Annotated in this window: 102 protein-coding genes, 16 tRNA genes and 3 pseudogenes (2 of these 121 cut by a window edge); 55 read left to right on the top strand and 66 right to left on the bottom strand. The window is 42.8% G+C overall.

The genetic code is table 11. The features are described 5' to 3' along the window. The 7 genes and pseudogenes from OCU48_RS10115 to cspE form a co-directional block, all read left to right on the top strand. Window positions 1–632: the 3' portion of a hypothetical protein gene (locus tag OCU48_RS10115; protein WP_141345489.1), read on the top strand. The gene continues 73 nt to the left of window position 1, outside the view; 632 of the gene's 705 nt are visible here — the last part of the coding sequence; the start codon falls outside the window, past its left edge; it ends in the stop codon at window positions 630–632. Between the two features lie 395 nt (window positions 633–1,027). Beyond that, window positions 1,028–2,206 (top strand): lysozyme inhibitor LprI family protein, encoded by a 1,179-nt coding sequence (locus OCU48_RS10110; protein WP_141345490.1) that lies wholly within the window; start codon window positions 1,028–1,030, stop codon window positions 2,204–2,206. Window positions 2,207–2,573: 367 nt separating this feature from the next. Then, window positions 2,574–3,101 carry a YbjQ family protein gene (locus tag OCU48_RS10105; RefSeq protein ID WP_141345491.1) on the top strand — a complete coding sequence of 176 codons (528 nt, stop codon included), beginning with the start codon at window positions 2,574–2,576 and terminating at the stop codon, window positions 3,099–3,101. A 375-nt stretch (window positions 3,102–3,476) separates the two neighbouring features. Beyond that, window positions 3,477–4,535 carry a DNA polymerase IV gene (gene dinB, locus OCU48_RS10100; RefSeq protein ID WP_141345492.1) on the top strand — a complete coding sequence of 353 codons (1,059 nt, stop codon included), beginning with the start codon at window positions 3,477–3,479 and terminating at the stop codon, window positions 4,533–4,535. A 176-nt stretch (window positions 4,536–4,711) separates the two neighbouring features. Then, window positions 4,712–5,740, top strand: a pseudogene (gene dinB, locus OCU48_RS10095) (DNA polymerase IV); the annotation flags it as partial. A 44-nt stretch (window positions 5,741–5,784) separates the two neighbouring features. After that, window positions 5,785–6,555, top strand: coding sequence for a DUF2884 family protein (locus OCU48_RS10090; protein ID WP_141345494.1), 771 nt, complete (start codon window positions 5,785–5,787; stop codon window positions 6,553–6,555). Between the two features lie 284 nt (window positions 6,556–6,839). Then, window positions 6,840–7,049 carry a transcription antiterminator/RNA stability regulator CspE gene (gene cspE / locus OCU48_RS10085; protein WP_141345495.1) on the top strand — a complete coding sequence of 70 codons (210 nt, stop codon included), beginning with the start codon at window positions 6,840–6,842 and terminating at the stop codon, window positions 7,047–7,049. 553 nt (window positions 7,050–7,602) lie between these two features. Here cspE and OCU48_RS10080 read toward each other — a convergent pair. The 4 genes from OCU48_RS10080 to tsaA form a co-directional block, all read right to left on the bottom strand. Beyond that, window positions 7,603–7,794, bottom strand: a complete 192-nt coding sequence (locus OCU48_RS10080) for a DUF4250 domain-containing protein (protein ID WP_141345496.1) — start codon at window positions 7,792–7,794, stop codon at window positions 7,603–7,605. A gap of 3 nt (window positions 7,795–7,797) precedes the next feature. Then, the gene (locus OCU48_RS10075) at window positions 7,798–8,001 is read right to left on the bottom strand and encodes a YaeP family protein (protein ID WP_141345497.1); all 204 of its coding nucleotides are present in this window, start codon (window positions 7,999–8,001) and stop codon (window positions 7,798–7,800) included. A 93-nt stretch (window positions 8,002–8,094) separates the two neighbouring features. Beyond that, window positions 8,095–9,807, bottom strand: a complete 1,713-nt coding sequence (locus OCU48_RS10070; RefSeq protein WP_141345498.1) for a proline--tRNA ligase — start codon at window positions 9,805–9,807, stop codon at window positions 8,095–8,097. An 82-nt stretch (window positions 9,808–9,889) separates the two neighbouring features. Continuing rightward, complete coding sequence (tsaA, locus tag OCU48_RS10065) at window positions 9,890–10,588, bottom strand: tRNA (N6-threonylcarbamoyladenosine(37)-N6)-methyltransferase TrmO (protein WP_141345499.1); 699 nt, start codon at window positions 10,586–10,588, stop codon at window positions 9,890–9,892. Window positions 10,589–10,939: 351 nt separating this feature from the next. Between tsaA and OCU48_RS10060 the strand changes: the two genes are divergently transcribed. Continuing rightward, window positions 10,940–12,529: an AbgT family transporter gene (locus OCU48_RS10060; RefSeq protein WP_141345500.1), complete on the top strand. Its 1,590-nt coding sequence runs from the start codon at window positions 10,940–10,942 to the stop codon at window positions 12,527–12,529. A 762-nt stretch (window positions 12,530–13,291) separates the two neighbouring features. Here the strand turns inward: OCU48_RS10060 and OCU48_RS10055 are convergent. Genes OCU48_RS10055 through metN form a run of 3 tightly spaced genes read right to left on the bottom strand, consistent with a single transcriptional unit; the run spans window position 13,292 to window position 15,830 of the window. Next, window positions 13,292–14,101, bottom strand: a complete 810-nt coding sequence (locus tag OCU48_RS10055) for a MetQ/NlpA family lipoprotein (protein WP_141345501.1) — start codon at window positions 14,099–14,101, stop codon at window positions 13,292–13,294. A gap of 27 nt (window positions 14,102–14,128) precedes the next feature. After that, window positions 14,129–14,806, bottom strand: coding sequence for a methionine ABC transporter permease (locus OCU48_RS10050; RefSeq protein WP_141345502.1), 678 nt, complete (start codon window positions 14,804–14,806; stop codon window positions 14,129–14,131). Then, a complete protein-coding gene (gene metN / locus OCU48_RS10045) occupies window positions 14,796–15,830 on the bottom strand; it encodes a methionine ABC transporter ATP-binding protein MetN (RefSeq protein WP_141345503.1) in 1,035 nt (344 codons plus the stop codon). The genes OCU48_RS10050 and metN overlap by 11 nt, the downstream gene beginning before the upstream one ends. A gap of 182 nt (window positions 15,831–16,012) precedes the next feature. Here metN and gmhB point away from each other — a divergent pair, with 182 nt between their 5' ends. Continuing rightward, a complete protein-coding gene (gene gmhB, locus OCU48_RS10040; protein ID WP_141345504.1) occupies window positions 16,013–16,570 on the top strand; it encodes a D-glycero-beta-D-manno-heptose 1,7-bisphosphate 7-phosphatase in 558 nt (185 codons plus the stop codon). A gap of 67 nt (window positions 16,571–16,637) precedes the next feature. On the opposite strand, the gene OCU48_RS10035 is transcribed toward gmhB, so the two are convergent. Then, window positions 16,638–17,237, bottom strand: coding sequence for a YitT family protein (locus OCU48_RS10035; RefSeq protein ID WP_141345505.1), 600 nt, complete (start codon window positions 17,235–17,237; stop codon window positions 16,638–16,640). 324 nt (window positions 17,238–17,561) lie between these two features. Between OCU48_RS10035 and glyA the strand changes: the two genes are divergently transcribed. Continuing rightward, the gene (glyA, locus tag OCU48_RS10030) at window positions 17,562–18,812 is read left to right on the top strand and encodes a serine hydroxymethyltransferase (protein ID WP_141345506.1); all 1,251 of its coding nucleotides are present in this window, start codon (window positions 17,562–17,564) and stop codon (window positions 18,810–18,812) included. A 51-nt stretch (window positions 18,813–18,863) separates the two neighbouring features. Here glyA and OCU48_RS10025 read toward each other — a convergent pair whose 3' ends face one another. From OCU48_RS10025 to leuS, 14 genes are all read right to left on the bottom strand, one after another. Beyond that, window positions 18,864–19,358, bottom strand: a complete 495-nt coding sequence (locus OCU48_RS10025; protein WP_141345507.1) for a M48 metallopeptidase family protein — start codon at window positions 19,356–19,358, stop codon at window positions 18,864–18,866. 112 nt (window positions 19,359–19,470) lie between these two features. Next, entirely contained in the window at window positions 19,471–19,800 is a 330-nt protein-coding gene (locus OCU48_RS10020) for a hypothetical protein (protein ID WP_141345508.1), read from the bottom strand. Between the two features lie 365 nt (window positions 19,801–20,165). Further along, on the bottom strand, window positions 20,166–21,131 hold the full coding sequence (gene lipA, locus OCU48_RS10015) for a lipoyl synthase (protein ID WP_017029157.1): 966 nt from the start codon (window positions 21,129–21,131) through the stop codon (window positions 20,166–20,168). Next, window positions 21,124–21,837, bottom strand: coding sequence for a lipoyl(octanoyl) transferase LipB (gene lipB, locus OCU48_RS10010; RefSeq protein ID WP_141345509.1), 714 nt, complete (start codon window positions 21,835–21,837; stop codon window positions 21,124–21,126). Before lipB ends, lipA begins: the two co-directional genes overlap by 8 nt. Window positions 21,838–21,990: 153 nt before the next feature. Continuing rightward, window positions 21,991–22,260 carry a DUF493 family protein YbeD gene (gene ybeD / locus OCU48_RS10005; protein WP_141345510.1) on the bottom strand — a complete coding sequence of 90 codons (270 nt, stop codon included), beginning with the start codon at window positions 22,258–22,260 and terminating at the stop codon, window positions 21,991–21,993. Between the two features lie 175 nt (window positions 22,261–22,435). Continuing rightward, window positions 22,436–23,617 carry a serine hydrolase gene (locus OCU48_RS10000; protein WP_141345511.1) on the bottom strand — a complete coding sequence of 394 codons (1,182 nt, stop codon included), beginning with the start codon at window positions 23,615–23,617 and terminating at the stop codon, window positions 22,436–22,438. A 120-nt stretch (window positions 23,618–23,737) separates the two neighbouring features. Next, on the bottom strand, window positions 23,738–24,529 hold the full coding sequence (locus OCU48_RS09995) for a septal ring lytic transglycosylase RlpA family protein (RefSeq protein ID WP_141345512.1): 792 nt from the start codon (window positions 24,527–24,529) through the stop codon (window positions 23,738–23,740). Next, the gene (gene rodA / locus OCU48_RS09990) at window positions 24,529–25,650 is read right to left on the bottom strand and encodes a rod shape-determining protein RodA (RefSeq protein WP_141345513.1); all 1,122 of its coding nucleotides are present in this window, start codon (window positions 25,648–25,650) and stop codon (window positions 24,529–24,531) included. Before rodA ends, OCU48_RS09995 begins: the two co-directional genes overlap by 1 nt. Continuing rightward, window positions 25,647–27,548 carry a penicillin-binding protein 2 gene (gene mrdA, locus OCU48_RS09985; protein ID WP_141345514.1) on the bottom strand — a complete coding sequence of 634 codons (1,902 nt, stop codon included), beginning with the start codon at window positions 27,546–27,548 and terminating at the stop codon, window positions 25,647–25,649. The genes rodA and mrdA overlap by 4 nt, the downstream gene beginning before the upstream one ends. A gap of 6 nt (window positions 27,549–27,554) precedes the next feature. Beyond that, window positions 27,555–28,025: a 23S rRNA (pseudouridine(1915)-N(3))-methyltransferase RlmH gene (rlmH, locus tag OCU48_RS09980; protein WP_017029164.1), complete on the bottom strand. Its 471-nt coding sequence runs from the start codon at window positions 28,023–28,025 to the stop codon at window positions 27,555–27,557. 3 nt (window positions 28,026–28,028) lie between these two features. Then, on the bottom strand, window positions 28,029–28,346 hold the full coding sequence (rsfS, locus tag OCU48_RS09975; protein WP_141345515.1) for a ribosome silencing factor: 318 nt from the start codon (window positions 28,344–28,346) through the stop codon (window positions 28,029–28,031). Window positions 28,347–28,401: 55 nt separating this feature from the next. Then, window positions 28,402–29,412, bottom strand: coding sequence for a DNA polymerase III subunit delta (holA, locus tag OCU48_RS09970; RefSeq protein WP_141345516.1), 1,011 nt, complete (start codon window positions 29,410–29,412; stop codon window positions 28,402–28,404). A 9-nt stretch (window positions 29,413–29,421) separates the two neighbouring features. After that, the gene (locus OCU48_RS09965; protein WP_141345517.1) at window positions 29,422–30,138 is read right to left on the bottom strand and encodes an LPS-assembly lipoprotein LptE; all 717 of its coding nucleotides are present in this window, start codon (window positions 30,136–30,138) and stop codon (window positions 29,422–29,424) included. Between the two features lie 132 nt (window positions 30,139–30,270). Then, window positions 30,271–32,847: a leucine--tRNA ligase gene (gene leuS, locus OCU48_RS09960; protein ID WP_141345518.1), complete on the bottom strand. Its 2,577-nt coding sequence runs from the start codon at window positions 32,845–32,847 to the stop codon at window positions 30,271–30,273. A gap of 144 nt (window positions 32,848–32,991) precedes the next feature. Between leuS and OCU48_RS09955 the strand changes: the two genes are divergently transcribed. After that, complete coding sequence (locus tag OCU48_RS09955) at window positions 32,992–33,462, top strand: zinc ribbon-containing protein (protein ID WP_141345519.1); 471 nt, start codon at window positions 32,992–32,994, stop codon at window positions 33,460–33,462. Between the two features lie 64 nt (window positions 33,463–33,526). Here OCU48_RS09955 and lnt read toward each other — a convergent pair whose 3' ends face one another. From lnt to miaB, 5 genes are all read right to left on the bottom strand, one after another. Continuing rightward, on the bottom strand, window positions 33,527–35,053 hold the full coding sequence (gene lnt / locus OCU48_RS09950; protein WP_167496184.1) for an apolipoprotein N-acyltransferase: 1,527 nt from the start codon (window positions 35,051–35,053) through the stop codon (window positions 33,527–33,529). 56 nt (window positions 35,054–35,109) lie between these two features. Further along, window positions 35,110–36,006 carry a CNNM family magnesium/cobalt transport protein CorC gene (corC, locus tag OCU48_RS09945; RefSeq protein ID WP_141345521.1) on the bottom strand — a complete coding sequence of 299 codons (897 nt, stop codon included), beginning with the start codon at window positions 36,004–36,006 and terminating at the stop codon, window positions 35,110–35,112. Between the two features lie 60 nt (window positions 36,007–36,066). Then, on the bottom strand, window positions 36,067–36,531 hold the full coding sequence (gene ybeY / locus OCU48_RS09940) for an rRNA maturation RNase YbeY (protein WP_141345522.1): 465 nt from the start codon (window positions 36,529–36,531) through the stop codon (window positions 36,067–36,069). Continuing rightward, window positions 36,531–37,637 (bottom strand): PhoH family protein, encoded by a 1,107-nt coding sequence (locus OCU48_RS09935; protein ID WP_141345523.1) that lies wholly within the window; start codon window positions 37,635–37,637, stop codon window positions 36,531–36,533. The genes ybeY and OCU48_RS09935 overlap by 1 nt, the downstream gene beginning before the upstream one ends. 77 nt (window positions 37,638–37,714) lie before the next feature. Further along, window positions 37,715–39,139, bottom strand: coding sequence for a tRNA (N6-isopentenyl adenosine(37)-C2)-methylthiotransferase MiaB (gene miaB, locus OCU48_RS09930; protein WP_141345524.1), 1,425 nt, complete (start codon window positions 39,137–39,139; stop codon window positions 37,715–37,717). Between the two features lie 316 nt (window positions 39,140–39,455). Here miaB and OCU48_RS09925 point away from each other — a divergent pair, with 316 nt between their 5' ends. After that, complete coding sequence (locus OCU48_RS09925) at window positions 39,456–40,613, top strand: FAD-dependent oxidoreductase (RefSeq protein ID WP_141345525.1); 1,158 nt, start codon at window positions 39,456–39,458, stop codon at window positions 40,611–40,613. Window positions 40,614–40,719: 106 nt separating this feature from the next. Here the strand turns inward: OCU48_RS09925 and OCU48_RS09920 are convergent. From OCU48_RS09920 to lolB, 20 genes are all read right to left on the bottom strand, one after another. Next, window positions 40,720–40,804: transfer RNA gene (locus tag OCU48_RS09920), tRNA-Leu, on the bottom strand. A gap of 81 nt (window positions 40,805–40,885) precedes the next feature. Further along, window positions 40,886–40,960: transfer RNA gene (locus tag OCU48_RS09915), tRNA-Gln, on the bottom strand. A gap of 30 nt (window positions 40,961–40,990) precedes the next feature. Further along, window positions 40,991–41,075, bottom strand: a tRNA-Leu gene (locus OCU48_RS09910). An 81-nt stretch (window positions 41,076–41,156) separates the two neighbouring features. Then, a tRNA-Gln gene (locus tag OCU48_RS09905) sits at window positions 41,157–41,231 on the bottom strand. A 30-nt stretch (window positions 41,232–41,261) separates the two neighbouring features. Continuing rightward, window positions 41,262–41,346: transfer RNA gene (locus tag OCU48_RS09900), tRNA-Leu, on the bottom strand. Between the two features lie 67 nt (window positions 41,347–41,413). Continuing rightward, a tRNA-Met gene (locus OCU48_RS09895) sits at window positions 41,414–41,490 on the bottom strand. Window positions 41,491–41,527: 37 nt separating this feature from the next. Then, window positions 41,528–41,612, bottom strand: a tRNA-Leu gene (locus tag OCU48_RS09890). Window positions 41,613–41,693: 81 nt separating this feature from the next. After that, window positions 41,694–41,768: transfer RNA gene (locus OCU48_RS09885), tRNA-Gln, on the bottom strand. A 30-nt stretch (window positions 41,769–41,798) separates the two neighbouring features. Further along, window positions 41,799–41,883: transfer RNA gene (locus OCU48_RS09880), tRNA-Leu, on the bottom strand. Between the two features lie 81 nt (window positions 41,884–41,964). Beyond that, window positions 41,965–42,039: transfer RNA gene (locus tag OCU48_RS09875), tRNA-Gln, on the bottom strand. A gap of 30 nt (window positions 42,040–42,069) precedes the next feature. Further along, window positions 42,070–42,154 (bottom strand) — tRNA-Leu (locus OCU48_RS09870). A 67-nt stretch (window positions 42,155–42,221) separates the two neighbouring features. Then, window positions 42,222–42,298 (bottom strand) — tRNA-Met (locus tag OCU48_RS09865). 80 nt (window positions 42,299–42,378) lie between these two features. Beyond that, window positions 42,379–42,453: transfer RNA gene (locus tag OCU48_RS09860), tRNA-Gln, on the bottom strand. A 30-nt stretch (window positions 42,454–42,483) separates the two neighbouring features. After that, a tRNA-Leu gene (locus OCU48_RS09855) sits at window positions 42,484–42,568 on the bottom strand. 52 nt (window positions 42,569–42,620) lie between these two features. After that, a tRNA-Met gene (locus tag OCU48_RS09850) sits at window positions 42,621–42,697 on the bottom strand. 330 nt (window positions 42,698–43,027) lie between these two features. Continuing rightward, window positions 43,028–44,119 (bottom strand): redox-regulated ATPase YchF, encoded by a 1,092-nt coding sequence (ychF, locus tag OCU48_RS09845; protein ID WP_141345944.1) that lies wholly within the window; start codon window positions 44,117–44,119, stop codon window positions 43,028–43,030. 10 nt (window positions 44,120–44,129) lie between these two features. Next, entirely contained in the window at window positions 44,130–44,720 is a 591-nt protein-coding gene (pth, locus tag OCU48_RS09840) for an aminoacyl-tRNA hydrolase (protein ID WP_141345946.1), read from the bottom strand. Between the two features lie 148 nt (window positions 44,721–44,868). Then, window positions 44,869–45,816, bottom strand: a complete 948-nt coding sequence (locus tag OCU48_RS09835; RefSeq protein WP_017027129.1) for a ribose-phosphate pyrophosphokinase — start codon at window positions 45,814–45,816, stop codon at window positions 44,869–44,871. A gap of 26 nt (window positions 45,817–45,842) precedes the next feature. Further along, window positions 45,843–46,712 carry a 4-(cytidine 5'-diphospho)-2-C-methyl-D-erythritol kinase gene (gene ispE / locus OCU48_RS09830; RefSeq protein ID WP_141345948.1) on the bottom strand — a complete coding sequence of 290 codons (870 nt, stop codon included), beginning with the start codon at window positions 46,710–46,712 and terminating at the stop codon, window positions 45,843–45,845. Continuing rightward, window positions 46,709–47,278, bottom strand: a complete 570-nt coding sequence (gene lolB, locus OCU48_RS09825) for a lipoprotein insertase outer membrane protein LolB (RefSeq protein ID WP_244312315.1) — start codon at window positions 47,276–47,278, stop codon at window positions 46,709–46,711. Before lolB ends, ispE begins: the two co-directional genes overlap by 4 nt. 173 nt (window positions 47,279–47,451) lie before the next feature. Between lolB and hemA the strand changes: the two genes are divergently transcribed. The 8 genes from hemA to ybaK all read left to right on the top strand — a co-directional run bounded on the left by hemA (window position 47,452) and on the right by ybaK (window position 55,000). After that, complete coding sequence (gene hemA, locus OCU48_RS09820; RefSeq protein ID WP_141345952.1) at window positions 47,452–48,708, top strand: glutamyl-tRNA reductase; 1,257 nt, start codon at window positions 47,452–47,454, stop codon at window positions 48,706–48,708. A 16-nt stretch (window positions 48,709–48,724) separates the two neighbouring features. Continuing rightward, the gene (prfA, locus tag OCU48_RS09815) at window positions 48,725–49,813 is read left to right on the top strand and encodes a peptide chain release factor 1 (RefSeq protein ID WP_141345954.1); all 1,089 of its coding nucleotides are present in this window, start codon (window positions 48,725–48,727) and stop codon (window positions 49,811–49,813) included. Between the two features lie 3 nt (window positions 49,814–49,816). Beyond that, a complete protein-coding gene (prmC, locus tag OCU48_RS09810; RefSeq protein WP_141345956.1) occupies window positions 49,817–50,674 on the top strand; it encodes a peptide chain release factor N(5)-glutamine methyltransferase in 858 nt (285 codons plus the stop codon). After that, window positions 50,674–51,057: a SirB2 family protein gene (locus tag OCU48_RS09805; protein WP_141345958.1), complete on the top strand. Its 384-nt coding sequence runs from the start codon at window positions 50,674–50,676 to the stop codon at window positions 51,055–51,057. The genes prmC and OCU48_RS09805 overlap by 1 nt, the downstream gene beginning before the upstream one ends. A 3-nt stretch (window positions 51,058–51,060) precedes the next feature. Continuing rightward, a complete protein-coding gene (locus OCU48_RS09800) occupies window positions 51,061–51,870 on the top strand; it encodes a SirB1 family protein (RefSeq protein WP_141345960.1) in 810 nt (269 codons plus the stop codon). Window positions 51,871–51,894: 24 nt separating this feature from the next. Beyond that, on the top strand, window positions 51,895–52,746 hold the full coding sequence (kdsA, locus tag OCU48_RS09795) for a 3-deoxy-8-phosphooctulonate synthase (protein ID WP_141345962.1): 852 nt from the start codon (window positions 51,895–51,897) through the stop codon (window positions 52,744–52,746). Between the two features lie 125 nt (window positions 52,747–52,871). Then, window positions 52,872–54,512, top strand: coding sequence for a bifunctional UDP-sugar hydrolase/5'-nucleotidase UshA (gene ushA, locus OCU48_RS09790; RefSeq protein ID WP_141345964.1), 1,641 nt, complete (start codon window positions 52,872–52,874; stop codon window positions 54,510–54,512). Window positions 54,513–54,526: 14 nt separating this feature from the next. Further along, on the top strand, window positions 54,527–55,000 hold the full coding sequence (gene ybaK, locus OCU48_RS09785) for a Cys-tRNA(Pro) deacylase (RefSeq protein WP_141345966.1): 474 nt from the start codon (window positions 54,527–54,529) through the stop codon (window positions 54,998–55,000). Between the two features lie 2 nt (window positions 55,001–55,002). Here the strand turns inward: ybaK and OCU48_RS09780 are convergent, their stop codons facing one another. Further along, window positions 55,003–55,587, bottom strand: coding sequence for a LysE family translocator (locus OCU48_RS09780; protein WP_141345968.1), 585 nt, complete (start codon window positions 55,585–55,587; stop codon window positions 55,003–55,005). A 108-nt stretch (window positions 55,588–55,695) separates the two neighbouring features. Here OCU48_RS09780 and OCU48_RS09775 point away from each other — a divergent pair, with 108 nt between their 5' ends. Then, on the top strand, window positions 55,696–56,139 hold the full coding sequence (locus tag OCU48_RS09775) for an Lrp/AsnC family transcriptional regulator (RefSeq protein WP_141346140.1): 444 nt from the start codon (window positions 55,696–55,698) through the stop codon (window positions 56,137–56,139). Window positions 56,140–56,333: 194 nt separating this feature from the next. Here OCU48_RS09775 and rluF read toward each other — a convergent pair whose 3' ends face one another. Both rluF and smrA read right to left on the bottom strand, forming a co-directional pair. Further along, window positions 56,334–57,338, bottom strand: a complete 1,005-nt coding sequence (rluF, locus tag OCU48_RS09770) for a 23S rRNA pseudouridine(2604) synthase RluF (protein WP_141345970.1) — start codon at window positions 57,336–57,338, stop codon at window positions 56,334–56,336. Between the two features lie 18 nt (window positions 57,339–57,356). Beyond that, on the bottom strand, window positions 57,357–57,941 hold the full coding sequence (gene smrA / locus OCU48_RS09765) for a DNA endonuclease SmrA (protein WP_141345972.1): 585 nt from the start codon (window positions 57,939–57,941) through the stop codon (window positions 57,357–57,359). 385 nt (window positions 57,942–58,326) lie between these two features. Here smrA and OCU48_RS09760 point away from each other — a divergent pair. Further along, window positions 58,327–58,403, top strand: a tRNA-Pro gene (locus tag OCU48_RS09760). A gap of 492 nt (window positions 58,404–58,895) precedes the next feature. After that, window positions 58,896–59,882, top strand: coding sequence for a transporter (locus tag OCU48_RS09755; protein ID WP_141345974.1), 987 nt, complete (start codon window positions 58,896–58,898; stop codon window positions 59,880–59,882). Window positions 59,883–59,887: 5 nt separating this feature from the next. On the opposite strand, the gene OCU48_RS09750 is transcribed toward OCU48_RS09755, so the two are convergent. The 4 genes from OCU48_RS09750 to OCU48_RS09735 are packed head-to-tail and all read right to left on the bottom strand — an operon-like array spanning window position 59,888 to window position 62,235. Continuing rightward, on the bottom strand, window positions 59,888–60,427 hold the full coding sequence (locus tag OCU48_RS09750; protein ID WP_141345976.1) for a hypothetical protein: 540 nt from the start codon (window positions 60,425–60,427) through the stop codon (window positions 59,888–59,890). Window positions 60,428–60,434: 7 nt separating this feature from the next. Next, window positions 60,435–61,103, bottom strand: coding sequence for a C39 family peptidase (locus tag OCU48_RS09745; RefSeq protein WP_244312317.1), 669 nt, complete (start codon window positions 61,101–61,103; stop codon window positions 60,435–60,437). Between the two features lie 16 nt (window positions 61,104–61,119). After that, on the bottom strand, window positions 61,120–61,443 hold the full coding sequence (locus tag OCU48_RS09740; RefSeq protein ID WP_141345980.1) for a carbon storage regulator: 324 nt from the start codon (window positions 61,441–61,443) through the stop codon (window positions 61,120–61,122). A gap of 27 nt (window positions 61,444–61,470) precedes the next feature. Further along, window positions 61,471–62,235, bottom strand: coding sequence for a hypothetical protein (locus OCU48_RS09735; protein ID WP_141345982.1), 765 nt, complete (start codon window positions 62,233–62,235; stop codon window positions 61,471–61,473). Window positions 62,236–62,775: 540 nt separating this feature from the next. Here OCU48_RS09735 and OCU48_RS09730 point away from each other — a divergent pair. The 3 genes from OCU48_RS09730 to OCU48_RS09720 all read left to right on the top strand — a co-directional run bounded on the left by OCU48_RS09730 (window position 62,776) and on the right by OCU48_RS09720 (window position 65,297). Then, on the top strand, window positions 62,776–63,417 hold the full coding sequence (locus OCU48_RS09730; protein WP_141345984.1) for a helix-turn-helix transcriptional regulator: 642 nt from the start codon (window positions 62,776–62,778) through the stop codon (window positions 63,415–63,417). A gap of 235 nt (window positions 63,418–63,652) precedes the next feature. Continuing rightward, window positions 63,653–64,213: an outer membrane beta-barrel protein gene (locus OCU48_RS09725; RefSeq protein ID WP_141345986.1), complete on the top strand. Its 561-nt coding sequence runs from the start codon at window positions 63,653–63,655 to the stop codon at window positions 64,211–64,213. Between the two features lie 43 nt (window positions 64,214–64,256). Next, the gene (locus tag OCU48_RS09720) at window positions 64,257–65,297 is read left to right on the top strand and encodes an ion channel (RefSeq protein ID WP_141345989.1); all 1,041 of its coding nucleotides are present in this window, start codon (window positions 64,257–64,259) and stop codon (window positions 65,295–65,297) included. Between the two features lie 26 nt (window positions 65,298–65,323). Here OCU48_RS09720 and catB read toward each other — a convergent pair whose 3' ends face one another. After that, window positions 65,324–65,959 (bottom strand): type B chloramphenicol O-acetyltransferase, encoded by a 636-nt coding sequence (gene catB, locus OCU48_RS09715; RefSeq protein WP_141345991.1) that lies wholly within the window; start codon window positions 65,957–65,959, stop codon window positions 65,324–65,326. 265 nt (window positions 65,960–66,224) lie between these two features. Between catB and OCU48_RS09710 the strand changes: the two genes are divergently transcribed. Continuing rightward, window positions 66,225–66,710, top strand: coding sequence for a VOC family protein (locus OCU48_RS09710; RefSeq protein WP_141345993.1), 486 nt, complete (start codon window positions 66,225–66,227; stop codon window positions 66,708–66,710). A gap of 156 nt (window positions 66,711–66,866) precedes the next feature. Here the strand turns inward: OCU48_RS09710 and OCU48_RS09705 are convergent, their stop codons facing one another. Further along, the gene (locus OCU48_RS09705; protein WP_141345994.1) at window positions 66,867–67,274 is read right to left on the bottom strand and encodes a SpoIIAA family protein; all 408 of its coding nucleotides are present in this window, start codon (window positions 67,272–67,274) and stop codon (window positions 66,867–66,869) included. A gap of 1 nt (window position 67,275) precedes the next feature. Next, the gene (locus tag OCU48_RS09700; protein ID WP_141345996.1) at window positions 67,276–67,497 is read right to left on the bottom strand and encodes a hypothetical protein; all 222 of its coding nucleotides are present in this window, start codon (window positions 67,495–67,497) and stop codon (window positions 67,276–67,278) included. A 1,006-nt stretch (window positions 67,498–68,503) separates the two neighbouring features. On the opposite strand from OCU48_RS09700, the gene OCU48_RS09695 reads away from it, so the two are divergent. From OCU48_RS09695 to OCU48_RS09675, 5 genes are all read left to right on the top strand, one after another. Further along, window positions 68,504–71,158, top strand: a complete 2,655-nt coding sequence (locus tag OCU48_RS09695; protein WP_141345998.1) for a beta-N-acetylhexosaminidase — start codon at window positions 68,504–68,506, stop codon at window positions 71,156–71,158. A 1,233-nt stretch (window positions 71,159–72,391) separates the two neighbouring features. Then, window positions 72,392–73,513 (top strand): porin, encoded by a 1,122-nt coding sequence (locus OCU48_RS09690; protein ID WP_141346000.1) that lies wholly within the window; start codon window positions 72,392–72,394, stop codon window positions 73,511–73,513. 64 nt (window positions 73,514–73,577) lie between these two features. Next, on the top strand, window positions 73,578–74,201 hold the full coding sequence (locus OCU48_RS09685; protein ID WP_141346002.1) for a YccT family protein: 624 nt from the start codon (window positions 73,578–73,580) through the stop codon (window positions 74,199–74,201). 103 nt (window positions 74,202–74,304) lie between these two features. Continuing rightward, a complete protein-coding gene (locus tag OCU48_RS09680) occupies window positions 74,305–74,676 on the top strand; it encodes a DUF2799 domain-containing protein (protein WP_141346004.1) in 372 nt (123 codons plus the stop codon). A gap of 608 nt (window positions 74,677–75,284) precedes the next feature. Then, entirely contained in the window at window positions 75,285–75,977 is a 693-nt protein-coding gene (locus tag OCU48_RS09675; RefSeq protein ID WP_141346006.1) for an oligogalacturonate-specific porin KdgM family protein, read from the top strand. Between the two features lie 106 nt (window positions 75,978–76,083). Here OCU48_RS09675 and OCU48_RS09670 read toward each other — a convergent pair whose 3' ends face one another. Further along, the gene (locus OCU48_RS09670) at window positions 76,084–76,908 is read right to left on the bottom strand and encodes a DUF2797 domain-containing protein (RefSeq protein WP_141346008.1); all 825 of its coding nucleotides are present in this window, start codon (window positions 76,906–76,908) and stop codon (window positions 76,084–76,086) included. A 632-nt stretch (window positions 76,909–77,540) separates the two neighbouring features. Between OCU48_RS09670 and gltX the strand changes: the two genes are divergently transcribed. The 3 genes from gltX (at window position 77,541) to OCU48_RS09655 (ending at window position 85,541) form a co-directional block, all read left to right on the top strand. Continuing rightward, entirely contained in the window at window positions 77,541–78,968 is a 1,428-nt protein-coding gene (gltX, locus tag OCU48_RS09665) for a glutamate--tRNA ligase (protein ID WP_141346010.1), read from the top strand. 115 nt (window positions 78,969–79,083) lie between these two features. Then, window positions 79,084–84,474, top strand: a complete 5,391-nt coding sequence (locus tag OCU48_RS09660; protein ID WP_244312318.1) for an ATP-binding protein — start codon at window positions 79,084–79,086, stop codon at window positions 84,472–84,474. An 8-nt stretch (window positions 84,475–84,482) separates the two neighbouring features. Beyond that, entirely contained in the window at window positions 84,483–85,541 is a 1,059-nt protein-coding gene (locus OCU48_RS09655) for an HD-GYP domain-containing protein (protein WP_141346012.1), read from the top strand. 8 nt (window positions 85,542–85,549) lie between these two features. On the opposite strand, the gene OCU48_RS09650 is transcribed toward OCU48_RS09655, so the two are convergent. Then, window positions 85,550–86,956, bottom strand: coding sequence for a sensor domain-containing diguanylate cyclase (locus OCU48_RS09650; protein WP_337983891.1), 1,407 nt, complete (start codon window positions 86,954–86,956; stop codon window positions 85,550–85,552). 511 nt (window positions 86,957–87,467) lie between these two features. On the opposite strand from OCU48_RS09650, the gene tig reads away from it, so the two are divergent. From tig to OCU48_RS09615, 7 genes are all read left to right on the top strand, one after another. Further along, entirely contained in the window at window positions 87,468–88,769 is a 1,302-nt protein-coding gene (gene tig / locus OCU48_RS09645; protein WP_141346015.1) for a trigger factor, read from the top strand. Between the two features lie 110 nt (window positions 88,770–88,879). After that, window positions 88,880–89,503: an ATP-dependent Clp endopeptidase proteolytic subunit ClpP gene (clpP, locus tag OCU48_RS09640; RefSeq protein ID WP_017027461.1), complete on the top strand. Its 624-nt coding sequence runs from the start codon at window positions 88,880–88,882 to the stop codon at window positions 89,501–89,503. 67 nt (window positions 89,504–89,570) lie between these two features. Next, window positions 89,571–90,848, top strand: coding sequence for an ATP-dependent protease ATP-binding subunit ClpX (gene clpX / locus OCU48_RS09635; RefSeq protein ID WP_017027462.1), 1,278 nt, complete (start codon window positions 89,571–89,573; stop codon window positions 90,846–90,848). Window positions 90,849–91,083: 235 nt separating this feature from the next. Further along, entirely contained in the window at window positions 91,084–93,429 is a 2,346-nt protein-coding gene (lon, locus tag OCU48_RS09630; RefSeq protein WP_141346017.1) for an endopeptidase La, read from the top strand. Window positions 93,430–93,624: 195 nt separating this feature from the next. Then, complete coding sequence (locus tag OCU48_RS09625) at window positions 93,625–93,897, top strand: HU family DNA-binding protein (RefSeq protein ID WP_017027464.1); 273 nt, start codon at window positions 93,625–93,627, stop codon at window positions 93,895–93,897. Window positions 93,898–94,056: 159 nt separating this feature from the next. Then, window positions 94,057–95,913, top strand: coding sequence for a peptidylprolyl isomerase (ppiD, locus tag OCU48_RS09620; RefSeq protein ID WP_141346019.1), 1,857 nt, complete (start codon window positions 94,057–94,059; stop codon window positions 95,911–95,913). A gap of 191 nt (window positions 95,914–96,104) precedes the next feature. After that, on the top strand, window positions 96,105–96,365 hold the full coding sequence (locus OCU48_RS09615; RefSeq protein ID WP_244312322.1) for a ComEA family DNA-binding protein: 261 nt from the start codon (window positions 96,105–96,107) through the stop codon (window positions 96,363–96,365). 26 nt (window positions 96,366–96,391) lie between these two features. On the opposite strand, the gene rrtA is transcribed toward OCU48_RS09615, so the two are convergent. After that, entirely contained in the window at window positions 96,392–96,928 is a 537-nt protein-coding gene (gene rrtA / locus OCU48_RS09610; RefSeq protein WP_244312319.1) for a rhombosortase, read from the bottom strand. A gap of 6 nt (window positions 96,929–96,934) precedes the next feature. Between rrtA and OCU48_RS09605 the strand changes: the two genes are divergently transcribed. Next, window positions 96,935–97,549, top strand: a complete 615-nt coding sequence (locus tag OCU48_RS09605; protein ID WP_141346023.1) for a tRNA-uridine aminocarboxypropyltransferase — start codon at window positions 96,935–96,937, stop codon at window positions 97,547–97,549. A gap of 23 nt (window positions 97,550–97,572) precedes the next feature. On the opposite strand, the gene OCU48_RS09600 is transcribed toward OCU48_RS09605, so the two are convergent. The 3 genes from OCU48_RS09600 to OCU48_RS09590 all read right to left on the bottom strand — a co-directional run bounded on the left by OCU48_RS09600 (window position 97,573) and on the right by OCU48_RS09590 (window position 100,929). Then, the gene (locus OCU48_RS09600) at window positions 97,573–98,886 is read right to left on the bottom strand and encodes an anti-phage deoxyguanosine triphosphatase (RefSeq protein ID WP_141346025.1); all 1,314 of its coding nucleotides are present in this window, start codon (window positions 98,884–98,886) and stop codon (window positions 97,573–97,575) included. Between the two features lie 22 nt (window positions 98,887–98,908). Further along, the gene (yfbR, locus tag OCU48_RS09595) at window positions 98,909–99,496 is read right to left on the bottom strand and encodes a 5'-deoxynucleotidase (protein WP_141346027.1); all 588 of its coding nucleotides are present in this window, start codon (window positions 99,494–99,496) and stop codon (window positions 98,909–98,911) included. 218 nt (window positions 99,497–99,714) lie between these two features. Continuing rightward, window positions 99,715–100,929: a pyridoxal phosphate-dependent aminotransferase gene (locus tag OCU48_RS09590; RefSeq protein ID WP_141346029.1), complete on the bottom strand. Its 1,215-nt coding sequence runs from the start codon at window positions 100,927–100,929 to the stop codon at window positions 99,715–99,717. A 228-nt stretch (window positions 100,930–101,157) separates the two neighbouring features. On the opposite strand from OCU48_RS09590, the gene OCU48_RS09585 reads away from it, so the two are divergent. The 6 genes from OCU48_RS09585 (at window position 101,158) to OCU48_RS09560 (ending at window position 107,767) form a co-directional block, all read left to right on the top strand. Then, window positions 101,158–102,462 (top strand): isochorismate synthase, encoded by a 1,305-nt coding sequence (locus OCU48_RS09585; RefSeq protein WP_141346031.1) that lies wholly within the window; start codon window positions 101,158–101,160, stop codon window positions 102,460–102,462. Continuing rightward, window positions 102,459–104,162 carry a 2-succinyl-5-enolpyruvyl-6-hydroxy-3-cyclohexene-1-carboxylic-acid synthase gene (gene menD, locus OCU48_RS09580; protein WP_141346033.1) on the top strand — a complete coding sequence of 568 codons (1,704 nt, stop codon included), beginning with the start codon at window positions 102,459–102,461 and terminating at the stop codon, window positions 104,160–104,162. Before OCU48_RS09585 ends, menD begins: the two co-directional genes overlap by 4 nt. A 6-nt stretch (window positions 104,163–104,168) precedes the next feature. Then, complete coding sequence (gene menH, locus OCU48_RS09575; protein ID WP_141346035.1) at window positions 104,169–104,966, top strand: 2-succinyl-6-hydroxy-2,4-cyclohexadiene-1-carboxylate synthase; 798 nt, start codon at window positions 104,169–104,171, stop codon at window positions 104,964–104,966. Between the two features lie 49 nt (window positions 104,967–105,015). Continuing rightward, on the top strand, window positions 105,016–106,011 hold the full coding sequence (gene menC, locus OCU48_RS09570; protein WP_141346037.1) for an o-succinylbenzoate synthase: 996 nt from the start codon (window positions 105,016–105,018) through the stop codon (window positions 106,009–106,011). Between the two features lie 55 nt (window positions 106,012–106,066). After that, the gene (menE, locus tag OCU48_RS09565; protein ID WP_244312320.1) at window positions 106,067–107,434 is read left to right on the top strand and encodes an o-succinylbenzoate--CoA ligase; all 1,368 of its coding nucleotides are present in this window, start codon (window positions 106,067–106,069) and stop codon (window positions 107,432–107,434) included. Window positions 107,435–107,566: 132 nt separating this feature from the next. Then, the gene (locus tag OCU48_RS09560; RefSeq protein ID WP_141346041.1) at window positions 107,567–107,767 is read left to right on the top strand and encodes a hypothetical protein; all 201 of its coding nucleotides are present in this window, start codon (window positions 107,567–107,569) and stop codon (window positions 107,765–107,767) included. A 15-nt stretch (window positions 107,768–107,782) separates the two neighbouring features. On the opposite strand, the gene OCU48_RS09555 is transcribed toward OCU48_RS09560, so the two are convergent. After that, complete coding sequence (locus OCU48_RS09555; protein ID WP_141346043.1) at window positions 107,783–108,706, bottom strand: YeiH family protein; 924 nt, start codon at window positions 108,704–108,706, stop codon at window positions 107,783–107,785. A gap of 243 nt (window positions 108,707–108,949) precedes the next feature. On the opposite strand from OCU48_RS09555, the pseudogene OCU48_RS19730 reads away from it, so the two are divergent. The 4 genes and pseudogenes from OCU48_RS19730 to OCU48_RS09540 form a co-directional block, all read left to right on the top strand. Then, window positions 108,950–109,331: pseudogene (locus tag OCU48_RS19730) on the top strand (Tim44 domain-containing protein); the annotation flags it as partial. 86 nt (window positions 109,332–109,417) lie between these two features. Then, a pseudogene (locus tag OCU48_RS19725) lies at window positions 109,418–109,834 on the top strand (Tim44 domain-containing protein); the annotation flags it as partial. Between the two features lie 287 nt (window positions 109,835–110,121). Continuing rightward, the gene (locus tag OCU48_RS09545) at window positions 110,122–110,364 is read left to right on the top strand and encodes a GlsB/YeaQ/YmgE family stress response membrane protein (protein WP_141346046.1); all 243 of its coding nucleotides are present in this window, start codon (window positions 110,122–110,124) and stop codon (window positions 110,362–110,364) included. Between the two features lie 92 nt (window positions 110,365–110,456). Then, on the top strand, window positions 110,457–110,750 hold the full coding sequence (locus tag OCU48_RS09540) for a YkgJ family cysteine cluster protein (protein WP_141346047.1): 294 nt from the start codon (window positions 110,457–110,459) through the stop codon (window positions 110,748–110,750). Between the two features lie 59 nt (window positions 110,751–110,809). On the opposite strand, the gene pta is transcribed toward OCU48_RS09540, so the two are convergent. Together pta and OCU48_RS09530 are read right to left on the bottom strand one after the other, a co-directional pair. Beyond that, the gene (pta, locus tag OCU48_RS09535) at window positions 110,810–112,942 is read right to left on the bottom strand and encodes a phosphate acetyltransferase (RefSeq protein WP_141346049.1); all 2,133 of its coding nucleotides are present in this window, start codon (window positions 112,940–112,942) and stop codon (window positions 110,810–110,812) included. A 93-nt stretch (window positions 112,943–113,035) separates the two neighbouring features. Then, the gene (locus OCU48_RS09530; protein ID WP_141346051.1) at window positions 113,036–114,232 is read right to left on the bottom strand and encodes an acetate kinase; all 1,197 of its coding nucleotides are present in this window, start codon (window positions 114,230–114,232) and stop codon (window positions 113,036–113,038) included. Window positions 114,233–114,563: 331 nt separating this feature from the next. On the opposite strand from OCU48_RS09530, the gene yfbV reads away from it, so the two are divergent. Both yfbV and OCU48_RS09520 read left to right on the top strand, forming a co-directional pair. Beyond that, window positions 114,564–115,016 carry a terminus macrodomain insulation protein YfbV gene (gene yfbV / locus OCU48_RS09525; protein ID WP_141346053.1) on the top strand — a complete coding sequence of 151 codons (453 nt, stop codon included), beginning with the start codon at window positions 114,564–114,566 and terminating at the stop codon, window positions 115,014–115,016. A gap of 316 nt (window positions 115,017–115,332) precedes the next feature. Further along, window positions 115,333–115,343, top strand: the start of a protein-coding gene (locus tag OCU48_RS09520; RefSeq protein ID WP_141346055.1) for an ABC transporter substrate-binding protein. 955 nt of this gene lie beyond the right edge of the window; only the first 11 of its 966 coding nucleotides appear in the window; its start codon is at window positions 115,333–115,335; the stop codon falls past the right edge of the window.

Genomic DNA, 115,343 nt, shown 5'->3' with positions numbered 1-115,343 from the left:
TAAAATATGAGCACATCTCAGATGTAGTGCCTGATAAATACAAAATATCAAGATTAATTGTTGGTGATTTAACAAGCGATGGGAATGATGAAGTAATACTATTAATAAAAATGACAGACCCTAAATTTAATGTCGTAAATAATTACGGCGAAACTGTTGATAGAAATAAACGAGGATTAATTATTCTCAAGGATAGTGGGTATGACTATTCCATAATATCTGAAAATCTAGATTGCTTTGAATCAGAAAACGAAGACGGTGGTATATATGCGCCTCCTGAAATGTCGATAGAATCTAAAAATGGTCATCTGTATGTTCACTATAGTCAGGGAAGGTATGGTTGGGATGAGTTTAATTTTCGTTATAAAGGCGGTTTTTTTTACTTGATTGGTTACGAAAGTGCTGAAGGTGTTAATGGCATAATACAACGCAAAGAAAGTATGAATTTCCTAACTATGAGAAAACAAACACTAACATTAGACGATAAATTTGATGTTTTTTCTGATGAAGGTGTTGAGCCAGAAACCAGTTTGTATGATGAGAAGTGGGAAACTATGTCATTTAGTGGTTTGATTAAATTAAGGGACATATCTTCGTTGACGAGTATCTATGATATTTACCCGATACTATAATAACCCCAATATTTAGTAGAACCGATGGCCTCAACTCAAGGCGTTTAAATAGACAGATGTAGAGTCACATCATTGTAGGGTAGAAGTATTCGTAGATTGGTAAAGTACAAAACACAAGTAAAGTTGCGCTACGCAAGCGGATTCAGACAATAGCTAATGTCGAGAGATTTTACGGGGGCATGGAGAAGCATTATTGGTCTTAAAGAGGCAAAATTTTGAGCGCTGACCTAAGGATATTAGAAACTGTGAACTCGTTGATTAGTTAAACTTAAATCCAGAAATAAAAGCAGATTAATAAATAATCGATTGATGGCAACTACCTTGAATAACGCTGAAACTACCGCATACTAAAATAAAGCGTTGAAGCATTACCATAACTTAAGAGGTATCCAAAAATGAGGCTGATACAAATCTGTTTCTTTGCATTGATTGGTAGTTTTCATTGCTATGCAGATGAGTTTGAGTCTCAGAAGGCGCAACAGAAAGCATTGAAGTTTGCTCATGAAATTAGCTCTAAGAATTACGCTAAAGCATATCAGTTGATTGTAGATAATGGTATTGAATGGCGATTTTCTGGAATGATGGAAAATAGAGAAATTTATTCTGAAGAAGATTTTTTACGTTTAGCTCCTATAATTTTTAAAAATGTTTTCATCGGTACAGTCGATGAAGAAAACGTCGAGTTAACTTGCTGCCTTGGAGGGTATTCAACACTTGAAGGAACAGGGATTAATGACGATGTAACTTTCTATTATTTCGATTCTGGGACGCCCTATTTATTAATTAATGAAACAATGGCTCTACCATCATTTGATTGTGCGAGTGCGACTACGGATGTTGAAGTCTCGATATGTAATAATTACAAACTATCTAATCAAGATCAGAAGCTTTCCTCTGTTTACAAGGATGCTCAACGTTTTTTCTTTGGTAGTGAACAAACGCAGTTGCAGGTTGACCAGATAGAGTTTCTTCGTCAAAGAAACCAATGTGGATCGAACAGCGAGTGCATACACTCGATAACAGAGGAAAGAATTAATACATTAAATGATAGATTGGATAGCTCATTTATATCAAAGGAGCCAGTAACTTTCACTATTGATGCACACATTCTAAATGGTACGTGGCGCACGAGTGACGACTTCGATATGCAGTATGCTAGTAATATCTATCCTCTTATCTCTGATGATTACCCTTTTTTGCAATCAATCACTTTTTCAGGGAAAGCAGTAAACGTCAGAAGAGCAAATCGTCCAGTGAGTTCTGATTTTCCAGTTACTCAATCCAATGACGAATGCATTATAAATAGTATCAATAACTTCTGGTATGCGAATGTGTATTATCAAACAGCCTATCAAAATAATTACTTCGGAAGAATGGGGGGAGACTTCTCTCAGTTACCTTTTGCTGTTAATTACTCTGTATATGAACTAAGTTACGTCCAAGACAGGAATAAAATATGTGGCATTATCATTATAACAGGAAAAGATAACAGTATTGTTTTATTCGCTGATGATTATATAGATAAACCACTTGTTGACCAAGCATGGTTCCTCAAGCGGGATAGGGAAATTTGACTACTCATTTATATATCCAAGACAATCCATTAAATACTAATCTAAATAAATGACGAGCATTAGTGCGTGCAAAATCTTCGCGATAGGGACCCCAAAACTCAGAATTCCCTTAAATTGAAGAAAACTGAAAATAGATCTGATTTTAACAGTTGTTCTTTGACAGAATTTGCTGATCCACTATGAATGTACTTCCCCTTAAAAACTAAAAATGGAAAGATAAGTTTCATATCACTACATTTAATATTAACGGTGTACTCTAGAAGTATGTTGTTAAATATAGATTATAGTTTGATTTCATATAATTATAATTCCGGTGTTATTTATGATGATTTTTATTTCAACGATTATCAATCAATAGGGTATTGTTATGCTGTATTTTATTATTGTAGATAATGGGAAGATTGAAGTTGCAACGAATGTTGCATACGGGAAAAAACTTAAAAGTAAAGGCTATGAGACTTACGAAATAGAAGCTGATTCTGAAGTTGAAGCTATAGAGAAATATGAGCTTATTGAAGAATATGAACGTAGAGACTCAGAGGACGAATCTGATCATGTGTACACCTCAACAACGAACTATATTTCTGATGGCTTGATTATTTCAGATAACAAAGGTGTAATTACTTCAACTGTCGTTGTTGGTACTCATATATTTAAAGATATTTTTGCATCGATAAGAGATATCGTTGGCGGTAAAGCAGGTGGTTATATAGACACCATTGACAGTATTAAAGATGAGTCATTGTTAGATCTAAAAAACAAAGCCCGAGATCTAAACTGCAATGCTATTATTGGTATATCGGTTGATGTTGATGAAATATCAGGTGGGGGGAAGTCAATGCTGATGGTCACTACCATCGGCACTGCTATAACTGTTGCTCCTATAGTAAGGTAACTGTAAATCTAGTCTTCTAGACTTAAGGTAAACTGATCTACATCAGATAGAGCCGACATTTAATTAAACTACTTTTCCATACCAGTAATCCGCCCATTCATAATTGCATTCAATCGTAGAATTTATGTTGTAACTTTTAATGGTGGAGATTCTTATTTTCCGGGACGATTACCATGTGTTTGACATAAAATAAGCTATCTGAATGCTGGGCAGCATCCGCTTATCGCAACTCGGAATTGTCCAGAAATGTGTTACGACAGTAAGTTTCGACGATGAGCTACATGGAACTTCCTTAGGCAGAATCAAACAATAGAGTACTTCCCTCAAAAATTGCAACTTGCTACACTGTATATAATAACAGTTATGGTGAGTTTAATGACTAAGAAAATAATCCATGTAGATCTTGATTGTTACTATGCTGCTGTTGAGGCAAGAGATGATCCTACCCTACGAGGCATCCCCCTTGCTATTGGTGGCTCCCAATATGGTCGAGGTGTTCTGTCAACATGTAACTATGAGGCTAGAGAGTTTGGAGTTAAATCAGCTATGCCTACCGCGAGAGCCCTCAAACTCTGTCCAAATTTAACTGTTATTCCAGGAAACATGGAAAAGTACAAATTGGTATCCAAACAAATACAGGCTATTTTTTCTCGCTATACAGATGTTATTGAACCTTTGTCTCTTGATGAAGCTTATTTGGATGTGTCGGACTCTAATCTATTCAAAGGTTCTGCCACATTAATAGCGGAAGATATAAGGAAGGCAATAGAATCGGAATTGCAGCTTACTGCTAGCGCAGGTGTTGCCCCAATAAAATTTGTGGCTAAAGTTGCTTCAGATATAAATAAGCCGAATGGTATCTGTGTTATTACCCCTGAGCAAATAGAGAGTTTTGTCGAAGAGTTGGATCTAGGAAAGATACCTGGTGTTGGCAAGGTTACGAAGGAAAAATTAAACAAATTAGGTCTATTTACAGGCAAAGATGTAAAAGCTTACGATCAAAGACTTTTACTTAAACAATTTGGTAAGTTCGGTCAGTCTCTATGGGAAAAGTGTCACGGAGTTGATAAAAGGAATATAGAAACTTCTAGGGTTCGCAAGTCTGTGGGTGTTGAAAAAACATTTAACTCAGATATTCATACAGAAGCCGAATGTCACAATGCAATTGCACATCTCTATCCATCTTTATTGAGTAGGCTTGAAAGGGCTTCCTCAGACAAAAAAATCATTAAGCAGGGAGTCAAATTAAAATTTAATGATTTTAAGCAAACAACGGTCGAGCATAAAAAACGTACTTTAGATAAGTTGTTTTTTAATGAGTTACTAGAAGAAGCATTGAAACGACAGAATGGTCGAGGGATACGCCTTATAGGTCTGAGTGTGGGGTTAGATACAGAAAAAAGTAATAAAGAGCAAATTAGTTTTAAATGGTAGGTGACGCTAAATTTGTAAGTGATATGTATCAAGAGTGACTAAAATTATTGTCGATCTTCAAGAAAATTTTGTATACAGAAAATGTAAGTTGCTTTAACGATTTAAACAATTGTTATTTAACATTTTATTTGTATACTCCGCACTAGCATACATTTTTCACTCGCTAGTTATCTAGTGCAGCGGTAGAAATGAGAGATTTCCCCGAATATCGCAATCGTCCACTAGCGGTGGGTGGAAGCGAGACGCAACGGGGAGTATTGAGTACCTGTAACTATGAGGCTCGGCGTTTTGGTATTCATTCAGCAATGCCTACCGCACAGGCTAAAAAGTTGTGCCCCCACTTGTTAGTTGTGCCCGGTCGAATGTCGATGTACAAAGAAGTGTCGGCTCAAATTCGCGCTATTTTCGCTCGTTACACTCATATCATAGAGCCGCTATCGTTAGATGAGGCCTATCTTGATGTCACAGATAGCCCATCATGCAATGGGTCCGCTACCTTAATTGCTCAGTCAATTAGGCGCGATATTGAATCAGAGCTCAACCTTACTGCGTCAGCAGGAGTGGCTCCTATTAAATTTCTGGCTAAGGTGGCGTCAGATTTGAATAAGCCTAATGGGCAGTATGTGATACCGCCTAGCCAAGTACAGGAGTTCATTGACAGCATGCCTCTGCAAAAGATACCTGGTGTGGGAAAGGTTGCTTTGCAAAGATTACATCGCACGGGTCTTTATCTTGGTGAGGATGTGCGTAACGCGAACTATCGTGATTTGTTGGTACGACATGGTCGATTAGGTGCATCACTTTGGAAGCGCTGCCATGGTATCGATAATCGCAGTGTGCAGGTTTCTCGAGAGCGAAAATCTGTGGGTGTGGAGCGCACTTTTACTAAAAATATTGAAGCCCTCGAGCAGTGCTGGGAGGTGATAGAGCAGCGGCTTTATCCAGAATTGCAGCGCCGCTTAGATAAGGTGGGAGGAGAACACGTTCGCCCTATCACTAAGCAAGGTATTAAGGTTAAATTTGCTGACTTTCAATTGACAACCATTGAAACAGGTTCCAATAAGTTGAACTTAGCAGCCTTTTATCCTTTGCTAGAAGAAGTATTACTGCGTCAACAGGGGCGTGAGATTCGTTTATTGGGCTTGAGTGTCATGTTGCAGCCGGAAGCCCAAGCCAAGCAGTTAAGCTTATTGGATAACGAATAATTTGGCTGTAAAGTAGTCGGATATCATTTAACAAGGAATTATCAATGATTAAGCGCATTACCTCGAGCATTTTAGTTGGATCATTATTGGTCGCTCCAGCACTTCAAGCGCAGTCACTAACGGATTACGAGTCTTGTAATGTAGATCTAAACAATGAATTACACCTAGATGGAAAAGAGGTAGAGATCATTGACCGTGAAGGTCATCGAGCGGTATTTGAAGCTAAAGGGCTGGTTATCAATGGTGAGTCTATCCCTTTGAATAAAGAGCAACAACAATTACTCGATCACTACAGGGTGCAATTGAATAACGATATTCCTAAAGCTCGTGAAGTAGCACAGTCGGGTATGTTACTAGCTAATGAGGTGCTTGATGATGTTTCAGCTAAATTCAACGATACTGATGCTTTTGACAATGTTCGTCAGGCAATCGCTGATTTTTATGCAAAGTTGGAGCAGCGATATTATCAAAATGGGGAGTGGGTCTTAAAACCTAATGCCTTTGGCAATATGTTTGATAACTGGCAGCAAGATTTTGCCGATGCTCGCGAGGTGTTTAACCGTGAATTCTTTGCCAGCGCATTTTCAGTACTACAAGAACAAATGGCCTCGGAAGAGGGGATTAATTTTACCGAACTTCAGAAGCAATTGAATGATCTCAAGATCTCAGTAGAAAAAAAGCTTAAAGAACACTCTTCTGAAATTGCAGGACAGGCACAAGATTACTGTGATTCTATGGGTAAATTAGCAGAAGAAGAGAAATCGTTGGTTGAAACTATCCCTGAGTTAGAAAATTATCAACTGTTCAATATTTGAGCTATATTTTAGTGGTTTCAGTGACTTGTAAGCTTTGTTACTTTTTTCTACGAAAATATCTCCAGATAATCTAAGAAAAACGTTTACAAAGCTTTAAACTGCTGTAGCATATCACTCGCTTCGTAAGGCAAAGTTGTTAGACAAAATTAAGCAAAAGCAAGTTTCAAATTTTATTGTAAAAAGTAAAGTAGTGTTTTCTGTTTTTCCCTTAACTTAATAGCTAAAGCTTGCGCAGCCGTCATATTAGTGACGTTCGATTAATCTTAAATACTAAGGGACATAACATGTCAAAGACTACTGGTACAGTAAAATGGTTTAACGAAGAGAAAGGCTTCGGTTTCATTTCTCAAGACAACGGCGGCGCTGACGTATTCGTTCACTTCCGTGCTATCGTTTCTGAAGGCTTCAAAACTCTTTCTGAAGGCCAAAAAGTATCTTTCGAAGTTGAGCAAGGTCAAAAAGGCCCTCAAGCTTCAAACGTTACTGCTATCTAATTCTAATTAGATTAAAAGTTTCTGAAAAGCCCGCTGTTAACAGCGGGCTTTTTTTATCTCGATTTTTATGTCGAACACTACGCTCCACGCCTTCCAAGCCATACTCGCGACATTCGACTTAACTTATCATCGTAGTAAATAACGGATCAGCTAAGTTGGTTATCACGTGTTTTATCCCTTCATCAACTAGAAGACTATCGTTATAGGCAGTCTATTGCTTGGAAAATCAAGGCTCAATTGAACAAAAAAAAGTAGCCATTACTAGGGTCTGTTGATCTTTTGAGTTTATTTTTGTAGCGATTTGTTGGGTATTTAAACAAGGCAGTCACTTTTAGGTGTGGTGGTTCCACATGAAAAGGGACTAACGACGTAGAAATGCCCAACAAACGCTACCCGAAGGGCTCGGCTAGAAACCATTTACTCGTCGTTGAGCGTCTTTTGCTTAGATGACTAGGCGGCAAGCCCCTCGCCTTGATTAAATGGTTTCTAGTCGAGCAAAATTTAATCGCAAAAGGTCAACAGACCCTAGCTACCTTGTTATTTGGTGGAGTGCTTATCTAAATTGTTTAGCTTCAGCCAACCACTCGAAGCTGCCCGTTGCCAATTTTTTAATGAGCAGCTGCTTGTCGATATCAAAGGATTTCACTAGCGAATCTAGATCGCCATTGAAGTCGTCTCGCAGTTTCATATTGATGATGCTCATTAGCATTACAACATCCATTGTTTGATAGTTGGCTAGATTCATGGGCTAGTCCTCAAAATCAGAGATCAACAGGTTTGCAGCGGCAAAAGCGGCACGTTCTCGGGTCTCTTTTGGCTGGTTAGTATCTGCAGCAATATCATTGAGCGTTTTTAATGCGCAAGTAATAGCTTGTGGGATGTAGCCTTGGTCACCACTGCCAATTTGAGCATAGAGCTCGCGAACTAGGTCGCAGCAATCGTAGATTTTCATTATGTTTCTCCAAATATGAATAAGGCAGCCGAGGCTGCCTTTATTAGAATCTGTTTTTCCCTTTTCTAGAAAAGGGAATCAACGCGTAAAGGCTTACTTAAGCAGACCTTTTAGGTGCGCAACAACGTTGTCCATTTCTACAGGCACTTTCTCACCGTCACGACGACTCTTGTACTCAAAGTGGCCATTGTCCATGCTGCGATCACCAATAACAACAGTGTGTGGTATACCGATAAGCTCTATATCCTTGAACATTACCCCTGGGCGCTCTTTACGGTCATCAAATAGAACTTCAATGCCTTGAGCTGTTAGGTCTGCGTAAAGCTTCTCTGCTGCTTCTTTAACGCGTTCAGATTTATGCATGTTCATTGGAACGATCGCAACTTGGAATGGAGCAATTGCGTCAGGCCAGATGATGCCATTGTCGTCGTGATTTTGCTCAATTGCCGAAGCAACAACACGAGATACACCAATACCGTAACAACCCATCTCTAGGATTGTGCTCTTACCATCAGGACCAAGCACGCTACAGTTCATCTTGTCAGTATAAGTAGTGCCTAGCTGGAAGATATGACCCACTTCGATACCACGCTTAAGCTGAAGCACGCCGTTGCCACATGGACTTGGATCACCTTCTACTACGTTACGTAGGTCTTCAACCTGAGCAAGCTCAACGTCACGACCCCAGTTGATACCAAAGAAGTGTTTGTCATCAATGTTTGCACCTGCACCAAAGTCGCTCATTACAGCTGCGCTGCGGTCAACGATGAATGGCAGGTTCAGGTTTACAGGACCAAGAGAGCCTGGGCCTGCGCCAATGATTGCGCGGATTTCTTCTTCTGTAGCCATTTCTAATGGAGAGGCTACTTGAGTAAGGTTCTCTGCTTTTACTTCGTTTAGCTCGTGGTCACCACGGATGATAAGACCAATAAGCTCAGCATCAACGTCGTCAGAAGCTTTAACAAATAGCGTCTTAACTGTTTTCTCGATTGGCAGCTCAAATTGCTCAACTAGCTCAGCGATGGTTTTGGCGTTTGGTGTGTCAACTTGTGTCATCTCTAGAGTTGGAGTTGCCAGTTCACCTTGTGCTAGCGCTTCTGCTTTCTCAATGTTTGCAGCGTAGTCAGACTCGCTAGAGAAGGCAATTAGATCTTCGCCGCTTTCTGCAAGTACGTGGAACTCGTGAGAACCACTACCACCGATAGCACCGGTATCAGCAAGTACTGGACGGTAATCAAGGCCCATACGGTCAAATGCCTTACAGTAGGCTTCATGCATCGCTTCATAAGATTTTTCTAAACCCGCTTTGTCGATATCAAAGCTATAAGCGTCCATCATGCTAAATTCACGTGCGCGCATTACGCCAAAACGAGGGCGTCGCTCATCGCGGAATTTAGTCTGGATCTGATATAGGTTCAGCGGAAGTTGCTTGTAAGAGCTAACTTCGTTGCGCACATGGCTAGTAATCACTTCTTCGGCTGTTGGGCTCAGAACAAATGGGCGTTCATGGCGATCTGTTAAGCGTAAAAGCTCAGCTCCCATTTTTTCAGAACGACCCGTTTCTTCCCAAAGTTCGAACGGTTGAACAACGGGCATTAAAGTCTCAACAGCACCGGCATTGTCAATTTCTTCACGAACAATGTTTTCCACTTTACGCAATACACGTAAACCTGTGGGCAGCCAAGTGTATAGGCCTGAGGCAAGTTTACGAATCATACCTGCACGAAGCATTAGCTGATGGCTAATTACTTCTGCGTCGTTTGGCGTTTCTTTCAATGTAGAAACTAGGTATTTACTGGTACGCATTGATGCTTTCCGTTGTATTTGTATATAGAGGGAAGGGTTTAGAACCCTAAAAAATAGCTCCCTATAATACCAGTGTATTGGCTTATGCTAAAGGGGCAATATCGACCACTTGAATGCCATCTTCATTGGCTGAAAAACTGACATTCCATTCAAATAAATGGACGGCATAGGTCTTTGAGTCTGGCTTGCCTTTCTTATACGCAGGCCTTGGATCTTGTGACAAGATCTCTGTTAGTGCTTGTATTCGATACTCATGATCGGAGTGCTTCATTAGTGTGCTTTTTGCAGACTCACTAAATTGAACAGTTACAGGTTGAGGTGGGGCTTCAGCATACCCTCCTTTGGCGTTAGGAATGCTATCGGAATAAGGGATATAAGGCTTGATGTCAATAATGGGTGTGCCATCTACCAAATCGACATTACCGAGTTTCACAATAACCTGTCCACTTTTTATCTCAACATCCAATAATTCTACCGCTGACATGCCAATGGCATTGGGTCTGAAGGTTGAACGACTGGCAAATACACCGACCCTTTCATTACCACCAAGGCGAGGGGGGCGCACAGTGGGTTTCCAACCCGCATCTATATTCTGATCAAACAGAAACAGCAACCACAGATGTGAGAACTGCTTCAGTTCGCGAACGGCTGTTTCAGTATTTGCTTCGCCTTCTAGATACAATTCAGTGGTGACGCTAGGTGCTAGATTTGGCTGTCTGGGGATCGCAAACTTCTCTTTGTAGGGAGTGCGAATAGAGCCTATAGGTGAAATTGCGTGCATTCTTCTGGCGTTCCTAAATGATTTTTTCGAATTAAATGTACGCAAAATGTATGCTCTGCGTCACTTTTTTACAAACAGGGGTAATTGTATAGATTAGTTTTTGTAAGAATATGTTAACAATCCTTACCCTTTATCCCACATAAGATTTTTGCTTAATATCTCCTAAATATTGACCTTTTTTAACCTTTTTTTGACACATTTCTTTGATTTATAAAGGCTCTTCCACCTTTTAAATTGTGCCGTACTAGGGTATGTTTCCGGCTCCTTTTTGCTGCGTTAGGGAAATAACGTGCCACAACCTGCTGGTTGAGATGCAAAAAGAGAGATAAAAATAATTAAAGGAGAACTCAGATGAGCACATCTGCTTCACAAACACAACAACCGCCTAAAAAGCCGCTATTCACTCGTTTTCTGGATGGCGTCGAATACCTAGGTAACCTATTACCACACCCAATCACTTTATTTGCTATTTTCTGTGTGGCAATCTTAGTCCTGTCTGGCATTGCTGGATATTTTGATGTTTCTGTAATGGATCCTCGCCCAGAGGGTGCAGCAGGTCGTAGCGCCGATGGCGTTATTAAAGTCGTGAGCCTTCTTAATGGTGAAGGTCTACGTTTAATCGTTACTAACCTTGTAACTAACTTTACTGGTTTCGCGCCTCTAGGTACGGTTCTAGTAGCAATGCTTGGTGTGGCTATTGCAGAACACTCAGGCATGCTTTCTGCTGCGATGCGTGGCCTAGTAATGAACGCTTCTCAGCGTATGGTTACAGTAACAGTCGTTTTTGCGGGTATTATTTCTAACACAGCTTCTGAGCTTGGTTATGTGGTTCTTATCCCTCTAGCCGCTATGCTTTTCCACTCATTAGGTCGTCATCCTCTAGCCGGTCTAGCAGCTGCCTTTGCTGGTGTGTCGGGTGGTTATTCTGCAAACCTTCTAATTGGTACGGTAGATCCTCTGCTTTCAGGTATCACTGAAACAGCAGCACAAATGATCGACCCTACGTACTCTGTAGGCCCTGAATCAAACTGGTACTTCATGTTTGTTTCTACCTTCTTCATTGCAATCACAGGTGCCTTTGTAACTGAAAAGATTGTTGAGCCAAAACTTGGCAAATATAACGATGAAGAAGCGGCTGAAGACTTATCTAATGACAGCATGGGCTCACTAAAGCCTGAAGAAAAACGTGGTCTTAAGATGGCGGGTTTAGCGGTTGTTGCGGTAAGTGCAATGATAGCTCTGACGGTCGTTCCTGAGTGGGGCGCATTACGTCACCCAGAAACAGGTCTGGTTTCGGGCTCTCCATTCTTGAAGAGTATCGTTGCCTTTATCTTTGTGTTCTTTGCTATCCCAGGTTTTGTATATGGTCGCGTTGTCGGCACTATGAAAACTGACCGTGATGTCATTGATGCCATGGCTAAATCAATGTCTTCAATGGGTCTATACATTGTTCTAGTTTTCTTTGCTGCGCAGTTCGTTGCTTTCTTCAAGTGGACAAACTTCGGTCAAGTATTTGCAGTTGCGGGTGCAGACTTCCTACAAACTATCGGTTTGACAGGTCCAATGTTGTTCTTCGCATTCATTCTGATGTGTGGCTTCATTAACCTAATGATTGGTTCAGCTTCGGCTCAGTGGGCTGTAACAGCACCAATCTTCGTTCCTATGCTAATGCTTGTTGGTTACGCACCAGAGACGATTCAGGCGGCTTACCGTATTGGTGACTCGACGACTAACATCATTACTCCAATGATGAGTTACTTCGGTCTTATCCTAGCGGTAGCGACTCGCTATATGAAGAATCTAGGTATTGGTACACTGGTGGCAACGATGCTTCCGTACTCAATCTGTTTCCTATTTGGTTGGTCTATCCTGTTCTACCTATGGGTATTTGTATTTGGTCTACCAGTAGGTCCAGGTGCAGCAACGTTCTACACGCCTTAGTAGATACGTTAACATTTGATAAAAAATGGTCAGCCTATGCTGACCATTTTTGTATCTGGAGTTTACAAAGAGCAACGACCAATATTCCGTATTGATTCCCTGTCGCCTCATTGCCCAGCCATATTAGCTTATCTATTCTTTTTTATGCGCACTGCAAGATTAGATTTAACAATATCTATCTAAATGGGTTCATATTGGGTTTGCTGCAAGCTATCAACCAGTCTCTTAAGCGCTAATCTGGCCTTAGGGTACTAGTCATATTCGAGTGTTTTATCGGGTATCTGTTTTTATAAAAGGTCCCCGATAAAGCACTTCGGGGACGACGATTCTTCGTCGCACGAACATCAAAGTCGGGTTCTACTAAGCTAAATAATCAATTATACCAATCACAGTAAGTAAGTGAGCATAAAAAGCGCAGGAAAAACGCTAGAAAACAAAGCAGAATTTTTTGATAAGTAGTTATTCTACAATCAAAAATTCTAACGCCGTTATCAAGTGTTTTAACAAGCTAGGGTGAACAGTTATTTACTACGATGGTATTAGGTCACAGTGATACTAATAATTGTGTATGACAGGAACATAGGGCTTATGCTCTCTCGCCCGTAAAGACGATACATGTCGAAAATAGCGATAGAGGCTAAATTGATATGTGTTTATCTTACAAGGTCATTAGAAGCGGTTTGACGTGAAATAAGGGCATAAAAAAACCGCCACTAGTGATAGTGACGGTTATTTGTAAGATTAACGTTTAAGGTATGCTGATTACCAGCCCTTAACTACGCCACCTTTAAAGATGTCAGAAGCGGCGTTGTAGACTTCTTCAGTTTGGTACGCTTTTACAAAGTTCTGTACGTTTTCAGCGTTTAAGTTGTCTTCACGCGATACAATAAGGTTTACGTACGGAGATTCTTTGTCTTCAACAAATACGCCATCACGTTCTGGTGTTAAGTCGATAGAACTTGCGTAAGTCGTGTTGATGATTGAAAGTGCTACGTCGTCTAAAGAGCGAGGTAGTTGTGCTGCATCAAGCTCAACAATCGTGATGTTTTTAGGGTTTGCAGTGATGTCACGAACTGTAGCCAATAGACCTGCGCCTGCACGTAGTTCGATTATACCTTGTTGCTCAAGAAGTAGCAGTGAACGACCAAGGTTAGTTGGATCGTTTGGTACTGCAATACGTGCACCTTCTTCTAACTCGTCGACAGATTTGATTTCTTTAGAGTAACCGGCGATTGGATAAACAAAAGTGTTACCTGCGATAGCTAGCTTGTAGCTACGATCAGTAATTTGTTGATCAAGATATGGCTTGTGTTGGAATGCGTTTACGTCCACAGAACCATCATCTAGAGCGGCGTTTGGTGTAACGTAATCTGTGAAAGTAACTAGCTCAACATCAAGATCGTATTTCTCTTTAGCAACCTTTGCCGCTACTTCAGCAACTTGTGCTTCAGCACCTGCCATTACGCCGACCTTAATCTTGCTTAGGTCTTGTTCTTTGTCGCCACAACCAGTCAGAGCCAAAGCCGACGTTGCAATCGCAAGGGTTAAAATGTTCTTTAGGTTAAATTTCATAACTATCTCCGTATAATTTTTAAATTCTTATCTGTGGTCAACTTTACGAACCAGTGCGTCACCCACAGACTGAATGATTTGCACCAATACAATAAGCATTACAACTGTCACTGCCATGATCACAACATCATAGCGGTGAAAGCCATAGCGAATAGCAACATCACCTAGGCCACCACCACCCACGGTTCCTGCCATAGCTGAATAGCTAACTAAGGTAACTAGTGTGATAGTAACTGAATTGATGATGGTTGGTAGTGCTTCTGGAAGCAGTACCTTATTAATAATTTGTAGCGGTGTTGCGCCCATCGATTGAGCCGCTTCTACTAAGCCACTTGGTACCTCAAGAAGTGCACCCTCGATAAGACGAGCCACAAATGGGATAGCACCTATGGTTAGCGGCACGATAGCGGCTGTTGTGCCGATAAAGGTTCCAATAAGAAGCTTAGTAAATGGGATTATGGCAACCATAAGCACAAGGAAAGGCACGCTTCGTCCTATGTTGACAATGGCACCCAAAATTGAGTTCAGACGCTGGTTTTCTAGCAAACCACCACGTTTGGTTGTATGAAGGACTACGCCTAGAGGAATACCAACTGCAAAACCAACAATGCCAGAAAAACCCACCATATACAGGGTTTCCCAAGTGGCTTTTAATAAAAGTCCGCTATTTAGATTGAACCAGTCAACTAGTACATCATAAGACATAGCCAAGCACCTCTACTTTTACATTGTTATCTTTTAGGTATTGAATCGCGGCATTGTCGGCCTCTTCATTGCCGAAGAATTCTGCCACCATCATGCCGAACTTCACGCCACCTGCGTAGTCTAAATCCGAGCTTAGAATTGATATATCAATATTAAACTTGCGAGTGATTTGACTGATCACTGGAGCATCGACACTAGCACCGGTGAATTCCAGTCGTACTAATGGATAACTGCCTTCTTTACGTTCACTCAATAGACGCGACTCGTAATCCTCAGGGATAGAAAGGTCTAGGGTTGAGCGAATAAACTGGTGGGCAAGCTCTGTTTTTGGATGAGCAAAAATGTCACCAACTGATCCTTTCTCAACAAGCTCACCATCACCAATAATGGCAACCTCATGACAGATGTTCTTCACGACATCCATTTCATGGGTGATGATAAGGATTGTGATACCGAGTTGACGGTTGATGGTTTTTAGCAAGCCAAGGATTGACTGAGTGGTTGCTGGATCAAGGGCGCTAGTCGCCTCGTCGCATAACAGTACCTTAGGGTCACTGGAAAGTGCACGTGCAATCGCTACACGTTGTTTTTGTCCACCACTAAGATTGGCAGGATAGGTATCGCGCTTATCGGTGAGACCGACTAGACCTAATAACTCTGCGACTTTACTTTCTATTGTTTGCTTATCTTTACCTGCAAGCTCTAGAGGCAGGGCGATATTTTCAAATACAGTACGAGAAGAAAGCAGGTTGAAGTGCTGGAAGATCATACCGATGTTACGGCGTGCTTCTGAAAGTTCTTTCTTAGATAGCTTAGTGAGATCAACACCATCAACGATGACTTCGCCGCTAGTCGGAGCTTCTAGCATGTTAACGCAACGAATTAGGGTGCTTTTACCTGCACCGGAAGAACCAATTACACCAAAGATATTGCCTTTGGCGATGGTTAAGTTGATATCTTTCAAGGCGCTAATAGCGGTCTTACCTTGATAGAATACTTTGTTAACTTGCTTAATCTCTATCATCAAATAGCCTACATGATTAGGTAGAGGAGTTTAAATCTTGCAGAGATGCTAGATATTTCATTGACTCAAGTCAATAGGTATTTTTACGTCTAGACGGCTAAACGCCAAATCAAGGGTGCGAGTGGTAACAAAGCGTGCGATAATCGTTACCATCTTTATGAAGTAGAGCAGAGTAGTTAACCGTGCCTAAACCAGCCGTTTTTTTAGATCGTGATGGTGTTATTAATGTTGATCATGGATATGTGCATGATGAGCATGATTTCGAATATATTCCTGGCGTATTTGAGGCAACCAAAAAGTTACAACAGATGGGGTATCTATTAGTGTTGGTGACTAATCAATCTGGAATAGCGCGAGGCAAATTTAGCGAAGAGCGATTTGAGTCTTTAACGCAATGGATGGATTGGAACTTCTCGGATAATGGTGTTGAACTCGATGGCATCTATTATTGCCCGCATCACCCTGAGCACGGTATTGGCGATTACAAACAAGATTGTGAATGTCGAAAACCTAAGCCAGGTATGTTTATCTCGGCTAGAGACTTCTTGAACATTGATATGCAAAACTCCATCATGATTGGTGATAAAGCTGAAGATATGATGGCAGCAGAATCCGCAGGTGTTGGCACGAAGATCTTGGTGCGTACAGGCAAGCCTGTCACTGAAAAGGGAGAGGCTGTTGCCAGTGTGGTGTTGGATAGTATTAAAGAAGTGCCTGCATACTTGAGCGAAAACAGATAGCTCATTAGTTAAAAAGTAACGTGTTAAGTGAGAAGGGCTTTGAATCATTCAAAGCCCTTTTTGTATTCTACTGATATTGAACGGTGTAGCGAGTTGGCTTGTGGTTCATCCATAAAATCAGATTGATGAATACGGCGGCCAATATAGACCAAGCAATCAGTGTTAAAGGGATAAAATAGAGCGAGCAAATCAAGATCGAGGTATCGAACAACAGCTGTGTTTTCCCCACAGAGATACCCATCTTATCTTGGATTACTAGACACAATACATTTGACCCTCCTAAGCTGGCACGATGACGAAAAAGAACCAGTAAGCCTAATCCTATAAATGTTCCGCCAGCAATCGCCGCAAAAGCAGGCGTGAGTACTTCAAAGCGCATCACGTGGTGCAGGTTATCAGCCATGACAGATACAAGAGAGACACAAATTATGCTGTTAATGGTGAATCGCTTTCCAAGGCGAGTCCATGCCAAGAAATAAAAGGGAATGTTCACCAAGAAATACATGGTACCGAAACTAAGATCGATAAATTGCGTAAATAGCAATCCAAGACCTGCCGTTCCTCCCACTATCATGGATGATGACTTTAAAAAATAGATCCCAACTGCCACTAGCAAAGTACCAGTAAATATAGCAGCGCAATCCTCGAGAAAGCTATGTTTGTTCATTGTACTTAACCTTGCAAATCCAGCCGCGAATAGTATAGGAAAACTGTGCTTTACCGAACTGTTTGCGCAACTTTTTTGTTAACAGCGTGTAATTCTTGATTTACACAGTGTAAAGTTGAGAGCCTCAAAAAAGAGAATCCCAGATAGGTCTTTATTCAGTTGGTTATTTAAGCGAATATACCTATAGAAAACAGGGACAAAAAAAATTTGTGATACGAATTTATTTCGGTAAAATGCCGCCATTGCCGTGACGAAAACGTTTGCTTTTGGTCATTGTGTGGTTTTTTTAGCTATTTACAGTTTAATCTGAGTCAGGAGATACAGATGCTAAAGCGTGACATGAACATCGCTGATTATGATGCGGACCTATTTACCGCAATCCAAGAAGAGACAGTGCGTCAAGAAGAGCACATTGAACTTATCGCTTCAGAAAACTACACAAGCCCACGTGTAATGGAAGCTCAAGGCTCTCAGCTAACTAACAAGTATGCTGAAGGCTATCCAGGCAAACGTTACTATGGTGGTTGCGAGTACGTTGATAAGGTAGAGACACTAGCTATCGAGCGTGCATGTGAGTTATTTGGTGCACAATACGCGAACGTTCAACCTCACTCAGGTTCTCAAGCAAACAACGCTGTTTACATGGCACTACTTAATGCTGGCGATACAGTATTAGGCATGAGCCTTGCTCACGGTGGTCACCTGACTCACGGTTCTCCAGTAAACTTCTCTGGTAAGTTGTACAACATCATTCCTTACGGTATCGATGAGAAAGGTCAAATTGACTACGAAGAAATGGAAGCTTTGGCAGTAGAACACAAGCCTAAGATGATCATTGGTGGTTTCTCTGCATACTCTCAAATATGTGATTGGGCACGTATGCGTGAAATCGCAGATAAAGTTGGCGCTTACTTCTTTGTTGATATGGCGCACGTTGCGGGTCTTATCGCTGCGGGTGTGTATCCTAACCCTGTACCACACGCTCACGTTGTAACAACAACGACTCACAAAACCCTAGCAGGTCCTCGTGGTGGTTTGATTCTTTCTAATGAAGGTGAAGATCTTTACAAGAAATTAAACTCTGCAGTATTCCCTGGTGGTCAAGGTGGTCCTCTAATGCACGTTATCGCTGGTAAAGCGGTAGCGTTTAAAGAAGCACTAGAACCTGAATTTAAAGAGTACCAAGCGCGCGTTGTTGCAAACGCAAAAGCAATGGTTGCTGAGTTCCTAGCTCGCGGTTACAACATCGTTTCTGGCTCTACAGAAAACCATTTGTTCCTTGTTGATCTAATCGACAAAGACATCACAGGTAAAGAAGCGGATGCGGCTCTTGGCGCAGCTAACATCACTGTGAACAAGAACTCTGTACCAAACGACCCTCGTAGTCCATTCGTTACTTCTGGTATTCGTATTGGTTCACCTTCAATTACTCGTCGTGGTTTCACTGAAGAAGACGCGAAGAATCTTGCTGGCTGGATGTGTGACATCTTAGACAACATGGGTGATGAGTCAGTTATTGAAGCGACTAAAGCTAAGGTACTAGAAATCTGTAACCGTAAACCTGTTTACGCATAAGATCAAAGTACCCCAAATGACCAAAGCGAGCCTAATGGCTCGCTTTTTTGTTTACTGGTTTTCTAGATACATCATGAAAAGCCGAGCATCGAGCTCAAGTTGATGATAATCAGGCTCCATATGGCAACAAAGTTGATAAAAGGCTTTGTTGTGATCTTTCTCTTTTAAGTGCGCTAATTCGTGCACGATCAACATCCGCAATAGTGGCTCTGGTGCATCTTTGAATACGCTAGCGATACGAATTTCGTTCTTTGCTTTTACCTTGTTACCTTGAATACGATTAACGTAAGAGTGCAGCCCCAGAGCATTGTTGATGAGATGAATTTTGTGGTCGTAAATCACTTTGCTGAGCGGTGCAGATTTTCTCAAAAAGCGATTCTTAATCGCCATAGTATATTCAAACAAGGCTTTTTCGCTTTTGATTGTATGCTTAGTGGGGTAACGTTGCTCAAACCATGTGTTTAGCTGCCCTGACTCTACAAGTCGGGTGACTGGCGTGACTATATGTTCGGGGTAGCCCTGAATGTATCTCAGCGAAGGGTTCATTGTATTCCAAAGCAATGCTAGAAGCGCTCAATTCTACCTAATTCTCAATGTTGAAAAAATGGATTTATTGAGCACTTCTCTAATTATCGCTTGATGAGAATTTACTTGGCCGTTAACCGCCTTTGTTGATACTTAACTGAGTGCCAGATTTACAACGGAATGTATAATAGCGGCGACTCTCGCTAAATTTAGAGAGTCCTTCACCTGAACAATAATCAATATTGATATCGCGCATGATCTCTAGCGTTTTTTCATTATCTAGAGCGAACTTAGATCCATCCGCACAAATGATGCGAACCTTGCCATCATCACTGACTGAGTAGAGTGAGACCTCGGTGTTACACAGTTCAAATGATGCTTCTAAGTAGTTGTCTTCTTGAGTGTTTTTATCTGCACAGCCCCACAAAAATAGAGCTGACAGCGCGCATAATAACAGTCGCATCAAACGACCTCCCTTATTTATGACTAGTCCTAACTCTAATCATAATGGGCTTAGCGTAGAAAGCAAAAAACCACGACAATGTGTTGGTGTTTATTTGGGAGTTTTGAGGTTTGTCGCAAATGGGGAAGGGAGGTGAGTTAGAGCGAGGGTTTCAACGCACAAGTTTAACCAAAGCAAAGGCGTCATTCTGGAAAGCTCAAGAGCTTATCCAGAACCTTAGAGAGTACGTTGCTCAGATAAGCACGTTCTAAGATCCTAGAGAGCTGCGAAGCAATCTAGGATCTTGAAATACAGAGTTGGGCAATCAGGAAGATCCCAGATAAAACTTAGTCGCTTTTCTGGGATAAAAAATCCTAGGGGATTTTTTACTTAACTTCTTCGCCCTTTGCTTGTAGGTCTGCGTGGTACGAAGAACGTACGAAAGGACCACAGGCCGCATGGGTGAACCCAAGCTCTAGTGCAATCTCTTTTAGTTCATCGAACTCTGCTGGTGGAACGTAGCGTTCTACTGGTAGATGATGACGGCTTGGTGCTAGGTATTGGCCTAGAGTGAGCATGCTTACGCCGTGCGCTCTAAGATCTTTAAGCACTTCTACGATCTCTTCTTTAGTTTCGCCTAAGCCCATCATTACGCCAGACTTAGTTGGGACGTCAGGATGCTGCTCTTTAAATTTCTTCAGAAGCTCTAGAGACCACTTATAGTTAGCACCAGGGCGCACACGACGGTACAGGCGCGGTGCTGTTTCTAGGTTATGGTTGAATACATCCGGTGGATTCAGCTTAAGCTCTTCTAGAGCTTTATCCATACGGCCACGGAAGTCAGGAACCAGCGTCTCAATGCGAATGTTTGGATTTAGCTTACGGATTTCTTCGTTACAATCAGCAAAGTGTTTAGCCCCACCATCGCGAAGGTCATCACGGTCTACTGAGGTAATAACAACGTACTTTAGCTTCATATCCTTGATGGTTTGAGCAAGCTTTTGTGGTTCGTTTGTTTCCGGGGCGACCGGACGACCATGGGCTACATCACAGAAAGGACAGCGACGAGTACAGATAGCACCTAAGATCATAAAGGTTGCTGTACCGTGGTTAAAACACTCGGCTAGGTTAGGGCAAGAAGCTTCTTCACATACCGAGTTCAGATTGTTTTTACGCATAGCAGACTTGATATCTTGAATGCGCTGGCTATCAGCCGGTAGTTTGATCTTCATCCATTCAGGCTTGCGAAGGACTTCGCTGCGTTCAACAGGAACTGACTTAGTAGGGATCAGCGCCATCTTATCAGCGTCGCGATATTTGACGCCTTTTTCCATTTGAATTGGTTTACTCATAGCTTTCTGTCATTTCTATTACGTCTGTGTAATCCAGTAAGGCACTTAATTCCTTAACCAGAATACCTTGAATGTTTGCACGCTGACCTTCAGTTGTGAAATCAGCGACCTGAACCATTTCCATACCCGCATAACCGCAAGGATTGATACGTAGGAAAGGGGAGAGATCCATATCTATATTCAGAGCTAGTCCGTGAAAGGAGCAACCTTTTCGGATTCGAAGTCCAAGGGAGCAGATCTTTTTACCATCCACATACACGCCAGGAGCGTCTGGGCGAGCAGCGGATTCGATACCGAGCTTAGCAAGGGTTTGAACCACGGTGTTCTCAATATGAGTCACCAGTTCACGCACCCCTAAACCTCGTCGACGCAAGTTCAATAGGAAGTAGACTACCATTTGGCCTGGGCCATGATAAGTAACCTGACCACCGCGATCACTTTTTACCACAGGGATATCACCGGTATTAAGGAGGTGCTCCTCTTTACCTGCTTGGCCTTGTGTAAAAACAGGATTGTGCTCAACAATCCATACTTGATCAACGGTATTATCGTCTCGTTCATCAGTAAATCGATGCATTCTTTGCCATATTGGTTGGTAATCTTGACGACCAAGATGGTGGATTTCCAACCGATTACTGAGTAGCGATGGGCTTGTGTCTGCTTGTTTCTCTGTGTCGTTAGGCAATTCGTTACTTCCCTGAATCATCTATATCGATGTACGCACATTACTAGCAACGTGAGGTTATTTCTACTAGAAAAAGGCGAATTAGTACTATTTGTATTACAAAAAGTGGTGCTGAAAGAAGCACCACTTTTAAGATCAATAGCTTACAATTTATCGGTCTTTAAGCGTTGCTGCTTATAATACGACACGAACGATTTCAATTTCACCGAGTTCTTTATACAGTGTTTCAACTTGCTCGATAGAAGTCGCTGTAATAGTTACAGATACTGCATTGTATGTACCTTTACCACTTGGAGTAATTTTAGGGCTATAGCTACCAGGTGCGTGGCGTTGGATTACTTCCAAGATGAGATCTGGTAGTTCTGGTTTTGCGTAACCCATTACTTTGTAAGAAAATTGGCACGGGAACTCCAACAGGTCTTTTAGTTTTGGTTGCTCTTGCATGGTTGCGACTCCAAATGGAAATAGTGTAAATAAGGGCCATTTAAGGCGCGAATGTTACTTTGATTGAACTAAAAACTCAATATGAGGTTCTATTGCTTGCATTTCAAGCTAGCTAAAAATAAAAAAGAAGCTGCTATAAAGCAGCTTCTTTTCAAGTTAACTTAGGCTAAAACCCTTAGAACCAGCTTTTAACTAGCAGTACTAAATAATCGATTAGTCGACTAAATATCCCACCTTCATCAACATTTTCTAATGCAAGTAACGGGTATTCAGCGATGTCTTCACCATCGACTTGGTAAAACACTCGGCCCACAACATCACCTTGCGCGATTGGTGCTTTTAATTCTTTATCAAGAACAAAGCTAGCTTGTAGATTCTTTGCTACGCCACGTGGAAGTGTTACGTAGGTATCTTCAGCTAGACCCAATTTAACGGTGTCTTGACTACCCATCCAGATTTTCTCTTCAGCAAACACTTCGCCTTTTTTATGAGGAGCGACTGTTTCGAAGAAACGGAATCCATAGTTCAGAAGTTTTTTGCTTTCTGCTTTACGAGCATTAGCACTCTTAGTGCCCATCACGACGGCAACAAGGCGCATCTGACCTTCTGTACCAGAGCTCACTAGGCTGTAACCAGCATTACTAGTGTGGCCGGTCTTGATACCATCAACGTTCATGCTTTTATCCCACAACAAACCATTACGGTTGTACTGTGTGATGCCGTTGTAGGTGAATTGCTTCTCTGCGTACAGTGCATACTCATCAGGCACGTCACGAATCAGTGCTTTACCTAGTAGCGCCATGTCGTATGGGGTTGAATATAGGTTATCGTTATCAAGACCGTGGACATTAGCAAAGTGTGAGTTATTCATACCTAGCGATTTTGCCCAAGCGTTCATTAGATCAACGAAGGCATCTTCAGAGCCTGCAACATGTTCAGCCATTGCAACACATGCATCGTTGCCTGATTGAATGATAATGCCGTGATTAAGCTCATCAACCGTAACGGTTGTACCGACTTCGATGAACATCTTTGATGAGTCAGGGAAGTTCTTCGCCCAAGCATTCTTGCTAATAACGACTTCATCATCTTTAGATATGTTGCCACGCTTTAGCTCTTGGCCAATAACATAGCTTGTCATCATCTTAGTTAAACTTGCTGGATGAAGTTGAGTATTCATCTCTTTCTCAGCCAATACTTTGCCTGAGTTGTAATCCATCAGTACATAGCCTTTGGCTGCAATCTGCGGAGCATCAGGTAGCACGATCGGTGCAGCCTGAGTGATTGCTGAAAAAGCAACTGAGGCAAGGGCACTCGTTACGGCGAGAGATTTAAGTGATTGGGTGATAGTTTTCATCTTTTCCGTGTAATGTCCAAATTGAAGGCAAAACTTTTTGTATAGTAGCAGAATCAAAAGTCTAGACCAGAGAAACTAGTATAATGCTTGCCAAAGTGTGATTTTTTATCCGCGCCCAATCTACTCAGGTTTATGCTTTTTAATAAAAGCGCTCGGATGTCCATTTTGTTGTAGTTTTTCCAGGAGTTGCTTGGCTTCGAGAGCGTCCGCAATTGGACCAATATAAATTCTATTGATGGTATCCTGTTTTTCTACATAACTTGGCTGTTCATACTCTTCTGTGAGTGTGTTGGACAGCTTCTTCGAATTGGCTGCATTTCCTAGGCTAGCGACTTGAATCACATAGCTTGGGTGAGCATCCGATGTTGTATTGTTACCCGACTTTGACTTGGTCGTAATAAATTCTATTTCGACATTGGCCACGCCAGTTTGCACTACTCCAAGTTTAGTTGCAGCCGCATAACTCAGGTCGATAATTCTCCCTTCATGAAATGGCCCTCTGTCATTGACACGAACAACAGTTGTTTTTCCATTGTCGACATTGGTGACTTTTACGTAGCTTGGAATAGGAAGGTTTTTGTGAGCGGCACTCATGGAATACATATCATAGGTTTCGCCATTTGAGGTCAAATGCCCATGAAATTTCTTGCCGTACCAAGAGGCTTTTCCCTTCTCTGTAAAACCCTCAGGGTTATTTATCACAGAATAGGATTTCCCTCGTACAGTGTAATCTTTGTTTCCACCTAAACTATAGGGTTCGTAACGTGGGGTTGCGTCCTCAATATGATTCAATGAGATAGGCGAGTCGGGTGGTACGTCTTGTGCTATTGCATAGCGGTCTTTGTCCGATCCTGAACATCCAGCAATGATTGTCAGAGCTACGCCCAATCCTAGGGTTGTAAGTATTCGCATTAGTTTGCCTTCGAAAGCATTTTTCTATGAGTTTGGATCGACATTAATATGCCAAAACCCGCCATCAAGGTCACCATTGAGGTGCCACCATAACTGATTAATGGCAAAGGAACGCCCACAACGGGTAAAATCCCGCTCACCATACCGATATTTACAAAGATGTAAACGAAGAAACTCAGCACCACACTGCCCGCCATCATTCGACCAAAGGCTGTTTGAGCCTGACTAGCAAGATATAAACCGCGACCAATGATGAATAGATAGACAGTAAGTAAGAGCATGACTCCAATCAGTCCCCACTCTTCAGCAATAACGGCAAATATGAAGTCAGTATGGCGCTCAGGTAGGAACTCTAATTGTGATTGCGTGCCTTGGAGCCAACCTTTTCCTGTTAAACCGCCAGAACCAATAGCTATCTTACTTTGAATAATATGATAACCAGCACCTAGGGGATCAGATTCGGGATCAAACAGGGTTCTAACGCGCACTTTTTGATATTCACGCATTAAGAAAAACCACAAAATTGGTACGAATGCACCCACCGCTAAGGCTGCCGATAGGATGATGTTCCAGCTAATACCCGCTAGGAAAATGACGAATATACCTGAGGCCGCAATCAAGATTGAAGTACCAAGATCTGGCTGTTTAGCGATTAATATCGTTGGTAGCATAACCAAGATTAAGGATGTCACTAGAACCCTAAAACTTGGTGGAAGAGGGCGGTTACCTATGTATCTTGCGACCATTAGAGGTACAGCTAGTTTCATTAATTCAGAAGGTTGAAAGCGCACAAAGCCAAGATTAAGCCAACGTTGCGCCCCTTTTGATGCCTCACCAAAAAAGAGCACCCCTAGTAATAGGATAAGCCCTCCAGTGAAAAGCAATGGAGCGAGTGTTTCATAGGTCCTTGGCGTTATTTGAGCCATGATAACCATGACACCTAGAGCCAATATCATGCGCATCATTTGGCGCTCCATCATCGCCATATTTTGGCCACTCGCGCTATACATGATCACCAATGAACATCCCATCAGGATCAAGACGCCAAAGATCAATGGAAGGTCAAGATGCATACGCTCAAACAGAGAGCGATTTTTGCCTGTTTCAGGATCTAGTTTCATTCTTCAGGCTCGATATAGTCATAAGTTTGATCTAACAAAATATGGTCAAAAATTTGTCTTGCTACAGGTGCCCCATGAGTTGAACCACCGCCTGCATTCTCTAGTACAATGGTCAAAATAACCTGAGGGTTATCGTAGGGTGCGAACCCTGTGAACAGAGCGTGATCACGCAAGTGTTCAGCAATTTCGTCAGCATCATATTTTTCATCTTCTGCAAGTCCGAATACCTGTGCTGTTCCCGATTTTCCGGCGCTTTTATATTTCAGTCCTGCAAATGCGCGACGAGCAGTGCCTCGCTTGCCGTGGTTAACCAAATACATACCGTGCTTAGCGATGGTCCAAAACTCCTTCTTCACACCGGTTATTGGAGGGTAAAGTTCCGGTTGTTTGAATTCTTCCACAACGCCATTGTGCTCAACAGGTTTTATGGTTGAACGAAGAATTTGCGGCGCCATCACCTTGCCTTCATTGATCAATACTGAAGTGGCTTTGGCTATTTGTATTGGCGTTGCCGTCCAGTAACCTTGGCCTATGCCAACAGGGATAGTATCCCCTTGATACCAAGGTGTGTTATGTCTGGCTCGTTTCCATTCACGCGTAGGCATGTTAGCTTTGCTTTCTTCATAGATATCGATGCCGGTGTAATCGCCAAACCCGAACTCTTGCATCCATTTGGAAATACGGTCGATGCCCAAATCATAAGCAACTTGATAGAAGAAGGTATCCACTGATTCTTCAATGGCTTTGTTAATATCGACTTCACCATGTCCCCAGCGTAACCAATCTCTAAATGGACGAGTCTTGGAGTTTGGAATGCGCCAGTATCCTGGGTCATTACGTGTAGTGGTTGGGGTAATGACTTTTTCCTCTAAAGCAGCCACGGCAATAAATGGTTTTACTGTCGATGCCGGAGGATAAATACCGAGTGTGGCTCGGTTGACTAGTGGGCGATTGATATCGCTGAGTAGCGCCCTATAATCTTTTCCTGAAATACCATGAACAAAAGAATTAGGATCATAACTAGGGCTAGATACCATAGCGAGTACTGCATCAGTATGGGGTTCAAGAATTACTGCGCTGCCTCGGCGACCGTCTAGGAGTTCGAACAGATAGTTTTGTAGCTTGATATCGATGTTAAGTACGATATCTTCACCTGGAGTTGGTGGCTCATATTTGAGGGTACGAATGACGCGACCACGACTATTGACTTCCACTTCTTGGTAGCCTGGTTTGCCGTGCAGGATATCTTCGTAGTAACGTTCTATTCCCAGTTTGCCGATATCATGAGTTGCTTGGTAATCCTGTACCTTATCTTCGCGAGTTAAGCGCTGTATGTCGCGATCGTTGATACGGGATACGTAGCCGAGAACATGAGTCAGGATCTCGCCATAGGGATAAAAGCGCTTTAAGGTTGCATTTACTTCTACACCAGGAAAATCATGCTGGTGGACAGAGAAAATTGCGACCTGTTCTTCTGAAAGTTGACCGAGCAGTGGAACTGACTTGAATCGTCGAGAGCGCTTGCGGTCTCGCTGAAATCGTTCAACTTGCTCTTCTGAAATAGCGGGTAGTAGCTGCTGAAGGCGAGAAATTGTCTCATCAAGATTTGGGACCTTTTCTGGGGTGATTTCTAGGGAAAATACAGGTCTATTCTCAGCTAAAACAATACCATTTCTGTCATAGATTAAGCCACGGTTAGGCGCAATGGGTACGACTTTGATACGGTTGTCATTAGAACGAGTTTGGTAGTCTTGAAATTGATTAACCTGAATATGATACAGGTTAACGATAAGGAGACAGATGAGCACGAGAATACCAATGAAGGCAACCAACGCACGATTGCCAAAAAGTCGAGTCTCGAGTTTATGGTCTCTAAAATGAGAGCGCTTACGCATCATGCTCTTTTACTCACGATGGTATGGGTGGTTCGCGTTAACGCTCCAAGCTCTATAAAGACTCTCGGCCATTACTACGCGCACCAACGGATGAGGGAGAGTCAAAGGAGAGAGTGACCAACTTTGCTCTGCTGCAGCTTTACAGGCAGGAGCTAAACCCTCAGGACCACCGATTAAGATGGATACATCTCGAGCGTCAAGTTTCCAGCGATCCAACTGTTTAGCCAGTTGTGGTGTATCCCAAGGCTTGCCAGGAATATCCAAGGTAACAATACGGTTACCTTTAGGTACCGCAGCCAACATGGCTTCGCCTTCTTTTTGCAAGATGCGCGCAATATCGGCATTTTTGCCTCGTTTACCAGCAGTAATTTCAATGAGCTCTAGCGGCATATCGTTTGGAAAACGACGCTTGTACTCATTAAAGCCTTCTTCTACCCACTTTGGCATTTTAGTGCCAACGGCAACGAGTTGGATCTTCACTAATTAACCCCAAAGTTTTTCTAGTTGGTAAAGCTCACGATGTTCTTCTTGCATGACATGAACCATAGTAGAACCCATATCTACGACAACCCATTCACCCTCAATTTCACCATCCATTCCTAGAGGCTCAATACCGATCTTTTTCGCTTCAATAGCAATATGATCCGCGATAGAAGATACGTGGCGCTTAGAGGTGCCAGTGCAAACCAACATGTAGTCAGTCACACTTGATTTACCTTGAACATCCAATGTAACGATCTTTTGCGCTTTCATATCGTCAGCTTTATCAGCTAAAAAGTCTCTTAATGCTTCGCCTTGCAATGCCGGCTCCTTAATAAATTTATTTTGGTATCAAAAAGTATACCATGCGTCGCTGCTAAGCGTTTCGTGGCATGCTCATATCGAGTGTCAACTGAGTAAGTATTGGCCATACACTGTTGTCGTAGTCTGTTTTTACGGTATGTTCTGCATCAGCCAATGTGCAAACCATACTATAGAGTGTTGTTGGTGTATGGCGGTTAAGTGCAGCTGTATAAAGCGGGCGCTTGTTGTTCCAAACACGGTATTGGTCAAATACTTGTTGTAGGTTTTTGCTAGTGAGTTCCTGCTTATAACTCATCAAAGTATTCAGCTCTTTTTGTAGCGTACGCAGCAAGATAACCGCTTCAACACCCTCACCATGCAATTCGCGTAGGATTCGCTGGCTACGTTTTGCCTTACCTTCGAGCATGGCATCAATCCAGTTAAATGCCGTGAAGTGGTTGTGCCTGCTCAATGCTGATTCTATACGAACTAAGGTAAGTACTCCGTCAGGGTAGAGTAAACAAAGCTTTTCTAAACTCTGACTCAGTGCCAACAGATTCCCTTCATGCCATTGAGCCAACATCTGTACTGCTTCAGTGTCAGGCTTTAGCCCTAGTTGGTGGCAACGCTGTAGTACAAATTGAGGCAGTCGATGAATATCTGGTGTGAGACAGCTTACCCAAAGGCCATTGGAGTTCAGAGCTTTAAACCACTTCGCATTTTCTTGCGCCTTGGTCAGTTTGCTTCCTGAAACGATCAGCATTACGTCAGGATTGAGTATTTGATGAAGGTTAAGTAGCTCTTTTGTTATGGCTTGATTGGTACCCGATTCAGGCAGTTCTAGCTGTAGAATTTTTTTCTCAGCAAAAAGGCTCATTGAATTACATGCATCAAAGACCTCATTCCAATCCGTTTGAGCAGTAATAGAAAAACGAAACACCTCACTAAAGCCCTCTGATTTGGCTTTATGCTCTATTTGGTCTCGAGATTCTTGAATGAGTAGGGGCTCAGCACCAAATAGCAAATACACTGGGTGTAGTTGCCTTTTTAGTGTACTGGCCAATTTGTCGGCAAAGATGCGCATACTTATTCTCTACTTTGCAACGTCAGATTCAGAGCCTACAGCTGTGTCTGCTTCAGTACCGCTTGATTCAGGTGGAGCAGTTTGCAGCTCTACAGGTATTGTTGCTTGATCGCTTTTCTCGTATTCAGCCTGCAGGCTAATTTGGTCATCTTTTCTTTGAGAAGGGTCTTCTATCACACCATCGTCATTAACGAAGGTATCAAATGAGCCATCATCGTTATCAAGGTCGGTACGTAGACGAGCTAACTGACGAATGATCTGTCTTGCGGCTTGCTTGCGCATCTCATCTTCAATCATGTCTCTTTCGACAGATTTAGCGAGCGCTGTTAACGGGTTATCTAGATAACTGCGGTTAACTTGAGTTCTAAACGTTCGAGTGCCTACGTCAGGGACGACAACTCGATAGCTCGCCCTTAGAGTCAGTTCTTTTTCCGCTGCACGGCTGTTTTGATAGAGAGAAAGAGTGCGTTCGTCAATGCTTTCTGTGAGCAGATGAATATTGGTGACGTTCGCTGCTGGAGTGACAAGATGTATGCCATTTTGTCTTAATTCCGTTTTTACATCTCGAGTAAATTGAGCGTAGTCATCGTAACTGGTCAAAGACATGGAATTGACTTCTTCCGGCACTAAGTAACTACCGCGAAAATGAAAACCACAGCCGCTAAGTAATGAGGCAATAAGTAGAGCAATAGCTAAGCGTAAATGAGAAAGGCGTGCAATTTGCATCAAAAGAATACTCTCTAAAGGAAGTTCGGTTCTTATCGTGCTTCTCTGAAACAAAGTCATCTTCGACAAAAAAGCAGGATAAAAAACGAAAGCTGAGGGCTACATGATGTAACCCTCAGTTTTAAGCGTAGATTAGTTTGCTACAATATTCAGTAGCTTACCAGGTACGAAGATAACTTTACGGACAGTTAAGCCATCTAAGAACTTCTTCGCGTTCTCATCGTTTAGACCAAGCTCACGAACTTGTTCTTCGGTTGCATCTGCTGCAACTGTCAGTTTCGCACGTAGTTTGCCGTTGATCATAACAACGATAGTTTTCTCGTCTTCAACTAACGCTTTCTCGTCAAACGTAGGCCATGTTGCTGAGTCTACGTTTGATTCACCTAATGCAATCCACATTTCGTAAGAGATATGGGGAGTCATTGGGTAAAGCATGCGAACTACCGCTTTTAGCGCTTCATCAAGGATTGCACGGTCTTGTACAGATTCTTGTGGCGCTTTCGCTAGCTTGTTCATCAGTTCCATGATCGCAGCGATTGCAGTGTTAAACGTTTGACGACGGCCGATATCGTCCGTTACTTTTGCGATAGTCTTATGAATATCACGACGAAGTGCTTTTTGGTCGCCAGATAGAATAGATGCATCAACAGATTCAGCTACACCTTTAGAAGAGTGAACATGAACCAGTTTCCAAACACGTTTAAGGAAACGGTTTGCACCTTCAACACCAGACTCTTGCCACTCAAGTGTCATGTCTGCAGGTGATGCAAACATCATGAATAGACGGACTGTATCGGCACCGTACTTGTCGACCATTTCTTGCGGGTCTATACCGTTGTTCTTAGACTTAGACATCTTAATCATGCCAGAGTGCTCAACGTTACGACCTTGCGCATCTACCGCTTTCTCGATGCGACCTTTGCCATCACGCTCAACGGTTACATCTGTTGGCGCAATCCATTCTTTAGTGCCTTTCTCGTTGGTGTGGTAGAAGGCGTCAGCCAAAACCATACCTTGACAAAGAAGCTGCTTGAACGGCTCATCAGAGGTCACGTAACCAGCATCACGAAGCAATTTGTGGAAGAAACGAGAGTAAAGCAGATGCATACACGCGTGTTCGATACCACCAACATATTGATCAACAGGTAGCCAGTAGTTTGCTTTCTCTGGATCTAGAATGTCATCAGCTTGTGGTGAACAGTAACGAGCGTAGTACCATGAAGACTCCATGAACGTATCGAACGTGTCAGTCTCACGCAAAGCTGGTTCGCCGTTGAATGTAGTTTCAGCCCAAGACTTGTCTGCCTTGATTGGGCTCGTTACGCCATCCATTACTACGTCTTCAGGAAGAATTACTGGCAGTTGGTCCGCTGGTACTGGATGAACTTCACCATCTTCAGTCGTTACCATTGGGATTGGAGCACCCCAGTAACGTTGACGAGACACACCCCAGTCACGTAGACGGAAGTTTACTGTTTTCTTACCTTTGCCTTCAGCTTCAAGTTTCGCAGCGATGGCATCGAATGCTTCTTGGAATGCAAGACCATCGAATTCATCAGAATCAAACAGTACCCCTTTCTCTGTGTAAGCGGCTTCAGACACATCTAGCTCAGAACCATCTTCAGGTTTGATTACTGGAATAATATCGATGCCGTACTTAGTTGCGAATTCGTAGTCACGTTGATCGTGAGCAGGAACGGCCATTACCGCACCTGTGCCATAATCCATAAGAACGAAGTTTGCTACGTAAACAGGAACTACACGACCGTTAAGAGGGTGGATAGCGGTTAAGCCTGTATCCATACCTTTCTTTTCCATCGTTGCTAGTTCTGCTTCAGCAACTTTAGTGTTACGACACTCTTCAACGAATGCAGCAAGCTCAGGATTGTTTTGAGACGCTTTTTCTGCAAGAGGGTGACCAGCAGCGATACCCACGTAAGAAACACCCATTAGTGTGTCAGGACGAGTTGTATACACTTCTAGTGGTGCTTCTTCACCGTTAACAGCGAAAGACAGCTCAACGCCTTCAGAGCGACCGATCCAGTTGCGCTGCATGGTCTTAACCATTTCAGGCCAACCTTCAAGGTTGTCTAGATCGTCTAGTAGTTCTTGTGCGTACTCAGTGATTTTAATGAACCACTGTGGGATCTTCTTTTGTTCTACTGGAGTGTCGCAACGCCAGCAGCAGCCATCTTCGACCTGCTCGTTTGCAAGAACAGTTTGGTCGTTTGGACACCAGTTAACTGAAGAGGTTTTCTTATAAACTAAGCCTTTTTCGTAGAGCTTAGTGAAGAAGCCTTGTTCCCAACGGTAGTACTCTGGAGTACAGGTCGCGAACTCACGGTTCCAATCGTAACCAAAGCCAAGAAGCTTAAGTTGGTTCTTCATGTACTCGATATTTTCGTATGTCCAAGGAGCAGGTGCAGTGTTGTTCTTAACTGCAGCGTTTTCTGCTGGTAGGCCAAAAGCATCCCAACCAATTGGTTGCATCACGTTTTTGCCTTGCAGGCGCTGGAAGCGAGACACTACGTCACCAATGGTATAGTTACGTACGTGGCCCATGTGCAGACGACCACTTGGGTACGGAAACATAGAAAGACAGTAGAATTTTTCTTTGTTTGGGTCTTCACTTACAACAAAGGTTTTATTGTTGTCCCAGTGCTGTTGAACTTTTTGTTCAATATCTTGCGGGTTGTATTGTTCTTGCATCGACGCTATCCATTTTCTTGGAAACTGTGAGAACGATTAAATCAGTTCGTTTTAGATCAGCATAGAATACCTAAAGGAGCTAAAAGCAACAACCACAAAGCAAGCTTTAAGCAATGTTAATTGCCATTAGGCAAAGGAGGGCATATGCCAAAACGTCAGACGAGTTATGATGAGTTGTTATCCGATGTAGTAGAAACCTTAAAACACAGCCCAGATGAAATAAATAATGTTATTGCTAATTCAGAGAAGGTGGTTGAGGCTGCCAATGATATGACTAAAGACGAATTAGCCTTAGTTTCGGCGTATGTTAAGTCGGACCTGCAAGAGTTTGCCAATAGTTTTGAAGAGAGTAAATCGGGGCCTTTTTATCTCATGATTGCAAACACTGTTTGGCAGTCTCTATTGGATATCACCGATAAAACTAAAGTCGAATGGGTTGAGTTCTTTCAAGATCTTGAGCATCAAGGGGTATACAAGTCGGGCGAAATTATTGGGCTAGGTGTATTAATTTGTGAAAAATGTGGGCACAGAACCCAATACAATCATGCCACCGAAATTCAAGCATGCTCGGAATGTGGGCACGATGAATTCTCTAGATTGCCTTTAAAACCGTAAGCTAAAAGCCGCGAGCCTTTACTAGATAAGGACTAGTAAAGGCTGTTTTTGCACTAAATATTGATTAGTTTTTTGAACGATTACGTACAGATAAGAGTAATGAGATCAATATGATACAAAAAACGATAATATCTAAAGGTAAACCACCAAACTGAACGTAAGGGGTTTTACCGTTAGTTGGTACGACCTTGGCTTTTAGTACCGCTTCCTCAAACTGAGGAAGATCAGCTGTTATATGGCCTTTATAGTCAGTGATCGCAGTGACACCGTTGTTAGTCGCACGAATCACAGGCATACCAAACTCTAATGCTCTCATGCGAGCGATAGCCATATGCTGAAGTGGACCGATTGAATCACCAAACCAAGCATCGTTAGATAACGTTAAGATGTAGTCGGTTTCGTCGGTGATATTGTCACGAAGCTGTTGACCAAAAATTATTTCATAACATAGTGCTACCACCATATGCATGCCATTAGCGGCGATGTTGTCTTGCACATAACCACCACGCTGAAATGAAGACATTGGTAAGTTAAAGAAAGGTGCTAGAGGTCTTAAAAAGTCCTCCAAAGGTACAAATTCACCAAACGGCAGCAGATGGTGCTTGTTATAGCGAGGCTGAGTATCGTAATTGTATTCGCCCGATGGTGTTACTCCAACCGTAGTGACACTGTTGTAATAAGTATTACGCCCTTCTTGGGTCAAGACTCCAGTTATTACCGCTGAATCATTCTGGCGAGCGGCTTTATCAAGATTGCTCATGAAAGAGGTAACTTCGTCTTCAAATGCGGGTATGGCTGCCTCTGGCCAGATAATAATATCCGCATCCCAGTTTTGGCGAGTATGGTCCATATACTTCATTAGCGTTGGCCAGCGCTGGCTTGGTAGCCATTTTGTTTCTTGCTGAACATTACCTTGGATTAATGCCACTGTTTGTGAGCGACTTTCGTCAGGGGTTACCCAGTTGATAAAATGGGTTAATCCAGCGACGGTAAATAGTACGACAGGAATCCACATTTGCTTCCATGCTCGGCGAGTCGTAATCATGGCTAGGCTACTTGATATGGCCATAACCCACATGCTAATCAGGTCTACACCCCCGATAGGCGCTAATCCAGCCAAAGGTGAATCTATTTGTGTGTAGCCTAATAAAAGCCAAGGGAAGCCTGTCAGAGCCCAACCTCGCAACCAATCACAGATTAGCCACAATGCTGGAGTGACAAGTAGCGCATTAAACCAGTTTCTGCTTCCGTTAAATCGCGTATACAAAGCAGCAAACAACGCTGAGTAGATCGAGAGATACCCAACCAGTAAAGTCATTAATAGCAGGCTAGCGGCTTTGGGCATGCCACCAAACGTATCGATACTGACGTGTACCCAACTGATGCCAGTAGCAAATAGCCCGATGCCCCATAAGTAGCCTATTAAGGCAGAAGAGCGAGTCGATTGTCCTTTGAGTAGCAAAAGCAATAACAATGGACTGAGCAGAGCAATAGGCCAAATTTGAAATGGAGCGAAGGAAAAAGTTGTACTGGCGCCAACAAAAGCGGCCGCAAGCGGCCGCATTAGGCGATGAGTCATCAATGATTTCATCTTAATATTTGAGTCTATTTTTCTAGAGGGTTATACCTCGTCCAAAAGAAAGTGTGCTATTCGCCACTCTCTTTTTCAGACTCTTTGTCTGGGACGGTAACCTGAAGTTGAATAATACGGCGGTTATCTGCTGACGTGACCTTGAAGCTATACTCCTCGATCTCGACGATTTCGCCTCGACTAGGTAGATGACCAAATTGGGTCATGACCAGGCCACCTACGGTATCCACTTCTTCATCACTGAAGTTAGTGTCAAAGGTATCATTAAATTCTTCGATAGTCGCTAGAGCCCTGACAGCAAATGTGTGTTTGCTGAGTTGGCGGATCTCTAATTCTTCTTCGTCGTCAAATTCATCCTCAATTTCACCGACGATTTCTTCAAGAATATCTTCGATAGTGACTAGGCCCGATACACCACCAAACTCATCAACCACAATTGCCATGTGGTAACGCTCTTCTCTGAACTCTTTAAGTAGGCGATCAACTCGTTTACTTTCAGGGACAACCACAGCAGGGCGTATGACTTGTTCTATATCGAAGGGTGCGCTTTTCGAACCTAGATATTTCAATAGGTCTTTAGCCAGCAAAATTCCTTCAACGTGGTCCTTGTCCTCGCTGATAACAGGGTAGCGGGAATGTTGTGCATCAGTGATAAGATTGATGAGTGCATCAAGATCGTCAGTGCTTTCGACTGTCACCATTTGCGAACGAGGGATCATGATGTCACGAACTCTCTGCTCTGCAATTTCCATAACACCCTCAAGCATATCTCGAGTGTCATGATCGATTAGGTCGTTTTCTTCCGAATCACGGATGACATCGACGAGCTCTTGACGGTCTTTAGGGTCCACTTGAAAAAGTTGACCTAGACGTTCGAAGAAGGACTTCCTACTCGGACCTTCTGATTTTTCCTTTGAGCCCTCTTTAGAGGACGAGTTGTCTTCGCTGTTCATTGCTTCTCAACGGTTAGCGCTATCAAATGTGTAATAGCTCACTGTATCTTTATATTGGGATTACTGTTTTTCTGCAAGGTAAGGATCGTCAAAACCTAATCCTTGCATAATTTCAGTTTCTAGAGATTCCATCTCTTCGGCTTCTTCGTCCTGAATATGGTCATAGCCGAGTAGGTGTAAGCTACCGTGCACCACCATATGAGCCCAATGCGCAGTCAGAGTTTTTTGCTGCGCAGCAGCTTCATCTTCAACCACTTGCTTACAAATGACAAGATCCCCTAGCAAATTTATTTCTACGCCAGGTGGGACCTCAAATGGGAAGGACAACACGTTGGTTGGTTTGTCCTTACCACGATAATCGTGATTAAGCTGGTGGCTCTCTTCAGAATCAACTATACGAATAGTGAGTTCTGAGTCTGGCTGAAATTGCGTTAACGTATAATCAAGCCAAGACTGAAAGTCCTGCTCTGAAGGCAACTGGCTGTCATTTTCTACAGCCAATTGTAGGTCCAGGTAAATGGCCATTATTTGCTCACAAGTTGTGATTGTTGCTGAGATTGAAGTGCAGCATCTGCGACAAGTTTCGCTTCACGCTCTTCACGTTCTTGGCGACGACGTTGATCAATCGCTTTCTTTTCCTTCTGGTCTTGAACTTCCCACTTTTCATAGGCATTCACGATACGTGCGACAACAGGGTGTCGTACAACATCATCCGCTAAGAAGAAGTTGAAACTGATATCGTCTACCTCAGAAAGCACTTCGATAGCATGACGAAGGCCCGATTTAGCACCGCGAGGTAAATCAATCTGGGTAACGTCGCCGGTGATAACGGCGCGCGAATTGAAGCCGATACGGGTCAAGAACATCTTCATCTGTTCGATGGTGGTGTTCTGGCTCTCATCCAAAATAATAAACGCATCGTTCAAAGTACGACCGCGCATATAGGCTAAAGGAGCGACCTCAATGACATTACGTTCGATCAGTTTTTCTACACGTTCAAAACCTAACATTTCAAATAGTGCGTCATAAAGAGGGCGAAGGTAAGGGTCGACTTTTTGACTTAGATCGCCAGGTAAGAAACCCAATTTTTCACCGGCTTCTACCGCAGGGCGAGTCAGTAAGATACGTCTGATCTCTTGGCGCTCTAGTGCGTCCACGGCAGCTGCAACAGCTAGATAGGTTTTACCTGTACCAGCAGGACCAACACCAAAGGTGATGTCGTGCGTGACTATATTCATCAGATATTGAGCCTGATTTGGAGTGCGAGGTTTAATCACACCCTTTTTAGTCTTAATAAAAACTTCTTTACCGTGAGAGAATTCAACCTCGGCTGCCTGCTCAAGAACGCCACTTTCTTTCACTTCTAAGTGGATCTGTTCTGGCTCAATATCCGGGATATTGCCATGAACGGGTGCTGTTTGAACGTAAAGTCTTTTGACGATATCTAGCGCCGCAGAGGCGGTATGAGGTTGGCCAACGATGGAGAAGTGGTTGCCACGATAGTTGATTTCAACGCCAAGACGACGTTCTAGGTGTTTGATGTTGTCATCAAATGGGCCACAAAGGCTAGAAAGACGGTGATTATTTGCTGGTTCTAGGTCGATCTCTAGGGTAACAATTTTATTGCTCAATGGTGCCTCGCATTTACTGTACTGAAAGAGTTCTAGGAGATTCCTAGTGGACTCTTTCAGTATAGCTGTATGTTACTTTAAGGTGTAAATGTCGCTACACCTAATTCATCTTCCTTGCGTGTCTTTGTCATCATCTCAGTTGGAGAGACAGCGATACGAAGGTCCATTTCTGATTCTGTGCGAACAAGTTCGCCACGTAAAGAGTTAGCGAACACGTCTGTGATTTTCACATCAACGAATTGGCCAATTAGGTCAGCATTACCTTCAAAGTTCACTACGCGGTTGTTTTCTGTACGTGCGCGAAGCTCCATCAGATCTTTCTTCGATGGACCTTCTACTAGCACACGTTGCACTGTGCCTAGCATTTGACGAGAGTAACGCATAGCTTGTGCGTTAACCGTTTGCTGTAGCTCGTACAAACGCTCTTTCTTCTCTTGCTCCGTCAAATCACATGGGTAATCTGCTGCAGGCGTACCAGGACGAGGAGAGAAGACAAAGCTGAAGCTCATATCAAAATCAACGTCACGGATAATTTTCATTGTGTCTTGGAAGTCTTGGTCAGACTCACCAGGGAAGCCAACAATGAAGTCTGAACTGATCTGAATATCAGGACGAGCTTTTCGCAGTTTACGAATAATTGATTTGTATTCGATTGCTGTATGAGGACGTTTCATCATAGTTAGGATGCGGTCAGAACCACTTTGCACTGGTAGGTGCAGGAAGCTAACGAGTTCTGGAGTGTCTTCATATACTGCAATGATGTCATCAGTAAATTCAAGTGGATGACTGGTCGTAAAGCGAATTCGGTCAATACCATCAATTGACGCTACAAGTCGCAGCAGGTTTGCGAACGAACAAATATCACCATCGTGCGTTGGACCGCGGTAGGCATTTACGTTTTGACCAAGAAGGTTTACTTCGCGTACACCTTGCTCGGCAAGTTGTGCGATTTCAAATAGAACATCGTCCATTGGACGGCTAACTTCTTCACCACGAGTATAAGGCACAACACAATATGTGCAGTATTTAGAACAGCCTTCCATGATTGAAACGAACGCTGTAGCACCTTCAGCGCGAGGCTCAGGTAAGTTGTCAAACTTCTCGATTTCAGGAAAAGAGATATCCATTACAGGAGCATGATCGTTTTGAGATTGCTTGATCATCTCTGGAAGTCGATGCAGTGTTTGTGGGCCAAAGATAACATCAACGTAAGGGGCACGTTGACGGATATGATCGCCTTCTTGAGTCGCAACACAGCCACCAACACCGATAACCACACCTGGTTTAGTGTCTTTTAAAGTCTTCCAACGGCCAAGCTGGTGGAACACTTTTTCTTGTGCTTTTTCACGAATAGAGCAGGTATTTAGTAGTAATACATCCGCTTCTTTAGGATCTTCTGTTAGCTCAAATCCATTGGCGGCATTAAGCAGGTCAGCCATCTTTGATGAATCGTATTCGTTCATCTGGCAACCCCAGGTTTTGATCAGAAGTTTCTTACTCATTGCATTCACACTCGTGTTAATTAATCACTTTTCAACTGGCTATAGTGCTCAGTATTTCACCACGCATAATCGTGGAGAGCCGCGTATTGTACTGACTAAATGAGGCTATGACTAGCTCTCAAGCTTAAATTTCACCCGTTGCAGGGTAAGGCATTGTTTGTATTGAGCTGCTTTTCTGTGGATTTAATAAAAATAGGAGAAGCAAAGACAAATAAACCAAGAAGTAGATAGTAATTGAGTTGCTGTACAGGAATTGCTAGACGCTTTTCAGTACAATTAATTAAAAGGCATAAACAATGTTATTTAAGGATAAAGGGTGGCACACATGCATTTTGATGTAGCGGTGATAGGCGGAGGCATGGTTGGGGCAGCAACAGCACTCGGCTTGGCAAAGCAAGGTAAGCGAGTTGCGATTGTAGAGGGCTACCAACCTAAATCTTTTGAACATTCACAAGATTTGGATATCCGAATATCTGCCATATCAAAAAGCTCCGTTGATCTTTTGGAGCAGTTAGGGGCTTGGCCACATATTCAAAGTAAGAGAGTTTTTCCCTATTCTGGCCTAGAAACCTGGGAGCTTGAAAATTGCTGTACACGCTTTGATGCGGCTGACCTAGATTTAACTTTGCTAGGTTATATGGTTGAGAATCGTGTATTGCAGTTGGGTATTTGGCAAGCTCTAGGCGATTACTCGAACGTCACCTTTTATTGCCCCGATTCATTAGTCAGCATGAACCGAAATGAGCAAGGCAAGCTCTTAGAGTTGTCATCTGGCGATGTGTTAACCGCTAGCTTAGTGGTTGGGGCGGATGGTGCTAACTCAAAAGTGAGACAAATCGCTGGGATTGGTGTGACTGCATGGGACTACCGCCAAGATTGTATGCTAATAAATGTTGATACGAACTGCCTTGATATCGATGTGACTTGGCAATGGTTTACTCCAAGCGGCCCTAGGTCGTACTTACCTATGGGAGAAGGTAAAGGCTGTTTGGTTTGGTATGATTCGCCGCAGCGCATTAAGCAACTTGCTCAATTGAATGCTGAAGAGTTACAAGCAGAGATAGAACGATGTTTTCCCAAGAGAGTAGGTCATATCACAGTAAAGGAATGTGCTTCTTTTCCTCTTAAGCGTCGCCATGCGCAACACTATTATAAAGAAGGTGTAGTGCTGGTAGGAGATTCGGCCCATACCATAAACCCATTAGCAGGTCAGGGTGTGAACCTTGGCTTTAAAGATGCTGCTGCACTGTTGGCAACACTAAAAGACAGCGATTACTCTCTAAATAATCTTCAGCAATATCAACAATTAAGAAAGGCTGATAACTTGATAATGCAAACTGCTATGGACGTGTTTTATGTCGGTTTTAGTAATAATCTAGGCCCAGTAAAAATGCTGAGAAATGCGGGGCTAAAACTGGCTGATAGTGCGGGTCCTCTCAAGCATCAAGCATTGAGGTATGCCTTGGGGTTATAGAGTTTTAATTGCAGAGAGGAAAGGGCGTCGATAGTATTTCGCCCTTTTTGCTGGTCTTTTCTACAGACAATAAAAAACCCGTCCAAAAGACGGGTTCACTATATAATGGTGCGGTCGGAGAGACTTGAACTCTCACACCTTGCGGCGCCAGAACCTAAATCTGGTGCGTCTACCAATTCCGCCACGACCGCAGCAATTTTGTAGTTAGAGAGATGATTAGAGAATCTCAATAACGTTGTGTGCTCTTCTATTAAGAGCGACCACTTGAATAGTGGCTGGGCTACCTGGATTCGAACCAGGGAATGCTGGCATCAAAAGCCAGTGCCTTACCGCTTGGCGATAGCCCAACAGTGATGTCATTTAAGACATCTAAATAATGGTGCGGACGGAGAGACTTGAACTCTCACACCTTGCGGCGCCAGAACCTAAATCTGGTGCGTCTACCAATTCCGCCACGTCCGCAGCAATTTTGTAGTTAGAGAGATGATTGGAGAGTCTCAATAACGTTGTGTGCTCTTCTAATAAGAACAACCACTTGAATAGTGGCTGGGCTACCTGGATTCGAACCAGGGAATGCTGGCATCAAAAGCCAGTGCCTTACCGCTTGGCGATAGCCCAACAGTGATATCATTTAAGACATCTAAATAATGGTGCGGTCGGAGAGACTTGAACTCTCACACCTTGCGGCGCCAGAACCTAAATCTGGTGCGTCTACCAATTCCGCCACGACCGCAGCAAAGCTTTTACTCTAGCGAAGAGTGTAGTTAAGAAGACTTATGGTTTGTCTAAGTAACATTGTATGGTGGCTACTGCGGGATTTGAACCTGCGACCCCATCATTATGAGTGATGTGCTCTAACCAGCTGAGCTAAGTAGCCTTTATTCAAAGAGTAAATACACTTTAAATCTAAATAATGGTGCGGTCGGAGAGACTTGAACTCTCACACCTTGCGGCGCCAGAACCTAAATCTGGTGCGTCTACCAATTCCGCCACGACCGCAGCAATTTTGTAGTTAGAGAGATGATTGGAGAGTCTCAATAACGTTGTGTGCTCTTCTATTAAGAGCGACCACTTGAATAGTGGCTGGGCTACCTGGATTCGAACCAGGGAATGCTGGCATCAAAAGCCAGTGCCTTACCGCTTGGCGATAGCCCAACAGTGATGTCATTTAAGACATCTAAATAATGGTGCGGACGGAGAGACTTGAACTCTCACACCTTGCGGCGCCAGAACCTAAATCTGGTGCGTCTACCAATTCCGCCACGTCCGCAGCAATTTTGTAGTTAGAGAGATGATTGGAGAGTCTCAATAACGTTGTGTGCTCTTCTAATAAGAGCAACCACTTGAATAGTGGCTGGGCTACCTGGATTCGAACCAGGGAATGCTGGCATCAAAAGCCAGTGCCTTACCGCTTGGCGATAGCCCAACAGTGATATCATTTAAGACATCTAAATAATGGTGCGGTCGGAGAGACTTGAACTCTCACACCTTGCGGCGCCAGAACCTAAATCTGGTGCGTCTACCAATTCCGCCACGACCGCAGCAAAGCTTTTACTCTAGCGAAGAGTGTAGTTAAGAAGACTTATGGTTTGTCTAAGTAACATTGTATGGTGGCTACTGCGGGATTTGAACCTGCGACCCCATCATTATGAGTGATGTGCTCTAACCAGCTGAGCTAAGTAGCCACTTTAATTTTGAGCGAGTGAGGATAAACCAATCTCGCTTTATTTCCAATGATTTTTTAACAAAACCACGAAATAAATAGTGGCTGGGCTACCTGGATTCGAACCAGGGAATGCTGGCATCAAAAGCCAGTGCCTTACCGCTTGGCGATAGCCCAACAATGATATCGTGCAAGATATCTAAATAATGGTGCGGACGGAGAGACTTGAACTCTCACACCTTGCGGCGCCAGAACCTAAATCTGGTGCGTCTACCAATTCCGCCACGTCCGCACATTTCCTTATTACTCTCAAAATCAATTTGAAGTCGAAAGCAATTAGGAAATGGTGGCTACTGCGGGATTTGAACCTGCGACCCCATCATTATGAGTGATGTGCTCTAACCAGCTGAGCTAAGTAGCCATTACCATATTGCCATTCTCAAGCGCTGTTAGACAGTGTCGAGAACGGAGCGCATTATGCGTATATCCCCGGAAACCGTCAATAGTTTTTTTGAAGATTTTGCTACTTATAGCGCGTTCGAACTTTTTTTAAACAAAGCGTCCCGTTTTTATTCAAAAATGCATTAAGAATTAAACACAAACCGACAACATAATTTGAGTAATTTAAGGTGTAGTTGGAGCAGGGCGCGTTAGTTTCTATATAGTTTTGCAATGAACGCAAAATGAAAAAGATCGCCGAAGCGATCTTTTCAATCAAAGCTTAATCAATGTTTAGCGACGATAAACTTGATTAGACGTTGAAGCGGAAATGAATAACATCACCATCTTTAACGATGTAATCTTTGCCTTCTAGACGCCATTTGCCTGCGTCTTTAGCGCCACTTTCACCTTTAAATTGGATAAAATCATCGTAACCAACGATTTCAGCACGGATGAAGCCTTTTTCAAAATCGGTGTGGATTTTACCAGCAGATTGTGGAGCTGTAGCACCAATAGGAATTGTCCAAGCTCGAACTTCTTTAACACCTGCAGTGAAGTAAGTCTGTAGTGTCAGTAGATCGTAACCCGAGCGGATAACACGGTTTAGACCCGGCTCTTCAATGCCCATATCGGCAAGGAACTCTGCTCGATCTTCATCATCAAGTTCAGCCATTTCAGATTCAATAGCCGCACATACTGGAACAACAACATTGTTTTCTTTTGCTGCGAACTCACGAACAAGTTCTAAGTATGGGTTATTTTCAAAACCGTCTTCAGCTACGTTGGCAATATACATGGTTGGCTTAAGGGTTAAGAAGTTTAAGTAATCAACGGCAGAAATCTGCTCTTTAGTTAACTCAACAGTACGAGCCATGCCGCCTTCAGTTAAAATTGGCAGTAGCTTCTCAAGCACAGCAAGCTCAAATTTAGCGTCTTGATCTCCACCTTTCGCTTTTTTGGTGTTACGGAAAATAGCGCGTTCACAACTATCTAGATCCGCCATTGCCAACTCAAGGTTGATCACTTCGATGTCTTCGATTGGTGATACTTTGCCTGATACGTGGACAATGTTCTCATCTTCAAAACAGCGAACAACGTGACCGATAGCATCAGTTTCGCGAATGTTAGCTAGGAATTTGTTACCTAAGCCCTCACCACGAGATGCGCCAGCAACTAGGCCTGCTATGTCAACAAATTCCATTGTTGTTGGTAGGATTTTTTGAGGATTAACAATCTCAGCCAGTGCATTAAGGCGTAGATCCGGCACAGGTACAACACCTGTGTTTGGTTCGATGGTACAGAACGGAAAGTTTGCCGCTTCGATACCTGCTTTAGTTAGAGCATTGAAAAGAGTTGATTTACCAACGTTTGGAAGACCAACGATGCCACATTTAAAACCCATGATTAAAACCTTATTCTGCTTTGAACGTGTGTAAGCGATTTTGTGCTTTAGTTAAACCGTCTTTTAGCAATATATCTAAACTGCGTACGGACTCGTCGACTACGGCTTCAAGACATTCTTGCTCTTTAGCTGGAGCTTTGCCTAATACATAGCCAGCTACATGGTCTTTATGACCTGGATGGCCGATGCCGATGCGTAGTCGGTAAAATTCTTTGTTATTGCCAAGTTTGCTAATGGAGTCTTTTAGTCCATTGTGGCCACCGTGACCGCCGCCCTTTTTGAACTTTCCTACACCAGGAGGTAAGTCTAGTTCATCGTGTGCGATCATTATCTCTTCAGGTTTTATCTGATAAAACTTAGCAAGTGCCGCAACAGATTTCCCGGATAGATTCATAAAGGTGGTCGGGACTAATAAACGCAGATCGTGGCCATTTGCCATAATTCTGCCTGTAAGTCCAAAAAACTTAGGCTCATTTTTTAATGTCACATTGTGTACACGAGCTAATTCTTCGACGACCCAAGCGCCTGCATTGTGACGTGTTTTAGCGTATTCAGGACCCGGATTCGCCAGACCGACAAGTAGTTTGATTTCTTGGCTCAAGATTTGACTCTCGTAAATGTAGGTGACAATAAAAAGCGCGATATGATAGCACGCAACATGGCTAAGAGTAAAAAATCCCGGTGCTTATTACTAAGTACCGGGATTTTCAAAGTTATTTAGGTTCAATTGAACCGGATGTCAGCAGTAATTAGTGGCTGAACATCGCTGAGATTGACTCTTCGTTGCTAATGCGACGAATTGCTTCAGCAAGCATGCTAGATAGAGTTAGCTGAGTAACTTTACCGGTTGCTGCCATCTCTTTGCTTAGTGTGATTGAGTCAGTAATGATGACTTGGTCAAGCACTGAGTTTTTGATGTTCTTAGCGGCATTACCAGAGAACACTGCGTGAGTTGCGTATGCAAATACACGTTTAGCACCACGCTCTTTAAGAGCTTCAGCTGCTTTACACAGAGTGCCACCAGTATCAATCATGTCATCAACGATCACGCAATCGCGACCTTCAACATCACCGATTAGGTTCATTACTTCTGAAACGTTAGCACGTGGACGGCGCTTATCTACGATAGCGATGTCGATGTCACCAAGCGCTTTAGCAGTAGCACGAGCACGTACAACGCCACCAAGATCTGGAGAAACAACGACAGGATCTTCTAGACCACGGTTTGCCATATCTTCTAGCAGTACTGGAGTACCGAAGATGTTGTCTACCGGCACGTCGAAGAAACCTTGAATCTGTTCAGCGTGTAGGTCGATTGTAAGAACGCGGTCAACACCAACGTTAGACAAGAAGTCAGCGACTACTTTAGCTGTGATTGGCACACGAGCAGAGCGTACGCGGCGATCTTGACGAGCATAGCCGAAGTAAGGGATTACAGCTGTAATACGGCCAGCAGAAGCACGACGCATAGCGTCGATCATTACCACCAATTCCATTAGGTTGTCATTGGTAGGTGCGCACGTTGATTGGATGATAAATACATCGCTACCACGAACGTTTTCATTAATTTGTACAGCGACTTCGCCGTCAGAAAAACGGTCTACAGTAGCATCACCTAGAGAAATGTATAGGCGATCAGCAATGCGTTGGGCTAGTTCAGGTGTTGCGTTACCAGCAAATAGCTTCATATCAGGCACGGTGGAAACCTCAAGGTTGCGTCCAGTTAATTGGGTAGTGTTTGGGCAGTAAACTGCGCCAATGTCAGGTGCAAAGGAGAAATGTTGTTTCCTTGTGCAACAAATGCTGTTGTATTTTCAGGGAGTCGTTTTAATATGGTTTCCGCTTCAAATTGAGTATCAAACTCAGCAAAAACGCAAGATCCTGTCCCCGTCAATCTTGACGGCGCGTATTGTAACAGCCATGAAAGTTGCTTATCAAGCTCTGGGTATAGTAAACGCACTATTTTTTCGCAATCGTTTTCGTAAGGACTGCTATCTAGTTCATTCCAGGTACGTTTTTTGGTGTCTCGCGTCAGATCTGGATGAGTAAAAATATCTACAGTGGCGATGCTAACGTCCGGTCTTACGACTAAATACCACTTTTCTGCAGGGGTAACTGGGGTCAGATTCTCACCCACACCTTCAGCAAAGGCAGAAAATCCTTGCACAAATACAGGAACATCAGCACCTAATTTTAAGCCAATCTCGGCTAATTTTGGCAGGGGAACATCCAGATTCCATAAATAATTAAGCGCAACCAAAGTCGTCGCGGCATTTGAAGAACCGCCACCAATACCGCCTCCCATAGGAAGAACTTTCTTTATGTGGATATCGGCACCAAATTGACATTGCGAGTGTGCTTTTAAGGCTGTTGCGGCTTTCCAAATAAGATTTTGTTCTACTGGCACACCTGTAAGCTCAGGGGTGACAGTAACCTTTCCACTGTTATTAGCCGTAATGGTGAGTTCATCGCCAAAATTAATGAACTGAAATAAGGTTTGTAGTTCGTGGTAGCCATTTGCGCGGCGACCCGTAATGTAGAGAAAAAGATTAAGCTTGGCGGGAGAGGGCCAAGTAGTCGTTGTGGTTATCATTGGATCTCCCACTTACTAACAGCAATATTTAACTTAATAGGATCACGAGATAGAGTCATTTTATTTGGAAGAATGACATCATTCTCTTCTTGGTAGCCTTTATAATCCATCAACCAAGTTTGCTCTCCGCGAGTTTGCTGTAGAGAAAGCAATGTACCGTTGTCGGCTACCTGGAAGTTATCTGCCGCGGTAGGTTGCCCTTTAATCCAGTCTTGCATGTACACAATGGGTAGGCGCATTCCGGTTAACTGATAGAAAAGTAGATCAGCATCTTTGTCGAAGTAGCGATTGCCATCAATGTCGGTGACTTTAGCTCCTTCGTCGTCAATCACCAGATTTAGAACGGTTTTACCTAAAAACGTCGACAGACGTAGTTCACTTTTCTCGGGAGATTGCTTCCAATGGAAATTAAGGCTCTGGCGCTGGGTTGGATCTATATAGCCGAGCTTTCCTGTAATGCGAAAATGAGTCAGAGCAGAAAGTTTTTGCTGATGATCTTGATACTCCACGCTGTGCGTAGGTATGTGCTGTGTCGTTTCACAGCCAAACAAAAGTGAAATCAACACAATTGGCGTAAACCTAACCAACCATTTAGAAAAAAGGGATATTTGAGTCATTTGCATGGCAAGAATGAGAGTTCTGATTCAAGGTTTGTGCCAATGATACAATAAAGCCTCTTTTATTGCTGTAGTGGTTCAAGTAAAATTGCGGTTTTGTTTTGTCCATGTCTAAGTAGTCCATGTCTCTATTGACCATAGGAATCAATCACAATACCGCTTCGGTGGAACTGAGAGAAAAAGTCGCGTTTTCTCCAGATAAGATGAGCGATGCCTTGCAGCAGTTGCAATCAATGCCTGTGGTCAGCGGCAGCGTGATCTTATCTACGTGTAACCGCACAGAGCTCTATGTTGATGTCGATGCGCAGGCAAGTAGCGATATTGTTGATTGGTTGATTGACTTCCACCAGGTTGATGATAGTGATTTAAAGCCAAGTATCTATACACATAGTGATGAGTTAGCTATCCAGCATCTAATGCGAGTATCTTGCGGGCTGGACTCTCTTGTTTTGGGCGAACCCCAAATATTGGGGCAGGTAAAGCAAGCCTACGCTGACGCAAAAGAGCATGAGGCAGTGCAAGGTAACCTAGATAAGCTTTTTCAAAAGGCTTTCTCTGTTGCTAAGCGTGTTCGTACTGAAACCGATATTGGTGGCAATGCAGTATCCGTAGCTTATGCAGCCTGCACCCTAGCAAAACATATTTTTGAGTCTTTAGATCGCTCACGAGTACTGCTAGTAGGTGCTGGTGAAACCATTGAATTAGTTGCCAAGCATTTGTCTGATAATGGATGCACACAAATGACGGTAGCTAATCGAACCAAGGAGCGAGCTGCAGGTTTAGCATCGCAGTTCGATGCGCAAGTAGTGAGCTTAAGCGAGATCCCTACCGCGCTGGCACAAGCAGACATAGTGATCAGCTCAACGGCAAGTCCTTTGCCCATTATTGGTAAGGGGATGGTTGAAAGTGCGCTTAAATCTCGTCGACACAAGCCGATATTGTTTATCGATATTGCAGTCCCTCGTGATATTGAATCGGAGGTGTCAGAGTTAAGCGACGCATACCTTTATACTGTCGACGATTTACAGTCCATCATTGATCAGAATATTGAACAGCGCAGAGCTGAAGCGGTTCAGGCTGAAAAAATCATTGGTATTGAGAGTAAAGAGTTTCAAAGTTGGTTGCGTTCTCGAAAAGCAGTAGAAAGCATTAGAGATTATCGCCGTGTATCTCACACGATAAGACAAGACTTGCTTGCTAAGAGCTTGCAAGCTTTGAACACTGGTGGTGATCCCGAAAAAGTATTACTAGAGTTAAGCAACAAATTGACCAATAAGCTTATCCATACCCCAACTAAGGCGCTTCAAGAGGCTGCAGAGAAGGGTGAGTTGGATGATTTGGCTGTATTGAGAAAGAGCCTAGGTCTTGAAGACCTTTAACTAATTTAAGAAGAATATGAAAGCATCGATTTTAGTGAAGTTAGAAACGCTGGTTGAGCGTTACGAAGAAGTTCAGCACCTGCTTGGTGATCCCGATGTTATTGGTGATCAAAACAAGTTCCGAGCGCTATCAAAAGAGTATTCTCAGCTAGAGGAAGTAACTAAGTGCTTCCAAGCCTATCAGCAAGCTCAAGAAGACCTTGAAGCGGCACAAGAAATGGCTAACGAAGATGATCCTGAGATGAAAGAAATGGCTCAGGAAGAAATCAAAGATGCAAAAGCAAACATCGAGTCTTTGACTGATGAGCTACAAATCTTACTGTTACCTAAAGATCCAAACGATGAGCGCAACTGTTTCCTTGAGATCCGCGCTGGTGCGGGTGGTGATGAAGCAGGTATTTTCGCTGGCAACCTTTTCCGTATGTACTCTAGGTTTGCGGAGAAGAAAGGCTGGCGAGTTGAAGTCATGAGCGCCAACGAATCAGAGCAAGGCGGCTATAAAGAAGTGATCGCTAAGATTTCTGGTGACAGTGTTTATGGCACAATGAAGTTTGAGTCTGGCGGTCACCGTGTACAGCGTGTTCCTGAGACTGAATCTCAAGGTCGTGTGCATACTTCTGCATGTACCGTTGCGATCATGCCTGAGATCCCTGAAGCAGATCTGCCTGAGATTAAAGCAAACGATCTTAAAATTGATACTTTCCGTGCCTCTGGCGCGGGTGGTCAGCACGTTAACACCACTGACTCTGCTATTCGTATTACTCACTTGCCAACAGGCACTGTGGTTGAATGTCAGGACGAGCGTTCACAGCATAAGAACAAAGCGAAGGCAATGTCTGTGCTAGCGGCTCGTATTATTCAGGCGGAAGAGGCGAAGCGTGCAGCCGAGGTTTCTGATACTCGTCGTAACTTACTGGGTTCAGGTGACCGTAGTGACCGTATCCGTACCTACAACTACCCACAAGGCCGTGTATCTGATCACCGTATCAACCTGACTCTTTATCGTCTAAACGAGATATTGGAAGGTGATATGCATGCGCTTATCGACCCTGTTATGACTGAGCACCAAGCTGATCAGTTAGCTGCACTGTCTGAGCACGGCTAATTCGTGTCTTTGCCTAGTATTCAAGAGTCGCTCGTTGCAGCGACTCTCTTATTGACAGAATCCGGCGCTGATTCAGCAAAGCTTGATGCGTCTGTACTGCTTTGTCATGTGCTAAAGAAGCCTCGTAGTTACTTGTTAACATGGCCAGAGAAAGCGCTGACAGAAGAGCAGAATGAAGTATTTAATGCTTTGATAGAGCGCCGTGTGAGTGGCGAGCCTGTTGCTTATATTACAGGTGAGCGAGAGTTTTGGTCGCTACCTTTAAAAGTGTCTCCTACTACTTTGATTCCGCGTCCAGACACGGAACGCTTGGTTGAGTTAGCACTAGATAAAATAGGTCCAGAGTCGGGTAAAGGGTTAGATCTTGGCACTGGCACTGGCGCTATAGCGCTAGCCTTAGCGTCAGAATGTCCTCACTTTGAGTTTATCGGTGTTGATATTCAGGCAGACGCTCAGGTTCTTGCGACAGAAAATGCACGTCAATTGAGCATTCGTAATGCTCGCTTCTTGCATGGTAGTTGGTTTGAACCCGTCGTTAATGAGGGGCCATTTCAGGTCATCGTATCAAACCCACCCTATATTGATGAGCAAGATCCACATTTAGCAATAGGGGATGTTCGCTTTGAACCGGACTCCGCACTAGTGGCTAAGGATCATGGTTTGGCAGATCTTAGGCATATTGCATTGCATGCAACGAAGTACCTTGCGAATAATGGTTGGCTGCTCATGGAGCACGGCTATGATCAAGGCGAAGCAACACGACAAATTCTCACAGAGATGGGCTATGAGTCCGTGTCTACTGAACAAGACTATGCCGGTCAAGATAGAGTGACCTTAGGCCAATTTAAAGGAAGAAATTAATGTACGTTGCATTAAAGCACATTCATCTAATGTTGATAGCACTGAGCGCAGGATTATTTCTGACTCAGTATATCTTGATGGTGACTAAGTCACCGTTACAAAACAAGACATTCATTAAAGTTGTACCACATGCCGTAAATGGCTTGCTGATCTTATCTGGCATCATGCTGCTGTTTGTGACTGGCTGGGTTCCATTTGCGCCTGGTTCTGAATGGCTATCTGAGAAATTTACTGCGATATTGGCATACATTGCGCTGGGTGTGTTTGCACTGCGTATGGGTAAAAACCAATTACTACGTGGCTTTGCTTTCCTTGGCGCTATGGGGTGGCTATTGATGGCATTCAAGATTGGTATGACGAAAATGCCAATGTTTATGGGGTAAACAATGTCAGATCTGTGGTTTAACGGTCTTGAAGATTTAGAGTTGGTTGAAGGCGCTTTACGTCTTTGCTCTCAGGTTGATCCTAGCATTAATGCTACTTGGGTTGAGTTGCAATTAGAAAAAATGCTTGATGAAGCTGAACAGGTTTTATCGAGAGAAACAAATGAGAAAGCGCGCTTTGACGCCTTGCTGCGTATGTTCTATCAAGAATGGGGCTTTCAGGGAGATTATGAAAACTACTTTTCTTCTGAGAATGCTTTTGTAGAAAAGGTTCTACAACGTAAGAAGGGGATTCCGGTCAGTCTTGGTGCACTACTGCTGTATTTAGGGCGTAAACTCGGTTTTCCTATTGAAGGAGTAAGTTTTCCAACTCAGTTTTTGCTAGTGGTTAAATGGCCAGATATGAAGCCTGATTATGTAAACCCTTTCAATGGAGAGTATGTTGCCAAACACACCTTGCTCTCTTGGCTTAAAGGCGCTGAGGGTAATGCTGCGATGCTTAAACCAGAGCATTTGTCGATAGCGGATACTTCTACCATTATCGGGCGTTGGCTAGGTGTGCTAAAGGGCGCTCTTATGCGCGAGGAACGCTATACTCAAGCTTTGGAGTGTAGCAACCTTGCGCTTAGCTTGGTACCTGAAGACCCGTATGAAATTCGTGACAGAGGCTTCATATATCAGCAGCTCAATTGCTTCCAGATTGCACGTAAAGATTATGAGTTTTTCATTGAGAAATGTCCTAATGATCCCGCAGCAGACATGCTTAAGCTGCAATTAAAATCAATTGACGACGAGCCAGTGGTTTTACACTAGCTTCAAAAATAAAGAGAGATACACATGGAACAAAAAGTAGTTCAGGTTGGTGATATTTCAGTAGCCAATGATAAGCCTTTCACACTATTTGGTGGGATCAATGTTCTTGAGTCACGCGATCTCGCAATGCGTGCATGTGAACACTATGTTGAAGTAACGGATCGCTTAGGTATCCCTTACGTATTTAAGGCTTCGTTTGACAAAGCAAACCGCAGCTCAGTGCACTCTTATCGTGGTCCAGGCCTAGAAGAAGGAATGAAGATCTTTGAAGAGCTGAAGTCTACGTTCGGTGTAAAAATCATTACGGATGTGCATACTGAAGCGCAAGCTCAGCCTGTTTCAGAAGTGGTTGATGTTATTCAGCTTCCTGCTTTCTTAGCCCGTCAAACGGATCTTGTTGAAGCAATGGCAAAAACTGGCGCTGTGATCAATGTGAAGAAGCCGCAGTTTATGAGTCCAAACCAGGTGGGTAACATCGTTGATAAATTTGCTGAGTGTGGCAATGAAAAAATTATCTTGTGTGAGCGTGGTGCATGCATGGGATATGACAACTTAGTTGTTGATATGCTGGGCTTTGGCGTGATGAAAAAGGTATCAAGCGGTAGCCCTATCATTTTTGATGTGACTCACTCACTACAGATGCGAGATCCAAGTGGTGCTGCGTCTGGTGGTCGTCGTGAGCAGACGGTAGATTTAGCTAAAGCAGGTCTTGCTACCGGTATTGCTGGCTTGTTTATTGAAGCGCATCCAGATCCAGATAAAGCGCGTTGTGATGGTCCTTCGGCTCTACCTTTAGATAAATTAGAACCATTTTTGGCACAAATGAAATCGCTGGATGATTTGATTAAGAGCTTTGCTCAAATCGATATCAATTAGGTTTTACTACCTAACATTGTGATAGTTATAGTAAAAACGGGCTTTGCATTCGCAAGCCCGTTTTTTTGTTGCTATTTTTTGTGCGAATACATTTCATTGGAAAGAAATACATGGAACGGTTAAAAATGAAATCGCTAGTTTTAGCAGTCGCTGTCGGTACGCTTGCGGTAGGCTGTGCTTCAGATAATGTTGTTGAAACCAACGACGTTCAAAAGCTGACAATCTTACATACCAATGACCATCACGGTCGGTTCTGGCCAAATAAATATGGTGAGCTAGGTATGGCGGCAAGAAAGACGCTTATCGATCAAATCAGAGAGGAAGTAGAATCTGAAGGTGGCGCTGTATTGCTCCTTTCCGGTGGTGACATTAATACAGGTGTTCCAGAATCGGATCTATTGGATGCAGAGCCAGATTTCAAAGGCATGACGTTACTCGGCTATGATGCAATGGCGTTGGGTAACCATGAATTTGATAATCCATTATCTGTTCTAGAAAAGCAGCAAGAGTGGGCTGAGTTTCCTATGCTGTCTGCCAATATTTATGACAAAGAAAGTCAAACACGCAAATTCCAGCCTTATCAGATGTTTGAGAAAGAAGGCTTGAAGATAGCCGTCATTGGATTAACCACCGAAGACACAGCTAAAATCGGTAATCCAGAATATATCCAATCTCTCGATTTCAGAGATCCAAAACCTGAAGCTAAGCAATTGCTAGCAGAGATAGAGCAGTCCGAGCAGCCGGATATCACTATTGCTGTGACTCATATGGGTCACTATCAAGACGGTAACAATGGAGGCAATGCTCCGGGTGATGTGGCATTAGCTCGCTATCTTCCTACGGGAGCTCTAGACATGGTGATAGGTGGACATTCGCAAGAGCCCGTTTGTATGGAAGGGCCTAATCTGGTTAAGAAGCAATTTAAACCTGGTGATGAGTGTCAACCTGATCAACAAAACGGCACCTGGATTATGCAAGCCTTTGAGTGGGGTAAGTATGTAGGACGTGCCGATTATGAGTATGAAAATGGTGAACTGAACCTTGTTCACTATGAGCTTGTACCTATCAACCTGACTAAAAAGGTTGAAGTCGATGGTAAGAAAGAACGTGTCATCGTAGGGGAAGAAATTGAGCAAGATTCAGATATCGAAGATTTCTTAGCCCCATATCAAGAGCAAGGTCAGGCAAAGCTAAATGTGAAGATTGCCGAGTCAAACGGCAAACTAGAGGGCGACCGCAATAAGGTTAGATTTGAGCAAACCAATCTAGGACGCTTGATTGCCACTGCGCACATGACTCGTGCAAAAGCTGACTTTGGGGTAATGAACTCAGGTGGTGTGCGAGATTCAATTGCACAGGGCAATATCACTTATAAAGATGTGCTAACGGTTCAGCCGTTTGGCAATATTGTGACCTATGTTGATATGACGGGTGTTGAAGTATTGGATTACCTCAATGTTGTAGCGTTGAAACCTACAGACTCAGGTGCTTATGCTCAGTTTGCTGGTATTTCAATGACAGTGACTAGCAAAGGTGTTACTGATGTGATTGTCGACGGAAAAGCGATTGACCCTAACGAGATGTATCGCTTTAGTATCCCTAGTTTCAACGCTGCAGGTGGTGATGGCTACCCTGTGATAACCGGCCACTCTGGTTATGTCGATACTGGATTCGTTGATGCTGAGGTTCTTAAAGAGTATCTTGAGAGCCATAGTCCACTAGACGTAACTCTATACGAGCCAAATGGCGAAGTTCGTTACCAGTAAATTAAGAGAGAAACATGACACCTGCTGTACGTTTATTGAAAAAGAACAAGGTACCTTTTGAACTTCATCAATATAAGCATGACCCAAACCATGAAAGCTTCGGTTTAGAGGCTGTAGAGGCAACGGGAAAGCCAGCGGAGCAGGTGTTTAAAACTCTATTATTCTCAGTGGATGGCAGCATTCAAGGTTTAGGGGTTGCTGTTGTCCCTGTTAAAAAAAAGCTAAACCTTAAGCTTGCCGCCAAGGCAAACAAGCTTAAAAAGGCAGTAATGGCAGATCCTACATTGGCACAAAAAATCACTGGTTATCTTGTTGGAGGAATCAGTCCGTTAGCTCAGAAGAAACGCTTACCAACGTTTATTGATCAAAGTGCTGAGCACCAAGCGACCATCTGTATTAGTGGCGGTAAGCGAGGGCTAGAAATTGAGATCAATCCACAGCGATTAGTTGAGCAAGTGCAAGGCCAATTCATTCCTCTAAGCGAATAACGCTAGAGCATCGAAACAGCAGATAACACAAGTAATGATGCCATGATTGCATTGAAGCTTTTAATTCGTATCGTTGTAGTCAGCCAACGTTGTAGTTGAGTGCCGGCTAATGTCCACAGAGTGACAGATGGGATATTGGCTAAGGTAAACATCCCTGCAATGATTAACAGTTCCCACCAAGCGCCTGTCGCACTAAACAGCGCGATAGCAGTCAATGCCATTGACCATCCTTTTGGGTTTACCCATTGAAAGCATGCCGCACTTATAAAATTCATCGGTGTAAAAGAACTTTGTTCTTTTATCTTACCGCTGGTGGCTATCTTCGCAGCCAAGTAAAGTAAATACCCGAGGCTCACATATTTGAGTATGGTGTGGCTTTGAGGATACGCATTAAAAACGCTAATTAATCCAACACCTACCAAGATCAGCATTACTGCAAATCCTATCGTAATCCCGAGCATGTGGGGGATGGTTTTTTTAAATCCGACATTAGCACCAGAACTCATCAACATTATATTGTTTGGGCCTGGAGTCGATGTGGATACAAGTGCAAATAGTAGCAGTGCGCCTAAATGATGCAGTTCCATGATTAAATCTTCTATCGTGAATCGAGAGAACAATTTTAATTGGAGCAATGAGCAATAGTTTTGCTTATATTAGTAGTAATGAACCAAATTGAACAATCTGAGTGCGCTATGGATAAGTTTGACGAAAGAATATTGCACGAATTAAAGCAGAGTGGAAAAGTAGCCAATGTTGAATTGGCAGAGAAAGTCGGTTTATCCGCTTCAGCAACATTGCGAAGAGTTCAGGATCTCGAACGAAAAGGAGTAATTAAAGGTTATAGAGTACTTCTTGATAGTGCACAGCTTGGCGTGGGTTTCGTTGCTTACGTGTCGATAGGGCTTTCATCTCACAGCAAGAAAGCACAGAATACCTTTGAAGATCATGTACGTTTTGTAGAAGAAGTTGTTGAGTGTCATAACATTACAGGCGCTAATGAATACCTATTGCGAATCGAGACGAAAGATTTGGCCTCGTATAAATACATTCATGCCGATGTGTTAGGGGAGTGTGAATACGTGAAATCCATTACTACTATGGTGGTGATGGACTCGCCTAAGGATGAGAGGCAGTAGATTTTATAGCCGAAATAAAGGGTCTTGATGTCACAAGTAAACGGTCACTCTGACAGCTGAAAGCCAGAAGAAGCACAGTCATTCCCGCATGATTTTAGCGGGAATCTTACTGCGTTAGGTAACAGAGTTTGAGTTTAGGTGTCGAAGCAAAATTCGTGTTGATAAACATTCTGACAGCTGACAGCTATCTACTTTTACTTCTTCAGGCTCAATTTACCTTTCACTCGAGGCTTATTGCTGTCACTTGGCTTTGCAGGATTAGTCGGCTTTGAGTAACTCTTATTACCTGATGACTGACCTGAAGACGGTTTTCCCTTTGGTCTATGTCTGCTAGGGGTAAACTTGCCATCAAATACCTGTTTTTGCTCATCGCGATTGCGGCGGGCTCTGGATACCTGGTTTTCTTCGCGGCTATCGTAAAGCTTAGCATCAGTGGCTTTCCTGATATGTCGTCCCTGAGCATCCTTTATCGATGCCTCTTCCGTTCCCACAGAGTCGCCACTAAGTTCAAGTAAGGTTCGCACCTCATCGTCGCTTAAGTAGCGCCATTTGCCGTTGGGAATACCATCGATGGTGATATTCATAATACGCACTCGGCGTAGTTTGAATACACGGTAATCTAACGCTTCACACATGCGTCGAATCTGGCGATTTAGGCCCTGTGTTAAGACAATACGAAAGCTGTATTCAGACTCTTTGGTGATTTCACATGGTAAAGTCACTGTGTCCAGAATAGACACGCCACTTGCCATCTTCTTTAAAAACTCAGGAGTGATAGGTCTATCAACACGGACCACATACTCTTTTTCGTGATTGTTCCCTGCACGAAGGATCTTATTTACAATATCGCCATCATTGGTTAAGAAAATTAGGCCGTCAGAGGGTTTGTCCAATCGTCCAATCGGGAAAATACGCTCTTTGTGTCCAATAAAGTCGACAATGTTTCCAGGGATATCGCGCTCTGTAGTACAGGTAATGCCTGTAGGTTTGTTCAGTGCAATGTAGATAGCCTTACGCTTTGCTCGTAGCGGATTGCCATCAACAAGAACTTCATCCTCTGAAGTGACCTTTGTGCCCATCTCTGGAACTTTACCATTAATGGTTACTCGGCCTTGTTCTATCAGTTTGTCCGCTTCTCTACGAGAGCAGAAGCCAGTTTCACTGATGAATTTATTTAGTCGCTTTGCGTTATCAGACATAGTTCTCTCTGTTTTGAGTTAACCTTGACGTTTTTGGTGACGTTCTCGGTTCTCTAGTTTTTTTTCTTCGTTCTTCTTCAGCATTACATAGATCGCGCCACTTCCACCGTGAAAGGCTTGAGCTGAATGAACACAAAGTACTTCATTAATTTGTTGTAGCCAAAAAGCTACGTAGCTTTTCATTAGTGCTGGTGGGTTTGAGTTATGACCCTTGCCATGCACTATGATGATGGTTCTTGCTTCTAGCCTTAAGCATTGCTTAAGGAAGTGTACAACTTCGTCTCGTGCTTGGGTTAGGGTTCTGCGATGCAGATCTAACTTGGCTTGAATTGGGTACTTGCCCAGCCTCAATTTACGATAAACGCCATTTTGTACACCGCTACGTTTAAACTCGATAATGTCGTCAGGCTTTAGCATGGGGGCATTATCAAGCGTTAAGTATTCGGGTAGTTCTTCTTCAATACTTACTGCTGCCAATTGTCTCAGCAGATGGTTTTCATCAGCAGTATGAGACTTTTTATGAACAGCAGTGTCGTGATGGAGAGGTTTAACATCTCCCATCATCTCCTGGAAGGAAAAATCATTGTCAAATTCTTCAGACATAAATATCAAGAAACGGTTTGGGATAGGGAGATTATAATTGGAAAAAGACGTACGTCACTTAAAAAAGAAAAACCGAGGCAATTCAGATTGCCTCGGCGCAACAATTAGCTGCCAACTGATCTATTGAGGAGATTCATCACTCATTACTGAATGATGTAACCATAGTAATTTGTGACTTGAAAGTAGAGATGATCTAGATCAATTGTTATTCGTATGTAACTTTAAGTTTGCTAAATATGGTTGCTGGCTCCCGTTTCTTGTGAGGGAGCTTAATCTTTCGCCATATAAGAATTTCAAATGCATTTTTATAAAGATAGGTATTGCGCAGTCAGAAAAAATCCGTATTATACGCGGTCTCAGCAGGAAATACTCCTCATTGAGAATTCGGTGAATAGCGCAGCTTGGTAGCGCATCTGGTTTGGGACCAGAGGGTCGGGGGTTCGAATCCCTCTTCACCGACCATATTAGAAAAGCTCGTCAGAAATGACGGGCTTTTTGCGTTTTAGAATACACTGTTTTCACTGGTGCACGGGTCGGGTGCGGAAGCCCGCCGCGTTCGAATCCCTCTTCACCGACCACCTTTAGAAACCCCGCACTCGTTGCGGGGTTTTGTCGTTTAGAGAGGAAGGAAAGTACATGTCGTGGGCTGGAATGCCAGTCCAATCGGATCCCTCTTCATCGACCATATCTAGAAACCTCGCACTCGTTGCGGGGTTTTGTTGTTTAAGGACATAGAGAAGCACATGTCCTTGACTATCGTACTAATCCGTAGGAAGCCCAGTCCCAGTCCATCTTCACTGACCATATTAGAAAACCCCACCAAAAATGGCAGACTCTTTCCTTTATGAAAGAGGGCTGAATTACACCTTCTTGATGGTTAATTTTTGTACTAAATATTTGCGATATACGCAAAATTGACTAAAAATTAAACACCCCAAAAAGAAGGATATTGTGATGTTGGACAAACCGATTGTCTGGTGTGGCACCGTTTTATTGTGCATGAGCCAAAGTATTTATGCAGAAGAAAACAATGATGTCACGCTAACAGTAGGCGACGTCATTGATAAACCAGGGGTCCTATCCCCCAAAGGAACTTGGTCCTTAGAAGGCTCTCTTAGTTTTACTCAAAACTCTTCAAACCGTGTTTCTGTCGTTGGTTATACCGTACTCCCCACGCTAATTGTTGGGCGGATTGAGGTCAGTGATGCGGACTTTGTTACAACTACATTTGGGCTAACAGCGCGTCTCGGATTAACCAATGCGACGGAGTTTGAGTTGAGATTGCCTTATGTCTACCGTAACGATCAGATAGTCGTTAGACCGATTCAAGATGGCTCTCCGGATGTGATTAGCCGTTCGAATAGCGGTGGAGCAATGGGGGATCTAGAAATTGGTTTACGCCATCAGTTTAATTTCGATAGCACGCCCTATTGGATAGGAGGGTTGAGGCTAAAAACCAAAACCGGTCGCTCTCCTTATGAAATAGACATTGATGAAACAACTAATACCTTAGAGGATGTTTCAACAGGTTCAGGGTTTTGGAGTATTGAACCTAGCCTCACCATGCTGTACCCAACGGATCCCGCTGTGTTATTTGCCAATATAGGGTACATCTATAATTTTAAAGATAAAGTAGAGGTGGGGGGGAGTGAGGAGCAAGAAATTGATCTAGGAGATACCATATCAATTGGCGGTGGTATGGGCTTTGCTGTTAACCCAGATCTATCTTTTTCAATAGGAGTAAACCACAGAACCATTTTAAAGAGTAAGATCAACGGACAAGAACCTGACGATGCCAAACTTCTTCATTTAGATTCTTTAACTTTTGGCGTAAATCTAAGAATGAACCCGCGATCTTCGCTCAATATAAGCGCACAAGCAGGTCTTACCGAGGATACTCCAGATTTTCAATTGTCAGTTAGAGTTCCATACTACTTCTAGTCCAATTAGTATCTATGTTGTAGTAGAGATTCTTTTAATCGAAGATCATCGCGAATTTGCTTGTTGACGCTTTCAACGCGAGCATCCACATCAACGACGGTATTGAGGCCGAGAACGCTGTTATCTAGAGTGTTTTGAATAATATTAATAATGCCAGGCCCAGTTACAATATCGGGTTTTGTTACCCCAGGTGAACTAGGTTGGTTAGCTTTCCCTTCTATGAAGTTACCTTCACCCACCTGCACTGCATTTATCTCTGTAAAACTACTGTCGTTGTCTAGTGTAGGCTCTGCGGTAAGATTGCCGTTGCGAAATACCAAGTTGGCTATAGTGGCTTGATAGATATTCTTGCCATTTACCGCTGCTGTGATACTGATTCCAATATCAATGACATAATCATTGCTGAGTCGAAACCCACCACGCAGAGTTGATAAGGTGTAGTTATCAGCGATTTGGATGTCTGTCATATCCAATTCATCTGCATGTAGCAAACTGATTGGTAGCATCAATAACCCAAATGCGACTATTAATTTATTAGCTATCATGTGACTCCTAATAATCCCCAGAAGATGGAAGAGTAATACTATGTAACCCGATAGAATCTCTTATTATTCCTGTCTCTAAAGGAGAGGATGCATAAATGGAGAAAGTATCCGCATCGACAAAGTTAGTCCTTCCGACATCTGCTTCATTTCGTACCAATAAAACAAGGCCTTGGTAGTATTGATTAAATTCGTTTATCGGCATAACCATTGTTCCTCTAGAGGGATCACCTAATACTACGTTGTTATCTCCTATACCTTTGATTACGACAAAGTGCATGTAACCGTCAAAATTCACTAATGTGATTCCAGGGACTCCAGCTTTGCGCATTCTTTCTAGGCTTATCTTGAATCCATCTGCTTTTAAACCAACAGATTCAAGGTAGTACTTCATATCGAGTAGTGAGAACCCTTTCCGATTAATAAGCTCTTGGTTTCCTTTTTCATACATAGCGTTAAAAATTTGCTGTTCTTCAGAGGGGCGTTGATAGTGAAACTGTAATAAAGAAGCCAGTGCGGCCGAGCCACAACTGAAATCGTATTGCTGGCGGTAGATATCACCAAACACGATTTCTTTGTAACTTTTTACAGGGACAGAATAGTTTGCCCTGTGTGGTAGAAATTCAATAGCGAAGGTTGATGCTGAGAATGTCAGCATCAACCAGGCTAGGGGACTCATTATCCTCTTCATGTTGCTATTCAATACTCAGGTTGACGACGGTTGAATTCTGGATTAATACGTTATTACCAGTATTTTGAATAACACTAGAAATACCTGAATTATCCGAAAACGCGCCTGGAGAGAGAATATTGTTACCACTCATTGTGTTAATTGCCATATTCCCTTCACTAGTACCATCGATATCAGAAGCTAGGCTAGTAACATCTAGTTCTACGGACTGCTTGCCTCTAGATTGTTCCATAACTTCATTGCCGACAGCACTATCAGGTAACATCAGTTCATCCGCGTGCACAGAGAAGGTTAACATTAAACTGATTGTGCACATTATCAAACGCATAGTTCACTCCTAGCTCAGTAAAGCTGCTTACTCAGGAATAATGCTTGCATTAGTGTTAACAGATTGTTGAACCAAAGAGTTTGCACCAGCATTTTGAGCAACAGATGTAATACCAGCAACATTTCGCATGCCATCAACACTGTTGACTGCTCGAAGGTTCACAGCACCCGAAGCTGAAGGTCGACTAGAGCGTCCTCGTTGTTCATAACCGCCACCGCTACTACCAATTTCGATTTCGTTATCATTTACTTCACCATCTAAAGATGAATTAGCAACAACGAAAGTTGCATCTATGTCCAATTCATAGGTTTGGTTGTAGCTATCGTTGGTGCTCCCATCAGCATCAATGTTAAAGCTGTCAGCTACATCAAGGTTTTTACTGTTGTCTGTATCATGAGTACTGTTGTTGCTTTTATCGACATCAATATCAGTGTCTAAATTAAAGCTGTCAGCTACATCAAGATTTTTACTGTTGTCTGTATCATGAGTACTATTGTTGCTTTTATCGACATCAATATCAGAGTCAAGATTAAAGCTGTCAGCTACTTCCAAGCTGTTACTGTTGTCGTCAGTATTGTTGTGGTTGTTACCACTACCTTGCATGTTTGCACTGTCTTCCCATTGCTTATTGTTGTTACCACCATTTACGTAGTTGTCATCGACTTCAACGCTATCGGAAGGAACTGACTGAGTATTAGGACCATCGTTACCACGACGACCATCAGCGAACGCATTACCACTCAGTAGAATTGCAGCTAACGCTAGTGCAATACCGGTTTTATTCATGTTCATAATAAGTACCCCATTATCCTTGTTCGTCCAGTTTGAGGGTTTGCAAAAATACGCCTTCGCTCTCACTTCTCCCCGAGAGCAATCAGATTATAGGTAAGCAAAAGTAGTGTGATGGAGAGGCGAAAGCTGATTTAGATGGCAGTATCGATAAGCCTCGATAAAACCAATAAAAAACAATTGGTTACGATGCTTTTGTTAAGGGTTGCTTAGAGTATGAAAAGCCGTGTTAAAAAAGTATGAATAAGAGTTAGTTTTAGCACTAGTGATTATTAAGTTGAGACGAGTCAAAGGTAAAGTACGAGGAGGTGGTTTACCTTTAAGAACAGATAGTTGACATTTTTGATGGACTATAAAGTTGTAAAATACCATTCAAGCAGGTAGTAATTTTGATGAGAAAGAGAATAGTTCTCTCATACAGAGCTCGTCTTTTTCTCTTTCAAGGAAAGGATCTTTACACTATATTTACTGTACAAAAAACAACCAGAATAGTGAGGCAGTGGCATTTAAAAGTTGTAGTGTGAGCCACAAAAGACACTAATCATGAACATGCGAACTTTGTTGATCCTTGCGGAAAGAAACCTGCAAACTAGTCTTCTAGAAAAGCAACTTTCTACAAAACCAAACCTTCGGGTACATACTTGCTCGCCTGATGAAGCGATAGCTAACAGTCAAACGCTCGTCGCTGATTTAGTTTTGATAGAGCACCAATACTTGCGTTATATCGATAGCAAACAAATCTTACCCGACTTTGATATGTTAAGTTGGCCTCTTATGGTGCATAACGTGCCTGCAACACCGCTTGATGAAGACCTTCTACGTTGGAAATTGCTAAAAGGTGTACTTCTTGAAAATGCGATGATCGAACATATAAATGAAAGTATTGAATATATCTTCAATGGGGGACTCTGGCTTCCTAGGCCATACATGGAGAGATTAGTCTGTAGCTATCGTTGTTCTGATCTATCAGCGGAGCATCATGACTCTGACTTAACCTCTAGAGAGAAACAAATCCTAGAGTTACTTGCTTATGGCATTTCAAATCAGCAGATCGCCACTCGTTTGTTTCTTTCAGAGAGTACGGTAAAAAGCCATATCTATAAGCTTTACAAAAAGTTAAATGTTCATTCGCGCCATGATGCAATTAAGTATGCACGGATGAATGATTATTCACTGACTAAATAACAAAGACTATCTTCTCTTTTTTACTAGACTTCCTTCTTAAATTTCATTGTCTTATTTTAATTGTGAACATCATTCTTGATTGGTTTACTGCTGTACTAAGCCGATCAAATTTTTCATCATTCTCTCCAGGTTATCTAGATTTACTATCGGGTTTCTCTATTTCATCACAATCAAGGTCTAGTATTAGGTATATCAGTACCATGATTAACTTTTAAGCTTGGAAGGATATTAGAGAATGAAAAAGAGCGCTCTCACAATCACGCTACTGCTAGCCCTGTCGTTTCCTTCACTGGCCGAGGAATCAGATAATTTAACGTTTTCACATTTTTATGGTGGAATTAAATTAGGGACAGCGAATTATGGTGACTTAGGATCTGGTGTCACAGAGGTAACTGGAGTGGATGACTCTCCATTTTCTTGGGGTATATTCTTTGGTATTCAAGCACTACCATGGCTTGCTTTTGAGTTAGGTTACCATGATTTAGGTGAAGCTGAACTCAAGGATGTATCGGGTAGTTATGATGCGAAAACACTCGATTTAACAGCAAAAGGCTCTTATGAAATGGTCGAGCGTCTTTCGATCTTTGGCAAAATAGGTTTTCAGGCCTATGAGTGGAGTGCCAACGGAGAGAATGTTTTTGAAGACGATCAAGGTTGGACTCCTCACCTAGGTGTTGGACTTGAGTATCAATTTCTAAAAAATTGGTCTGGTGCTGTAGAGTACACATGGTATAACGATATTGGTGGTCCTGATATTAACTACTATGGCATTTCGGCTACTTATCATTGGTTTTAGTAACACTTCAAATTACAAAGTAATTCGAGATATGGAATGAAGAGTGACATTTAAAGAACAGCTATTGATTTGGTGGGACAGATATTTATCGAGATACGCATTGGTGTTAGCTAAAACCAATGCGTTGTTTTTGGTATTTGTATACTCAACTCTTGTTTATTTGGGCTACCGAACACTAGGAGAGCATGCACTCACAGATCAGCTAGTTGATTTTATTTACTTTCTTGCTGTTACTGGTTCAACCGTAGGGTATGGTGACATGTCACCTTCTACTCCAAATGGTCGGTTATTTACTGCCTTCTTCGTTATCCCTCTATCGCTAGGTTTGTTTGGTGTCATCATCGGCAAGGTGATCAGTTCGTTTTCTACGTTCTGGTTTCGTCAATTTAAAGGAAAACACAACGTGAATTTTACCAACCATATTGTGATTATTGGCTACAATCGCGACAGAACACCACATTTGGTGCAAATGCTTAAGCGAGAAGAAAGGCAGCGGAAAATAGTTCTTATCAGTGTCCAAGAACAACAAAATCCACTTGGTGATGATGTTGAGTTTATCAATGCACATAGCTTTACTGAAGAAGATGACTTAAAGCGAGCTAGTATAGATAAAGCATCTTGCTTGGTTGTCGATACGGATACTGATGAAATGACATTAACCATTTCTTTGTTTGTGGCGAGATTGAACCCGAATGCACATTTAGTGGCTCACTTTGTGGATGATGTGAAATGTAAGATCCTTTCGGCGCACTATCCAAATGCAGAATGCATATCGAACCTTTCCACTGAATTACTGGCCAAATCGGTAATAGATTTTGGCAGTAGCTTTGTACACAGTGAGTTAGTGTCTGCCCATAAGGGACAGACGCAATATAGTATTGTTGTGCCTGAAGGAGTGCCTGATTTTGAACTTGAAAAAGTATTCTTAGATTTCAAGCAGAACTTCGAAGCGACGATTATTGGTAGTCGCAACGCAGCAGGAGAGGTCAATATCAATCAAAAGCTTAGTACTGTAATAAAAAGCGGTGAGATATTGTTCTATATCGCTGATGAGAGAGTTGAATTCTCAACTTGGCCTAAGTAAGGATATTGCTTGCCGGTTAACGTAGACTACGCGTTTACTATGCTTGCTTTCCAGTACTCGTAAAGACTTTCGATATCAGAGGAGCAAAGTAATTTCATCGCACCTTTGATATGCAGTTCGCTCCATTCCCACCATTTCATCTCAAGAAGTAGGGCGCGCTGGCGTTCGTTGAAGCGATAGCGGATATGTTTTGCGGGATTTGATCCAACAATAGAATAAGCTTCTACATCTTTGGTTATCACTGCGCGACTGGCAATGATGGCCCCATCTCCAACATTGACGCCACTCATTATCATCGCTTCAGTACCAATCCATACATCATTGCCAATGACAGTATCTCCTGAACGTTCAAAGCCATCTGAAGCGTCCATGAAGTTTTCATTATCTTGATAGAAAAAAGGAAAGGTACTGGCCCATTGGAGCTGGTGACCTTGATTGCCTGCCATCATAAATACGGCTCCAGAGCCAATAGAGCAATAACTACCTATGATTAATTTATCTACATCATCTCTATCAGGGAGCAAGTAACGAGCACAGTCATCGAAGCTATGTTTATGGTAGTAGCCTGAGTAATAACTGTGATCGCCAACAATGATATTGGGGTTTGTGACTTGCTCTTTAAGTGTCTTCCCTATGAATGGGCTTTCAAAATAATTGGGCATTCTGAAAATCTCTGTTTGTTCTAGTAGCTTAACTAACAGTGTAAGCTTTAATATTCACTTTTGAATCTATGTTTAACTTAGCAGTGAGAATGCTTGTCGCATAGCTTTAGCGCCACCAAGCTAAGCGTGATGCAAGCAAAGCTTAATCATAAGTAATGGTTATTATATGAATAAATATCAATAATTTTCTATAATATCAATTTCCTCATATACTCTTTCCATCGACGCAAAATACGAAACAAATTACTAGAGATTGGAGCAGATTATGAAGATGAACCACGTAGGTATCATGGTTGGCGAGATGGACAAAGCGGTAGAGTTCTACACTAAAGCGTTGGGTCTTGAAATTGTAATGAACAACACTAAGGTTATCGAAGAGCGCGAGACGGCTATTGGCCGCATGTGTATTGCAGTATTCGGTGAAGGCTTTAAAGGCTTTAACATTGCCCACCTTGTTACTTCTGACGGTATCGGTGTAGAGATGTTCGAAATGAAAGATCGCCAAGAACGTCATGAAGTTGACTTCTCTCGCTTAGGTATCTTTCATTTTTGTCTGCAAACCGATGACTTTGAAGGTGCTATTGCTCGCACAGAGCAGTATGGCGGTAAGGTACGTATGGACATCATGCGCTACCACCCAGAAGACAACAATAAGCCTCAAAAGATGGTGTATTTAGAAGACCCGTTTGGCAATTTGTTTGAGCTTTACTCTCACACTTATGAAGAAACTTACGCTTCTGATTACTCTTAATCTAGAAAATAGTTAAGGTGAAAAAGGATTGGCAAAAGCCAATCCTTTTTTTTGCTTTAACGACTTTTAAATGACTAATGTATACAGGGGTCAGGATTCATATCGCTAGTGTATGGACGCCAGAGTGCTCTCGCCTGAAATTTGTGGTCACAAAGATTATAAAGTAGCCCATAGTTCGGCTTCTGGAAGATGTTCGAAGTATTGAACATCGGCATTCATTATGTGGTTTGCTAGTTCCACTATAATTTCTTGCCAGTGTTGGTGTCCACAAAAAGCAATCTTATCGATGTCTTTACGATGTCTCAGCCCCAGTTTTACATCTTCAAGAAATGAATCGTATTCCCAACCGCTAAATTCTGTCGCATCTATAATCAATCTAACTGATTTTTCTGGTGACTCAGCTAAGGCGTCTTCTATAAATGGCTTAGTTAAAAGAAGCACTTCTTTGGTGATCTTACCTACGGGTTTAAGCAATACAACCACTTCTCCGTGATAGGTATCAATGCTGAAATCGATATTACAGATTTGATTCTTTGTACTTGATAAAGCGGTTGATATACACATATTACTGGTCACCTTCTGTGTGCTGGTGAGTGTGATGGTGAGCAGTTTTATGATGGTGATGACTAGGTTTGTGCGCCGTATGACCACCGTGCAAGTGGCGGTGTAGTTGGCTTTCTTTATCTTTGTATTCCAAGTGATCTTTATTGTGCTTGTGTTCTACTTCCGTACCATATTCACGAATCATTTTCTCGTGCGTAGCAGACTTAGTATGCTGTGTTGACATGACTTTCTCCAAAATATTATTTATCTTCAAATTGTGTTAGCCGGCTTTCTTTTAGAGCACTATTCGTAAATTATTGACGGCAAAGAAGTAAGCAGTAATAAATAGTGGAATAAAGGCTATTAAATAGAGCGCTGCATCATCTGCAAAAATGAGAGTTGATGATACGAAGTGCTAAGTCGGTTCAAGACCTATAGACATCCTGACAAAATGTGACTTAGTACACATCAACAGATGGTAATGCATTCATAAAAAAGTTATTTATTTATGGTTAAGGGCTTATAAATATATAAATATTCCTGTCAACATGCTGATTTTAAAGAAAATTAAATTAAGATGAGAGTTGTTTACTTAACAATTAATATGGAGTCGGCATCGGAGTGTATGGTCTGAAATGTGATGAGGTAACCCTAGCTGTATTGAAATACATGAAGTTGTTTTTTGGCACGTGCGTAAACGCTTTAATAACATGGAATGTTATTTCAAGTTGTGAATTTAGTCCGTGATCACATTTTCTAAAGTAGGATAATCAATAACCCGCCTCAAAACCTCATCACGCTATGGATAAGCCACCTTAGGATAGAAACATCGTGGTCATATGAAAGTTATATTGCTTAATATCTAATTAAGCTGTTGATTTAATGGACTTTGATTTTAATTCGATACATGTTCACCTTAAATGTTGGGGCCCTTTACTCTACTGGGCAGAAAAACAGCATTCCTCGTTAAGATCTAAAAAAACACCACTTTGACGTTTTTGACGGTGAGTGGTGATAATCACACTTTCAATATAAAAATACCTCAATTCAATCTGGGATCTGAAGCTACATTAAGGTCAATATAAATAATAAATGCATATAAAACAATGATTTACCTATTTTTGAGGAGGCTTGCATTCCGTTTCCGTTTTGATTTACTAAATTTGCATTGCGAATTAACGCAGTTTAGATTGTATGCAGACCTACTCATAACTGATTTAGAAAAATTAAAATATCAATAGGGACTTATCATGTTGAAAAAGAGTTTGATTGCTACCTCTGTAATAACCGTACTGGCTGGGTGTTCTTCAATGCAGAGTTCACCGCAAACAACGGTAGACCAACTAGCAAATAATCTAGATATCGATTACCAAGTGCTAACCAATCACGGCGCTGAAGATGGTTTAAAATGTCAAGACTTGGGTGCGGAATGGGCTTCATGTAACCAGGTGAAAATGACTCTAGCGAATGAAGGTGAAGCTATTGACTCAAATGACTGGGCCATTTACTTCCATAGCATTCGTTTAGTTCTAGAGATAGATAGTGATCAGTTCAAAATCACACGTGTAACAGGTGATCTACATAAACTTGAACCAACGGATAAGTTTGATGGTTTTGCAGCTGGCGAGAAAGTCGAATTATTGCTAACTAGTGAATACTGGCAGTTGTTTGAAACAGATTTCTTCCCTGGCGCATTTGTTACAGCTGAAGGTGCAGAGCCGAAGAAAATCGTTTCTTTAGACACTGAAGAAGTTTCAAGCTTTGTTAGCGGATTAGAAGGCGATAACTTAAAACGTCATAGTGGTGACAATAATATCATTGCCACGGCTGCTTCTCGTTTTGAAAAGAACAGCGATATTGTACGTGAAGACGTGACCGCAGCAATTATACCGGCACCTGCATTTACCAAAATTGGTCAGGGCTCAATTGATATTTCTAAAGGCCTTAAACTAGAGGGAACAGCTTTTGAGGCTGATCAGCTAAGCGCTTTACAAAACCGCGCTGAACTATTGGGTGTTAGCCTTGAAGGCTCGACTCCAGTAAACGTAATGATCACACCTAAAGAGTTCGATAAAGAATACGCAATATCAGGTGCTTACACTCTTGATATCAATGCAAAAGGTATTGAGATTAACGCCTTCGATCAAGCCGGTGCATTCTACGCAATGCAATCTGTTTATGCTTTGGTTGATATCCAAAATCCAGCTGAATTACCACAACTGATGATTAAAGACGCACCTCGTTTTGATTATCGTGGTGTGATGGTGGATGTTGCACGTAACTTCCATTCTAAAGAAGCGATTTTAGCGACTATCGAGCAGCTAGCTGCATACAAAATGAATAAGTTGCACCTTCACCTTACCGATGACGAAGGTTGGAGACTAGAGATCCCAGGTCTTCCAGAACTAACCGATATTGGTTCTAAACGTTGTTTCGATGTGGATGAAGAAACCTGTTTGATGCCTCAGCTAGGATCAGGTCCAGCGACAGACAATAATGGTACTGGTTTCTTTAGTCGTGAAGACTATGTAGAGATACTACGTTTTGCAAAAGCAAATAATGTAGAAGTGATTCCTGAGATTGATATGCCAGCTCACGCTAGAGCAGCTGTTATCTCAATGGAGGCTCGTTATAATCGTTTGAGTGAAGCAGGTGATGAACAAGCAGCAAATGAATACCGTCTGACTGACCCTGAAGATACCTCGAACGTAACGACGATTCAGTTCTACGACAAGCATAGCTTTATTAACCCATGTATGGATTCTTCAGCGCGCTTTGTAGATAAAGTGGTATCTGAAGTCGCTGCGATGCACGCTGAAGCAGGTGCTCCGTTGACAACATGGCACTTTGGTGGTGACGAAGCTAAAAATATCAAGCTAGGTGCAGGCTTCCAAGATGTCACTGCTGAAGAAAAAGCGGGCTGGAAAGGTAATATTGACTTAACCGAACAAGACATGCCATTTGAGCAATCACCACAATGTCAGGCATTGGTTGAAAAGGGTGATGTAAGTGACTTTAGTCATCTACCAAGCTACTTCGCCGAAGAAGTGTCTAAAATTGTTGCAGATAAAGGTATCGCTAATTTCCAAGCTTGGGAAGATGGCTTGAAATCTGCAGAAGGTGCACAGTCTTTTGCCACTGACACAACTCGCGTTAACTTCTGGGAAACACTTTACTGGGGCGGCGCTGCGAGCATTTATGAGTGGGCTAACAAAGGCTATGACGTAATCGCATCAAATCCAGATTACGTTTACATGGATTTCCCATACGAAGTAGATGCTAAAGAGCGTGGTTACTACTGGGCAACGCGTGCAACCGACACACGTAAGATGTTTACTTTTGCACCAGAAAATATGCCTCAAAATGCTGAAACCTCAGTTGATCGTGATGGTAATGGCTTTACAGCTAAAGGCGAAGTTGAAGCTAAGAAGCCTTTCTTAGGACTATCAGCACAACTTTGGTCTGAAACTGTACGTACTGATGAGCAATATGAATATATGGTGTTCCCTCGTGTGATTGCAGCAGCAGAGCGCGCATGGCATGCAGCGGAGTGGGAAAATGAATACAAGGCAGGTGTCGAATACTCCCTAGATACTGATCTTGTTAACAAAGACGCCCTTCTTGCTGACTGGACTCGCTTTGCCAATGTAATGGGTCAACGTGAACTTGCTAAGTTAGAGAAAGCTGGGATTGACTATCGTCTACCAATTCCTGGTGCTGAAGTCGTTGATGGCAAACTTGCTATGAACGTTCAATTCCCTGGAGCAGAGTTGCAGTACTCGGTAGATGGTGAAAACTGGGTAACTTATCAAGATGAACAACGTCCATCAGTTTCTGGTGACGTATGGATTAAATCTGTATCCGCTAGCGGCGAAAGGGAGAGTCGAGTAACACAAGTTAAGTAGTTTCGTAGGGTTCGTTTATTTCCTCTTGGCCAGCACTTGTTGCTGGCCCTTTTTTTGTCTGGAATAAACAACGAAAAGCGAGACTCTTCTATCTGAAACATCGTAATCTAGATTACGCTTTTCCTCCTTACTAACTCAAAAGTATTTCTCATTAGAAGTCTATTACAGACGTTATGTGCTGTGGCATTATCCTCTAGCTGATAGCTGATAGCTGATAGCTGATAGCTGATAGCTGATAGCTGATAGCTGATAGCCTGTCTCAAGCTCTGCGGTATGCGTCATTCCCGAGTGTTTTTATCGGGAATCTGTTTCTACGCAATATAATCGAAAGGCCCCCGATAAAAACATTCGAGGACGACGATGTGTTTGGCATAAGTTTGTGATTGTAAAATAACGACGTATCAAAAATTCCGATTTGTTGTCACGTGTTTTCCTGCGCTTTTTTGGGCCATCTACTTACTGTTATGGGTATAACTGGCGGCTGGGTAGAGCGTGATAAAATGAGATGCCTTAGAGATCATCGCCTCCGAGATTTTTATCGGAGACCATTATCTATGGTATTGCGTAGAACAGATCTCGATGAAAGCAGGGAATGCTAAATAGTGAGAGTTTTACTTGTCCATACTCTAGAAAATTCCAAATGCTCTACTAATGATCAAAAGATAGGCTAATAGCTTAAAACACGACTTCCCCTCTCAAGGGAAATCACAATGATTGTGTTTTGTTCAGGTTTCCTGAGTAAGAATGTACTTATTTTTTGCTGACTACTGTGCCCTAAACACTCAACTTAATTCACATTCTTAATTTAGATTGCGAGGTTTGCCGTTAAAAATGATTTAACGAGAAATGAAATACCTCTATTTGCCATCCTTTCAGTTGCTTACTTTGAGTGAAGATCACATTTCTAATGATTGTTTTGAACTTCTGTAAAGTGAAATCTAAATCCAGTATGACGTACTTCAATTTTCTCTCGTGATTCAGACTTAAAAATAGTCGTAGAAATACTGTTTTTTACTATGCTGGCTAAATTTGACGATTTTGACGTAAGTTAAGTTGTTGAAATTATTGGTTTAATTATCTTTAGGTTTTTTGATAGTGAACTTGTTCAAATAAATCCTCTGTACTTATTTCGTGTTTGAAAAAATCTGTAAGAATTAACCCAGTAAACAAAAACGGCACCGGAAGTGCTGATTACACAAATAAAATAATTTATAAAATACAAGGGGTTCCTTCATGTCTCTGTTCAAAAAGTCTTTAGTAGCGGTCGCGTTATCCAGTCTTTCACTTAGTGGTGCAGCATTAGCAGCTGGTATCCAAGGTGAGAATGCCGCAGAAACATTTTTAACAAAGAGTGACTTTTCATATGAAGTCTACGGCATCATCGCTTTGCAAGCAGCATACCGTGATTATGATACTGGTAATTCAGCTACAGATGATGACTTAGGTGGCATGCAATTGAACAACGAATCCCGTATTGGTTTTCGTGGCAAAAAACAATTTAAGAATTTTGGCCCGACTTTCTTATGGCAAATTGAAGGTGGTTACGTAGATCCTAGCTTTGGTGGTTCAGGTGCAGGTCTTGGTGAGCGTGATACTTTCGTTGGTTTTGAAAGTGAAGGTATGGGGCAGGTTCGTCTAGGTCGTGTTTTGACTCCTATCTACGAACTGATTGACTGGCCAGCATCTAACCCAGGTTTGGGTGATGTCTATGACTGGGGTGGTTCAATCGGTGGTGCAAAATACCAAGATCGTCAATCAAACACCATTCGCTGGGATACGCCAAAATACTTTGATGCGCTTTCTTTTGACCTTGCGATGGGTGCTGGTGACGAGGCCGCTTTGGGTGCAGGTGATGACTACTGGTTTGGTGGTGCAGCGCACTATAATGTTGGGCCTTTCCAATTTGATTTGGCTTATGAGCGAAATGATAACTTTGAATCAGAAGGTACGACTTGGACCAATGACACGTATCTAGCAGGCATTCAAGCTTGGTTTGAAAATGGTATTTCATTGTTTGCTCAATACAAGCACATGGAAGCATCAACGACTTCAGGCATCGATGAGAAGCAAGGTGCTATGTCAACAGGTCTTATCTACACTACGGGTGATTGGCAGTACAAATTAGCATATGCAATGAACTTCGAGTTAGAGCGTGATGGTCAAACAATTGACGATACGGACGATAACGTCATCTCTGGTCAGGTTCTTTACTTCGTTGATCCGTCAGCAGTTCTATACGCTCGTGCACGTACTCTAGACTTTGGTGACAAAGTTCAGGTAACGGATGCTACAGATTTACGTTGGAAGTCTGAAGATTTCGTAGAAGTATCAGTAGGTGTTGAATACTACTTCTAATTCAGTCAAATTAATAAGGGCGCTTCGCGCCCTTATTGTTATTAGAATTTTTGGAATTATTTTTATGAAAAAGTCATGTTTAGCCCTAGTTACTGGTCTTTTAATGAGTTCTAGTGCATTTGCAGACAGTTTGTTGTCTTTTCAAACTGAGATAGTTCCTCAGGTCATTAATAGTAAGGCGGTGGACAACGGTATCTTCACCGATGTTGATCAGATCAAGATTGACGAGGGAAGTAACCAAATTGGTGTAACTATCGGTCAAATTGTATTCGAGGACGGCAAGCGCCGTAAATTTGATTCGAGCTTAATGTTGATGACATTTAAAGCAGAAGATGAAGACAGCTATCAGCTTTCGTATAAAAAGATGCGCACGATTGAAGAAGCCAATAAGTTTGATAAATCACCAACCTTTACTTTGACTGATGGTTCTGGAGAGCCAGTAGACTTCGACTTAGTTGTACTACCAAAAAGTGGCTTTCAAGGATTTAATGACTATGAAAAACAGGTCGTTTCCTATAATAAATTGGTTGATGCTGGAACAGCATCGACAATGGCTGCAGCTGCGGTATCTGCAGTACCATCTGCCGATAGTATGGCTTTATCAGCAGATATAAAGACTCAATTCTCAAAGCTTTCTCGAGACGAACAACAACAATTTATGCAATGGGCGATGCAGAACCTTAAATAGAAAAAGTTCTTTCTCGTCTGAAATTTAATCTTCAATTTCTCTTTCTATCGTATAGAGGGTGGTCAATGGGTAGAGATCACTTCTGTGATTGAGAGAGGAATTTATGAGATTACTACTAACGATTGTATGTGCCAGTTTGTTGACAGCATGTGCGGCAACGCCATCTAACTCTTCTTGGCAAGAGATAGGTTATAAACAAGGCGCAAAGGGATTGCCGATACAAACCACTGGTAACCTAGAACAGCGCTTCAACCTTGATATGGTTCAAGAGGGTGAATACACCGAGTACGTCGCTGGTTTCGAGCAAGGAAAGCAGAAATTCTGCAATCCAGTCCAAGCCTACGAATATGGTACCTGGGGTAATAGATATAAAGGCCAATGCAGTGGGATACCTGAAGAAGCGCTTATCGCTGAACAAATGAAATTAGGCTATGAAAGATACATCTTTAGTGATAGTGAGGGGCGTTACCCTTAATGAACTATCACAGTTTAAAAGCTCCCAGTGCTTTTCATGTTGAGTACTGAGGAGCTTTATTTTTATAGTAAAAATACCCCAATCTATAGTCGCCATTTATTGTTGATATTTAATCTACTTAATTCGATTACAGTAAGAATACAACCACGCACCGTGATTACGATCACTCTTTCCCGTTCCGACCGCTAAACTCTTCCTAATTTATCTAAATCTGTTTTGACGTAAGTCCCACACTTTCTGACTGAATGGTCCTTTTCTTGTGATCGTTATCTGGTTTTTTATTTGTTGTTGAATTCTCTTCAAAATTAACATTCCCATTAACTTGTTGTTTATATTGATTTAATTAACTTTTTGTTTTTTTACAAAGTAGGTTGATGTGACACATATCTCACAGTCGCGGGCTTTATTTTTCTTTGCGAATTAACTGAAGCAGGATGCACCCAAGTCATGGAGACATTGTAGTGATTCAAAGCAAGCTTAAATTTGAAGAGCTACCGAAGCTGAAAGGATTTGATCTTGGTTCTAGAAGGGAAGCCAAGAAAATTAATAGAAGAGCTTGTGAATAGAGGCTCTCAATACATTCTAGTTTGACAAATGTAGGTATAAACATGAAAAAAGTTATCGGGTTAAGTGCACTGGCATTAGCTGTTTCTTCTCCAGCATTCGCATCTTCTTACGTGACAGGTAATGTTCAGTTTCACGATGATGGTCGTATTCACGGCTCTAAATCAACATCGACGCTAGAGGCGGGCCATACTTTTGAAAACAGTTTAGGCGGCTTGACTCTTTATACTGAGTTTGACGGTATTCAGCTTGGTGAGATTGTTACTGAAAATGGTGGGGCTGGTAATACGACTCCAGCGATTACTGTTGGTGGTGAGCAATCATTCAATATTACTGATGGTTTATGGGTTGCAGCGGGTTACCAACATTTGATTTCTGCAGGTGATTCTATTCAATATCGCCCATTAATTAAGATTGGTTATAACTTCGATAATGGTCTTTCTATTAGCAACCGTACTCGTGCTCATATCGATGCAACTGATGCTGATGCGGATACAGATTACCGTATGGATAACCGCATTGCTTATGACTTTGCGGATATGGATCTTGCTCTAAGCTACAACAATGTTTATATGATTGAAGGCGAGACTATGGACCATGAGCTTCGAGCTACTTGGACACGTAATGGTGTTCAGCCTTACTTTGAGTTCCGCAGTCAAGCAAATGGTGCAGAGAATGCGATGGGTGATAGCCTAGTGAACAATGCCTTCGTATTTGGTGCCTCTTACGGTTTCTAAGTTTTATTTCCTCATAGGGCGTTTACCTTTTTTGCCCAGTAAACACACCGAAGGGTGTTAATTGTTTGATTTGCCGAGCTGGGGTGTCAGCTCGGCTTTTTTGTTCTTAATACTCAGCTGTAATTTCGTAGGAAGTGAATTTACGCAGGTTTATTACACCGGTATCGAAGTATAAATATTGCCCTTTGATACCAAGTAAAGTACCACCCAAACGAGGGGTCTTATCAAAGTTCAACGAGCTGATCTTAGTAGGATATTCGGTTACAGGATAGTCAATCTCAACAACGTCAGCATCGAGACGCTCAACGGCTTCTGCGCCGAATCTTAGTTGAAGTTCTGAAAGCTTTTCTTCTATCTGAGGAATCAACTCATGGGCCCTTTGCTTTAAGTCTATGCTATCTGCTTTTCCTTTAAGCATGTTACGCCAATTTGTTTTATCAGAAATAAACTCTTTTAGTGCCGTTTCTACCAAACCTGATTGCAGACGAGAACTGACTTTAAAAATCGGCAGAGCTTGGTTAGCTCCCTGGTCTATCCAACGAGTAGGAATTTGTGTGTGGCGAGTAATACCTACCTTAATTGCCGTAGTATTAGCCAAATAGACGTAGTGGGGGACAAAGCAATTATCTTCGCCCCATTGTGGTTCTCGACAAGTACCTTTATCAAAATGACAGGTTTCTGGTTTCATTATACACATGTCGCATTTGGCAAGCTTGGTCATGCAAGGGTAGCAAAAGCCTTGTGAATAACTTTTCTTAGTTTTCTTGCCACACTCTTGGCAATGAATGTTACCTGAATGCTCCAGAATAAGGTGCTCACCAATTAGGGGCATAAGATCAAGCAACTGATCATCTAATGGTAATTGATAGGTGACTTGTCCATCTTGTAGCGCGGAAGTCATCTTGCGGATGTGGCCAGTTATTTGAGTCATGCGTGCGTTTTCCTTTGCATATCGCAACCGATAGAGTCTTATTCTTAGTATACCTAACTAAATTGTGGCTGTAGTCGTAAAGTTTTTTATCGTTGATTGAGGTGTATTAATTATTGATTTTGTTACTCTTTGTTTCGTTTGGTTACACATTACAGTCACCCTCCATTGGCTCCAATTGTGATGCGCGTCACTTTATCTCTATAAATAAGGCAATGTGTCATATTAGTGAAACATTAATGTTGTTAAGGGGCGCTTGATGACGCATATTGAAAGGGTGTTAAACGTAAACAAGGAACGCTTATGCATCACCCAACTATGATTGAACATTCTGAATTTGGTCTTATTAGTCGCATTGCTCTATTTTCACTAGCCTCACTGATTTGTGTAGTAAGTTTCATATTATGAAAACCCTAAACTAGGGGAGTATCTGTAAAGCAACATCCGTTATTTCAAATACTCCCCGCCCTCGCTTCACTTTGTCTAATATCACTCTAAATACCTCTTACCTAGTAACAACTCTGCCCCTCTTTAGTGAGTTTCAGTTGGATCTCGTTGTACATTTATACTTCGGTGCTAAAATAGCGACAAATTTTACGCTTATCTAAGCGACTGGACTGTTAAAGGTAAATTCAATGACGGTAAAAACTCGTTTTGCCCCAAGCCCAACTGGCTTCCTACACGTAGGTGGTGCACGTACTGCACTTTATTCTTGGCTTTACGCTAAAAATCAAGGTGGTGAATTTGTACTTCGTATCGAAGACACTGACCTAGAACGTAATTCTCAAGAAGCTGTAGATGCGATCCTTGAAGGTATGCAATGGATGGGACTGGATTGGGATGAGGGTCCATATTTCCAATCTAAACGATTTGACCGCTACGATGAATGCATTGACCAACTACTAGCAGAAGACAAAGCGTACAAATGTTATGCGTCTAAAGAGTTGCTTGAAGAGATTCGAGGCGAGCAAGAAGCCAATAAAGAAGCACCTCGCTATGATGCTAATCACCCTAAAGTCGCTGCAGCCAATGCAGAAGCTAAAGATGGTGACGATTATGTCGTGCGTTTTCGCAACCCTAAAGAGGGTAGCGTGGTGTTCGAAGACCAGATCCGTGGCCGCATTGAGATTGGCAATGATCAGATGGATGACCTTATCATTCGTCGTACTGACGGAGCGCCAACATACAACTTTGTAGTTGTAGTGGATGATTGGGATATGGGTATTACTCACGTAGTTCGTGGTGAAGACCATATCAACAACACGCCTCGTCAGATTAACATCTACAAAGCGCTAAATGCTCCGGTTCCTACCTTTGCACATTGTGCAATGATTCTCGGTGACGATGGTGCAAAACTGTCTAAGCGTCATGGCGCTGTATCAGTTATGCAGTACCGCGATGAAGGCTACCTGCCAAATGCATTAAACAACTATCTGGTTCGTTTAGGTTGGTCTCACGGTGATCAAGAGATCTTCTCTACAGAAGAGATGATTGAGTTCTTTAGCTTAAATGCTATCTCTAAATCAGCATCTGCGTTCAATACAGATAAGCTGTTGTGGCTAAACAACCACTACATCAAGACTTCTGAGCCTGAGTACGTTGCAAAACATTTACAATGGCACTTGGATCAGCAAAACCTAAACATAGACAACGGTCCTGCAATTACTGAAGTAATTAAATTAGTAGGTGAGCGTTGCAATACACTTATTGAGCTAGCTGAGCAAGTTCGATACTTCTATGAAGACTTCAGCGAGTTTGAAGCAGGCGCGGCGAAGAAGCATCTACGTGGTGTAGCAAAAGGCCCTCTAGAATTAGCACTGACTAAAGCAGAAGCACTGACTGATTGGTCTACAGATGCAATCAAAGATGGCGTGATCAAAGCCGTTTGTGATGAACTAGAAATCGGCATGGGTAAAATAGGCATGCCACTTCGCGTTGCTGTTACTGGTGGCGGTCAATCTCCATCTGTAGATGCAGTAATGGAACTGATTGGAAAAGAGCGTGTGATTGCTCGTATTAAGCTTGCTCTTGAGTTTATCGCGCAGCGCGAGGCTAATGCTTAATTAGCTTGTTTAGGCTTTAAGTAAATAGAATTAATCAAACCGCTAACTTTCAGTAAGTTAGCGGTTTTTTTGTATTATAGTTATGAGACTGAACTTGTCTCGCTATGGTGCCTTCTTGAACACTCGTTTTTTCTCTCTTTTAAAAGCCTTTAAGGGTTTACTATTGCTTCTGTTTGGTTTGCTATTTTCAACTGGCAGCTTTGCTGAAATTGAATTTACTGACGAGGAGCAAGCTTGGCTTAGGGAGGGGCAAAGAGTTCGAGTTGCCGTATTTAAAAGTCATTATCCCTTTATCTATCTAAATAACCGTGGTCAATTTGCTGGAATAGTAAAAGACTATCTACAGTACATAGAAAAAGAAACCGATATAGATTTTGTAGAAGTCCCTATATTTACCCTCGAAGAAGGGTATCAAGGTATTGAGAGTGGCGACTTAGATTTGTACCCAATGACCTTTGATTTCTCAGGGGCACAGCTTAACCTTAATTATTCAGTACCCTACCTTCCTTATCATTATTTCCTCTTTACCAATATCAGCCACACCTTAGATCCGAACATAGCGGCAAACAATGATACACCGCCTAAACTTGCGGTTATTAAAGGAAGTGGTGTCGACCGATATTTACAAACTACAGATTTCATTGTGGAAACCATTTACTTTCAAAGTGATAGAAAGGCATTGAAGGCATTAAATGATGGATTGGTTGATGCCTTTGTGGGTGAGAAGGTTTCTACCCAAGGTTTGATTAAGGGGCTTCACCTTAAAAATGTTAAGGAATTAAGGCCCGCGAGAGAATTGTATGGCTTGCGCTTACAAATGGCGACAAACCCTAAGTCAACTCAGCTTATGTCGATCATAAACAAGACGCTAAAAAGTATGCCATATGACATTCAGAACGGCATTATGGCGCATTGGTATGATAATGAACCACATAAAAACCTACTCAATGGTTATACCTATTTTAATCGTATCCCTTACATGTATACCGCTGACTCTGCCGTAGGACTTGAGTTTTCTATCTTGCAACACTTGTTCGAGTCGATGGGGTATGAAGCTGGAAAACTATTGGCTGGCAGCCAAGATTCTGATTACGCTAAAGAATTGGTCACATACGATCTCGATTTTGTTTCTACTCAAGTTGTCGGAGATTGGGTTGTAAATAACCCAACCAACGAAGGATTATTTTATTCCAACCCTTATCTAGTTCAAGAGTACAGATTGGTCTCTCGATTAGGCGAACGGATAGAGCTAAATGGTCAAGTACCCAAAACAGTAGGAAGCATTGTAAGCACTGATGACGTTGTCGTTACACGCGCTATTAAGGTGCTGGGTGAGCGATTTGGTCGAGGTATCGATAAACAATTTATTGATATGACGAGAGCCTTAGAGGCTTTAAAGGCAGGAAAGGTGGATTATCTGCTACTCGATTCAAGGGAACTGTCCGTTTATTTTAACCGCCTTAATCAAGAATTGAACGTCAATATTACTCACGATCAAAGCACTCGATTTAGAGTTCCTTTGAGAATTGCATTTAGAGACCGCGTACTTCGTGACAAATTTAATGCTGAGCTGGGTGCTTTTAAGCGCAGTGCTAAGTACCGTCGCTTGGAAAAATTATACGAAAACGCTTCATTTCGCTCAAAGGCTCAAAGTGGAGAGTTGATGACAGAAATTGTGGCTTACTTAATCTCTGTGGATAGAGCCGAGCTTATTGATAAGGTGTTTGAGGCATTCAATTTTTCCAGTGGATTCGAAGCTATTACCCTTCAAATAGGGGATAACCCTAACAATGTGGATAATTACTCAACGAGTAAAGGTCGCATGGTGAAGGTTGATGATTTTAGTCGGCAAGGATTGATACATCTAACGAAACTTTTAATACATGAAGAGGGTATTGAACAAGTTACTCTGGGTAAACTAACGATTTATTCAGAATTGACTAACAGTGCCTCATTTGATCAAAGCTATATTCCCCCTTTAAGTATTTTTGAAGGCTTCAGTTCCGTCGATTATCAGAAAATACGTGATATTTATGAACGGTTTAGTTTGCAAGTAGCAACATTAAACCTGACGCCACAAGAGGTTGATTGGATTAAAGAAAACCCTGTGGTTTTAGTCGGCATAGACCCTGCCGCTTTACCTTATGAAGGTGTGCAAAATGGTGAGTATAAAGGGATTATTGCTGACATATTAAAGGATATGAGCAGCAAAGTAGGTGTTCAATTTGAACCTTATTTAGTCGGTTCTTGGCAAGAAACCATTGAGAAGGTGGGAAAGCAAGAGCTCTCAATGGTCTCGGCCGCTATAGAAAACAAGAGCATGTCCTATGATTATGTAACGACTTTGCCACTGTTTACCGACCAACTCGCTGTGGCAGGTCGAACTGGCCTTGATTATGGTCATGGCTTAGAAAGTATGGATGGCAAGCGTGTTGGGATTCAACGCGGAGCTTCAAATACCCCAACCCTTAAAGACAACTATCCAGAGATAGACTGGGTATTAGTGGACAGCTCAGCTATTGGTTTAGACTTATTAGCCAACGAAAAGCTAGAAGGGTATGTCGATACGACCTATGTAATTAACTTCATTTTCAATGAGCACTCTTATCGCAATTTGTCGATTGTTGATCGTTTAGATTATACAGTGACCCCTACCTTCCACACGCTGAAGAATGAGCCAATATTGAGCTCAATTGTTACTAAAGCGGTTCGCTCTATTAGCGCAAGCCAAAAGCAACAGATAATCAACAATTGGGCCTCAAGTCGAGTGATAGAGAAAGTGGACTATCGAATGATTCTGTTGATATGTGGCTTCTCTTTCTTGATTTTTTTAGTCTTTTTCCTTTCAAATCTGAGGCTTAAAAAACAGGTGAATGCAACAACCAAGGCGGAACAAGAAGCACTTGCTAGCCGAAATCAACTATTTGATATCCTCAACACCTCCAGCATTGCAGCCATTATTGTACAAAATGAGCGAATTACATATTCCAATACTCGCGCATTAGAGCAGTTCAAACTAAGTAGCAATGAGTCTTATGGCTACTTTATATACCGAGTTTATGCGGACACTTTTGATAGAGAAAACGTCTATAAAGAATTGCAAGAAAAAGGGAAGGTGGTCGATAGAGAAATGGTATTTCAGCGCGAGGATGACACTCAATTTACAGCCTTGTGCAGTTACTATGAAATAAATTACCTGGATCAGCCTGCGGTACTTTTCTGGAGTTATGATATCTCAGAGATTAAGGAACTGAATAGCGAATTAGCCAGTGCGATTGTTGCTGCAAACATAGCGAATCAAACGAAAACGGACTTCCTAGCTAACATGAGTCACGAGATCCGTACCCCAATGAATGCCATTATTGGCATGTCTTATCTTGCTCTTGAAGGCAACTTGAATAGTAAAGCGCGAAATTACATCAGTAAGGTTCACCAGTCGGCTCAATCCTTGTTGTTGATAATCAATGACATACTGGATATTTCCAAGATTGAGTCAGGTAAGTTAGATCTTGAGCAACGGCCGTTTTCCTTAAAAGACACACTAAGGGATATTGCTAATATTTTGAGCTTTAGAATTGCGGAAAAGAACGTAGATTTTATTTTTAACGTCGATCACTCCATACCGAGAATGGTCATTGGTGATGAGCTTCGATTGTCACAGATATTGATAAATTTGGGTAATAACGCCACAAAATTCACTGAGAAAGGTGAGATTCTTATCGGTCTCGAAGCGGAGCCTGTTGATAGCTCACAGGAGGCTTATCGTTATCACTTTTATGTACAAGATACTGGGATTGGAATAGCCGCAGATAAGCTTAATAGTTTATTTGAGTCCTTCCAACAGGCGGATGCATCCACTACTCGAGAGTACGGAGGTACCGGGCTCGGTTTGAGTATTAGTCGGCAGATTATTGAGCTAATGGGCGGACGAATATGGATCGAAAGTGAATTAGGCGTAGGGAGTATCTTCCATTTTGAGGTTGAACTTAAGGTGGCGACAAACGCTAATAGACTTGAGCAAGAGAGATTGAATAATATCGGCGAGTTGTTCGATAAACCTTTGTGGGTACTAGAGTCCTCAGAAAAGGGAATGGAGGCGTTAACTAATACGTTGCAAAGGACTGACCTAACAACCCCAAGGTTTTACGATGAATATTCAACACTGCTTGAAGCGTTGAAAGCCGCGAGTGAAGTGCAATCGATTATTTATGTTTCAGATATCGCGTTATCGAAAGACGCTGTCATATTTAAGTCACAGTTAAAGCAATTAAAAGCTAAAGGGCGGGTGATTTTAAGTAGTGCTAGTGAGGATAGAGGTACTGTCGCTAGAGAATATGGCATAGAAATACTGCCGCGACCTTGGCTTCCTTTTGAGTTTCTATCTCAACTTAGTGGCTTAGAGTTTGATAGTGCTAAGCGTGAGGTCGGAGAGGATATTGATCACGAAGCATTATTACGTGGAACACGAGTGCTTCTTGTGGAAGATAACGAGCTCAATCAAGAACTGGTTCTTGGACTTCTTGAACCTTTTGAACTTGATATTGATGTAGTAGGCAATGGGTTGTTGGCTGTTGAAAAAGCGAAGCAACACCAGTATGCGATTATCTTAATGGATATTCAGATGCCCGTTCTTGGTGGTTACCAAGCGACTGAGCAAATTCGAGAGTTTGATAAACAAACACCTATCGTGGCTATGACAGCCAACGCGATGGTAGGTGATCAAGAAAAAGCGACTGCAGTAGGGATGGATGACTATTTGGCTAAACCGATAGAAGTTGCACGCTTGATGGAAGTACTGGTAGAGGCTGCTCAAAAGCAGCAAGGACTGAATGATATTGTGCCGTTAGTAACACAGGTACAAATTGTAGAGAAAGAGCCCGAAGACGGGACTCTATTCTCGGCAGAGATAGGGCTGAAAATATGCAATCAAAACAAAGCTTTGTTGCTAAGGTTACTGCGTAAATATTTGGCTAATTCTTCAGTGCGTATCGATAGTTTTATTCACGCGATAGCAGAGAGTCAATGGGAAACGGCAAAACGAGAAATCCATACAATGAAAAGTACCTCGGCAAACATCGGTGCTATGGTATTCACAAGCTTATGTGCCCGTTATGAACAACAGGTGTATTCAAATAACCATGAGCTAACCCATCTAGAGATTGAGCATCTTCGTTCAGTATTGATGCAGACGGAGGTTGCAATAGAAGAGTACCTTCATGGCAACAATGCATCAGAGTGTTTGGCCCAAGACAATAAACAGAGCGACAGAGTAACCTCCACGCAGGTTTACCGTTATGAAGACTTAGAGCCTCACTTTAGTGAACTTAAGAGGTTGGTCGAAAATTATGATCTTCAAGCGACAGATAAGGTGCAAGAACTTAGGGAGCAGTACTCACAAATAGAGCTACTACAATTACTTGATAACATCGATAGTGCTTTGGCTAGCTATCAGTTTGATGGGGCATTAAAAATGCTAAATGATTGGTTCGAAAGTCACAAATCTTAGGGAAAGAGATGCAAACTGAGACGACAAAACTACATCAGGATCAAGATAAACCCTTATTGCTAATTGTGGATGACACGGCTGAAAATATAGATGTTTTAGCGGGGTTATTGAAGAATGACTATCGAATCCGGATAGCGACTAATGGTGAATTGGCGCTTAAATTGGCGCAAGTCGTACCGCTTCCTGATCTTATTTTGCTCGATATTATGATGCCTGAGATTGATGGTTTTGAGGTGTGTCGTTGCTTAAAAACCCAAAGTAATACCCAACATATTCCTATTATCTTTGTTACTGCCAAGATTTCACCCGAAGATGAAATCAAAGGATTGCAGCTTGGGGCGGTAGATTACATAGGAAAACCTATCGTTCCCCCTATTGCAAAACAGAGAATTGAAACTCATCTAGCGTTATCAAATCAGAATAAACAGTTGTACCTCAAGGTAAAAGAGCAAACGAGAGTCATAAAACAGACCAATATTGCGCTACTAAAAAGGCTAGGAAGAGCGGCTGAATACAAAGATAACGAAACCGGCATGCACGTTTTGCGTATGGCAAATTACGCTTATATTCTTGCGAGGTCGTGCGGTATGTCTGATGAACACGCTGATGTTTTAAAAGAAGCGGCGCCAATGCATGACATAGGCAAGATAGGTATCCCTGATGGCATCCTACTAAAACCAGGGAAATTGGATCCTGAAGAGTGGGATGTGATGCGCTCTCACGTGCAAATTGGCGTGGATATTCTGGGTGACTGTGAAGACTCTAAGCTAATGGAAGTGGCCCGTACGGTGGCATTAACTCACCATGAAAAATGGGATGGTTCGGGTTATCCAAATGGCTTGGTAGGAGAGCATATTCCTTTAGTTGGGCGTATTTGTGCGATTGCGGATGTATTTGATGCTTTAACGTCTGCTCGTCCCTACAAGCAGCCTTGGTCAGTAGAAAAAGCGTTACAGTTCTTGGAAGAGCAAAAGAATAAGCACTTTGATGCTACGCTGGTGGATCTGTTCTTGGGCCAAGAAGCCAAAATACGGAAGATCATGAGCAAATATGCTGAACCAGATTAAGTCTGCAGTTAGTGGTTGCTGTTTTTATCTAGAGCACTGATAGTTTCTATTTCTGCTCGACGAAGGCCTTTAAGTTGTCGCTTTAGAGCCTTGTTTTTATACATGTTAATGTCGGCTTCAGACAATAGATGGTCAAACGTGATATTTTTATCATGGTATAAACTATAACCAATACTGACTTTGATATTGACGAAGGCACCTTGCACCATATATTGGCCTTCCTCAACTCTAGATTGAATAGAACGTACCAGTTGCGCTAATTCTTCTTCATTCTTGATTCTAGATACAATGATAAGAAATTCATCTCCGCCAACGCGTGCAATCGTATCGTTAGCACGTACACTTTTCCGTAATCTCTTAGCAACTTGTTTTAATATTAGATCGCCACTTGCATGACCATAGCTATCATTGATCTGCTTAAAACCATCTAGGTCTATATTCAGCAAAGCGAATCGTGTGCCCGAATGCTTAGCGTTCCCTATAATGTTTTTTAAGGTGTAAATGAAGTAGCGACGGTTTGGGAGGCGTGTTAATTCATCTTGCATGGATCGCTGTCTTGCTTGCAGATAAAGTATTGAAATGATGGCAAACATGGCGAGAATAATGGCTAGTATTAAGTAACCGTACCACCTGACTGGATTTGCAAGGTACCAAAAGGCTGGGGTGGCATCTGGCTTTTCAGCAATAAAGACTTCCCAATCTCCGTAGTTAATTTCAATATCATTCACCAACAACGGTTTTTCCAGTGCCTGTAGATTGCCAAACGTATGTGTTGGGTTTTCTTTTTGCCTTACGGCAATAGAGTAAACGTCATCCAGTATGTGTGTGTCTTCTACGACTTTCTGTATGTTAACTAATAGAAGAACGTGTCCTTGGTAGGTACGACTACCAATATCTCCTACAAAGATAGGGCTGCGTAATATGTACAATTCAGGTGCATCTTCCACCTTGTGTACCGTGCCTTGAGCCAAGGTTTGAGGGTTGCTTTTAAGCTTTTGTATCTGAGTTCTTACTGTCTGGGATTCAGTGGTGTTACGCCCAATAGCCTCAGCGTAGGGTAACTCTGGATAGACATACGTGACGATGTCATCGATCGCGACACCAAGTCCCATTAATTGGCTGTCGTGATTGAGCAAGCTTTGACTGATTTTGTGTAGCTGTTGATTGGTGATGTGAGGTTGAGTGCTAATGATGTTCGCTAACGTATAGGCGGAATAAATTTTCTTCTGCAAGGATAAAGATAGCTCTGCGGATACCTCAGCCACTTTGTTTTGTGCCTCAGAAAAGCGGATGCTCTTTAACTGGTGTTGTTTGAGGGCGTACTGATTTTCTATGAAATAGGTTCCAACTATTCCACAAAGCAGTATTGCAGATGTGATGAGGGCTTTTTCTAGCTTTGACGTTAATTGCACCATTTACACCGATTCGCGTTGCGAATGTATCAATAAGGATTACTTTTTACTGAGGTATAAATAGCATAGTGAATTCTCAGCAGTAAGGTAGGACTATTCTCTCAATTAACGGTACGTCAGACTGTAAGTTGTGTGGAGTTTGAGGAAGATCTCGTTTTTTGTACTTATATAGCATTTTTAAGTTTAACCGTTGATTTTATCAAACCTGCCCCCATTGTATCTTTCAGTGAGATTTCTAAAATATCTCGCCATCATTATTGAAGAGTGTTTAGGAGCGCATCTCGACACAGCAGGTCTATGTCGGTAGAATGTCGCGTCAATTTATTACTCTGAGATTAATTGGAGATGTCTTAGCTTAAGATATCGCTAATTGATTCGTTGTTGCTTTGATAGCAACGGCACTCTTTTTTGTATTTAGGTGTCTCTTTGAGACGCACACTAGGATGTTGTCACTCTCTTTAAGAGCTGTGACGCCATGCTCAGGAAACTGAGCTTTTGTTGAGGTTTAAAAATAATGCAAGCTACTGTTGAAACTCTAGAAGGTCTTGAGCGCCGTCTAACTATCACTGTTCCTGCTGCTAACATTGAAGATGCAGTAACAACTGAACTACGTAACATCGCTAAAAATCGTCGTTTTGACGGCTTCCGTAAAGGCAAAGTGCCTATGAAAATGGTAGCGCAAATGTACGGTAAAGCGGTACGTAACGACGTTATGGGTGAAGTGATGCAGCGTCACTACATCGAGTCTATCGTTAAAGAAAAGATCAACCCAGCAGGTGCACCAACTTTCGCACCAGTAGAAACTGCTGAAGGCCAAGATCTTGTATTTACTGCAACTCTAGAAGTTTTCCCAGAGATCGAACTTAAAGGTCTTGAGAACATCGCTGTTGAGAAACCAGTAGTAGAAGTTCAAGGCGCTGACGTAGACAACATGATCGAAACTCTACGTAAGCAACAAGCAACTTGGACTGAAGTTGAAGCTGCTGCTGAAGAAGGCATGCGCGCAACTATCGACTTCTCTGGCTCTATCGACGGTGAAGAATTCGAAGGCGGTAAAGCTGAGAACTTCCCACTAGAAATGGGCCAAGGTCGTATGATCCCTGGTTTTGAAGACGGTATCGCAGGCAAAACTGCTGGTATGGAATTCGAAATCGACGTGGCTTTCCCTGAAGACTACCACGCTGAAAACCTAAAAGGTAAAGATGCGAAGTTCTCTATTAAAGTGAACAAGGTAGAAGCTCGCGAGCTTCCTGAGCTAACTGACGAGTTCGTTGCTAAGTTCGGTGTTGTAGAAGGCGGTGTTGACGCACTTAAAGCTGAAGTACGCAAGAACATGGAGCGTGAGCTTAAACAAGCAGTTAAGACTCGCATCAAAGATCAAGCAATCGACGGTCTTGCTAAAGAAAACGACATCACTGTTCCTTCTGCTCTTATTGAGCAAGAGATCGGTGTTCTTCGCCAGCAAGCTGCACAACGTTTTGGTGGTAACACTGATGCTGCTGACCAGCTTCCTCGTGAACTTTTCGAAGAGCAAGCTAAGAAGCGTGTAGTTGTTGGTCTTCTTCTAGGTGAAGTAATCAAAGCTGAAGAGCTAAAAGCAGATGATGAGAAAGTAAAAGCTCTTATCACTGAAATGGCTACAGCATACGAAGACCCATCAGAAGTTATTGCTTACTACGAAAGCAACGAAGAAATGATGAACAACATGCGCAACGTTGCTCTAGAAGAGCAAGCAATTGACGCTATCATCGCTAAAGCACAAGTGACTGATAAAGAAGAGTCATTTGATGCAATTATGAACCAACAGCCTGCTTAATGGCGTTGAGTTTACGTAGAAGGTTGACTTTTAAATAACACTTCTACTAATAATGGTCCGTATGAGATAATCATTCGGGCCATTTATTTTAGGGATAGGGATATAACACTATGAGCTACCAAGAAAAAAATGTAATGTCGCCGATCGTCGACGCGCTTGTACCTATGGTGGTAGAGCAGTCTTCGCGTGGCGAGCGTTCTTACGATATCTATTCTCGCTTACTTAAAGAGCGAATCATTTTCTTGACTGGACAAGTCGAAGATCACATGGCCAATCTCGTAGTGGCCCAGTTGTTGTTCCTAGAATCAGAAAATCCAGAAAAAGATATTTTCCTATACATCAACTCTCCTGGTGGTAGTGTAACAGCAGGCATGTCTATTTATGACACGATGCAGTACATCAAGCCGAATGTGAGCACTGTATGTATGGGCCAAGCGTGCTCTATGGGCGCATTCCTGCTAGCTGGTGGTGCACCAGGTAAGCGTTTTGCTCTTCCTAACTCTCGTGTGATGATTCACCAACCGTTAGGTGGTTTCCAAGGCCAAGCGTCTGATATTCAAATTCATGCTCAAGAAATTTTGACTATCAAAAAGAAACTAAACACACTTCTTGCTGAACATACTGGTCAGCCAATGGAAGTAATCGAGCGCGATACCGATCGCGACAACTTTATGTCTGCAGACGAGTCAGTTGAATACGGCTTAGTAGACTCAGTGTTGTCTCGAGGCAAATAAGCCCGTCGGTTCAAGTTTTTTGATGTAAACTTTATTAGATTAAAGTTTAAAGCTAAGAGGTTAGCGAATGACAGATAAAAGCAAAGAGAGTGGCAAGCTTTTGTACTGCTCTTTCTGCGGTAAAAGTCAGCATGAAGTTCGCAAGTTGATCGCGGGCCCGTCCGTTTACATCTGTGACGAGTGTGTTGATCTTTGTAACGATATTATTCGTGAAGAGATCAAAGAGGCTCTGCCGAAGAAAGAGTCAGAGGCGTTGCCGACTCCACGAAATATTCGTGAGCACCTTGACGATTATGTCATCGGTCAAGAATATGCGAAAAAAGTGCTTTCAGTAGCTGTATACAACCACTACAAGCGCCTACGTAACGGTGACAAAACCGCAGACGGTGTTGAGCTAGGCAAGAGTAACATCTTGCTGATCGGCCCAACCGGTAGTGGTAAGACACTGCTCGCAGAAACGCTAGCTCGTTTCCTAGACGTACCGTTTACTATGGCGGACGCTACAACACTAACTGAAGCAGGTTATGTGGGTGAAGATGTAGAAAACATCATCCAAAAATTGCTTCAGAAATGTGATTATGACGTAGCGAAAGCGGAGCGCGGTATCGTATATATCGATGAGATTGATAAAATCTCTCGCAAGGCTGAGAATCCATCGATCACCCGTGATGTATCAGGTGAAGGTGTTCAGCAGGCACTGCTTAAGCTGGTTGAAGGTACAATCGCTTCAGTTCCACCTCAAGGTGGTCGTAAGCACCCTCAACAAGAGTTCTTGCAGGTTGATACCTCGAAGATCCTATTTATCTGTGGTGGTGCATTTGCCGGCCTAGATAAAGTGATTGAACAACGAGTTGAAACTGGCTCTGGTATTGGCTTTGGCGCGGAAATCCATGCTAAAGACGAGAACAAGAGCATCAGCGATATGTTCAAGCAAGTAGAGCCTGAAGATTTGGTTAAATATGGCCTTATCCCAGAATTTATCGGTCGTCTTCCGGTAACGACAACGCTTACTGAACTTGACGAAGCTGCCTTGATTCAGATTCTTAGCCAACCTAAGAATGCTCTGACCAAGCAGTATGCCGCCTTGTTTGATATCGAAGATGTAGAACTTGAGTTTCGTGAAGATGCACTTAACGCGATTGCGAAGCGTGCAATGGAGCGTAAAACAGGTGCTCGTGGTCTTCGCTCAATTCTTGAGAACGTGTTACTTGATACCATGTACGAACTGCCTTCGATGACAGACGTAAGTAAAGTGGTTATCGATGAGTCCGTTATCAATGGTGAGTCTGAGCCACTGATGATCTACAACGGTGGTGACAACCAAGCGGCGATTGCAGAATCGTAAGGTTGAGCCTTTGAAAATAAAAAGCGAGCATTAGCTCGCTTTTTTTGTGCCTGTTGACCTAGCCAATACGTACTAAGTAGCTTGTATTCCTCTGTATTACATTCAATTTCAGTCAAAACACCGAAAATCGAGCACTATTTTAGTAAGTTAGTGGATTCTTATTGTTACAAGTATTGATTCTATTTAAAGTGACCTTATATAAAGACCATAAGCCGAAAACGGAAGAGAGAGAACTATGAACTTGGAGCGTTCCGAGCGTATTGAAATACCCGTTCTACCATTACGAGATGTGGTCGTTTACCCACATATGGTCATTCCTCTGTTTGTTGGTCGCGAAAAGTCGATCAACTGCCTTCAGTCTGCGATGGATAATGATAAGCAGGTACTGCTTGTTGCCCAAAAAGAGGCGGACACCGAAGAGCCGACTAAAGATGACTTATTCCAAGTAGGTACAATTGCCACCATACTGCAGCTTCTCAAATTGCCAGATGGTACCGTTAAAGTCCTGGTTGAAGGTCAGCAACGTGCTCAAATTCACTCAGTTCGCGAAGATGATTTCTTTATCGCGGACGCAGAGTTTTTAACCACGCCAGTGATGGACGATAAAGAAGAAGAGGTTGTTGTACGCAGTGCACTTAACCAATTCGAAGGCTTTATCAAACTGAACAAAAAGATCCCGCCAGAGGTATTAACGTCTCTCAACGGTATCGATGATGCCCCGCGTCTTGCAGATTCAATTGCCGCTCATATGCCTCTTAAACTGGCTGAGAAACAGCGAGTACTTGAAATCATCGACGTTAATGAGCGTCTCGAGTTCTTGATGGGCAGTATGGAGTCTGAGATTGACATCCTGCAGGTTGAAAAACGCATTCGTGGTCGCGTTAAAAAGCAAATGGAAAAATCCCAGCGCGAGTACTATCTGAATGAGCAAATGAAAGCGATTCAGAAAGAACTTGGCGATATGGATGACGCGCCAGATGAGTTTGAAACACTAAAGGCAAAGATTGAAGAATCCAGAATGCCTACAGACGCTCGCGAAAAAACCGAGCAAGAACTGCAAAAATTGAAGATGATGTCACCAATGTCAGCAGAAGCGACAGTGGTGCGTAGCTACATCGACTGGATGGTGGGTGTACCGTGGGCTAAGCGCTCCAAGGTGAAGAAGAACCTAGCGAAAGCAGAAGAAGTACTTAATGCCGATCACTACGGCTTAGAGCGCGTTAAAGAGCGTATTCTTGAGTATTTGGCGGTACAAAACCGTATCAACAAGCTTAAAGGACCGATCCTGTGTCTTGTTGGTCCTCCCGGTGTTGGTAAAACTTCTCTAGGTCAATCTATTGCAGCTGCAACGGGTCGTAAATATACACGTATGGCGCTTGGTGGCGTACGTGATGAAGCGGAAATTCGTGGACATCGCCGTACTTACATTGGCTCTATGCCAGGTAAGCTTATTCAAAAAATGTCTAAAGTAGGGGTGAAAAACCCACTGTTCTTGCTCGATGAGATCGACAAGATGTCTTCTGACATGCGCGGAGACCCTTCTTCTGCGTTATTGGAAGTATTGGATCCAGAGCAAAACAATGCTTTCAACGATCACTACTTAGAAGTTGATTACGATTTATCTGATGTGATGTTTGTAGCAACGTCTAACTCGATGAATATCCCAGGTCCATTACTTGACCGTATGGAAGTGATCCGCTTATCCGGTTATACGGAAGATGAAAAGCTGAACATTGCGAAAAGCCACCTGCTCGATAAACAAATCAAGCGCAATGGTTTGAAGCCTAACGAGATTGAAATTGAAGACTCAGCCATCGTTGGCATTATCCGCTATTACACTCGCGAAGCCGGTGTTCGTAGTCTTGAACGTGAAATCTCAAAGATTTGTCGCAAAGCAGTGAAGAATATCTTGCTTGATAGCTCTTTGAAGAAAGTAGTGGTCAATCAAGATAACTTAAAAGAGTACTTGGGTGTACAACGCTGTGATTATGGCAAAGCTGACGATAGCAACCGTATTGGTCAGGTGACGGGTCTTGCATGGACGGAGGTTGGCGGTGACTTACTTACTATCGAAACCGAATCTATGGTGGGTAAAGGCAAGCTAACACAAACAGGTTCTCTGGGTGATGTTATGCAAGAGTCGATTCAGGCAGCAATGACTGTAGTGAGAAGTCGTGCAGAAAAGCTGGGTATCAACCCTGATTTCTATGAAAAGCGCGATATTCACGTCCACGTTCCAGAAGGTGCGACGCCTAAAGATGGTCCAAGTGCAGGTATCGCTATGTGTACGGCACTAGTTTCAAGCTTAACGGGTAACCCAGTAAGGGCTGACGTTGCTATGACTGGTGAAATCACTTTGCGTGGTGAAGTTCTGCCTATTGGTGGTTTGAAAGAGAAACTTCTAGCTGCACACCGTGGCGGTATCAAAACAGTGCTGATCCCTAAAGATAACGAACGTGATCTGGAAGAAATCCCTGAAAACGTTAAGAAAGATTTAGTGGTAAAACCAGTACAATGGATTGATGAAGTATTGACCGTCGCTCTGCAAAATGACCCGAGCGGAGTGTCCGTAGAAGGCTAAAAGAGTGATAAGTCGCAAATAATAGTACGTAAATTAAGCTGATGAGTACAAAATACTTGTCAGCTTTTTTATTGGACGCTACTTTAACTAATGAGGCTGTAGCCCTTTCATAATAAGGGGTACACGCTAGATTCATAAAAACAATGGAATTGACCTACCTAAACTTTCACTCAGGTAGTAATAGGGGAATATATAGTGAATAAAACTCAACTTATCGAAAAAATCGCGGATAACGCAGATCTTTCTAAAGCTTCTGCTGGTCGTGCTCTAGATGCAGTGGTTGAATCAATCAGTGACTCATTGCAAGGCGGTGACCAAGTGGCTCTAGTGGGCTTTGGCACATTTAGCGTTCGCACTCGTGCTGCTCGTACCGGTCGTAATCCAAAAACGGGTGAAGAAATTCAAATTGCAGAAGCTAAAGTACCTGCATTCAAGCCAGGTAAAGCACTTAAAGACGCAGTTAACTAATAAATTGTTCTCAAGTCACACCAGATAACAAATTATCGTTATCAAACCTTGTATTTATGCGCATCCTACTGGTGCGCATTTCTTTTTCTGATATTATCGGGAGAATGATTTTTAGAGCCTGATTTTAATACAGGCCGCATTTCGGAGTTTCACACTATTATGATGGAAAGATTACGCGAAGGCGTAAATAGCATCGCAGTTAAGATCATTCTTGGTCTGATCATTCTCTCTTTCGTTTTTACCGGCGTAAGTGGCTATTTGGGTGGTGGCAACAGTACTGCTGCTAAAGTGGGAAATGCTGAAGTTTCTCGCGCCGAATTTGAAATGGCTTACCAGAATGAACGCAATCGTGCCCAGCAACAAATGGGTGATTATTTTACTAGCCAACTAGGTGACCCTGCGTTTGTGCAGTCGTTCCGTCAGCGAGTACTGGACCAAATGGTTAATCAGGTATTGCTTGAGCAGTACGCTGAATCAATGGGCCTTCGTATCAGCGACCAGCAGGTTCGTGACGTGCTTCTAAGCATGCCTCAGTTCCAAAGCAATGGTCAATTTGATCAAGATGCATACCAAGCGTCTCTACGTCGTGGCGGTTACAACGCAGAAAGCTTCGCAGAGTACCTTCGTAGCGACCTTGTTCGTCAGCAAATCCTAGGTGCTATCGAGCAAAGCGAATTCGTACTTCCACAAGAAGTGGCTCAAGCATCAATGCTACTGACTCAAAAGCGCGACATTCGTACCATCACTATTGACCCAAATGAAATGGCAAAGAGTGTTGAGCTAACGGATGAACAGCTTCAAGATTTCTACAACAACAACCCAGAGCGTTTTACTCGCCCAGAGCAGTTTAAGATTTCATACGTTGAACTTTCTGCTGAGAAAATGAATAAGAGCGATGCGGTTACTGATGAAGAAGCTAAAGATTTCTATGAGCAAAACATCGACCGTTATTCTACCCAAGAGCAACGTAGCCTTAGCCACATCCTAGTTCAAGATGAAGCGAAAGCAGATGAGCTATTAGCTGAACTAAAAGCCGGAGCGGACTTTGCTCAAGTAGCAAAAGACAGTTCTGAAGACTTTGGTTCTGCTGAAGACGGTGGATCATTAGGTTGGATTGAAAAAGGCGTGATGGATCCGGCGTTTGAAGACGCTGCATTTGCTTTACAAAATACTGGCGATTACACCGACGTAGTTAAGTCTGATTTTGGCTTTCACATTATCAAGCTAGATGACCTTAAAGCGGCACAAGCTAAACCGTTCTCTGAAGTAGCAGCAGAAATTAAAACAGAAGTTGCAGAGCAGCAAGCTGTGGACAGTTTCTACGCACTACAAAACACACTAGAAACAGTAGCGTTTGAATACCCAGACTCTCTTGACGACGCTGCAGAAGCTGTTGGCCAGAAGGTGGTTACGACAGATTTCGTTTCTGTATCAGATGCGCCTGAGGTACTAAGATCTCCTGCAGTTATGCAAGAGTTACAAACACCTGAAGTCAGTGAAGATGGTCTGAACTCTGCGGTTGTTGAAGTTGACCCTGAGCATATTATTGTTGTTCGTATCGAAGAATCTCGTCCTCAAACAGTGCTTCCATATGAAGAAGTTGCAGCTCAAGTGAAAGAGCAACTGCAACAAGTTGAAGGCCGCAATCAAGCTAATGACCTTGCTGAACAAGTAGCTACGGCACTTGAAGCGGGTGACACTACCTTGCTTGCTGATAACAACTTAAACTTCAGTGAAATACAGAGTGTTGACCGTGGTTCAGATCTTTCTCGCACCGTATTTGCAATGCCTCGCCCTAGCGAAGGCAACCTGCACTACGCGAAATCAATAGACACTATGGGTAACATCGTGATTATTGAACTCAATAAAGTTGTGAGTGAGATTGACGATCAATTCAATGCTCAAATCAGTGAACAGTTGCAAACAGGACACGTACAGCAAGACCTTATGGGTCTGGTACAGACACTGCGTAACACGACTGATATCGAGTATTACATCTCTGGAGATGCGCAGTAATATTACCGCCGCATTTACAATGTAGAACGGGTCGCTTTTAGCGGCCCGTTCTAGTTTCTGCTGGCCTTAATTCCATTTATAAGGGCTTTTTTCTAGCTTGAGTAGGGCACGTTTGTGTCTAATTTACTTAATGGAAGGAAAGAGGAATGGAACTATCAATCATAAAACGTTTATGGCTTATCACGATCCTAATGCTAGTGCCGGTTTTAGGGCATGCAGCCGAGGAAATGAAAGGCGATAAATACGAAGGAATTGAGATTGAAGTCAATATCAATACCGCCTCTAGCGATGAGCTCGCGACATTGTTACTTGGGGTTGGAGAAACCAAAGCTAAGCAAATCGTAGCCTATCGCGAGGTTCATGGAGAGTTTAAAAACGCTGATGAACTGCAACAAGTAAAGGGAATAGGGCAGGCGACGGTCGATAAAAATCGAACCCGTATTAGGTTGTAGCTAAACAAACAGAGCTAGATTGGAAACTATCGCTTTAACAACTTATGGGCTAGTAGCGCAATTGCTAGCCCAGATAAGGATCCAATCAGGTGCGATTCTGTTGATACCCGAGCGTTGATAAGCTCAGAGGTAGATAAAGTGATTACTCCACTATTTTCAGCCAGTAACTTCAAGCCCAACCCTGTCAGCAAAAACCAACTGCTACGCTTTCCTCTTGAGATTTCTTGATAGGCGTAAAGGGCAAATAGCCCATGCAGTACTCCCGATAAACCATAATAGATTTGTGTCTGAGTGAACAGCAGTCCAATACCGATAATGGTAGAGATGAGAGCGATATAGACAATCAACTTTTTCCATCGAGCATGAAATAAGTAGCTGATAATCCATAGTCCGGCGAGGTTCATCAACAGGTGATACGCATTGGTATGGGTAAAGTTTCCGGTTAATAGTCGCCACCACTGGTGTGTTGCGATAAGATCGTGCTCCCAACGCAGAGCTATTGATAGCGCTGGAATCATAAACGTCGTTAAAAGTAAGCTGAAGGCAATGAGGAATTTGTACACGTAACTATGTCCCGATACTGTGAAAGGTGTGGCCGCGCCAAGAAAGCCTGTTTGTGTCAATGGGTTCAGGCTGTTGAAAGTTCTATTGAGGTGGTTATTCTGCAGCACCCTAGTGAGGTGAATCAAGCGAAAGGTACTGCTAAAATTATAGAGTTAAGTGTTTCACCTAGTCATCTTTTAGTTGGAGAGGACTTTTCGACTCACTCTTTGGTCAATCAATGGTTATCTGAGCCAAATACGCTCAATTTAATTCTATTTCCTACTCAAGAGTCAGTAGAGTTGGACAGCATAGTTCCGACTCTAGCTAGTTATCACAAAACACGCTTATTTCTGATAGATGGAACATGGAAAAAAGCGTTCAAAATGTATCAGCTATCAAGCAACCTTCATTCGTTGCAGCAGGTTCATTTACCCACGGAATTAAAAGGGCGCTACACCATACGTAAAGCGCCTAAAGAGAATGCGCTATCTACTGTTGAAGCGGCTTACCATGCGCTTACCTTAATGAATGCCTGTGATGCAAAGCCTTTAATCAATGCTTTCGATAAAATGGTAGAATTTCAGATCTCTCAATTGCCTGAAGGCTCCTATGAGAAATACTTTGGTGGCCGTAATCGTTGATCAACAGTGCTAACTTGTAAACATCAGCTTGCGAACATCTTGGAGTGCATCTTTTGCGCATAACCATCGGTCATGGCCGAAATATAGTCACAGATGACTCTAAACCCTTGGTCTTGTTGATCTCTAGCTAATCTCCATTTGTTTTTGGTTGCCTCTGGAAGCAGTCTTTCTGGATCGCCACTCAGTGCTTCAAACAAGTCGATAACCACTTGCTGCCCCTTGTATTCAATTAGCTGAACTTCAGTGGCTTGAATGACATAGTGGCTGACGAACCCTTTAAATACGTCCAATACATCAAGCATCGGAGCGTGAAGGGTAGCGTTTAACTGAATGAGAGAGTGACTAAATTCACTATCTGTTACCTCAGTAATTTCAGCACTAGTTAGCAAGGCATTAACGATACTGCCAATGGCATCTTTGCGCAGGTAATGCTCCCCGGAAAATAGTTGCTCACTTAAGCGATTTATTTCAGCCTCCATCCAAGGGTGACCGCAATCGGCAAGCTTGCTGGCTGCAGATTCAAGCCATTGCTGCTTAGAGACTAGGCCTAGGACAATGGCATCTTCGAGATCATGTACGCCATAAGCAATATCATCGGCAAGCTCCATGATGGAACAATCTAGGGATTTGAAGCGGGTCTTCTTGGTGGCATATCGGTTACCAGTATGCACTTTGAGGCTACAAAATGGATCTATGTCCTGTGCGGGTAACCCTTGCAGGACCCAATCAAAATAGGTGTTATCAATATCAAATACGCCCTTTGCAGGTGTCCATCGACTTGCCTTAAGTTGCCTTGGGTTATCTATACCGTCGGGTATCGAATCACGCTCTACTTTGCTTAGTAGTGAGGGGTATTTGAGAAGCCCAAGCAAAGTGCGTCGGCACAGATTCATGCCGTGGTGCTGTGTATAGGGCTCAAGTTGGCTGACGATTCTAAAGGTCTGCGCATTACCCTCAAATCCACCATGCTCCCGCATCATGTAATTGAGAGCGACCTCACCCCCATGTCCGTAAGGTGGATGACCGATATCATGGGCAAGGCACAAAGTTTCAATCAGGCTAGTGGTGGGAAGTATCGAAATAAGATCAGGATGCTTTGATTGCAATTGAGCGAGAATGCCAGAACCTATCTGCGCAGCCTCTAGAGAGTGGGTGAGTCGCGTGCGATGGAAATCATTGCCGCCAGCACCATGTACCTGAGTTTTAGCCTGTAAGCGCCTAAAGGCAGCGGAATGCAACACTCTTGCCCTATCTCTTTGATAAGGGTCTCGGTGATCATTGAGTCGTGCTTTGTGCTCTTCGTTTATACGCTGTTGCCAGAGGCTTTCTACTTCCATGTGATTCAACTACTTTTTTGGGTTAACTGATCTCATCAAGAGTCAACTCGAAGCTTGCTGAGAAGGTTTTTAGGAAATAACACATTTCCGGAGAGTCCCTCTCTTGAAGTGTTTGCTCGAGACGTCGTTTCGCTGCAGCAAACTCGTGATTCCCAGCAGAGAGTTCTTCTAGACATTTTAAATAGGCACAAATGCAGTCAGCTTGCTTCACCAGCGAGTGTTCTTCTTCTGTGGCTTCGCCGCTAATCAAAAATGGCTTAAAGTCTTCCATTAATTCTTCTGGAACCATAGACAGGAGCTTCTCTTCTGCGGCCGCTTCAATCTTTTTGTATTCTTTGGCAATGAACGGATTATAGTATTTTACTGGAGTAGGAAGATCGCCAGTCAGAACCTCACTACTGTCGTGATACATGCCCAGCACTGCTATGCGTTCAGGTTTGACATTGCCATCGAATTTCTTGTTTTTGATGATGGCAAGTGCATGCGCAACAAACGCAACCTGAAGGCTATGCTCTGAGATGTTTTCTTTGGAAACAGAACGCATCAGTGGCCAGCGCTGAATAAGCTTCATTCGAGCTAAATGGGCAAAAAAGTGGCTTTCTTTGTGCATGCTAATCAACCTTGTAGTAATACCAATCGTAGTAAATAACTGTTCAGCCTAGCTGGTTAAAATACTAGATAACGGCGTTAGTGTTTTTGATTGTAGAACAACTACTTATAAAAAAACCTGCCTTGTTATCTAGCTTTTTCCCTGCGCTATTTCTGACCACTTACTTACTGTCATTGGTATAAGACAAAAAAAGAGGCACTAGGCCTCTTTAACGTAAGTTATTGTGAGTACTGCGTGATGAAGCGCTCGAAGCGTCCTATCGCCACTTCGAGGTCTTCGATATGTGGCAAGGTCACAATCCTAAAGTGATCAGGCTTTGGCCAGTTAAATCCAGAGCCCTGGACTAGGAGCACCTTTTCTTGTTTCAAAAAGTCTAGCACCATTTTCTGGTCATCATGGATTTTGTAAATCTTAGGATCTAATTTAGGGAACAGATATAGCGCCCCTTTGGGTTTGACACACGACACGCCGGGGATAGAAGTGATCATCTCAAATGCTTTATCTCGTTGCTCCAGAAGTCTTCCTCCGGGCAGTATCAACTCGTTGATACTTTGGTAGCCACCTAAAGCTGTTTGCACGGCGTGTTGCATGGGTACATTGGCACACAGTCGCATAGATGAAAGCATATCTAAGCCATCGATATAGCCTTTTGCGAGATGTTGTGGACCTGTAATGAACATCCAACCACTGCGGAAACCACAAATACGGTACGCTTTCGAAAGACCGTTGAAGGTCACCATCACTACGTCGTCTGCCAGAGTGGCAATTGAGGTGTGAGTGGCCCCATCGTAAAGAATTTTGTCGTAGATTTCGTCGGCAAAGATAATGAGGTTGTGCTCGCGAGCGACCTCAATGATTTGCAGTAATAGATCGCGACTGTAGACCGCTCCGGTCGGATTGTTAGGATTGATCAGAACAAGGCCGCGCGTTTTCGGCGTGATCTTCGACCTGATATCGGCGATATCAGGGAACCAATCAGATTGCTCATCACATAGGTAATGAACAGGGTTACCACCCGATAATGAAACTGCCGCTGACCACAAAGGATAATCAGGCGCAGGTACCAGTAATTCGTCACCATTGTTGAGGAGAGCTTGCATCGCCATCACGATCAACTCAGAGACGCCGTTACCCATATATACGTCTTCAACGTCTAAGGAACGTAATCCTTTTCTTTGATAATACTGAACGACGGCCTTACGAGCAGAGTAAATACCTTTAGAGTCACAGTACCCTTGAGAAGTGGGTAGGTTTCTCAGTACATCGACTAGAATTTCATCAGGGGTATCAAAACCAAACGGGGCGGGGTTGCCGATATTCAGTTTAAGAATTTTATGCCCTTCTTCTTCCATGCGTTTAGCATGTTTGAGTACGGGACCACGAATGTCGTAGCATACATTATCGAGTTTTGATGACATCTCGATATTTTTCATTGTTAACCCTTAGAGTTTATCGATGTTAATAGTGTCAAATTACACCAAATTGATGATTTTGAGTAGAAAAATCTGTACCCAAACCATTGAGTTACGCCCATTTCAGAGCTTAAATTTATGTTTGCTCTACAATTGTAGTTGTCCTGCTTGATTTGGCTAATCAGTCGCCCTAGAGTATGCGCATGAACAGGGTAAATCTTAAGAGAAAATAGAGAGTTAGAGGTCACATTGTCTCATCTTGCAAATGCTATTAAACAACTCGCCCAACAAATTGAATCCGCGCCGAGCGATGCCTGCCGTGTAGAGGTGGCCATTGAAGAGTTGTGCGCCGATTCTGTTCTGCCGTGGATGGGAAACCAATCTTTGTTTCCTAAATTTTATTGGCAGTCCCGTGACACCACAGAAGAAGTGGTTGCGTTGGGGCAAGCTAGAACGTTTAACGAGATCAACCCAGCCTATTCGGTACTTAATCGGGGTCAAAGAATTTGGGGCGGGTATGCCTTCCCTTATAAAGAAATTAAAGGGCGTTGCCTGAACTCATTTTTCTTTTTACCTCATATTGAACTAGTGAGAAGAAAACAAGATTGGTTTTTAGCAGCTAACTTGATGGAAGACCGAGATGCTGTGCGTCGCGCTGTCTATCGCCTCAACAGCGATGTGATGCAACTTTCTGAGCAATTGCCGACAGTTCGTGATGTTTTACACACTCCGAATAAAGACTTGTGGAATGATAATGTCGAACTGGCATTAGATGCTATCCATAATGGTGAATTAAAAAAAGTGGTGTTGGCTCGTCAAAGCACCATTAAGCTGAATTCTACATTGCAGGGTATTGAGTTGTTAGCTTTGAGTCGTCAGCAAAACCGTCATAGCTTTCACTTTCTATTTCAGCTCGAAGAGGGCCACTCGTTTATTGGTTCGACTCCCGAGCGATTATACAGTCGCCGTGGTCAGCTGATTGAAACCGAGGCACTAGCAGGCACTATTGGTCGGCACAGCAACCCTGCACAAGACTTACAATTAGCTAACTGGCTGATTAATGACAAGAAAAACTTGCAAGAAAATCAATATGTGGTGGATGACATCGTTGAAAGCTTAGCACCGTTTTGCTCAAACATTGAGGTAGAAGGCGAAGCTCGTTTGGTGCGTCTTCGTCGTGTTCAGCATTTAAAGCGTCACATACAAGCTGAGCTAACCAAACATGCAGATAGAGGGCGACTTCTGCAAGCTCTGCAACCAACAGCAGCAGTCGCAGGACTACCTAGACGCTTAGCGTTAGAATTTATCGAGCGACATGAGCCGTTTTCACGAGCTTGGTATAGCGGTTCTGTAGGGTATATTAGTGAACAAAGCGCAGAGTTTTGTGTGGCTATTCGTAGCGCACTAGTTCAAGAGGATAACCTGCACCTGTTTGCTGGGGCAGGTATTGTACCTGGCTCACAAGCTGAGCATGAATGGCAGGAGTTGGATAAGAAAATGTCGACACTATTAAGTCTCATCACAGAGCAAAGTGTGCTGGAACAGGCTTCATGATTAGGCTATCACTTGATAGCTTATCTCAAGCACAAATAAATAGAGTTTGGTCGGCAGTTTTACTCGAAGAAGCGACCCGATTTGGTGCCAGGCATGTGTGCATTGCGCCCGGTTCTCGCTCAACACCGTTAGCTCTCGAATCTATCCAACAAAGCAATCTCACTGTGCATACTCATTTTGATGAGCGTGGCTTGGGCTTTTTTGCTTTGGGCCTTGCTAAGGCAACTCAAACTCCCGTAGTGGTTGTTGTTACTTCAGGCACCGCTGTTGCCAATCTACTTCCTGCGGTCGTAGAGGCAAACCTTACGGGTGAAAAGCTTATTTTAATGACGGCTGACAGGCCAATGCAATTAGTTGGTGTTGGCGCCAACCAAGCGATTGTGCAACAAGGTTTATTCTCAAGTCATGTTGTTTCTGAGTTAAACCTATCGAGTCCCAATGCCTCTATAAATATGCGTTGGTTGCTCTCTCAATATGATGAAGTGCTGCATATACAGCGTGAAAAAGGCGGTCCTGTACACATTAACTGTCCGTTTCCTGAGCCTCTCTACGTTGATGATTCTCCGCTATTATCACAGCTAGATGCTTTGCCTTTGAATTGGCTTAATTCGAATGAAATCTTTGTGCAAAGGGAAGGATGCACTCGCATTGATGCCTTTGCTGAATTTCTAGATGTTCATAAAAATAAAAAAGGGCTAGTCATAATTGGTCGACTGCCTTTTGAACAATCAATAAAGGTCAAACAATTAGCACAGCAACTAGGCTGGCCAATGTTATGCGATCCCCAATCAGGTATAAGCTCTGAATGGCAGGGTTATGATGTATGGCTACAAAACGACCTAGCTAAGTCTCAGTTAGCGCAATGTGATTTAGTCGTTCAATTTGGTGCTCGACTGGTTTCAAAGCGATTATTAGCATTTTTGAAACTGCGGGTCATGGAACAAGACTTTAGGGCTTATGCATTGCTTTGTGATGAGGGCGGCTCTTTAAATCCGGATTATTTGCCTATGCAACGATTTCCGGCGCAGTGGCACATTGATAATCCCATGTCCTCGCAAAGTCATGGCTGGGCTGATGATCTGAAACCCTACTCTGAGCTAGTTACTCGTCAGGCAGGTAAATTATGCCGTGATGATATTACTGAATTAGAAATAACCCATCGACTTTCAGAGATCACCGATGGCTATCAGCTTTTTCTTGGCAATAGTCTTGGTGTTCGACTTGTCGATATGGTGTCTAAAGCTTTAAATGTTGAAACCTATTCAAATAGGGGAGCCTCAGGGATTGACGGTATTGTAGCGACTAGTGCTGGAGTGGCCAGTGGCTCAAGTAAACCAACTCTAACGTTAATTGGAGACACTTCATTACTGCATGACCTTAATTCTCTCGCATTGATCGCGGATAAGGGCTGTATTGTATTGGTTTTGAACAATGATGGGGGAGCTATCTTTGATATGTTGCCTGTGGATGAAAACCACAAACAGCGCCTTTATCAGATGCCTCACGGTTTTCAATTCAAACGCGCTGCACAACAGTTTGGTATGGGATATGAACAACCTAAAACTTGGCAACAGTTACAGCAAGTTATTGCAGGTTTTGAGTCATCAGGTTCTCGTTCACTGTTGATTGAGGTGGTCACTCCCCCTAATGAGGCCTCAAACCATATAAAAGCGTTAGTGTCAGCGTTCAAAGGGCACTAACTTCTTTTGTCTATCATATCTCCTCTTAAGGTTTTAATAAGCACTCCTACAGCACGTTTGGTCTTTGTGCATGGTTTTTTGGGAAGCCGTGCTGATTGGAATCCAGTGGTTCAATATCTTCCAGACAGTGTTGATGTGTATGCCTTAGATCTTCCGGGGCACGGCTGCGCTAAGCAACTGCGACCTAAGAGTTTTAAGGGCTTCGTCGATGAGATAAAGGGACAGTTGCAACATCTTCCTGATGATGGCATTCCATTATTCTTGGTGGGGTACTCTCTAGGTGCACGACTACTGATGCATCTGGCAACTCAGTTTGATGCTGATGAATGTTCGATTGCCGGATTTGTGATCGAAGGTGGAAACTTTGGTCTGCAACAAGAGTCTGAGATAGAGTCCCGCTGGGAGAATGATTGTCGATGGATTACTCGTTTTAAAGCGTGCCCATTAACTGAAGTACTTGTTGATTGGTATCAGCAGGGCGTATTCGCATCACTTACTTTTGATCAAAGAAAGGGGCTGATTGAAGAGCGCTTAAACAATGATGGCGAGGCGTTGGCTGAGGTACTGTCGGCAACTTCACTCGCTAAACAAGACTACTTGTTGCCATTGCTGCAAAGCGCAAAGCATAAAATCTACTATATTGCAGGAGAGAATGACGAGAAGTTTTGTCGATTGTATGAATCTAGCAAGGTTGGTTATGAGGTAATTTCAGGAGCAGGACATAATGCTCATAAAGATCAACCTAACAAATATGCCAAAAAATTGACTCAGCTCTTATCCCTTAGAGACACAGACTCGTTATGATGCCCCCCGATTGGTGCTTCCACCAATGTTGGCTTAGGAAATAATAATTATGAGAAAAGCTAATTTATACCGTTATCAGTTAGAGATGGATAGCGGTGTTATATTGCGTGAACAACGATTGACCCAACGAGAAGGTTGGATTGTCGAACTATTTGAAGATGGCCGTGTTGGCCGTGGCGAGATTGCCCCTCTAGCTGGATTTAGCCATGAAAGTATGGACCAAGCGTTTGTTGAGGTCGTCGCTCGACTTGAAAAGTGGGTAGCAGGGGAGGCATTAAATAGTACCTGTCACTATCCTTCCGTAGCATTCGGATTATCTATGGCCGAGTATGAGTTGAAAGGCTTGTTGGGCGAAAAAGGTAGTTATCAAGCAGCACCATTGTGTAATGGCGATCCTGATGACTTGATCCCAGCCCTTGATGCGATGCATGGTGAAAAGGTTGCGAAAATCAAAGTGGGCCTATATGAGCCGATACGTGATGGAATGTTGATCAGCTTGTTTTTGGAGTCAGTCCCTGATTTACAGCTTAGACTTGATGCAAATCGTGCTTGGGATCTAGATAAAGCAAAGCTTTTTGCAAAAAAAATCAAACCATCACTGCGATCACGAATTCAATTTATTGAAGAGCCTTGTCGTGCTCCTGGGGATAGCCTTATCTTCGCTATTGATACCGGTATTGCGATTGGCTGGGATGAAACCCTACAAAACGGTGTAATGAACCCTGACTTCAATTTAGAGTTCTTGACGGGTGCCAAAGCCATAATAATCAAACCGATGCTGATTGGTAACATAGAACGTTGTATTCAGCTGATTGAGAAAGCACAGGCCGCGGGTTTGATGGCTGTAATTAGCTCAAGCATCGAGTCAAGCTTAGGGCTAGATCAGCTCGCTCGTTTTGCTCATCAATTTACACCAATGACCACACCGGGTTTAGATACCCTACAGTTATTTAAAGAACAACTTCATACGTCGTGGCCTGGGAGTGACTTACCGGTGAGAAGCCTTAGCGCTCAAACATTAGTTTGGCATCAGAGCTCGGACTAATCTTTTGTTAGTGTCTAACTTCGATCAATGCTCACCTCTTTCTTATTGGAGCAACTTGCCTAATAGGAAAGGGGTAGCAGATCTCTCCGCACTACAAATAGGTTCTCTCAACTACTCTTGGGTTGAGTTAGCAGACTATGTTGCTAATGTTCAAAAACAGTTTTTTTCTCAGAACTTAGAAAGTGGCGATGTGTTATTGGTGGTAACAGCCCACAGTTCCTTCGAGAGCTTGATTGTTTATCTAGCCGCTTTGGAAAGCGGTATTATTGTCGCTTTTGTACCTGCGCTCCCCCATGCGGAACTGAAGAAACGAATTGCAATTCTGAGCAGTATGGCATGCTTTGTTTGTCCCTCAGTGAAAGACCAATCCATTGAGCTTCCAAACACGCTTGTTATTGATTGCTTTGAAGCAAGAGATGATAAGACACCGCGCTGCAGACAATTTACTTCATCCAATATTACAAGCTTGATTTTTACTTCGGGTTCGACTGGAGATCCCAAAGCCGTAGCGCATACCGCGGCGAATCACCTCGCTTCTGCTGGTGGATTGAAAAACGAATTTGGTTTTGATCATAGCAGTACTTGGCTTTTATCTTTGCCTCTGTTTCATGTTTCTGGCCTTGCTATAGTATGGCGTTGGCTATTGAGTGGTTGCTGCTTGCGCATCAAACAGGGGAAGGGTTTAACTCTAGATGGGGTAACTCATACCTCAATGGTACCAACGCAATTACTGAGAGTATTAGAGCAGAACAAGCCCATTGAACTTGAACGCGTGTTGCTTGGCGGGGCTATCATACCTCATCAATTGGCTAGCCTAGCAAAGGAGCGTGGTGTTGATACTTGGGCAGGCTACGGCCTTACTGAGATGGCATCTACAGTGACAGCTAAGCGGGTAGACGAGCATGACACGGTAGGTAAGGTACTTGGGCATCGACAGATTAGAGTTCGGGAGCAACGAATCTTTGTTTGTGGGGATACCCTGGCAGCAGGTTACTGGCGAAAGGGGATATTGCATCCGCTGTTGTTAGTTGACGGTTGGTTTGACACTAAAGATCTTGGGCAATGGCACAATGACGAGTTAGTGATCCTTGGACGAGTAGACAATCAATTTATTTCTGGCGGCGAGAATGTACATTGTGAAGAAATAGAACGAGTGTTGCTCAAACACCCTCTTGTTCAACAAGTGTTTATTGTGCCGGTTACGGATAGGGTCTTTGGACATCGCCCAGTCGCCACTCTATCGCTCAATGGAGCAAAGCTGGATCCTTACCTAGAGTCCGAATTCAGGGCGCTGTGCCAATCTCATTTGCAAGGTTTTAAACACCCAATTGCGTATTACACTATTCCTGAGCGATTGCTTGGGCAAGGTATTAAGGTGTCTAGAGCGCAGTTGAGAGAATGGCTACTGCTCGCCAGACAATAATCACCACTTAAAATCATTTGTTATGACTTAGAGCTAAAGGTGATTTTTTAATCTTCTCGTATGGAGTCATAATTCTGTTCCAGTAAACAAGGAATCGAAGGAAGTCCCTTTCTTCGTTAAATGGAATGAATTATGTATGCTCTTTGGGCTCTAGTGGCTGTATCCCTTGCTATCGCACTCTCTGATGATGGCCTTATTGGTTCAATTGCCGAAGCCGTTGGTTTTGTTTTGGTGCTCAGTATTGTCATAAAATGTGGTCGCGCCAATGCGAGAAAAAGCAGCCGACGTATGATGTCTCGGATTAAACCGAGTCACTATGACAAAGTGTTATAGCCCAAAATAAAATGGTTAGTAAAGTAGCCATACTAGCGTGCCGATAGAAATTGCTAGCCACAACCCTACACCAAATAACAAAGGTTTCAGACCTGCCTCTTTAACTTGCTCTAAGGAGATAGCAGAACCGATTAAGAACAAACACGCAACTAGTGTTTGCTTAGCCACAGAGAAAGTCATGTGATAAAGCGTCTCAAACTGAGGTAAAAGATCACTGACCACCACCGCTGCAATATAAAGAAAAATAAAGGTAGGGATCTGTAACTTCTGCTTTCCTTTTCCAAAGTACCATGCGCTGCCAAGAGCAACAGGAATGATCCACAATGCACGAGCCAGTTTTAGAGTAGTCGCTGTTCTTAAAGCCTCTTCACCATAGGCACCAGCAGCACCTACTACCGATGAGGTATCGTGAATAGCGATAGCCGCCCAAACCCCAAAGGTGTGTTGATCTAGGTTCAGTGCATGGCCTATGACAGGAAAGACGAACAGCGCCACGGAATTAAGAATAAAGACAACCGCGAGTGCTAAGCCGGTTTGATTGGCGTTGGCATTGATTGCAGGGGAGACCGCCGCAATGGCGCTGCCTCCGCAAATAGCAGTACCACTAGAGATAAGGTAACCGGTTTTTTTGTCTAGACCTATCTTGATAGCGATCCAGGTTCCCAAGATCAGCGTAACAAAGATAGTGGTAACAATGAGTCCGATCCCGCTAGAGGTTGCTTTAAATGCTTCGGAAAGGGAAATCCCAAAACCTAGCCCAATAATTGAATAGCTCAGCAGTTTTTTTGTCCACTTGGCAATAGGGACATTAGTGGGTACCCAACCGAGTTGAGAGAGTATTAACCCTAAAACCAGGGCTGAAGGCGATTGCAACCACGGTGTGAAACAAAGGACTAACACCACAAAAAATGGAATATGAGACTTGGATAACTGCTGCATGGATTCGATTTATAGAAAATTCAGTTCTTTATGATAACGATAGCCACTTATTTTCGCGAATTAATGTGCTTTTTAGTACTCAAAGTTCTATATAAAATGACGTATATTCCATGTGGTGATTAAAAAGAGTGTGATCCAGTACGATATTGCAATAAACTTTAACAACTCAATGTCGAAACTAAGTTCAAATTTTGAACTCTTATAGGTAATATTGAGCAGATTCTTAAAAACAAAAGAGAGAATATGAAACGCATTTTTTCGATTATGGCTGTATTGCTAGTATCAGTTTCTATGGTGTACACACCGGTTTCTGAAGCTAAGCGATTTGGCGGCGGTAAGTCTTTCGGCAAGAGCTTTAAAACAGCACCTGCACCAAGGGCTCAACCTACTAACACTAATTCGGTGAACAACAAAGGCACACAAACTTCTCGCAAGGGCGGTTTAATGGGTGGCTTGATGGGAGGGTTGCTAGCAGGTGGCCTTCTTGCGGCGTTCTTCGGTGGCGCTTTTGAAGGTATCCAATTTATGGATATCTTGATCATGGGTTTGATTGCTTTCTTTGCATTCAAATTCTTGCGAGGCATGCTCGGCTCGAAAGCCGGTAGCATGAATCAGCAACGAGCGGCATACTCAAGCGGCCCTCAAGGTAATTCTCAGAATACTCAGTTCAGACAGGAAGCAGAGCCTCAACCCTTCTCGCAACCTGCACCTGGCACTGGTTTTGGTAGTACTGCGCAATCTGACGTACCGCACAACTATCCACCGGGTTTTGACCATGCAGCGTTTGTGAACGGCTCACGCGAGCATTATCGTATCCTACAGGGTGCTTGGAACCACAACGAGCTAGAGACTATTCGTGAATATGTGTCTGCAAGCTTGTTCGACGACCTGCAATCTGAGCGTGCTTCATTGCAAGGCGAGCAACACACAGATGTGATGTTTGTGGATGCTGAAATTGTTCGTGCAGACTACGATGCTAACAAGGCACAGCTTAGCTTACAGTTTTCTGGTCGTTACCGAGACACTATTGAAGGTGTGGAAGAAGATATCAATGATATCTGGCACCTTGAGCGTGACTTGACAGCACAAAATGCACCTTGGTTGATTGTTGGTATTCAAGCTAACTAATTTATCGAGCATTAACGTGTTATCGAAGGCCTGAGCTATGCTCAGGCCTTTTTTATGCTTGAACGTTTCCAATCAAATTTGTGCGCTCTAAGGTTCCAGCTCAAGGCTGGAATGACGTTATGTTCAGCTTGGGTTGGGAGCGACTGCAATCCACTTTCGTCATGCTAAGGCACAAAGTGGCTATCTAATATCTGAAAACCACACAGATCCTAAATCTCACCTATTTTCCATCCTGTTAATCCTCAACTAACCTTACAGTCTAAATACATTGAGAAGGTATGTACGTTATGGGCTTTGTTCTGTTTTTGTTGATAGGTGCGCTAGCGGGTTGGCTGGCGGGCAACTTTATGAAAGGTGGTGGCTTTGGCTTAGTCGGTAATATTGTAGTGGGCATCCTTGGTGCAATCTTCGGTGGTTTTATCTTTAATATCTTGGGATTAACCGCTGGTGGCCTAGTGGGATCTTTAGTCACGGCAACGGTTGGTGCGGTATTGCTACTGTACATTGTCGGCTTAGTGAAAAAGGCTTAGAACGGGTAACAGTACTCTTTGCATCGGCAGAACACTTCGATATCACAGTCTAATGACGTATGATGCGATCAGATTATTAGAAGTAGAGCGCTATGGATACAATCCCTATTAAGCAAGAGCTTGAACCAGAAGTAAGCTGCAACACTTGTCGCGCTTGTTGCTGTCGGTTAGAAGTAATGATCATCACCGATACAGGTGTACCTGAAGAGCATATAGCAAGAGATAAGTGGGGAGGAGAGACCATGCTTCGTTTAGAAGACGGGTGGTGCTCTGCGGTGGATAGAGAGACACTAATGTGTAGTATCTATGAAAATCGCCCATGGATTTGTCGTGAATTCGAGATGGGTTCGTATGAGTGTCGCAACGAATGGCAACCTAGGAATTAATTCCCAATAAAAAGGGTCGGTAAATACCGACCCTTTTTCATTTCAGCAAGCAGTAAAAATTACTGAGTTGCTTGAATTGCTGTTAGAGCAACAGTGTAAACGATGTCGTCTACTAGTGCGCCACGAGACAAGTCATTTACTGGCTTACGCATGCCCTGAAGCATTGGACCAATAGAGACTAGGTCTGCTGAACGCTGTACCGCTTTGTAAGTTGTGTTACCAGTGTTTAGGTCTGGGAATACAAATACAGTTGCTTTACCCGCTACAGGAGAGTTCGGTGCTTTAGAAGCCGCTACGTTCTCCATGATTGCTGCATCGTACTGTAGAGGACCATCGATCACTAGATCAGGACGTTTCTCTTGAGCAAGTTTAGTTGCTTCACGTACTTTATCTACGTCTGCACCTTTACCTGACTCACCAGTAGAGTAAGAAATCATTGCAACACGTGGGTCGATACCGAATGCAGAAGCAGAATCCGCAGATTGAATAGCGATTTCAGCCAGTTGCTCAGCTGTTGGATCTGGGTTGATTGCACAGTCACCGTATACCAATACTTGATCAGGCAGAAGCATGAAGAAGATTGAAGAAACGATAGACGCATCAGGTGCAGTCTTGATGATTTGGAACGGAGGAACGATAGTATTGGCTGTGGTATGAACCGCACCAGATACTAGACCGTCTACTTCGCTTGCTTCCAGCATCATAGTGCCTAGGAATACTGAATCTTGTAGTTTCTCGCGAGCTACAACTTCAGTCATGCCTTTCTTAGAGCGAAGCTCTACTAGACGAGCAACGTAGTTTTCACGTACAGCATCAGAGTCGATGATCTCAACGCCAGCACCTAACTCAACACCTTGCTGTGCAGCAACGCGACGAATTTCGTCAGGGTTACCAAGAAGTACACAAGTTGCGATACCGCGCTCAGCACAGATAGCTGCAGCTTTAACAGTACGCGGCTCATCACCTTCAGGAAGAACGATACGCTTGTTAGCACGACGAGCAAATTCAGTTAGTTGGTAACGGAATGCTGGTGGGCTTAGGCGACGAGATGCAATTACACCTTCAGTTAGCGAGTCAATCCACTGGCCATCGATGTTGCCAGCTACATGATCGTTGATGAACTCAATACGCTCTTTATCGTCAGCTGGAACTTCTAGGCTAAAGCTTTGTAGGTTTAGAGAAGTCTGCCAAGTGTTGCCTTGTGCCTTGAAGATAGGAAGGCCAGCATCAAATGCAGGTTGGCAAAGGCTACGAATTTCCTCAGGGATGTCATAACCTCCCGTTAGAAGCACTGCACCAATATCTACGCCGTTCATAGCAGATAGAGCTGCTGCTACGATTACGTCTGGACGATCCGCCGACGTTACCAGTAGAGAGCCTGGTTTGAAGTGCTCGATCATGTTTGGCAGAGAGCGTGCACAGAATGTGATGCTCTTAATGCGGCGCTTATTGATTTCACCTTCATTGATGATGTCAGCATTAAGGTGCTTAGCCATATCAATTGCACGAGTTGCAATTAGATCAACTTTCCAAGGCACGCAACCTAGAACGCGCACAGGGCTAGAGTTGATGATTTCCATTGCTTTGACGTCAGCTTGTTTCGCAATGTCGCTTTCATCAAAGATCTCAGATAGATCAGGACGTGTGCGGCCAGCTTCGTCAACAGGAGCATTTACTTTGTTTACGATAACACCAGAGATGTTTTTGTTTTTCTTGCCGCCGTAGTTTGAAACTACGAATTCGATACGCTCAGCAAGTTGTGCCGCATTGTATGTGCCGGGGGTAGCAACAAATACGATTTCAGCACCTAGAGTTTTAGCAATCTCTGCGTTGATCTGGTGAGCAAATGTGTGCTTACGAGTAGGAACTAAACCTTCAATTAGAGTAACGTCTGAATCATTAATGCTGTTATAGCGCTCAACGATAGTCTCTAAAAGAATGTCTGTTTGTTCGTTACGGATAAGCGATTGTGTTTCATCCATTGGCACTGGAGTGCCAATCTTGATGTCATTGTTTGACTCAAGAATGGTTGATGTTAAATCAGGTTGGTTGCCGCCAGTACGTGGTTGGGCGATAGGCTTGTAAAACGATACGTTTACGCCTTTACGCTCCATAGCACGAATAATACCCATGCTAACACTAGTAAGACCAACACCAGCGCTAATTGGGACAAGCATAATGGTACGAGACATAGTCTGAAGACCTCGAAATGTAATGAAAAGTGACAGCTGGGGGACAGCTGAACCGAAACTAAAAGGGTGAGGAAAACCTCACCCTTTTAAAGATTAAAGACCAGCTAGACGAGCTGTGTCTTCTGCAATAACTAGCTCTTCGTTAGTAGAGATAACCATTGCAGGGATGCGGCTGTCAGTAGAAGTGATAGTACCTTCGCCACCGAAGCGAGCTTTAAGGTTTGCTTCACCGTCTACTTCAATACCGAATACGCCAAGACGGTTAAGAACCATCTCACGAATTGGAGCAGAGTTTTCACCGATACCACCAGTGAATACGATAGCGTCTAAACGACCTTCTAGCGTTGCTGTGTAGCCAGCAACGTACTTAGCTAGGCGGTGGCAGAATACGTCCATTGCGCGAGTCGCTTCTTCTTTCTCACCGTAGTTGTCTTCAACGAAACGACAGTCAGAAGTCACTTCAGTTAGACCTTGTAGGCCAGACTCTTTAGTTAGCATAGTGTTGATTTGATCAACTGTGTAACCTAGAGAATCGTGCAGGTGGAAGATGATAGCTGGGTCGATGTCACCACAACGAGTACCCATCACTAGACCTTCAAGAGGAGTTAGACCCATAGAAGTATCTACAGACTTACCGTTTTTGATTGCACAAACAGAAGCACCGTTACCTAGGTGACAGTTGATGATGTTTAGCTCATCAGCAGGTTTACCTAGTTGCTCAGCTGTTTCGCGAGCGATGAACAGGTGAGAAGTACCGTGCATGCCGTAGCGACGGATGCCGTGCTCTTTGTATAGGTTGTATGGTAGAGCGTACAGGTAAGCTTCTTCAGGCATAGTCTGGTGGTAAGCAGTATCGAATACAGCAGACATTGGAAGTGCAGGGAATGCTTTTTGAGCAGCCTTAATACCAACAATAGCTGCAGGATTGTGTAGAGGTGCAAGAGCTGCACAGTCTTCGATACCCTTAACAACATCATCAGTGATAAGTGCTGATTCAGTGAATTTCTCACCACCGTGAACAACACGGTGGCCGATAGCACCAAGTTGCTCAGATAGTTCTGGTTTAGAAGCTAGGATAGTGTCTACGATAAAAGTTAGCGCTTGATCGTGAGCTGCACCGTTGCCAAGTGCTGCTTCGTGTTTGCCGTCCAGTTTCCACTTGATACGAGCTTCAGGAAGGTGCAGACACTCTGCAAGACCAGTAAGATGCTCTTCGCCGCTGTCCGCGTCAACGATAGCGAATTTAAGGGAAGAACTACCGCAGTTTAAAACTAAAACTAGCTTTGACATGTTTGTTTACCTGTATTTCATCTGATTATTCAGAAAGAATGAATTTAGTCTTCAAGAGTAGTCAAATTTCATTTGTGAAAGACTACTCTGTTTTCAATTGCAACAATTTCCCTTTGTTGAACGTATATACCTTGCAGGATACGTTTTACAATCCTTGCTAAGAGGCCTCGCTCTCGCCTAATATGTAGTTAGGCATGGTGCTATGGACGAGACGCTGACAAGGATAGCGATAATAGGTAAATATAACAAAAAAAATTGAAATTTCTTTATCTTTTATCAATTTTTTGTGTTTATTTTTTAAATCTTCAACTTTTTTTTAGCGGTTTTGGGTATGGTTGAAAAAGTAGGAATGCTTCACAGATTGAAAGACGGTCAGGCGTACATGGATCTTTGGCCTATGCGAAAAGAGCTTTCGCCGCTATTTCCTGAGCATCGTGTGATTACAGCCACTCGATTTGGCGTGCGAGTCATGCCTGCAGTCGCGGCTATTAGTGTGCTGACACAATTAACCTTCCAAAATGGTTCGGGACTGTCGCAAGCGATCATCGTTGCGTTGTTTGCTATCAGTTTACCGGTTCAAGGTTTCTGGTGGCTTGGAACTCGCTCTAACACTCTGCTGCCTCCTGCGCTTGCCAACTGGTACAGAGAAATTCATCAAAAGATTTTGGATTCTGGGGCTGCTTTAGAGCCACCCAAAGCCAAACCTCGTTATAAAGAACTCGCCCAACTACTGAATCGAGCGTTTAGGCAACTCGATAAAACCGTACTAGAACGCTGGTTCTAAATATTTTCAGTTTTTAGACCACTTTACTCCTGCTCATTTGAGCGCGCTTTTTTGATTAGTAGCGCTCCCCATTTCATATCATTTTCTTAAAACCCTCCTTTTGTGTGACATTTTCTTAACAATTCAACAAATAAGAGAGCTAAGTCACTTTGTTTGCTTTTGTTTTCGAACTCTTACTGGTAATAATAGAGGTCTAGAGTGCTCTATTTTGGTCAAATAAGCATCGAAAATTAGTTGTTTGATGCTTGTTTGTTCACCTTTGCCTCTAAATGGACATTTAATTCAGCTCTATTCGCTGATGATTCAAGGAGTGAAAATGAAGACAAA

The organism is Vibrio inusitatus, assembly GCA_024346935.1.
Taxonomy (GTDB): Bacteria; Pseudomonadota; Gammaproteobacteria; order Enterobacterales; family Vibrionaceae; genus Vibrio; species Vibrio inusitatus.
Note: the sequence above shows the minus strand (reverse complement) of the source record. Positions and strands in the feature narration are given on the sequence as shown.

Excerpts from the sequence above, each read along its gene's own strand:
- OCU48_RS10110 (WP_141345490.1), top strand. The coding sequence starts at position 1,028 with ATGAGGCTGATACAAATCTGTTTCTTTGCATTGATTGGTAGTTTTCAT.
- OCU48_RS10105 (WP_141345491.1), top strand. The coding sequence starts at position 2,574 with ATGCTGTATTTTATTATTGTAGATAATGGGAAGATTGAAGTTGCAACG.
- dinB (WP_141345492.1), top strand. The coding sequence starts at position 3,477 with ATGACTAAGAAAATAATCCATGTAGATCTTGATTGTTACTATGCTGCT.
- OCU48_RS10090 (WP_141345494.1), top strand. The coding sequence starts at position 5,785 with ATGATTAAGCGCATTACCTCGAGCATTTTAGTTGGATCATTATTGGTC.
- cspE (WP_141345495.1), top strand. The coding sequence starts at position 6,840 with ATGTCAAAGACTACTGGTACAGTAAAATGGTTTAACGAAGAGAAAGGC.
- OCU48_RS10080 (WP_141345496.1), bottom strand. The coding sequence starts at position 7,794 with ATGAATCTAGCCAACTATCAAACAATGGATGTTGTAATGCTAATGAGC.
- OCU48_RS10075 (WP_141345497.1), bottom strand. The coding sequence starts at position 8,001 with ATGAAAATCTACGATTGCTGCGACCTAGTTCGCGAGCTCTATGCTCAA.
- OCU48_RS10070 (WP_141345498.1), bottom strand. The coding sequence starts at position 9,807 with ATGCGTACCAGTAAATACCTAGTTTCTACATTGAAAGAAACGCCAAAC.
- tsaA (WP_141345499.1), bottom strand. The coding sequence starts at position 10,588 with ATGCACGCAATTTCACCTATAGGCTCTATTCGCACTCCCTACAAAGAG.
- OCU48_RS10060 (WP_141345500.1), top strand. The coding sequence starts at position 10,940 with ATGAGCACATCTGCTTCACAAACACAACAACCGCCTAAAAAGCCGCTA.
- OCU48_RS10055 (WP_141345501.1), bottom strand. The coding sequence starts at position 14,101 with ATGAAATTTAACCTAAAGAACATTTTAACCCTTGCGATTGCAACGTCG.
- OCU48_RS10050 (WP_141345502.1), bottom strand. The coding sequence starts at position 14,806 with ATGTCTTATGATGTACTAGTTGACTGGTTCAATCTAAATAGCGGACTT.
- metN (WP_141345503.1), bottom strand. The coding sequence starts at position 15,830 with ATGATAGAGATTAAGCAAGTTAACAAAGTATTCTATCAAGGTAAGACC.
- OCU48_RS10035 (WP_141345505.1), bottom strand. The coding sequence starts at position 17,237 with ATGAACAAACATAGCTTTCTCGAGGATTGCGCTGCTATATTTACTGGT.
- glyA (WP_141345506.1), top strand. The coding sequence starts at position 17,562 with ATGCTAAAGCGTGACATGAACATCGCTGATTATGATGCGGACCTATTT.
- OCU48_RS10025 (WP_141345507.1), bottom strand. The coding sequence starts at position 19,358 with ATGAACCCTTCGCTGAGATACATTCAGGGCTACCCCGAACATATAGTC.
- OCU48_RS10020 (WP_141345508.1), bottom strand. The coding sequence starts at position 19,800 with ATGCGACTGTTATTATGCGCGCTGTCAGCTCTATTTTTGTGGGGCTGT.
- lipA (WP_017029157.1), bottom strand. The coding sequence starts at position 21,131 with ATGAGTAAACCAATTCAAATGGAAAAAGGCGTCAAATATCGCGACGCT.
- lipB (WP_141345509.1), bottom strand. The coding sequence starts at position 21,837 with ATGATTCAGGGAAGTAACGAATTGCCTAACGACACAGAGAAACAAGCA.
- ybeD (WP_141345510.1), bottom strand. The coding sequence starts at position 22,260 with ATGCAAGAGCAACCAAAACTAAAAGACCTGTTGGAGTTCCCGTGCCAA.
- OCU48_RS10000 (WP_141345511.1), bottom strand. The coding sequence starts at position 23,617 with ATGAAAACTATCACCCAATCACTTAAATCTCTCGCCGTAACGAGTGCC.
- OCU48_RS09995 (WP_141345512.1), bottom strand. The coding sequence starts at position 24,529 with ATGCGAATACTTACAACCCTAGGATTGGGCGTAGCTCTGACAATCATT.
- rodA (WP_141345513.1), bottom strand. The coding sequence starts at position 25,650 with ATGAAACTAGATCCTGAAACAGGCAAAAATCGCTCTCTGTTTGAGCGT.
- mrdA (WP_141345514.1), bottom strand. The coding sequence starts at position 27,548 with ATGATGCGTAAGCGCTCTCATTTTAGAGACCATAAACTCGAGACTCGA.
- holA (WP_141345516.1), bottom strand. The coding sequence starts at position 29,412 with ATGCGCATCTTTGCCGACAAATTGGCCAGTACACTAAAAAGGCAACTA.
- OCU48_RS09965 (WP_141345517.1), bottom strand. The coding sequence starts at position 30,138 with ATGCAAATTGCACGCCTTTCTCATTTACGCTTAGCTATTGCTCTACTT.
- leuS (WP_141345518.1), bottom strand. The coding sequence starts at position 32,847 with ATGCAAGAACAATACAACCCGCAAGATATTGAACAAAAAGTTCAACAG.
- OCU48_RS09955 (WP_141345519.1), top strand. The coding sequence starts at position 32,992 with ATGCCAAAACGTCAGACGAGTTATGATGAGTTGTTATCCGATGTAGTA.
- lnt (WP_167496184.1), bottom strand. The coding sequence starts at position 35,053 with ATGAAATCATTGATGACTCATCGCCTAATGCGGCCGCTTGCGGCCGCT.
- corC (WP_141345521.1), bottom strand. The coding sequence starts at position 36,006 with ATGAACAGCGAAGACAACTCGTCCTCTAAAGAGGGCTCAAAGGAAAAA.
- ybeY (WP_141345522.1), bottom strand. The coding sequence starts at position 36,531 with ATGGCCATTTACCTGGACCTACAATTGGCTGTAGAAAATGACAGCCAG.
- miaB (WP_141345524.1), bottom strand. The coding sequence starts at position 39,139 with ATGAGTAAGAAACTTCTGATCAAAACCTGGGGTTGCCAGATGAACGAA.
- ychF (WP_141345944.1), bottom strand. The coding sequence starts at position 44,119 with ATGGGTTTTAAATGTGGCATCGTTGGTCTTCCAAACGTTGGTAAATCA.
- ispE (WP_141345948.1), bottom strand. The coding sequence starts at position 46,712 with ATGATAACCACAACGACTACTTGGCCCTCTCCCGCCAAGCTTAATCTT.
- hemA (WP_141345952.1), top strand. The coding sequence starts at position 47,452 with ATGTCTCTATTGACCATAGGAATCAATCACAATACCGCTTCGGTGGAA.
- prfA (WP_141345954.1), top strand. The coding sequence starts at position 48,725 with ATGAAAGCATCGATTTTAGTGAAGTTAGAAACGCTGGTTGAGCGTTAC.
- OCU48_RS09805 (WP_141345958.1), top strand. The coding sequence starts at position 50,674 with ATGTACGTTGCATTAAAGCACATTCATCTAATGTTGATAGCACTGAGC.
- OCU48_RS09800 (WP_141345960.1), top strand. The coding sequence starts at position 51,061 with ATGTCAGATCTGTGGTTTAACGGTCTTGAAGATTTAGAGTTGGTTGAA.
- kdsA (WP_141345962.1), top strand. The coding sequence starts at position 51,895 with ATGGAACAAAAAGTAGTTCAGGTTGGTGATATTTCAGTAGCCAATGAT.
- ushA (WP_141345964.1), top strand. The coding sequence starts at position 52,872 with ATGAAATCGCTAGTTTTAGCAGTCGCTGTCGGTACGCTTGCGGTAGGC.
- ybaK (WP_141345966.1), top strand. The coding sequence starts at position 54,527 with ATGACACCTGCTGTACGTTTATTGAAAAAGAACAAGGTACCTTTTGAA.
- OCU48_RS09780 (WP_141345968.1), bottom strand. The coding sequence starts at position 55,587 with ATGGAACTGCATCATTTAGGCGCACTGCTACTATTTGCACTTGTATCC.
- OCU48_RS09775 (WP_141346140.1), top strand. The coding sequence starts at position 55,696 with ATGGATAAGTTTGACGAAAGAATATTGCACGAATTAAAGCAGAGTGGA.
- rluF (WP_141345970.1), bottom strand. The coding sequence starts at position 57,338 with ATGTCTGATAACGCAAAGCGACTAAATAAATTCATCAGTGAAACTGGC.
- smrA (WP_141345972.1), bottom strand. The coding sequence starts at position 57,941 with ATGTCTGAAGAATTTGACAATGATTTTTCCTTCCAGGAGATGATGGGA.
- OCU48_RS09755 (WP_141345974.1), top strand. The coding sequence starts at position 58,896 with ATGTTGGACAAACCGATTGTCTGGTGTGGCACCGTTTTATTGTGCATG.
- OCU48_RS09750 (WP_141345976.1), bottom strand. The coding sequence starts at position 60,427 with ATGATAGCTAATAAATTAATAGTCGCATTTGGGTTATTGATGCTACCA.
- OCU48_RS09745 (WP_244312317.1), bottom strand. The coding sequence starts at position 61,103 with ATGAGTCCCCTAGCCTGGTTGATGCTGACATTCTCAGCATCAACCTTC.
- OCU48_RS09740 (WP_141345980.1), bottom strand. The coding sequence starts at position 61,443 with ATGCGTTTGATAATGTGCACAATCAGTTTAATGTTAACCTTCTCTGTG.
- OCU48_RS09735 (WP_141345982.1), bottom strand. The coding sequence starts at position 62,235 with ATGAACATGAATAAAACCGGTATTGCACTAGCGTTAGCTGCAATTCTA.
- OCU48_RS09730 (WP_141345984.1), top strand. The coding sequence starts at position 62,776 with ATGAACATGCGAACTTTGTTGATCCTTGCGGAAAGAAACCTGCAAACT.
- OCU48_RS09725 (WP_141345986.1), top strand. The coding sequence starts at position 63,653 with ATGAAAAAGAGCGCTCTCACAATCACGCTACTGCTAGCCCTGTCGTTT.
- catB (WP_141345991.1), bottom strand. The coding sequence starts at position 65,959 with ATGCCCAATTATTTTGAAAGCCCATTCATAGGGAAGACACTTAAAGAG.
- OCU48_RS09710 (WP_141345993.1), top strand. The coding sequence starts at position 66,225 with ATGAAGATGAACCACGTAGGTATCATGGTTGGCGAGATGGACAAAGCG.
- OCU48_RS09705 (WP_141345994.1), bottom strand. The coding sequence starts at position 67,274 with ATGTGTATATCAACCGCTTTATCAAGTACAAAGAATCAAATCTGTAAT.
- OCU48_RS09700 (WP_141345996.1), bottom strand. The coding sequence starts at position 67,497 with ATGTCAACACAGCATACTAAGTCTGCTACGCACGAGAAAATGATTCGT.
- OCU48_RS09695 (WP_141345998.1), top strand. The coding sequence starts at position 68,504 with ATGTTGAAAAAGAGTTTGATTGCTACCTCTGTAATAACCGTACTGGCT.
- OCU48_RS09690 (WP_141346000.1), top strand. The coding sequence starts at position 72,392 with ATGTCTCTGTTCAAAAAGTCTTTAGTAGCGGTCGCGTTATCCAGTCTT.
- OCU48_RS09685 (WP_141346002.1), top strand. The coding sequence starts at position 73,578 with ATGAAAAAGTCATGTTTAGCCCTAGTTACTGGTCTTTTAATGAGTTCT.
- OCU48_RS09680 (WP_141346004.1), top strand. The coding sequence starts at position 74,305 with ATGAGATTACTACTAACGATTGTATGTGCCAGTTTGTTGACAGCATGT.
- OCU48_RS09675 (WP_141346006.1), top strand. The coding sequence starts at position 75,285 with ATGAAAAAAGTTATCGGGTTAAGTGCACTGGCATTAGCTGTTTCTTCT.
- OCU48_RS09670 (WP_141346008.1), bottom strand. The coding sequence starts at position 76,908 with ATGACTCAAATAACTGGCCACATCCGCAAGATGACTTCCGCGCTACAA.
- gltX (WP_141346010.1), top strand. The coding sequence starts at position 77,541 with ATGACGGTAAAAACTCGTTTTGCCCCAAGCCCAACTGGCTTCCTACAC.
- OCU48_RS09655 (WP_141346012.1), top strand. The coding sequence starts at position 84,483 with ATGCAAACTGAGACGACAAAACTACATCAGGATCAAGATAAACCCTTA.
- OCU48_RS09650 (WP_337983891.1), bottom strand. The coding sequence starts at position 86,956 with ATGGTGCAATTAACGTCAAAGCTAGAAAAAGCCCTCATCACATCTGCA.
- tig (WP_141346015.1), top strand. The coding sequence starts at position 87,468 with ATGCAAGCTACTGTTGAAACTCTAGAAGGTCTTGAGCGCCGTCTAACT.
- clpP (WP_017027461.1), top strand. The coding sequence starts at position 88,880 with ATGAGCTACCAAGAAAAAAATGTAATGTCGCCGATCGTCGACGCGCTT.
- clpX (WP_017027462.1), top strand. The coding sequence starts at position 89,571 with ATGACAGATAAAAGCAAAGAGAGTGGCAAGCTTTTGTACTGCTCTTTC.
- lon (WP_141346017.1), top strand. The coding sequence starts at position 91,084 with ATGAACTTGGAGCGTTCCGAGCGTATTGAAATACCCGTTCTACCATTA.
- ppiD (WP_141346019.1), top strand. The coding sequence starts at position 94,057 with ATGATGGAAAGATTACGCGAAGGCGTAAATAGCATCGCAGTTAAGATC.
- OCU48_RS09615 (WP_244312322.1), top strand. The coding sequence starts at position 96,105 with ATGCTAGTGCCGGTTTTAGGGCATGCAGCCGAGGAAATGAAAGGCGAT.
- OCU48_RS09605 (WP_141346023.1), top strand. The coding sequence starts at position 96,935 with ATGTCCCGATACTGTGAAAGGTGTGGCCGCGCCAAGAAAGCCTGTTTG.
- OCU48_RS09600 (WP_141346025.1), bottom strand. The coding sequence starts at position 98,886 with ATGGAAGTAGAAAGCCTCTGGCAACAGCGTATAAACGAAGAGCACAAA.
- yfbR (WP_141346027.1), bottom strand. The coding sequence starts at position 99,496 with ATGCACAAAGAAAGCCACTTTTTTGCCCATTTAGCTCGAATGAAGCTT.
- OCU48_RS09590 (WP_141346029.1), bottom strand. The coding sequence starts at position 100,929 with ATGAAAAATATCGAGATGTCATCAAAACTCGATAATGTATGCTACGAC.
- menD (WP_141346033.1), top strand. The coding sequence starts at position 102,459 with ATGATTAGGCTATCACTTGATAGCTTATCTCAAGCACAAATAAATAGA.
- menC (WP_141346037.1), top strand. The coding sequence starts at position 105,016 with ATGAGAAAAGCTAATTTATACCGTTATCAGTTAGAGATGGATAGCGGT.
- OCU48_RS09560 (WP_141346041.1), top strand. The coding sequence starts at position 107,567 with ATGTATGCTCTTTGGGCTCTAGTGGCTGTATCCCTTGCTATCGCACTC.
- OCU48_RS09555 (WP_141346043.1), bottom strand. The coding sequence starts at position 108,706 with ATGCAGCAGTTATCCAAGTCTCATATTCCATTTTTTGTGGTGTTAGTC.
- OCU48_RS09545 (WP_141346046.1), top strand. The coding sequence starts at position 110,122 with ATGGGCTTTGTTCTGTTTTTGTTGATAGGTGCGCTAGCGGGTTGGCTG.
- OCU48_RS09540 (WP_141346047.1), top strand. The coding sequence starts at position 110,457 with ATGGATACAATCCCTATTAAGCAAGAGCTTGAACCAGAAGTAAGCTGC.
- pta (WP_141346049.1), bottom strand. The coding sequence starts at position 112,942 with ATGTCTCGTACCATTATGCTTGTCCCAATTAGCGCTGGTGTTGGTCTT.
- OCU48_RS09530 (WP_141346051.1), bottom strand. The coding sequence starts at position 114,232 with ATGTCAAAGCTAGTTTTAGTTTTAAACTGCGGTAGTTCTTCCCTTAAA.
- yfbV (WP_141346053.1), top strand. The coding sequence starts at position 114,564 with ATGGTTGAAAAAGTAGGAATGCTTCACAGATTGAAAGACGGTCAGGCG.